This window comes from Stenotrophomonas sp. LM091 (assembly GCF_001806305.1).
Classification (GTDB): Bacteria; Pseudomonadota; Gammaproteobacteria; order Xanthomonadales; family Xanthomonadaceae; genus Stenotrophomonas; species Stenotrophomonas bentonitica_A.
Genome location: NZ_CP017483.1, coordinates 1,604,722 through 1,717,108 on the forward strand (window position 1 = coordinate 1,604,722; position 112,387 = coordinate 1,717,108).

The 112,387-nt window shown below is 66.7% G+C and carries 105 protein-coding genes, 1 tRNA gene and 1 pseudogene (1 of these 107 cut by a window edge); 44 read left to right on the forward strand and 63 right to left on the reverse strand.

Annotated features, from left to right (window positions below; translation table 11 throughout):
* Nucleotides 1-46 precede the first annotated feature (46 nt).
* On the reverse strand, nt 47-943 hold the full coding sequence (locus BIZ42_RS07010; protein ID WP_070425975.1) for a DMT family transporter: 897 nt from the start codon (nt 941-943) through the stop codon (nt 47-49).
* Between the two features lie 77 nt (nt 944-1,020).
* Between BIZ42_RS07010 and BIZ42_RS07015 the strand changes: the two genes are divergently transcribed.
* On the forward strand, nt 1,021-1,503 hold the full coding sequence (locus tag BIZ42_RS07015; RefSeq protein WP_046273152.1) for a YajQ family cyclic di-GMP-binding protein: 483 nt from the start codon (nt 1,021-1,023) through the stop codon (nt 1,501-1,503).
* Nucleotides 1,504-1,707: 204 nt separating this feature from the next.
* Here BIZ42_RS07015 and BIZ42_RS07020 read toward each other — a convergent pair whose 3' ends face one another.
* From BIZ42_RS07020 to BIZ42_RS07030, 3 genes are all read right to left on the reverse strand, one after another.
* Nucleotides 1,708-2,808 carry a helix-turn-helix domain-containing protein gene (locus BIZ42_RS07020; RefSeq protein ID WP_070425976.1) on the reverse strand — a complete coding sequence of 367 codons (1,101 nt, stop codon included), beginning with the start codon at nt 2,806-2,808 and terminating at the stop codon, nt 1,708-1,710.
* Nucleotides 2,809-2,896: 88 nt separating this feature from the next.
* Nucleotides 2,897-4,024 (reverse strand): NAD(P)-dependent alcohol dehydrogenase, encoded by a 1,128-nt coding sequence (locus tag BIZ42_RS07025; protein WP_070425977.1) that lies wholly within the window; start codon nt 4,022-4,024, stop codon nt 2,897-2,899.
* A gap of 14 nt (nt 4,025-4,038) precedes the next feature.
* Nucleotides 4,039-5,502: a benzaldehyde dehydrogenase gene (locus BIZ42_RS07030; protein WP_172838041.1), complete on the reverse strand. Its 1,464-nt coding sequence runs from the start codon at nt 5,500-5,502 to the stop codon at nt 4,039-4,041.
* A 210-nt stretch (nt 5,503-5,712) separates the two neighbouring features.
* Between BIZ42_RS07030 and BIZ42_RS07035 the strand changes: the two genes are divergently transcribed.
* Together BIZ42_RS07035 and BIZ42_RS07040 are read left to right on the forward strand one after the other, a co-directional pair.
* Nucleotides 5,713-6,291, forward strand: coding sequence for a DUF1415 domain-containing protein (locus BIZ42_RS07035; RefSeq protein WP_026069847.1), 579 nt, complete (start codon nt 5,713-5,715; stop codon nt 6,289-6,291).
* A complete protein-coding gene (locus BIZ42_RS07040) occupies nt 6,282-7,082 on the forward strand; it encodes an SDR family oxidoreductase (RefSeq protein WP_070425979.1) in 801 nt (266 codons plus the stop codon). The genes BIZ42_RS07035 and BIZ42_RS07040 overlap by 10 nt, the downstream gene beginning before the upstream one ends.
* Nucleotides 7,083-7,217: 135 nt before the next feature.
* Here the strand turns inward: BIZ42_RS07040 and BIZ42_RS07045 are convergent, their stop codons facing one another.
* Both BIZ42_RS07045 and BIZ42_RS07050 read right to left on the reverse strand, forming a co-directional pair.
* A complete protein-coding gene (locus BIZ42_RS07045) occupies nt 7,218-9,251 on the reverse strand; it encodes a M3 family metallopeptidase (RefSeq protein ID WP_070425980.1) in 2,034 nt (677 codons plus the stop codon).
* Between the two features lie 118 nt (nt 9,252-9,369).
* A complete protein-coding gene (locus BIZ42_RS07050) occupies nt 9,370-10,482 on the reverse strand; it encodes a PLP-dependent cysteine synthase family protein (RefSeq protein WP_019183654.1) in 1,113 nt (370 codons plus the stop codon).
* A 111-nt stretch (nt 10,483-10,593) separates the two neighbouring features.
* Between BIZ42_RS07050 and gloA the strand changes: the two genes are divergently transcribed.
* Complete coding sequence (gloA, locus tag BIZ42_RS07055; protein WP_070425981.1) at nt 10,594-11,121, forward strand: lactoylglutathione lyase; 528 nt, start codon at nt 10,594-10,596, stop codon at nt 11,119-11,121.
* A gap of 48 nt (nt 11,122-11,169) precedes the next feature.
* Here the strand turns inward: gloA and BIZ42_RS19255 are convergent, their stop codons facing one another.
* The gene (locus BIZ42_RS19255) at nt 11,170-11,532 is read right to left on the reverse strand and encodes a hypothetical protein (protein WP_083279810.1); all 363 of its coding nucleotides are present in this window, start codon (nt 11,530-11,532) and stop codon (nt 11,170-11,172) included.
* Between the two features lie 148 nt (nt 11,533-11,680).
* Between BIZ42_RS19255 and BIZ42_RS07065 the strand changes: the two genes are divergently transcribed.
* The 3 genes from BIZ42_RS07065 (at nt 11,681) to BIZ42_RS07075 (ending at nt 14,944) form a co-directional block, all read left to right on the forward strand.
* A complete protein-coding gene (locus BIZ42_RS07065; protein ID WP_070425982.1) occupies nt 11,681-12,115 on the forward strand; it encodes a VOC family protein in 435 nt (144 codons plus the stop codon).
* Between the two features lie 74 nt (nt 12,116-12,189).
* The gene (locus tag BIZ42_RS07070; RefSeq protein WP_070425983.1) at nt 12,190-13,494 is read left to right on the forward strand and encodes a putative DNA modification/repair radical SAM protein; all 1,305 of its coding nucleotides are present in this window, start codon (nt 12,190-12,192) and stop codon (nt 13,492-13,494) included.
* Between the two features lies 1 nt (nt 13,495).
* Nucleotides 13,496-14,944, forward strand: a complete 1,449-nt coding sequence (locus tag BIZ42_RS07075) for a UdgX family uracil-DNA binding protein (protein WP_070425984.1) — start codon at nt 13,496-13,498, stop codon at nt 14,942-14,944.
* A 59-nt stretch (nt 14,945-15,003) separates the two neighbouring features.
* Here the strand turns inward: BIZ42_RS07075 and BIZ42_RS07080 are convergent, their stop codons facing one another.
* Nucleotides 15,004-15,435, reverse strand: coding sequence for a CBS domain-containing protein (locus BIZ42_RS07080; RefSeq protein WP_070425985.1), 432 nt, complete (start codon nt 15,433-15,435; stop codon nt 15,004-15,006).
* 346 nt (nt 15,436-15,781) lie between these two features.
* Complete coding sequence (gene glmS, locus BIZ42_RS07085) at nt 15,782-17,623, reverse strand: glutamine--fructose-6-phosphate transaminase (isomerizing) (protein ID WP_070425986.1); 1,842 nt, start codon at nt 17,621-17,623, stop codon at nt 15,782-15,784.
* A 203-nt stretch (nt 17,624-17,826) separates the two neighbouring features.
* Between glmS and BIZ42_RS07090 the strand changes: the two genes are divergently transcribed.
* The 7 genes from BIZ42_RS07090 (at nt 17,827) to BIZ42_RS07120 (ending at nt 25,627) form a co-directional block, all read left to right on the forward strand.
* Nucleotides 17,827-19,092, forward strand: coding sequence for an efflux RND transporter periplasmic adaptor subunit (locus tag BIZ42_RS07090; RefSeq protein ID WP_019183646.1), 1,266 nt, complete (start codon nt 17,827-17,829; stop codon nt 19,090-19,092).
* Between the two features lie 42 nt (nt 19,093-19,134).
* The gene (locus BIZ42_RS07095; RefSeq protein ID WP_070425987.1) at nt 19,135-19,860 is read left to right on the forward strand and encodes an ABC transporter ATP-binding protein; all 726 of its coding nucleotides are present in this window, start codon (nt 19,135-19,137) and stop codon (nt 19,858-19,860) included.
* A gap of 8 nt (nt 19,861-19,868) precedes the next feature.
* Complete coding sequence (locus tag BIZ42_RS07100; RefSeq protein ID WP_070425988.1) at nt 19,869-21,173, forward strand: ABC transporter permease; 1,305 nt, start codon at nt 19,869-19,871, stop codon at nt 21,171-21,173.
* Between the two features lie 16 nt (nt 21,174-21,189).
* A complete protein-coding gene (locus BIZ42_RS07105; protein WP_046273141.1) occupies nt 21,190-22,410 on the forward strand; it encodes an FtsX-like permease family protein in 1,221 nt (406 codons plus the stop codon).
* Between the two features lie 31 nt (nt 22,411-22,441).
* Nucleotides 22,442-22,843, forward strand: a complete 402-nt coding sequence (locus BIZ42_RS07110; RefSeq protein ID WP_070427472.1) for a PDZ domain-containing protein — start codon at nt 22,442-22,444, stop codon at nt 22,841-22,843.
* A gap of 79 nt (nt 22,844-22,922) precedes the next feature.
* On the forward strand, nt 22,923-24,263 hold the full coding sequence (locus BIZ42_RS07115; RefSeq protein WP_070425989.1) for a sigma-54 dependent transcriptional regulator: 1,341 nt from the start codon (nt 22,923-22,925) through the stop codon (nt 24,261-24,263).
* A complete protein-coding gene (locus tag BIZ42_RS07120; protein ID WP_070425990.1) occupies nt 24,260-25,627 on the forward strand; it encodes a HAMP domain-containing sensor histidine kinase in 1,368 nt (455 codons plus the stop codon). The genes BIZ42_RS07115 and BIZ42_RS07120 overlap by 4 nt, the downstream gene beginning before the upstream one ends.
* 63 nt (nt 25,628-25,690) lie before the next feature.
* Here BIZ42_RS07120 and glmU read toward each other — a convergent pair whose 3' ends face one another.
* Nucleotides 25,691-27,055, reverse strand: a complete 1,365-nt coding sequence (gene glmU, locus BIZ42_RS07125) for a bifunctional UDP-N-acetylglucosamine diphosphorylase/glucosamine-1-phosphate N-acetyltransferase GlmU (protein ID WP_070425991.1) — start codon at nt 27,053-27,055, stop codon at nt 25,691-25,693.
* Between the two features lie 85 nt (nt 27,056-27,140).
* Here glmU and BIZ42_RS07130 point away from each other — a divergent pair, with 85 nt between their 5' ends.
* Nucleotides 27,141-27,524 (forward strand): GtrA family protein, encoded by a 384-nt coding sequence (locus tag BIZ42_RS07130; RefSeq protein ID WP_070425992.1) that lies wholly within the window; start codon nt 27,141-27,143, stop codon nt 27,522-27,524.
* 84 nt (nt 27,525-27,608) lie between these two features.
* Here BIZ42_RS07130 and BIZ42_RS07135 read toward each other — a convergent pair whose 3' ends face one another.
* The 9 genes and pseudogenes from BIZ42_RS07135 to BIZ42_RS07175 all read right to left on the reverse strand — a co-directional run bounded on the left by BIZ42_RS07135 (nt 27,609) and on the right by BIZ42_RS07175 (nt 34,832).
* On the reverse strand, nt 27,609-28,031 hold the full coding sequence (locus tag BIZ42_RS07135) for a F0F1 ATP synthase subunit epsilon (protein WP_019183637.1): 423 nt from the start codon (nt 28,029-28,031) through the stop codon (nt 27,609-27,611).
* A 115-nt stretch (nt 28,032-28,146) separates the two neighbouring features.
* Nucleotides 28,147-29,553, reverse strand: a complete 1,407-nt coding sequence (gene atpD, locus BIZ42_RS07140) for a F0F1 ATP synthase subunit beta (protein WP_019183636.1) — start codon at nt 29,551-29,553, stop codon at nt 28,147-28,149.
* Nucleotides 29,554-29,590: 37 nt separating this feature from the next.
* Complete coding sequence (gene atpG / locus BIZ42_RS07145; protein ID WP_019183635.1) at nt 29,591-30,454, reverse strand: F0F1 ATP synthase subunit gamma; 864 nt, start codon at nt 30,452-30,454, stop codon at nt 29,591-29,593.
* A 108-nt stretch (nt 30,455-30,562) separates the two neighbouring features.
* Nucleotides 30,563-32,110: a F0F1 ATP synthase subunit alpha gene (gene atpA, locus BIZ42_RS07150; RefSeq protein WP_019183634.1), complete on the reverse strand. Its 1,548-nt coding sequence runs from the start codon at nt 32,108-32,110 to the stop codon at nt 30,563-30,565.
* 44 nt (nt 32,111-32,154) lie between these two features.
* On the reverse strand, nt 32,155-32,682 hold the full coding sequence (locus BIZ42_RS07155) for a F0F1 ATP synthase subunit delta (RefSeq protein WP_019183633.1): 528 nt from the start codon (nt 32,680-32,682) through the stop codon (nt 32,155-32,157).
* Nucleotides 32,683-32,685: 3 nt separating this feature from the next.
* Nucleotides 32,686-33,156 carry a F0F1 ATP synthase subunit B gene (locus BIZ42_RS07160; RefSeq protein WP_019183632.1) on the reverse strand — a complete coding sequence of 157 codons (471 nt, stop codon included), beginning with the start codon at nt 33,154-33,156 and terminating at the stop codon, nt 32,686-32,688.
* Nucleotides 33,157-33,267: 111 nt separating this feature from the next.
* Nucleotides 33,268-33,570 carry a F0F1 ATP synthase subunit C gene (gene atpE, locus BIZ42_RS07165; RefSeq protein WP_017354883.1) on the reverse strand — a complete coding sequence of 101 codons (303 nt, stop codon included), beginning with the start codon at nt 33,568-33,570 and terminating at the stop codon, nt 33,268-33,270.
* Nucleotides 33,571-33,636: 66 nt separating this feature from the next.
* Nucleotides 33,637-34,431 carry a F0F1 ATP synthase subunit A gene (gene atpB, locus BIZ42_RS07170; protein ID WP_046273137.1) on the reverse strand — a complete coding sequence of 265 codons (795 nt, stop codon included), beginning with the start codon at nt 34,429-34,431 and terminating at the stop codon, nt 33,637-33,639.
* 33 nt (nt 34,432-34,464) lie between these two features.
* Nucleotides 34,465-34,832 (reverse strand): annotated as a pseudogene (locus tag BIZ42_RS07175) (hypothetical protein).
* A gap of 542 nt (nt 34,833-35,374) precedes the next feature.
* Between BIZ42_RS07175 and BIZ42_RS07180 the strand changes: the two are divergent.
* Entirely contained in the window at nt 35,375-36,193 is an 819-nt protein-coding gene (locus BIZ42_RS07180; RefSeq protein WP_070425993.1) for a hypothetical protein, read from the forward strand.
* Nucleotides 36,194-36,499: 306 nt separating this feature from the next.
* On the opposite strand, the gene lpdA is transcribed toward BIZ42_RS07180, so the two are convergent.
* From lpdA to BIZ42_RS07200, 4 genes are all read right to left on the reverse strand, one after another.
* Nucleotides 36,500-38,311, reverse strand: a complete 1,812-nt coding sequence (gene lpdA, locus BIZ42_RS07185) for a dihydrolipoyl dehydrogenase (RefSeq protein ID WP_070425994.1) — start codon at nt 38,309-38,311, stop codon at nt 36,500-36,502.
* A gap of 17 nt (nt 38,312-38,328) precedes the next feature.
* Complete coding sequence (locus tag BIZ42_RS07190) at nt 38,329-38,541, reverse strand: hypothetical protein (RefSeq protein WP_172838042.1); 213 nt, start codon at nt 38,539-38,541, stop codon at nt 38,329-38,331.
* A 66-nt stretch (nt 38,542-38,607) separates the two neighbouring features.
* Nucleotides 38,608-40,011 (reverse strand): dihydrolipoyllysine-residue acetyltransferase, encoded by a 1,404-nt coding sequence (gene aceF, locus BIZ42_RS07195; RefSeq protein ID WP_070425996.1) that lies wholly within the window; start codon nt 40,009-40,011, stop codon nt 38,608-38,610.
* 200 nt (nt 40,012-40,211) lie between these two features.
* A complete protein-coding gene (locus tag BIZ42_RS07200) occupies nt 40,212-40,733 on the reverse strand; it encodes a DNA-deoxyinosine glycosylase (RefSeq protein ID WP_070425997.1) in 522 nt (173 codons plus the stop codon).
* 192 nt (nt 40,734-40,925) lie between these two features.
* Between BIZ42_RS07200 and BIZ42_RS07205 the strand changes: the two genes are divergently transcribed.
* The 3 genes from BIZ42_RS07205 to glpK all read left to right on the forward strand — a co-directional run bounded on the left by BIZ42_RS07205 (nt 40,926) and on the right by glpK (nt 44,749).
* Nucleotides 40,926-41,558: an OmpW family outer membrane protein gene (locus BIZ42_RS07205; RefSeq protein WP_070425998.1), complete on the forward strand. Its 633-nt coding sequence runs from the start codon at nt 40,926-40,928 to the stop codon at nt 41,556-41,558.
* A 150-nt stretch (nt 41,559-41,708) separates the two neighbouring features.
* Nucleotides 41,709-43,202 carry a glycerol-3-phosphate dehydrogenase gene (glpD, locus tag BIZ42_RS07210; RefSeq protein ID WP_070425999.1) on the forward strand — a complete coding sequence of 498 codons (1,494 nt, stop codon included), beginning with the start codon at nt 41,709-41,711 and terminating at the stop codon, nt 43,200-43,202.
* Nucleotides 43,203-43,249: 47 nt separating this feature from the next.
* The gene (gene glpK, locus BIZ42_RS07215; RefSeq protein WP_070426000.1) at nt 43,250-44,749 is read left to right on the forward strand and encodes a glycerol kinase GlpK; all 1,500 of its coding nucleotides are present in this window, start codon (nt 43,250-43,252) and stop codon (nt 44,747-44,749) included.
* Between the two features lie 72 nt (nt 44,750-44,821).
* On the opposite strand, the gene BIZ42_RS07220 is transcribed toward glpK, so the two are convergent.
* Nucleotides 44,822-45,616 (reverse strand): MetQ/NlpA family ABC transporter substrate-binding protein, encoded by a 795-nt coding sequence (locus tag BIZ42_RS07220; RefSeq protein WP_070426001.1) that lies wholly within the window; start codon nt 45,614-45,616, stop codon nt 44,822-44,824.
* Nucleotides 45,617-45,728: 112 nt separating this feature from the next.
* Nucleotides 45,729-46,694 (reverse strand): YafY family protein, encoded by a 966-nt coding sequence (locus BIZ42_RS07225; protein WP_019183619.1) that lies wholly within the window; start codon nt 46,692-46,694, stop codon nt 45,729-45,731.
* 90 nt (nt 46,695-46,784) lie between these two features.
* Here BIZ42_RS07225 and BIZ42_RS07230 point away from each other — a divergent pair, with 90 nt between their 5' ends.
* Both BIZ42_RS07230 and BIZ42_RS07235 read left to right on the forward strand, forming a co-directional pair.
* Nucleotides 46,785-47,396: a hypothetical protein gene (locus BIZ42_RS07230; RefSeq protein ID WP_070426002.1), complete on the forward strand. Its 612-nt coding sequence runs from the start codon at nt 46,785-46,787 to the stop codon at nt 47,394-47,396.
* Between the two features lie 121 nt (nt 47,397-47,517).
* Nucleotides 47,518-48,294 (forward strand): DUF481 domain-containing protein, encoded by a 777-nt coding sequence (locus BIZ42_RS07235; RefSeq protein WP_019183617.1) that lies wholly within the window; start codon nt 47,518-47,520, stop codon nt 48,292-48,294.
* 102 nt (nt 48,295-48,396) lie between these two features.
* Here BIZ42_RS07235 and hemC read toward each other — a convergent pair whose 3' ends face one another.
* From hemC to BIZ42_RS07265, 6 genes are all read right to left on the reverse strand, one after another.
* Nucleotides 48,397-49,308 carry a hydroxymethylbilane synthase gene (gene hemC, locus BIZ42_RS07240; protein ID WP_070426003.1) on the reverse strand — a complete coding sequence of 304 codons (912 nt, stop codon included), beginning with the start codon at nt 49,306-49,308 and terminating at the stop codon, nt 48,397-48,399.
* Nucleotides 49,309-49,382: 74 nt separating this feature from the next.
* Nucleotides 49,383-50,111 carry a LytTR family DNA-binding domain-containing protein gene (locus tag BIZ42_RS07245; protein ID WP_019183615.1) on the reverse strand — a complete coding sequence of 243 codons (729 nt, stop codon included), beginning with the start codon at nt 50,109-50,111 and terminating at the stop codon, nt 49,383-49,385.
* 10 nt (nt 50,112-50,121) lie between these two features.
* Nucleotides 50,122-51,168 carry a histidine kinase gene (locus tag BIZ42_RS07250; RefSeq protein ID WP_070426004.1) on the reverse strand — a complete coding sequence of 349 codons (1,047 nt, stop codon included), beginning with the start codon at nt 51,166-51,168 and terminating at the stop codon, nt 50,122-50,124.
* 4 nt (nt 51,169-51,172) lie between these two features.
* Entirely contained in the window at nt 51,173-51,838 is a 666-nt protein-coding gene (locus tag BIZ42_RS07255) for a carboxylesterase (RefSeq protein WP_172838074.1), read from the reverse strand.
* A 75-nt stretch (nt 51,839-51,913) separates the two neighbouring features.
* On the reverse strand, nt 51,914-53,821 hold the full coding sequence (gene mdoH / locus BIZ42_RS07260) for a glucans biosynthesis glucosyltransferase MdoH (RefSeq protein WP_019183612.1): 1,908 nt from the start codon (nt 53,819-53,821) through the stop codon (nt 51,914-51,916).
* A 495-nt stretch (nt 53,822-54,316) separates the two neighbouring features.
* The gene (locus tag BIZ42_RS07265; RefSeq protein WP_070426006.1) at nt 54,317-54,496 is read right to left on the reverse strand and encodes a hypothetical protein; all 180 of its coding nucleotides are present in this window, start codon (nt 54,494-54,496) and stop codon (nt 54,317-54,319) included.
* 194 nt (nt 54,497-54,690) lie between these two features.
* Between BIZ42_RS07265 and BIZ42_RS07270 the strand changes: the two genes are divergently transcribed.
* Nucleotides 54,691-55,080 carry a DUF2628 domain-containing protein gene (locus tag BIZ42_RS07270; protein WP_070426007.1) on the forward strand — a complete coding sequence of 130 codons (390 nt, stop codon included), beginning with the start codon at nt 54,691-54,693 and terminating at the stop codon, nt 55,078-55,080.
* 60 nt (nt 55,081-55,140) lie between these two features.
* Here BIZ42_RS07270 and arcD read toward each other — a convergent pair whose 3' ends face one another.
* From arcD to BIZ42_RS07290, 4 genes are all read right to left on the reverse strand, one after another.
* Entirely contained in the window at nt 55,141-56,565 is a 1,425-nt protein-coding gene (arcD, locus tag BIZ42_RS07275) for an arginine-ornithine antiporter (protein ID WP_070426008.1), read from the reverse strand.
* A gap of 108 nt (nt 56,566-56,673) precedes the next feature.
* On the reverse strand, nt 56,674-59,274 hold the full coding sequence (locus BIZ42_RS19980; RefSeq protein ID WP_070426009.1) for a methyl-accepting chemotaxis protein: 2,601 nt from the start codon (nt 59,272-59,274) through the stop codon (nt 56,674-56,676).
* 245 nt (nt 59,275-59,519) lie between these two features.
* A complete protein-coding gene (locus BIZ42_RS07285) occupies nt 59,520-60,986 on the reverse strand; it encodes a SulP family inorganic anion transporter (protein WP_070426010.1) in 1,467 nt (488 codons plus the stop codon).
* Between the two features lie 242 nt (nt 60,987-61,228).
* Entirely contained in the window at nt 61,229-62,092 is an 864-nt protein-coding gene (locus BIZ42_RS07290; RefSeq protein ID WP_070426011.1) for a DMT family transporter, read from the reverse strand.
* A gap of 114 nt (nt 62,093-62,206) precedes the next feature.
* Here BIZ42_RS07290 and BIZ42_RS07295 point away from each other — a divergent pair, with 114 nt between their 5' ends.
* Entirely contained in the window at nt 62,207-63,607 is a 1,401-nt protein-coding gene (locus BIZ42_RS07295; protein ID WP_070426012.1) for a PLP-dependent aminotransferase family protein, read from the forward strand.
* Here the strand turns inward: BIZ42_RS07295 and BIZ42_RS07300 are convergent.
* Nucleotides 63,604-64,698 (reverse strand): DUF5694 domain-containing protein, encoded by a 1,095-nt coding sequence (locus BIZ42_RS07300; RefSeq protein ID WP_070426013.1) that lies wholly within the window; start codon nt 64,696-64,698, stop codon nt 63,604-63,606. The two genes, BIZ42_RS07295 and BIZ42_RS07300, sit on opposite strands and share 4 nt — an antisense overlap.
* A 120-nt stretch (nt 64,699-64,818) precedes the next feature.
* A complete protein-coding gene (locus BIZ42_RS07305) occupies nt 64,819-65,874 on the reverse strand; it encodes a DUF5694 domain-containing protein (RefSeq protein WP_070426014.1) in 1,056 nt (351 codons plus the stop codon).
* Nucleotides 65,875-66,107: 233 nt separating this feature from the next.
* Here BIZ42_RS07305 and BIZ42_RS07310 point away from each other — a divergent pair, with 233 nt between their 5' ends.
* The gene (locus BIZ42_RS07310; protein ID WP_156785703.1) at nt 66,108-66,632 is read left to right on the forward strand and encodes a hypothetical protein; all 525 of its coding nucleotides are present in this window, start codon (nt 66,108-66,110) and stop codon (nt 66,630-66,632) included.
* Between the two features lie 28 nt (nt 66,633-66,660).
* Here BIZ42_RS07310 and BIZ42_RS07315 read toward each other — a convergent pair whose 3' ends face one another.
* Nucleotides 66,661-67,011, reverse strand: coding sequence for an outer membrane protein assembly factor BamE (locus BIZ42_RS07315; RefSeq protein WP_019183602.1), 351 nt, complete (start codon nt 67,009-67,011; stop codon nt 66,661-66,663).
* Between the two features lie 11 nt (nt 67,012-67,022).
* Entirely contained in the window at nt 67,023-67,205 is a 183-nt protein-coding gene (locus BIZ42_RS07320) for a hypothetical protein (RefSeq protein ID WP_026069841.1), read from the reverse strand.
* Between the two features lie 390 nt (nt 67,206-67,595).
* On the opposite strand from BIZ42_RS07320, the gene BIZ42_RS07325 reads away from it, so the two are divergent.
* Nucleotides 67,596-68,375 (forward strand): hypothetical protein, encoded by a 780-nt coding sequence (locus tag BIZ42_RS07325; protein WP_156785704.1) that lies wholly within the window; start codon nt 67,596-67,598, stop codon nt 68,373-68,375.
* A gap of 492 nt (nt 68,376-68,867) precedes the next feature.
* Here BIZ42_RS07325 and BIZ42_RS07330 read toward each other — a convergent pair whose 3' ends face one another.
* The 7 genes from BIZ42_RS07330 to BIZ42_RS07360 form a co-directional block, all read right to left on the reverse strand.
* Nucleotides 68,868-69,107, reverse strand: a complete 240-nt coding sequence (locus BIZ42_RS07330) for a hypothetical protein (protein WP_070426017.1) — start codon at nt 69,105-69,107, stop codon at nt 68,868-68,870.
* A gap of 123 nt (nt 69,108-69,230) precedes the next feature.
* Entirely contained in the window at nt 69,231-70,349 is a 1,119-nt protein-coding gene (locus tag BIZ42_RS07335) for an FAD-dependent monooxygenase (RefSeq protein WP_070427473.1), read from the reverse strand.
* A gap of 87 nt (nt 70,350-70,436) precedes the next feature.
* Nucleotides 70,437-71,042 carry an isochorismatase family protein gene (locus tag BIZ42_RS07340; protein ID WP_070426018.1) on the reverse strand — a complete coding sequence of 202 codons (606 nt, stop codon included), beginning with the start codon at nt 71,040-71,042 and terminating at the stop codon, nt 70,437-70,439.
* Between the two features lie 20 nt (nt 71,043-71,062).
* The gene (locus BIZ42_RS07345; protein WP_070426019.1) at nt 71,063-71,815 is read right to left on the reverse strand and encodes a pirin family protein; all 753 of its coding nucleotides are present in this window, start codon (nt 71,813-71,815) and stop codon (nt 71,063-71,065) included.
* 141 nt (nt 71,816-71,956) lie between these two features.
* Complete coding sequence (locus BIZ42_RS07350) at nt 71,957-73,015, reverse strand: DUF2955 domain-containing protein (RefSeq protein ID WP_070426020.1); 1,059 nt, start codon at nt 73,013-73,015, stop codon at nt 71,957-71,959.
* Entirely contained in the window at nt 73,005-74,078 is a 1,074-nt protein-coding gene (locus BIZ42_RS07355) for an HlyD family secretion protein (protein WP_083279812.1), read from the reverse strand. The genes BIZ42_RS07350 and BIZ42_RS07355 overlap by 11 nt, the downstream gene beginning before the upstream one ends.
* Nucleotides 74,075-74,932, reverse strand: a complete 858-nt coding sequence (locus BIZ42_RS07360) for a pirin family protein (protein WP_083279813.1) — start codon at nt 74,930-74,932, stop codon at nt 74,075-74,077. Before BIZ42_RS07360 ends, BIZ42_RS07355 begins: the two co-directional genes overlap by 4 nt.
* 122 nt (nt 74,933-75,054) lie before the next feature.
* Between BIZ42_RS07360 and BIZ42_RS07365 the strand changes: the two genes are divergently transcribed.
* Nucleotides 75,055-75,981: a LysR substrate-binding domain-containing protein gene (locus tag BIZ42_RS07365; protein ID WP_070426022.1), complete on the forward strand. Its 927-nt coding sequence runs from the start codon at nt 75,055-75,057 to the stop codon at nt 75,979-75,981.
* A 12-nt stretch (nt 75,982-75,993) separates the two neighbouring features.
* On the opposite strand, the gene BIZ42_RS07370 is transcribed toward BIZ42_RS07365, so the two are convergent.
* Complete coding sequence (locus BIZ42_RS07370; RefSeq protein ID WP_070426023.1) at nt 75,994-76,893, reverse strand: LysR family transcriptional regulator; 900 nt, start codon at nt 76,891-76,893, stop codon at nt 75,994-75,996.
* Between the two features lie 116 nt (nt 76,894-77,009).
* Here BIZ42_RS07370 and BIZ42_RS07375 point away from each other — a divergent pair, with 116 nt between their 5' ends.
* Both BIZ42_RS07375 and BIZ42_RS07380 read left to right on the forward strand, forming a co-directional pair.
* Complete coding sequence (locus BIZ42_RS07375) at nt 77,010-78,071, forward strand: alkene reductase (RefSeq protein WP_070426024.1); 1,062 nt, start codon at nt 77,010-77,012, stop codon at nt 78,069-78,071.
* Nucleotides 78,072-78,114: 43 nt separating this feature from the next.
* Nucleotides 78,115-78,933 carry an SDR family NAD(P)-dependent oxidoreductase gene (locus BIZ42_RS07380; RefSeq protein WP_070426025.1) on the forward strand — a complete coding sequence of 273 codons (819 nt, stop codon included), beginning with the start codon at nt 78,115-78,117 and terminating at the stop codon, nt 78,931-78,933.
* A gap of 114 nt (nt 78,934-79,047) precedes the next feature.
* On the opposite strand, the gene BIZ42_RS07385 is transcribed toward BIZ42_RS07380, so the two are convergent.
* A complete protein-coding gene (locus tag BIZ42_RS07385; RefSeq protein ID WP_070426026.1) occupies nt 79,048-79,968 on the reverse strand; it encodes an AraC family transcriptional regulator in 921 nt (306 codons plus the stop codon).
* A 98-nt stretch (nt 79,969-80,066) separates the two neighbouring features.
* Here BIZ42_RS07385 and BIZ42_RS07390 point away from each other — a divergent pair, with 98 nt between their 5' ends.
* Nucleotides 80,067-80,810 carry an SDR family oxidoreductase gene (locus BIZ42_RS07390; protein ID WP_070426027.1) on the forward strand — a complete coding sequence of 248 codons (744 nt, stop codon included), beginning with the start codon at nt 80,067-80,069 and terminating at the stop codon, nt 80,808-80,810.
* A 367-nt stretch (nt 80,811-81,177) separates the two neighbouring features.
* Here the strand turns inward: BIZ42_RS07390 and BIZ42_RS07395 are convergent.
* From BIZ42_RS07395 to dtd, 4 genes are all read right to left on the reverse strand, one after another.
* A tRNA-Ile gene (locus tag BIZ42_RS07395) sits at nt 81,178-81,253 on the reverse strand.
* A gap of 51 nt (nt 81,254-81,304) precedes the next feature.
* On the reverse strand, nt 81,305-81,673 hold the full coding sequence (locus BIZ42_RS07400) for a hypothetical protein (RefSeq protein ID WP_070426028.1): 369 nt from the start codon (nt 81,671-81,673) through the stop codon (nt 81,305-81,307).
* Nucleotides 81,674-81,750: 77 nt separating this feature from the next.
* The gene (gene rpoD, locus BIZ42_RS07405) at nt 81,751-83,598 is read right to left on the reverse strand and encodes an RNA polymerase sigma factor RpoD (protein WP_019183598.1); all 1,848 of its coding nucleotides are present in this window, start codon (nt 83,596-83,598) and stop codon (nt 81,751-81,753) included.
* 90 nt (nt 83,599-83,688) lie between these two features.
* The gene (dtd, locus tag BIZ42_RS19770) at nt 83,689-84,129 is read right to left on the reverse strand and encodes a D-aminoacyl-tRNA deacylase (RefSeq protein ID WP_070426029.1); all 441 of its coding nucleotides are present in this window, start codon (nt 84,127-84,129) and stop codon (nt 83,689-83,691) included.
* 85 nt (nt 84,130-84,214) lie between these two features.
* Between dtd and BIZ42_RS07415 the strand changes: the two genes are divergently transcribed.
* The 4 genes from BIZ42_RS07415 (at nt 84,215) to BIZ42_RS07430 (ending at nt 88,458) form a co-directional block, all read left to right on the forward strand.
* Nucleotides 84,215-85,132, forward strand: a complete 918-nt coding sequence (locus BIZ42_RS07415; RefSeq protein ID WP_070426030.1) for a lauroyl acyltransferase — start codon at nt 84,215-84,217, stop codon at nt 85,130-85,132.
* 68 nt (nt 85,133-85,200) lie between these two features.
* On the forward strand, nt 85,201-86,334 hold the full coding sequence (gene ribA / locus BIZ42_RS07420; RefSeq protein ID WP_070426031.1) for a GTP cyclohydrolase II RibA: 1,134 nt from the start codon (nt 85,201-85,203) through the stop codon (nt 86,332-86,334).
* Between the two features lie 85 nt (nt 86,335-86,419).
* Nucleotides 86,420-86,944: a PH domain-containing protein gene (locus BIZ42_RS07425; RefSeq protein ID WP_070426032.1), complete on the forward strand. Its 525-nt coding sequence runs from the start codon at nt 86,420-86,422 to the stop codon at nt 86,942-86,944.
* Nucleotides 86,941-88,458, forward strand: coding sequence for a PH domain-containing protein (locus tag BIZ42_RS07430; protein ID WP_070426033.1), 1,518 nt, complete (start codon nt 86,941-86,943; stop codon nt 88,456-88,458). The genes BIZ42_RS07425 and BIZ42_RS07430 overlap by 4 nt, the downstream gene beginning before the upstream one ends.
* 120 nt (nt 88,459-88,578) lie before the next feature.
* Here BIZ42_RS07430 and BIZ42_RS07435 read toward each other — a convergent pair whose 3' ends face one another.
* Entirely contained in the window at nt 88,579-89,637 is a 1,059-nt protein-coding gene (locus BIZ42_RS07435; RefSeq protein WP_070426034.1) for a CDP-glycerol glycerophosphotransferase family protein, read from the reverse strand.
* On the opposite strand from BIZ42_RS07435, the gene BIZ42_RS07440 reads away from it, so the two are divergent.
* Nucleotides 89,636-90,454, forward strand: coding sequence for a glycosyltransferase family 2 protein (locus BIZ42_RS07440; RefSeq protein ID WP_070426035.1), 819 nt, complete (start codon nt 89,636-89,638; stop codon nt 90,452-90,454). The genes BIZ42_RS07435 and BIZ42_RS07440 overlap by 2 nt on opposite strands.
* On the opposite strand, the gene BIZ42_RS07445 is transcribed toward BIZ42_RS07440, so the two are convergent.
* The 5 genes from BIZ42_RS07445 to def all read right to left on the reverse strand — a co-directional run bounded on the left by BIZ42_RS07445 (nt 90,439) and on the right by def (nt 96,492).
* Nucleotides 90,439-91,752, reverse strand: coding sequence for an O-antigen ligase (locus tag BIZ42_RS07445; RefSeq protein WP_070426036.1), 1,314 nt, complete (start codon nt 91,750-91,752; stop codon nt 90,439-90,441). The genes BIZ42_RS07440 and BIZ42_RS07445 overlap by 16 nt on opposite strands.
* A gap of 111 nt (nt 91,753-91,863) precedes the next feature.
* The gene (locus BIZ42_RS07450) at nt 91,864-93,585 is read right to left on the reverse strand and encodes a glycosyltransferase family 39 protein (protein WP_046273112.1); all 1,722 of its coding nucleotides are present in this window, start codon (nt 93,583-93,585) and stop codon (nt 91,864-91,866) included.
* A gap of 26 nt (nt 93,586-93,611) precedes the next feature.
* Entirely contained in the window at nt 93,612-94,955 is a 1,344-nt protein-coding gene (rsmB, locus tag BIZ42_RS07455) for a 16S rRNA (cytosine(967)-C(5))-methyltransferase RsmB (RefSeq protein WP_070426037.1), read from the reverse strand.
* Nucleotide 94,956: 1 nt separating this feature from the next.
* Nucleotides 94,957-95,880, reverse strand: a complete 924-nt coding sequence (gene fmt / locus BIZ42_RS07460) for a methionyl-tRNA formyltransferase (protein WP_019183587.1) — start codon at nt 95,878-95,880, stop codon at nt 94,957-94,959.
* A 99-nt stretch (nt 95,881-95,979) separates the two neighbouring features.
* The gene (def, locus tag BIZ42_RS07465; RefSeq protein ID WP_019183586.1) at nt 95,980-96,492 is read right to left on the reverse strand and encodes a peptide deformylase; all 513 of its coding nucleotides are present in this window, start codon (nt 96,490-96,492) and stop codon (nt 95,980-95,982) included.
* A 126-nt stretch (nt 96,493-96,618) separates the two neighbouring features.
* On the opposite strand from def, the gene BIZ42_RS07470 reads away from it, so the two are divergent.
* The 9 genes from BIZ42_RS07470 (at nt 96,619) to BIZ42_RS07510 (ending at nt 106,106) form a co-directional block, all read left to right on the forward strand.
* Nucleotides 96,619-97,749, forward strand: a complete 1,131-nt coding sequence (locus BIZ42_RS07470) for a LysM peptidoglycan-binding domain-containing protein (protein ID WP_070426038.1) — start codon at nt 96,619-96,621, stop codon at nt 97,747-97,749.
* 74 nt (nt 97,750-97,823) lie between these two features.
* The gene (gene dprA / locus BIZ42_RS07475; protein ID WP_070426039.1) at nt 97,824-98,963 is read left to right on the forward strand and encodes a DNA-processing protein DprA; all 1,140 of its coding nucleotides are present in this window, start codon (nt 97,824-97,826) and stop codon (nt 98,961-98,963) included.
* Nucleotides 98,964-99,005: 42 nt separating this feature from the next.
* The gene (locus tag BIZ42_RS07480; protein ID WP_019183583.1) at nt 99,006-99,479 is read left to right on the forward strand and encodes a DUF494 family protein; all 474 of its coding nucleotides are present in this window, start codon (nt 99,006-99,008) and stop codon (nt 99,477-99,479) included.
* A gap of 38 nt (nt 99,480-99,517) precedes the next feature.
* Nucleotides 99,518-100,270, forward strand: a complete 753-nt coding sequence (locus BIZ42_RS07485; RefSeq protein ID WP_070426040.1) for a pilin — start codon at nt 99,518-99,520, stop codon at nt 100,268-100,270.
* A 45-nt stretch (nt 100,271-100,315) separates the two neighbouring features.
* Nucleotides 100,316-101,224, forward strand: a complete 909-nt coding sequence (locus BIZ42_RS07490; protein WP_070426041.1) for an RDD family protein — start codon at nt 100,316-100,318, stop codon at nt 101,222-101,224.
* Nucleotides 101,225-101,418: 194 nt separating this feature from the next.
* Nucleotides 101,419-103,917, forward strand: a complete 2,499-nt coding sequence (locus tag BIZ42_RS07495; protein WP_046272835.1) for a DNA topoisomerase I — start codon at nt 101,419-101,421, stop codon at nt 103,915-103,917.
* 102 nt (nt 103,918-104,019) lie between these two features.
* Nucleotides 104,020-104,580 carry a Sua5/YciO/YrdC/YwlC family protein gene (locus BIZ42_RS07500; RefSeq protein WP_019183579.1) on the forward strand — a complete coding sequence of 187 codons (561 nt, stop codon included), beginning with the start codon at nt 104,020-104,022 and terminating at the stop codon, nt 104,578-104,580.
* Nucleotides 104,581-104,623: 43 nt separating this feature from the next.
* Complete coding sequence (locus BIZ42_RS07505) at nt 104,624-105,427, forward strand: DUF4124 domain-containing protein (protein WP_070426042.1); 804 nt, start codon at nt 104,624-104,626, stop codon at nt 105,425-105,427.
* Nucleotides 105,428-105,452: 25 nt separating this feature from the next.
* Nucleotides 105,453-106,106 carry a DUF4124 domain-containing protein gene (locus BIZ42_RS07510; RefSeq protein ID WP_070426043.1) on the forward strand — a complete coding sequence of 218 codons (654 nt, stop codon included), beginning with the start codon at nt 105,453-105,455 and terminating at the stop codon, nt 106,104-106,106.
* Between the two features lie 112 nt (nt 106,107-106,218).
* Here the strand turns inward: BIZ42_RS07510 and BIZ42_RS07515 are convergent, their stop codons facing one another.
* On the reverse strand, nt 106,219-106,995 hold the full coding sequence (locus BIZ42_RS07515) for an SDR family oxidoreductase (protein WP_046274143.1): 777 nt from the start codon (nt 106,993-106,995) through the stop codon (nt 106,219-106,221).
* Nucleotides 106,996-107,149: 154 nt separating this feature from the next.
* Between BIZ42_RS07515 and BIZ42_RS07520 the strand changes: the two genes are divergently transcribed.
* The gene (locus BIZ42_RS07520) at nt 107,150-107,386 is read left to right on the forward strand and encodes a hypothetical protein (protein ID WP_019183575.1); all 237 of its coding nucleotides are present in this window, start codon (nt 107,150-107,152) and stop codon (nt 107,384-107,386) included.
* 73 nt (nt 107,387-107,459) lie between these two features.
* On the opposite strand, the gene sppA is transcribed toward BIZ42_RS07520, so the two are convergent.
* From sppA to BIZ42_RS07540, 4 genes are all read right to left on the reverse strand, one after another.
* Entirely contained in the window at nt 107,460-109,367 is a 1,908-nt protein-coding gene (gene sppA / locus BIZ42_RS07525) for a signal peptide peptidase SppA (RefSeq protein ID WP_070426044.1), read from the reverse strand.
* A 75-nt stretch (nt 109,368-109,442) separates the two neighbouring features.
* Complete coding sequence (locus BIZ42_RS07530; protein WP_019183573.1) at nt 109,443-110,807, reverse strand: MATE family efflux transporter; 1,365 nt, start codon at nt 110,805-110,807, stop codon at nt 109,443-109,445.
* Nucleotides 110,808-110,927: 120 nt separating this feature from the next.
* Nucleotides 110,928-111,491 carry a DUF3106 domain-containing protein gene (locus BIZ42_RS07535; protein WP_070426045.1) on the reverse strand — a complete coding sequence of 188 codons (564 nt, stop codon included), beginning with the start codon at nt 111,489-111,491 and terminating at the stop codon, nt 110,928-110,930.
* Nucleotides 111,484-112,387, reverse strand: partial view of a hypothetical protein gene (locus BIZ42_RS07540; RefSeq protein WP_070426046.1) — the 3' portion only. 101 nt of this gene lie beyond the right edge of the window; only the last 904 of its 1,005 coding nucleotides appear in the window; the start codon falls outside the window, past its right edge; its stop codon occupies nt 111,484-111,486. Before BIZ42_RS07540 ends, BIZ42_RS07535 begins: the two co-directional genes overlap by 8 nt.

A 112,387-nucleotide genomic window follows, 5' to 3' on the forward strand; every position in this document is an offset into this window, starting at 1 on the left:
TTCTAAGGGAACGTGATCCGGTCGGCCTGGCGGGCGCCGGCCGGGCTCAGGGATGATCCAGCGGCCTGGGCGGCTCGACCCGGCGGACCCGCTCGCGGTGCAGCAGGTACAGGCCCGAGGCCACGATGATGGCCGCGCCCAGCCAGGTCACCTGGTCGGGCAGCACGCCCCAGAACAACAGGTCCCAGCCGATCACCCAGACCAGCCCGGTGTATTCCAGCGGCGCGATCATCGAGGCTTCGCCCAGCTGGAAGGCCCGGGTCAGGGCGACCTGCCCCCCTGCCCCGGCCAGCCCCATGCCCGCGATCAGGGCCGCGTGGCCCAGCTGCAGCGGCTGCCAGTCCGGGATCGCGAGCAGGCCGGCGCCGACGGCCATGATCACCAGGAACCACACCACCATCGACTGCGGGGTATCGGTCCGGGTCAGCATGCTGACCGTGATCGCGGCCAGGGCATAGGCGGTGGCCGCGAGCAGCACCATCAGGCCGGGGAAGGAGATGATCCCGCCACCGCCGGGGCGCAGCACCACCAGCACGCCGATCAGGCCGATGCCGATGGCGATCCAGCGGCGCGGGCCGACGTGCTCGCCGAGCAGCGGTACCGAGAGCGCGGCGATCAGCAGCGGGGCGACGAAGTAGATGGTGTAGGCGGTGGACAGCGGCAGGCTGCGCAGCGCGTAGACGAAGCAGCCGATCATCGCCATGCCGAGCACGCCGCGCAGCAGGTGCAGGCCCCAGCGCCTGGGCACCAGCGAGCGCGGGCCGGCCGTGGCCAGCACCCAGACCAGCACGAACGGCAGCGACGCCGCGCCGCGCAGGAAGGTCACCTGCAGGGTGGGATAGCTGGCCGACAGCTGCTTCATGCCGGCATCCATCAGCGAGAAGCAGGCCACGGCCATGAGCATCCAGGCGACGGCGCGGGTGGGGGAGCGTTGCGTGTTCATGACCCATTATCGCCGGGTTGGCCGGGCCGTCCATGGTGGGTTGGTAGAATGGGGTATTCACCCGCTGGAGTTTTCCGATGCCCTCTTTTGACGTTGTTTCCGAAGTCGACACCCACGAGCTGACCAACGCGGTCGATCAGGCCAACCGCGAGTTGTCCACTCGCTTCGATTTCAAGGGGGTGGACGCCAAGTTCGTGCTGGAGGACGGCGTGATCAACCAGTCCGCGCCGAGCGATTTCCAGTTGCAGCAGATGACGGACATCCTGCGCCAGCGCTTGATCGCGCGGAAGATCGATGCGGCGTGCCTGGAGTTCGGGGATATCGAGACGAATCTGGCCGGTGCGCGGCAGAAGATCACGGTCAAGCAGGGCATCGAGCAGAAGGTGGCCAAGAAGATCGCGGCGAAGATCAAGGAGGCCAAGTTGAAGGTGGACAGCCAGATCAATGGCGACAAGCTGCGGGTGACGGGCAAGAAGCGCGATGATCTGCAGGATGCGATGGCGCTGCTGCGGAAGGAGACCTTCGAGGTTCCGCTGCAGTTCGATAATTTCCGCGATTGATCTTGGCCGAAGGGCTGTAGCGAAGAGCGCTGGCGATTCATTGCTGGTGTGCTGCGTCGGCGGATGGGCGGGCAAAGCGGTCGTGCCCGCCCCTGCCGGCGACCAGGCGATATCCCATCGGTAGTGCCGGCCGCTGGCCGGCAACCTCGTTGCGCAGATCGAAAAGGTGCGGCTTCCGGCGTGTGTACCGCCGGGCGCGGATCACTACGCGCGAATCAGCTTGTACAGGGTGGTGCGTGAGATGCCGAGCTGGCGCGCGGCGGCACTGACGTTGCCCTGGTGGGCGTCCACGGTGTCGCGGACGTGCTGCGTGTTCTGCGCACGCAGCGAGGCATTGGCGGCGTTGACGGGCTGTGCGGCGAGCTTGCGGCTGGCGTGCGGTGCGAGTGGTCCGCGCAGGTACTGGACATGCACGGCCGTGTCTTCGTCCAGGCGGACCCGGTGGGCCGGGCCGGTCTGCAGGAGGCGGCGGCGCTGATGGGCGCTGGCGCCGGCAAACAGGCCGTGCAGGGTGAGGATCGGCAAGGGCCCGCGGCGCGGGAGTCCGAACAGGCGGCGGGCCACGCGGTTGGCGGCGCGGACGCGTCCGTCTTCTTCGATGGCCAACAGCCCCTGCAGGGGGGAGTGCAGCCAGCGGGCGTCGTGCTGGACGGCCAGCAGATGACAGGGGCGGTGGTCCTGCATCAGCCGGTTTTCGGCCGAGAGAGCGGCCTGGCGGAAGTAGCCGTGCAGCAGCTCGGCATCGCGCTCGCCGGTGCCGGTGATGTCCAGGGCCCCCAGCACTTCACCATCCAGCCCATGCAGCGGCACGCTCAGGCAAAACACGGCGGCGAAGCGATCCAGGTAGTGTTCGTTGCCGCGCACAAGCGCGGGCGCGTCTTCGGCCAGGCTGCAGGCCGGTGCCGTGGTGCCGATGTCGATCTCGCGCAGGCGGCGGCCGATCTGGATCGGACGCAGCACCGGCACGTCGGCCAGGCCATGTTCGCGCTGGGCGACAACCAGGCCCTCGGCGTTGACGCAGAACAGGGTCCATTGGCGGCCACCGAAGGCGGCCCAGAGGTGGTCCATGTCCTCGCGCACGCAGCGTGCGAGGCGGCGGTCGGCCGGGTCGTCCAGGCGGGCGGCGCCCGCGGCAAGGGGCGCGTAGTACGGCGCCTGCCGCGGCTGTACGCCGGCTTGGCGCGAACGCTCCCATGAGCGCAGTACCGGCGGGCTGACCACGCTGTCCATCAGCGCGCCGCCCTCGGCAAAGCGCTGACGGGCGGCGGCCAATACCTGCTGCTGTTCCAGAACCATCGCGGCCATCGGTCGATCTCCACCTCGGACCGACAGCCTACTCCGGCAAAGCTGACTGCTGCGTCGTCGCAGGCACGCATGCCTGCGACGGAGCGTTTCACCCGCCGATGGTCAGGATCGGCTTGAGGGTCACGCCGCGGGTGCTGTCCTCGGCGGCCTGGTTGATCTGGTCCAGCGGGTAGAACTTCACCAGTTTGTCGAACGGGAAGCGGCCCTGCTGGTACAGCTGCACCAGCTGCGGGATGAACACCTTCGGCACGCTGTCGCCTTCAACGATGCCGCGGATGCTGCGCCCGCCCAGCAGCAGATTGTTGACGTCGAACTCGGCCTTGGTGCCCAGCTTCGGGGCGCCGACCACGCCGATCACGCCCAGCCCCCCAAGCGCCTCGATGCCCTGTGCCAGCACGTCCGGGCGCCCGGTGGATTCCAGGGCGAAGTTGGCCCCGCCGCCGGTGATCTCGCGCACGGCGTCGACGACGTCGACCTCGCGGCTGTTGATCACATGGGTGGCGCCGAGTTCCTTGGCCAGTTCCAGGCGCGACGGCACCACGTCGATGGCGATGATCGTGGTCGCACCGGCCACGCGCGCGGCCATCACCGCGCTCAGGCCGACCGCGCCGGCACCGAAGCTGGCGAAGCTGCTGCCGGCGGTGACCTTGAGCGAGTTGATCACCGCACCGGCACCGGTCTGGATGCCGCAGCCGAGCGGGCCGAGCAGTTCGATCGGCGCATCGTCAGGCACCTTGATCGCGTTGTTTTCGCGGCTCAGTGCGTAGGTGGCGAACGAAGACTGTGCGAAGAAGTGATCGTGCAGCGGCTTGCCGTCCGGGTCCTGGATCGCGGTGGAACCGTCCAGTGCACCGCCACCGAAGTTCAGGCCGAAGAAGTCCTTGCAGTACGCGCCGTGGCCGCCGCTGCAGGGATTGCAGTGGCCGCAGGCGCCGTAGGTCAGCACGACATGGTCGCCAACCTTGAGGTCTTTCACGCCCGGGCCGAGTGCTTCGACGATGCCTGCACCTTCATGGCCGAGCACCGCCGGCAGCGGCACAGGATAGTACTGGTCGCGCACGATCAGGTCGGTATGGCACAGGCCGGTGGCGACCACGCGCACCAGCACTTCATCGTCCTGCGGCCCACGGATGCGCGCCTTCTCGATCGTGAAAGGCTGTTCTTTTTCGCGCACCACGGCCACGGTGATGTCGCGCAGTTCTGCTGTTGCGGTCATGAGGGTCTCCTGGATCAGATCGGGTAGGCGGGCGCTTCGCCCTTGACGGTCATCCACTGCCATTGAGTGAACTCGTCGATGTTGGACGGGCCACCGATGCTGGTGCCATTGCCGGAGGCGCCGACGCCACCGAACGGATTGATCACCTCATCGTTCACGGTCTGGTCGTTGATGTGCAGCAGGCCGGTGCGCAGCCGTTCGCCCAGCTTCAGTGCGCGGCCGACATTGCTCGACACGATCGCCATCGACAGGCCGTACTCGCTGTCGTTGGCCAGCTCAACCGCCTCATCATCGGTATCGAAGGGCACGACCACCGCGACCGGTGCGAAGATCTCTTCGTGGAAGGCCGGGTTGTCGCGGCTCACATCGCTGAGCACGGTCGGTTCGAAGAACAGGTCCTTGTACCCACCGCCGGTCGCGAGCGTGGCGCCAGCCGCCTGCGCTTCGGCAACGATGCGCGCGGCATGGTCACGCTGCTGGGCGTTGATCAGCGGCCCGATCGCCACCTCCCCATCGGCCGGATTGCCGACCTTGAGCGACTTGGCCTTGGCCACCAGCTTTTCCAGGAACCGCGCATGGATGCTGCGCTGGACCAGCACGCGGCCGGTGGCCATGCAGATCTGGCCCTGGTGCAGGTAGACGCCCCACGCGGTGTTGGCGATGGCCAGGTCCATGTCGGCATCGTCGAGCACGATCAGCGAGTTCTTGCCGCCCAGTTCCAGCGATACCTTCTTCAAGTGCTTGCCGGCCGCTTCGCCGACCTTGCGCCCCGCGCCGGTGGAGCCGGTGAACTGGATCATCGCGATGCTCGGGTCACTGGTCAGCGCCGCACCGGCGGCGCCATCACCCGGCAGCACGTGCAGCAGGCCCGCCGGCAGCCCGGCCAGTTCGAACAGGCGCGCGATCACGAAGCCACCGCACACGGCGGTGCGCGGATCGGGCTTGAGCACCACCGCGTTGCCCAGCGCCAGCGCCGGGGCCACCGCACGCATGGCCAGGTACAGCGGGAAGTTGAACGGCGAGATCACGCCGACCACGCCGAGTGGGCGGCGGCGCGCCAGGTTCAAACGGCCCGGTTCGGACGGCAGTACCTCGCCGATGCTGCGCGAGGGCAGTGCCGCTGCTTCATGCAGCGCCTTGGTGTTCACCTTGGCCTCGAAACCGGCCTTGAGCTGGGTGGAGCCGCTTTCGCGGACCAGCCACTGCACGATCTCGTCGTTGTGTTCTTCGGCCAACTGCGCCGCGCGGCGCAGCACCTGCGCGCGGGTGTCATACGGGGCGCTGGCCCAGTCGCGCTGCGCCTTGGCGGCGGTGGCGGCGGCGCGCGCGATCTGTGCCGGGTCGGCCATCGCGATCTCGCCCAGGCGCTCGCCGGTCGCCGGCTCGACCACGTCCTGGGTGCCGGCACCCGCGGCCCACTGGCCATCGAACAGCTTGCCGGACCACGTGGCCGTCGGCAGGAATGCGTGTGTTGCCATCACTGAGAACTCCTTGCGTCGTGTACCCGGCCATTGGATACCCGCAGCCGGCCACTGCCTATTGGCCGCTGGATGGATCACTGCAAGTGATTGCCGGATAAGGAATTTCCAGCATGACCGGTGTCCAGTTAATGGACAGTGGAGCCGATCGGGCGTCCACTTCACCGGCGCGCCGTACAATCAACGGCCCCGCCAGCGACCCCGCCCGCCATGAACGATGCCTTCCTCACTGCCACCCGCGACCCCATTGCCGAGACCCGGAAATGGCTGGAGCAGATCGTGATCGGCCTGAACCTGTGCCCGTTCGCCAAGGCGGTGTACGTCAAGGACCAGGTGCGGTTCGTGCTCAGCGATGCGACCACGCCGGAGGCGCTGGTCGAGGAACTGGCCGAAGAGCTGATCCTGCTGCGCGACACCCCGGCCGAGCAGATCGACACCACCCTGATCGTGCACCCGGACGTGCTGACCGATTTCCTGGAGTACAACGACTTCCTCGACAACGCCGATGCAGCGATCGAGGCACTGGATCTGCAGGGCATCCTGCAGGTGGCCAGCTTCCATCCGCAGTACCAGTTCGCCGGCGTGGCCCCGGATGACGTGAGCAATTACACCAACCGCGCGCCCTACCCGACCCTGCACCTGCTGCGCGAAGACAGCGTCGAGCGCGCGGTCGCGGCCTTCCCGGATCCGGACGTGATCGTGGAGCGCAACATCGAGACGCTGGACAAACTCGGCATCGAAGGCTGGACGCGCCTGCTGGGCCGCAACGAGATGCCGCCGTGTCATTGACCCCGACCCTCCTCGACTGGCCGGCACAGCCGCTGCGCGACCGCGTGGTGGTGATCACCGGGGGTGCGCAGGGCGTGGGCCGCGGCATCGCGCAATCGGTGCTCGGCGCGGGCGGCAGCGTGATGATCGCCGACCTGGATGCCGATGCCGGCAAGGCCTGCCTGAAGGAGTGGGCGCTGCCGGAGCGCGCGGCGTTCCAACGCGCGGACGTGGCCAGCGAACGCAGCGTGCAGGCACTGGTGAAGGCGACGCTGAAGCGCTTCGGGCGCATGGATGGCCTGGTCAACAATGCCGGCATCGCCAGTGCCCATGGCACGCCCCTGGCGCAGATGCCTCTGGCCGAGTGGCAACGCCGCCTCTCCAGCCTGCAGGGCGCCTTCCTGTGCAGCAAGCATGCCCTGCCCGCCCTGCGCGAGCATGCCGGGGCGATCATCAACATCGCCTCCACGCGTGCCTGGCAGTCCGAACCGGACAGTGAAGCCTACGCCGCGGCCAAGGGCGGGCTGGTCGCCTTCACCCATGCATTGGCGTTGAGCGAAGGGTCGGCCGTGCGGGTCAACAGCATCAGCCCCGGCTGGATCACCACCGATGCCTGGCAGGCGCCCTCACGGCGACGCACGCCCAAACTGTCCCGTCGCGATCATGCGCAGCACCCGGTCGGCCGCGTTGGCCAGCCGCCGGACATCGGCGCACTGGCGGTCTTCCTGCTCTCGGACCTGGCCGGCTTCATCACCGGCCAGGACCACATCGTCGACGGCGGCATGAGCCGGAAGATGATCTACGCGGAGTGATCAACGTGCCGCGGTAGCACACGCGATCCCGCTGCCGGGTAGTGCCGGCCGCTGGCCGGCTCCTCACGCTGCATGACACCCCACCCGTGGGCAGGGTGCAGAGCCGGCCAGCGGCCGGCACTACCGTAACCGGGGTCACACCATCCCGTTATGCCGCAGCAGCGCGTCCACTGTCGGCGCGCGGCCACGGAAGGCGGCGAAGTTCTCGGCCGCACTGCGGCTGCCGCCCCGTGAGAGCACTTCATCGCGGAAGCGCTGGCCGGTCTCGGTCACGTTGTCCGGGGCCTCCTCGAACGCGGCGTAGGCATCGGCGCTGAGCACCTCGGCCCATTTGTAGCTGTAGTAGCCGGCCGCATAGCCACCGGCAAAAATGTGGCTGAACTGGTTGGGGAAGCGATTCCACGCCGGCGGCCGGTTGACGGCCACTTCATCGCGGACGCGTTCCAACAGCGCCTGCACGCTGTCCTGGGTCGGATCGAACTCGCTGTGCAGCTGCATGTCGAACAGCGCGAATTCCAGCTGGCGAACGGTAAACATGCCGCTCTGGAAATTGCGTGCGGCCAGCATGCGATCGAACAGCGCACGCGGCAGCGGCTCGCCGGTGGCCACGTGTGCGGTCATCGCCTGCACGCGGTCCCATTCCCAGCAGAAGTTCTCCATGAACTGGCTCGGCAGTTCCACCGCGTCCCACTCCACCCCGTTGATGCCGGCCACGCCCAGCTCACCGATGCGGGTCAGCAACTGATGCAGGCCGTGCCCCATCTCATGGAACAGCGTGGTCACATCGCTGTGGCTGAAGGTGGCCGGCTGCCCTTGTGCACCCTTGCCGAAGTTGCAGACCAGGTACACCAGCGGCGTCTGCACGCCGGCGGCGGTCTCGCGGCGGTTGCGGCAATCGTCCATCCACGCGCCACCGCGCTTGCCTTCGCGCGCGTACAGATCCAGATAGAACTGGCCGACCAGCGCGCCCTGCGCATCGACCACGCGGAAGAAGCGCACATCCGGGTGCCACACCGGCGCGCTGTCCGGCTGCACCGCCAGGCCATACAGGCTGCGGATCACACTGAACAGGCCGTCCAGCACCTTCGGCTCGGTGAAGTACTGCTTCACGTCCTGCTCGGAATAGCTGTAACGCGCCTGTTTCAGTTTCTCCGCGGCAAACGCCAGGTCCCACGCCTCCAGCGCGCCCATGCCCAGCTCGTCGCGCGCGAAGGCCTCCAGCTCGGCACGGTCGCGCTGCGCGTACGGCTTGGCACGCGCGGCAAGATCACGCAGGAAGCCCAGTACCTGCGGCGCATCCTCGGCCATCTTGGTGGCGATCGAGTACTCGGCGTAGTTGGCAAAGCCCAGCAGCGTGGCCAGCTCCGCGCGCAGCGCCAGTACGCGATCGATGTTGCCGCTGTTGTCCAGCGTGGCATCGCCGAATTCAGACGCGCGGATCGCATTGGCGCGGTACAGCGCTTCGCGCAGCGGGCGATGTTCGGCGTAGGTCTGCACCGGGATGTAGCACGGCATCTGCAGGGTCAGCTTCCAGCCGGCCAGGCCCTCCTTCTCCGCGGCAGCGCGGGCCGCGGCGATCACATCGTCCGGCAGGCCGGCGAGCTCGGCGGGGTCCTGCACGTGCAGCGACCAGGCATCGGTCGCATCGAGCACGTTCTGCGAGAACGTCGCCGACAGCGCGGACAGCTCCTCGCGGATCGCGCTGTACCGCGCCTTGCCGGCGTCATCGAGTTCAGCACCGCCCAGGCGGAAATCGCGCAGCGCGTTCTCCAGCACTTTGCGGCGTGCCGCGTCGTACTGCGCCGCTTCGGGCGCGTCGGCCAGGGCACGGTACTGCTGGTAGAGCGCCAGGTTCTGGCCCAGCGCGCTGCCGAAGCGCGTCACCTTGGGCAGGTTGGCGTTGTAGGCCTCGCGCAGCGCCGGGGTGTTGACCACGGCCTGCAGGTGGCCCACCTGGCCCCACGCGCGCCACAGGCGCTCGGTGGCGTCATCCAGCGGCTCGGCGAAGCTCGCCCAGGTCACCGGGGAGACCGTTTCGGCGGTTTTCACCGCGGCTTCGGCGTCGGCCAGCAGGGCATCGATTGCCGGGGCGATGTGCTCGGGCTGGATCGCATCGAAACGCGGCAGGCCGGAAAAATCGAGCAGAGGATTGGTGGGGGTCACAGGCATCTCCAGACAACGGGGCCGCTGCAGCGGCATCGCCCCACGATATGGCATTGCCCCCCACCCCACACAAGCCCCCGGGGTACGCCGATGGGCCCGGTTCACGCCCGCCCGGGCGCCCCGCTCAGTACAGCGCTTCCAGCGAGACGCACGGCAGCACCGGCAGCCCCTTGCCCGCCACCGCGGCCGCAAGCACCGCATCGGCGCCGTCCACGTCGATGGCCTGTTTCGGGTACCACTCCGGGTTGTAGTAGCTGTGTGCGTAGCGGTCACCGCTGTCACACAGGATGGTCACGATCGAGCCGCTGCGGCCCGCATCGCGCATCAGCTGCGCGGCCTGCAGCACGCCGATGAAGTTGGTGCCGGTGGAGCCGCCCACGCGGCGCCCCAGTTGGCGGCTGACGTGGCGCATCGCGGCCAGGCTCAGCGCATCGGGCACTTTGACCATCGCATCGACGCTGGTCGGAATGAAGCTCGATTCCACCCGCGGCCGGCCGATGCCTTCCACCCGCGAACCGCCGCTGCAGGTCAGCTCACGCCAGGGTTGCCCGGCCAGCGCAGCGCAGTAGCCATCATAGAACACGGAGATTTCCGGGTCCGCGCACAGGATGCGGGTGTCATGGCGGCGGTAGCTCACGTAGCGGCCCAGCGTGGCCGCCGTGCCGCCGGTGCCCGGGCTGCACACGATCCACTCGGGTACCGGATGCGGCTCCTCGGCCATCTGCTTGAAGATTGATTCGGCGATATTGTTGTTGGCGCGCCAGTCGGTCGCGCGCTCGGCGTACGTGAACTGGTCCATGAAATGGCCGCCGGTTTCGCGGGCCAGCGTTTCCGAATCGGCGTTCAGGTCGCAGGCGCGCTCCACCAGATGGCAGCGGCCCCCGTGGAACTCGATCGCCGCGATTTTTTCCGGGGAGGTGGTGGCCGGCATCACCGCAATGAACGGCAGGCCCAGCAGCCGCGCGAAATACGCCTCGGACACAGCCGTGGAGCCGCTGGAGGCCTCGATCACGGGGCGCCCCTCACGCAGCCAGCCATTGGCCAGTGCATACAGGAACAACGAGCGTGCCAGGCGATGTTTGAGGCTGCCGGTCGGGTGGCTGGACTCGTCCTTGAAATAGAGGTCGATGCCCTCGAACCCGGGCAGGTCCATCGGAATCAGGTGGGTATCGGCCGAACGGTTGAAATCGGCGTCGATCTTGCGGATGGCCGCAGCCACCCATTCACGCTGGGACATGGATGAACGCTGGTCAGGAAGACACACCATTCTACCTGTCACGTGGCCCGGCCGGGACCGGTAAAATGAGGGGTCCGCCGCGCTGATGCGGCCCTGCCCCCAGGAATCCCCATGAGCCTTGCCGCCCTCCAGAACTCTCCCGGCGTCGCCGCCACCGTGCCTGCCGAGACCGCCGGGTTCGTGTTCAACCACACCATGCTGCGCGTCAAGGACGCCACGGCCTCGCTGGATTTCTACACCCGCGTGCTGGGCTTCCGCCTGATCGACCTGCGCCACTTCCCCGAGGCCGAATTCAGCCTGTACTTCCTCGCCCTGCTGCCGGCCGGCACGCAGATTCCCGAGGGTGACGATGCCCGCCGCGTGTGGATGGCCGGCATCCCCGGCGTGCTCGAGTTGACCCACAACCATGGCACCGAAAACCAGGACGGCCCGGTCTATCACAACGGCAATGCCGACCCGCGTGGCTTCGGCCACATCTGCGTGTCCGTGCCGGACATCCAGGCCGCCTGCAAGCGCTTCGATGAGCTGCAGGTGCCTTACCAGAAGCGCCTGGAAGACGGCCGCATGAAGCACCTGGCCTTCATCAAGGACCCGGACGACTACTGGGTGGAGATCATCTCCAACACGCCGATCGCCTGATTCCTGCGGCGGCGCAACGCACCGGCACCGCTCGGTGCGTTGCCGGTGCTACGGCTCGACCTGGAACTCGAACGCCGCATAGAACGGCGCCTTCGGTGGCAGGAACAGGGTTTTCCCGGCGAAGCCTGCGTCCACGCAGCGTGCAACCGCCTCCTCGCCCTCGCGCCACGTGCGCACCACCCGGCCCTGCGCATCCAGCTGTAACACCACGGTGAACGCGGCCAGCGTCTGCGGCGCGGGGGTCGGCATGCAGCGCGTGAAGGCGGCACCCCCAACCTCGCTCATGCTGTCCACCATCGCCGTGTACGCCGCCGGTTCGAGGCTGGCCTCATCACGTTGCGCCCAGGCATGCGCCTGTGGGTAGCCCGCGTCGCCGGCGACCGCCTGGGCCATCATCACCATCCACAGCATCGTGCCTCCTCCGCCTGCGCGTTCATGGCGCCAGCACGCAGCGTAGGTCACTGCGCGGGCCGGCGGAAGGGCCGCCGCCGGCACCGCCCTGCGCAACGCTGTGTCCGGTGGTATATCTGCGTCCCATCCCACCCTCTGTGGAGCCGGTATGGAAACGATGGAACTGCACCGCGGCCGCCTGATCGATCACCTGCAACTGGTGGTCAGGGACTTGGCCGCCAGCCGCCGCTTCTACCAGGCCGTGTTCGACACGATCGGCATCCCGATCGCCGGCGAGGGCGACACGTATTTCTGGGCCGATGAGCTGTTCATTTCCACGCCGGACAGCGAGGCGGCCCTGGGCCAGCTGACCGGCCGCCATCATCTTGCCTTCCAGGCCCGCGACCGCGCCACCGTGGAGGCCTTCCACCACGCGGCGCTGGCCAACGGTGGCAAGGACAACGGCGCGCCCGGCGAGCGCCCCTACCATCCGGGGTATTACGCCGCCTTCGTGCTGGATCCGGATGGCAACAACATCGAAGTGGTGTTCCATGGGCCGGCCGACTACAGCGCGGATTCGGTGAAGGTGAGCTTCCAAGGCTGAGCCGGAAGCTGAATTCTTCAGGGATGCATTGAAGCGTCTCACTGGATGAGATCGTGCCCCGGTACGGTCTTTCCATGGAGACGATCCGCAAACTGGCCATCCTTGCCGATGCCGCGAAATACGATGCGTCCTGCGCCTCCAGTGGTGCAGGCAAGCGCGACTCGCGTGCCTCGGGCGGCATCGGCAGCACCGAGGGGATGGGGATCTGCCACAGCTATACGCCCGACGGCCGGTGCGTGTCGCTGCTGAAGATCCTGCTGACCAACTTCTGCATCTACGACTGCGCGTACTGCGTCAACCGTGTCTCGAGCAATGTGCAGCGTGCGCGTTTCAGCGTGGAGGAAGTGGTCGCGCTGACGATGGATTTCTACAAGCGCAACTACATCGAAGGGCTGTTTCTCTCCAGCGGCATCATCCGCAACGCCGACTACACCATGGAGCAGATGGTGGAGGTCGCGCGCGTACTGCGCGAGGAACGCCGCTTCAGCGGCTACATCCACCTCAAGACGATTCCGGAAGCCTCGCCCGAACTGCTCGCGCTCGCCGGGCGACATGCGGACCGGCTCTCGATCAACATCGAGCTGCCGACCGAGGCCGGGCTGGCCAGCTTCGCGCCGGAGAAATCACTGCCCTCGATCCGCGGGGCGATGGGTGAGCTGCGCTGGCGCATCGAAGAAGCCAAGGAAGCAGGCAAGGCCCAGCCAGTGGCCGGCGCAGCATCGGCGCCCGTGCCCGCGCCTTCGGCACGCGGCCGCCGCGCGCGCGCGCCGCGTTTCGCGCCGGCCGGCCAGAGCACGCAGATGATCGTCGGTGCGGACGGTGCCAGCGACCAGCAGATCCTCGGCGCGGCCGACAATCTGTATGGCAACTACCGGATGCGCCGGGTCTACTACTCCGCGTTCAGTCCCATCCCCGATGCCAGCAAGGCCCTGCCCCTCCAGGCGCCGCCGCTGGCCCGCGAGCACCGTCTCTACCAGGCCGACTGGCTGCTGCGCTTCTATGGTTACGGCGTGGACGAGATCACCAGCACCACCCAAGGCGGGATGCTCGATCTGGATATCGACCCGAAGATGGCCTGGGCGATCCGCCATCCCGAACGTTTCCCGGTGGATCTCAACCTCGCCCCCAAGGAGCTGCTGCTGCGTGTACCCGGGCTGGGCGTGCGCAACGTCAAGCGGGTGCTGATGGCACGCCGTCATGGTCGGCTGCGCGTGGCCGATGTGGCGCGCCTGCGCGCACCGATGAGCAAGCTGCTGCCGTTCGTGCAGTTGGCCGACCATCACCCGCACCGCGCACTCGACGACCCGGCGGCGTTGCGTGCCCGGCTGGCCCCTCCGCCACAGCAAGGCTCGCTGTTCCCCGACACGGCCGCGCACTGAGATGGCGCGCTGGAGCGTGCGGGTCGACCCGGTGTGGTCGCTGGAGGCGTGGCGCTCGGCTGCGCGGTTGGCGTTGCGCCACGCCGTTGCGCCGGATCAGCTGGACTGGCTGCAGGGCGAGGACATTTCGCTGCTGGATGCGCCGTCATTGCCGGCGCTCGATGATTCCGTGGTCTCGGCCGAGGCACCGATCCACGTGTCCAAGGCCTTCATCGAGCTGGCCGCCACCTGCCTGTGCCATCGCGATCCACAGCGGATGCCACTGCTGTACCGCATGCTCTGGCGCATCACCCACGGCGAGCGCAGCCTGCTCTCCAACCCGGCCGATGCGGACGTGCTGCGGGCGATGGCATTGAGCCAGGCGGTGCGCCGCGACACGCACAAGATGAAGGCGTTCGTACGCTTCCGCGAGGTGCCGGGCGAAGACGATGCGTTCATCGCCTGGTTCGAGCCCGAGCACCATATCGTCGACCGCGTGGCACCCTTCTTCGCACGCCGCTTCGCCGGGATGCGCTGGGCGATCCTCACGCCGGGGCGCAGCGCACACTGGGATGGACAGGCGCTGTCGTTCGGTCCCGGCGGCCGCCAAAGCGATGCGCCTGTCGATGATGCCCGCGAAGAACTGTGGCGCACCTATTACGCCAACATTTTCAATCCGGCGCGGCTGAATACCCGGATGATGCAGCAGGAGATGCCGGCCAAATACTGGAAGCACCTGCCGGAGGCCGCGTTGCTGCCGCAGCTGGTGCGGGACGCTGGCGACCGCGTGCAGGAGATGCACGACCGCGAAGCGCAGGCACCGCGTCGCCGCATCCCCCAACCCGCCTCGGGCTTGCCGGTCGTCGCGAAGGCTGCACCGGCCACGCTCGATACCCTGCGCGACGCCGCGTCGGCGTGTCGCCGCTGCCCTCTGTGGGAACCGGCCACGCAGACCGTGTTCGGTGAGGGCCCGGCCGACGCATCGATCATGCTGGTGGGTGAGCAACCCGGCGACAGCGAGGACCTCAGCGGGCACCCGTTCGTCGGCCCGGCAGGACAGCTGCTCGACCGTGCGCTGCGCGAGCTGGGGATCGAGCGCAGCGCGCTGTACATGACCAATGCGGTCAAGCACTTCCGCTTTGAACGGCGCGGCAAGCGGCGCATCCACAGCAAACCGCAGATCACCCACGTCAACGCCTGCCGGCCGTGGCTGATGGGGGAGATCGAAAACGTGCGACCGCAGGTGATCGTCTGCCTCGGTGCTACCGCGGCGACGGCGGTGTTCGGTGCCGGCTTCAACCTGATGGCGAACCACGGACGCTGGCACGTACTGGATGACGGCACGCGCGCCTTCGCGACGGTGCATCCGTCGTGGGTGTTGCGGCAAACCGGTGATGCAGCGCGCGATGGGGCCTATCAGCTGCTGAAGGGCGACCTCCAGCAGCTTGTCGAGGTCAAACGCATACGCTGACCTCGTCCGGGGTTGCCAGCCAGCGGCCGGCAATGCCCGTCAGTGCGGACCAGGCAGCGTCAGTGCGCTGCCATGTAGATGTCCTGCAGCACCGCTTTTTCCAGCTCGAGTTCACTGAGCAGGTTCTTGACGATGTCGCCCAGGCTCAGGATGCCGACCAGCGTGGCGCCCTCGGTCACCATCAGGTGACGATGGCGGGAATACGTCATCAGCGCCATCGCCTGCTTGAGCGTCGCATCCGGGCCGATGCCTTCCAGCCCTGCCGACGGCAGGCTGGAAATGACGCGTCGGCCGGCCTGGGGACCATCTTCCGCAAGGCTGCGCACGATGTCCTTCTCGGACACGATCCTTACCGGCGCATCGTCCTTCATGACCACCAGGGCGGCGATCTTGTGCGCGCTCATTTTGTGCGCGGCGGCACCGATGGTGTCTTCCACATCGATGGTGACGATGGCTTCTTTCTTGGATTGCAGGAGTTCGCGGACGTTCATTCTTGTTTCCTGTTACAGGTTACTGAAGTCGAGAGATGCGCCTGATTGCAGCGAGGTCGGTGGCGATGCCACGCAGTCCTCGGTCACTCGATTCTACGACCGCACCCTGGGCCAGGAGTTTGCAAATCTGGGACGGTTCGTCGTGGAAAGCAGTGGACGACCCCGAGAATGGCACCGCCAGTAAAACCGTCGCTGAATGCCTCCGCGGCCCACGACTAAAGTTCCACGCCCCCCTGCCGCCGGTAGAGCCACCGCGCGGCGCAACCGACGAACACGGTTACCTGACACCCACAAAAAAGGGGGCCGCGCGGCCCCCTTCTCCACATCCACAACGCGACGCGCGCGTTTATTCCACCGTCACGCTCTTGGCCAGGTTGCGCGGCTTGTCCACGTCTGTCCCGCGAGCCAGTGCGGTGTGGTATGCCAGCAGCTGCACCGGCAGGGTATGCACGATCGGGCTGAGCACACCGGCGTGGCGCGGGGTGCGGATCACATGCACGCCTTCGGACGCGACGAAGTTGCTGTCCTGGTCGGCGAACACGAACAGCTCACCGCCGCGTGCACGCACTTCCTGCATGTTGGATTTGACCTTCTCCAGCAGGCTGTCGTTCGGCGCGATCACCACCACCGGCATGTCCTCATCCACCAGCGCCAGCGGGCCATGCTTCAGCTCGCCGGCCGGATAGGCCTCGGCGTGGATGTACGAGATCTCCTTGAGCTTGAGCGCGCCTTCCAGTGCGATCGGGTAATGCAGGCCCCGGCCGAGGAACAGGGCGTTGGCCTTGCGTGCGAAGCGCTCGGCCCAGGCCGCGATCTGCGGCTCCAGGTTCAGCGCGTGCTGCACGCTGCCGGGGAGGAAACGCAGCTGTTCCAGGTAGTCCGCTTCCTGCGCGGCATCGATGCGGCCGTGCAGCTTGCCCAGCACCATGGTGAGCTGGAACAAGGCAGCCAGCTGGGTGGTGAACGCCTTGGTCGAGGCAACGCCGATCTCGGCACCGGCGCGGGTGTAGCAGACCAGTTCGCTGGCGCGCGGAATCGCGCTCTCGGGCACGTTGCAGATCGAGAGCGTGTGCAGGTGGCCGAGCGACTTGGCGTACTTGAGTGCTTCCATCGTATCCAGCGTTTCGCCGGACTGGGAGATGGTGACGATCAGGTGCTTCGGGTTTGCGTAGGCAGCGCGGTAACGGTACTCGCTGGCGATCTCCACGCTGCACGGCAGGCCGGCAATGGATTCAATCCAGTAACGCGCGGTCAGGCCGGCGTAATAGCTGGTACCGCAGGCGAGGATCTGCACGCCTTCGATGCCCGACAGCACGGCCTCGGCGTTCTTGCCGAAGAGCGTGGCCGGGAAGCCACCGGCATCGATCGCCGCTTCGATGGTGTCACCCAGCGCACGCGGCTGCTCGTGGATTTCCTTCTGCATGAAGTGGCGGTACGGGCCCAGTTCCAGCGAGGCCAGCGACACGTCGGACAGATGCACATCGCGCACGATCGGCTGGTTGTGCTCGTCGTAGACCTGCACGCTGTCGCGGCGGATGTCGGCCGTGTCGCCTTCTTCCAGGAAGATCACCGTGCGGGTGGCCTGGATGATCGCCGAGACATCGGAGGCCACGAAGTTCTCGCCCTCGCCCACGCCCACCAGCAGCGGACACCCCATGCGGGCGCAGACGAAATGGTCCGGCTCGGCACGGCTCATCACCGCCAGCGCATAGGCACCGGTCAGTTCCTTGACCGTGCGCTGCAGCGCCGACAGCAGGCTGTCGCCTTCCTTGAGGTGATGGTGCATCAGGTGCGCGATCACTTCGGTGTCGGTCTGCGACTCGAAGGTGTAGCCCAGCGCGCGCAGCTTCTCGCGCTGCTCTTCATGGTTCTCGATGATGCCGTTGTGCACCAGCGCCACACCGTGACTGATGTGCGGGTGTGCATTGGCCTCGGTCACGCCCCCGTGGGTCGCCCAGCGGGTGTGGCCGATGCCGAGCAGCGACTGGAAGCCTTCGCTCGCGGCAGCCTTCTCCATCTCCGCCACCCGGCCGGTACGGCGCACGCGTCGGACATCGGGTTCGGCGGCGGTGGTATCGATCACGGCGATGCCGGAGGAATCGTAGCCCCGGTATTCCAGTCGCTTCAATCCTTCGATGAGTACCGGTACCACGTCGCGATGGGCGATCGCTCCCACAATGCCGCACATAGATTCAGATCCCTGCTGGTAAGCCTCGCATTCTAGCGTGGCGGCCCCGGCGGCTTGGGCGCTGTCGGCTTAACGAAAGTGTCCGGTCAGGTGTCCGCGGACACATGGACACCGACCGCTTTTTGCAAGCTGTTGTTTCCAAAGGGCTAAAAGTTGGCACGGAGTCTGCTTGGTACTCCACAACCCAACCGCGAACGAGCCCGATGATCCGCGACACTTCCGCCCAGGACCAGACCCTTTCTTCGCACGCCGCGCCCGCCCCGTGGAAGCGCTGGCTGTGGCCGGCGGTCGCCGCGCTGGTCGTGCTGGTGGCGATCGGCTTCGCCGCCCGCGCCTGGCTGGGGGCCAGCCGCTCCTACGACAGCGCCCGTGTCCGCATCGCCGAGGTCACCCGAGGCGACATGGTGCGCGACATCGCCGCCGACGGCCGCGTGATCGCCGCCAACAACCCGGTGCTGTATGCGATTTCCGCCGGCAACGTGAACCTGAAGGTCGTGGCCGGTGATGTGGTCAAGCAGGGCCAGGAACTGGCCGTGATCGACAGCCCCGAGCTGCGCAGCAAGCTGGCCCAGGAACAGGCCACGCTGGCCGGCCTGCAGGCCGAGGCAAGCCGCGCGACTCTGGATGCGACCCTGGCGCGCGCCACCGCGCAGAAGGACACCGACCAGGCCGTGATCGAACGCCAGGCCGCGGTGCGTGACCTGGAGCGCTACAAGCGCGGCTTCGATGGCGGCGCGGTGCCGCAGGTGGACGTGGCCAAGGCCGAGGACACCGTCAAGAAGAGCGACATCCAGCTCGAGCACGCCCGCAAGGACGCCATGCTCAAGGCCCAGGGCGCCGATCTGGATGCGCGCAACAAGCGCCTGCTGGCCGATCGCCAGCGCGCGGTGGTGACCGAAGTGGAGCGCCAGGTGGACGCGCTCACGCTGCGTGCGCCCTTCGATGGCCAGGTCGGCCAGGTGCAGGCGACCCAGCACACCAACGTGGTCGCCAATGCGCCGATCCTGGGCGTGGTCGATCTGTCGCGCTTCGAGATCGAGATCAAGGTGCCGGAGAGCTTCGCCCGCGAGCTGACGATCGGCATGCCTGCGCAGCTGACCGGTGGCAGCGGCCAGTTCGCCGGCGAGATTTCCGCCGTCTCCCCGGAAGTGGTCGCCGGCGAGGTCAATGCCCGCATCCGCTTCGCCGACAAGCAGCCGCAGGGCCTGCGCCAGAGCCAGCGGATGCAGGCGCGCGTGCTGCTCGATACCCGCCGCAACGCACTCAAGATCGAGCGTGGCCCGTTCGTCGAACAGGGCAACGGCTACGCCTATGTCATGGATGGCAGCCATGCCGTCCGTCGCCCGGTCAAGCTCGGCGTGAGCAGCCTGGGTGAAGTGGAAATCCTCTCTGGCCTGCAGCCCGGCGACCGCGTCGTGGTGTCCGGCAGCGATCTGTTCGGCGATGCCGAGCGCGTCTCCATCAACTGATCCAGTCCCTTTCGATCCTCTCGACCCTCAAAGGAAACAGCCATGCTTGAAATGCGCTCGGTCGCCAAAGTCTTCCGCACCGAACAGGTGGAAACCCATGCTCTGCGGTCGCTGGACCTGCACGTCCGCGAGGGCGAGTTCGTTGCCGTGACCGGTCCGTCCGGTTCGGGCAAGACCACCTTCCTCAACATCGCCGGCCTGCTGGAAACCTTCACCAGCGGCACCTACCTGCTCGACGGCCAGGATGTCAGCCAGCTCGGCGATGATGCGCGCAGCCGGCTGCGCAACCAGAAGATCGGCTTCATCTTCCAGGGCTTCAACCTGATCTCCGATCTCAACCTGTTCGACAACGTCGATGTGCCGCTGCGCTACCGCGGCATGCCCGCAGCCGAGCGCAGGGAGCGCATCGAGCACGCGCTGGCCCAGGTCGGCCTGGGCTCGCGCATGAAGCACTACCCGGCCGAACTCTCGGGCGGCCAGCAGCAGCGCGCCGCGATCGCGCGTGCGCTGGCCGGCAGCCCGCGCCTGCTGCTGGCCGATGAACCGACCGGCAACCTGGACAGCCAGATGGCCCGCGGCGTGATGGAGCTGCTGGAAGAAATCAATGCCAAGGGCACCACGATCGTGATGGTGACCCACGACCCGGAACTGGCTGCCCGCGCCAAGCGCAACGTGCACATCGTCGATGGCCAGGTCACCGACCTGCTGCGCGACCCGGTGCTCGCCACGCCGCGCCCCGCGGTTGCCGCTGCCATCGCCAACGACTGAGGCCGGCCATGATCGCTTACTACTTCCGACTGGCCCTGCGCAGCTTCCGGCGCAACAAGGTGCTGACCGCGCTGATGGTGATCGCCATCGCGCTGGGCATCGGCGCCTCGATGACCACGCTGACCGTATTCCACGTGCTGTCCGGTGATCCGATCCCGCAGAAGAGCGACCGGCTGTTCAGCGTGCTGGTTGATCCACAGTCAGCGCTGGGCTATCAGCCTGGCGAAGAACCGGCCGACCAGTTGACCCGCTTCGATGCTGAGAAACTGCTGCGCGAGAAGCATGCCAAGCGGCAGGCGATGATGACCGGTGGCGGTGTGACCCTCGAGCCCGAGGGCAGCACGCTGCGCCCGTTCAACACCGATGCGCGGTATACCTCGAGCGATTTCTTCCCGATGTTCGATACGCCGTTCCTCTATGGCCAGGGCTGGAAGGAAACCGACGACGACGGGCGCGGTCGGGTCGCGGTGATTTCCAGCACGCTCAACCAGAAGCTGTTCCAGGGCGCCAACAGCGTCGGCAAGTCGGTCCGCCTCAACGGCAACACGATGACCGTCGTGGGCGTGCTGGGTGACTGGCATCCCAACCCGCACTTCTACGACCTGTATACCGGCCGCTACGGCGACAGTGAAGACGTCTACCTGCCCTTCTCCACGGCGATCGAGCTGAAGTTCGACCGCAACGGCAGCATCGACTGCTTCGGGCGCCGCAACGAGACCGACCCGACCGGTCCCAACGCCAGCTGCACCTGGATCCAGTACTGGGTGGAGCTGGAAAACCCGGGCCAGGCCGCGGAGTACCGTCGCTATCTGGAGAACTACTCCGAGCAGCAGCGCGCCGCCGGTCGTTTCGAACGCCCCAACAACGTACGGCTGCGCAACGTCATGGAATGGCTGGATTTCAAGAAGGTCGTCCCCGGCGACGTGCGTCTGCAGTTGTGGTTGGCAATGGGCTTCCTGCTGGTCTGCCTGATCAATACGGTCGGTCTGCTGCTGGCCAAGTTCCTGCGTCGCAGCGGTGAGATCGGCGTGCGCCGGGCGCTGGGTGCCAGCCGCGGCCAGATCTTCCTGCAGTCGCTGATCGAGGCCGGCACCGTCGGTCTTGCCGGCGGCCTGCTGGGCCTGCTGCTGGCACTGCTCGGGCTGTACGCGGTGCGCCAGCAACCGGTGGACTACGCCAAGCTCGCCACCCTGGATGGGCAGATGCTGCTGATGACCTTCGCGTTGACCCTGGTCGCCAGCCTGCTGGCCGGTTTCCTGCCGGCGCTGCGCGCCATGCAGGTCGCGCCCGCCATCCAACTCAAATCGCAGTAAGGATCCGGAGCACACCATGGATATCCGTCCCATTCTCTCCACGCTCCGCCGGCATAAAACCGCCGCATCGCTGATCGTGCTCGAAATCGCCCTGACCTGCGCCATCGTCTGCAATGCGCTGTTCCTGATCGGGCAGCGCATCGAGAAGATCAACCAGCCCAGCGGCATCGCCGAGACCGAACTGATCGAAGTCCGCCTGGGCGGCATCGGCCCACAGGTCAACGCCGTGGCGCGCACCCGCGAGGATCTTGCCGCGCTGCAGGCGTTGCCGGGCGTCAAGAGTGCGGTCACCCTGAACCAGATCCCGTTCCGCAACAGTTCCTGGAATACGAGCGTGGGCCTGGTTCCCGACCAGGAGCGCCCGACGCTCAGCGCCTCGCAGTATTTCGGCCGCGAAGGCGCTCTGGATACGTTGGGCGTGGAGCTGATCGCCGGTCGTGATTTCCAGCCCGATGAGTACCGGGACCTGGAAGTCGTCAAGAATGACGAAGCAGCCGCGGACGAAGGCTCGGCCGTCATCGTGACCCAGGCGATTGCGGACAAGATGTTCCCCGGCGGCGATGCACTGGGCAAGACGATCTATAGCGGCTCCATGCCGCTGCGCATCATCGGCATCGTCAAGGTACTCGCCCGCCCGACCGCTCGCGAAGGCGATTCACAGTTCTCGATGGTCCTGCCACTGCGCACAACCTATGACGAGGGCTTCTACCTGATCCGGGTCACCGATCCGACCCGGCGCGACGAAGTGCTCAAGTCCGCGGTGGCGGCATTGGAGCGGGTGGATTCAAGCCGGTTGGTGCACGGCAAGTACACCTACGAGGAGCAGCGCAGGAAGTACTTCGCCAATGACCGCGCCATGGTCGGCCTGCTGATCACCGTGTGTGTGGCCCTGCTGGTGGTGACCGCACTGGGCATCGTCGGCCTGGCCAGCTTCTGGGTGCAGCAGCGCACCAAGCAGATCGGCATCCGCCGTGCGCTGGGCGCGACCCGCAGCCAGATCCTGCGGTACTTCCAGACCGAGAACTTCCTGCTGGCCACGGTCGGCATCGTGCTGGGCATGTTGATGGCCTACACGATCAACCTGTGGCTGATGAACAACTACGAGCTGCCGCGCATGCCCATCAGTTACCTGCCGATCGGTGCGGTGCTGCTGTGGCTGCTCGGCCAGATCGCTGTCTTCGGCCCGGCCCGTCGCGCCGCGGCCGTTCCCCCTGCCGTTGCCACCCGGAGTGCCTGAAATGCACCAGACCCATCCCCAGAGCAAACACATGACCAAGACCAGCATCACGACCCTGCTGTTGTCCCTCCTGCTGGCCAGCGCACCTGCGCTGGCCGCCACCCAGAGCGATACCGCACGCCTGGAGTGGCGTGACGCCGGCCACCATCTGGTGGTGGATGCCCAGGATGGCATCGTGCGCGTCACGACCACCGAGCCGAGCAGCTACTTCGGCGTGCGCAGCGGCGATCGGATCCTGCGCGTGGATGGCCAGCCCGTACGGCGCATGGCCGACCTCACCCATGCGCTGGTCGGCAACAAGGCCACCCGGGTTCCGGTGACCGTGCTGCGCAAGGGCAACCAGGTGACCGTCGATGTCGATACCGCCGCCTGGAGCGAGGTGCTGGCGGTACCGACCCCGCCGATTCCGCAGGCGCCCGGCACCGGCGGCTGAGGCCAGCCGCGCCGGGCCATCTGCCCGTTGGCCCGGCGCTCCGGTACTCTTGAACCCACTTCCGGTCCTTCGTTGCCGCATGCCCTCGATCCTGATCATTGACGACAACGCCAGCGTCGGCACCGCACTGAACGTGCTGTTCTCGCTGCACGACATCGACACCCTGCACGCGCTTTCTCCCGAGCAGGGGCTGGCCCTGCTGGAGCAGCAGCCGGTGGACCTGGTGATCCAGGACATGAACTTCACCGAAGACACCACGTCGGGTGAGGAAGGCGAGGCGCTGTTCCAGCAGATCCGCGCACGCCATCCGGACCTGCCGGTAATCCTGCTGACCGCCTGGACGCACCTGAGCAGCGCGGTGGATCTGGTCAAGGCCGGCGCGGCGGACTACCTGGCCAAGCCCTGGGACGACCGCAAGCTGCTGGTCACGGTCAACAACCTGCTGGAACTGTCCGAAACCCGCCGCGAACTCGACCGCCGCCGCGACCGCGAACAGCGCGATCGATCGGCGCTGGAGGCCCGGTACGATCTGCGCGGTGCGGTGGTGGCCGACCCGGCCAGCGAGCGCGTGGTCAGCCTGGCCTGCCAGGTGGCGCGCTCGGCACTGCCGGTGCTGATCACCGGCCCCAACGGCGCGGGCAAGGAGAAGATCGCCGAGATCATCCAGGCCAATTCGCTGGTCGCCAGGGGCCCGTTCGTCGCGCTCAACTGCGGCGCGATTCCGGCAGAGCTGATCGAGGCCGAGCTGTTCGGTGCCGAGGCCGGCGCCTACACCGGCGCCAACAAGGCACGCGAAGGCAAATTTGAAGCCGCCGACGGCGGCACCCTGTTCCTGGACGAGATCGGCAACCTTTCCTCCAGCGGGCAGATGAAACTGCTGCGCGTGCTCGAGACCGGACGTTTCGAGCGGCTGGGCTCCAACCGCGAGCGCCAGGTCAAAGTCCGCGTGATCAGTGCGACCAATGCCGACCTGCCGGCGATGATCCGCGACGGCCAGTTCCGCGAAGATCTGTTCTACCGCCTCAATACCGTCGAGCTGGCCCTGCCGCCACTGGCCGAACGCCCCGGTGACATCCTGCCACTGGCCGAACGTTTCCTGGGCAGCGGCAAGCCGCTGTCCACCGCCGCCGCCACCGCCCTGCAGCGGCATCCCTGGCCGGGCAACGTGCGCGAACTGCGCAACGTGCTGCAGCGCGCCGAACTGCTGGCCAGCGGCCCCCGCATCGAGGCCGGTGACCTCAACCTGCCGCGTGCGGCCGCCCCGCGCGCGGCCAACCCGACGGTGGACCCGGACCGCAGCCGGATCGAAACCGCGCTGGCCCACAACCACGGCATCATCGCCCAGACCGCTGCCGAACTCGGGCTCAGCCGCCAGGCGCTGTACCGGCGCATGGACCGCTACGGCATTCCACGCGAATGAAGCGGCGCTCGTTCACCTTCCGGCTGTTCCTGCGCCTGCTGCCGGTGCTGGCATTGGCGGCCGCCTTCCCGTGGTATCTGGCGTACTGGCTGGACCATGGCTGGGCGGTCACCACGATCTCGACCGTGGTGCTGATGGGCCTGATGTGGTGGAGCCTTCGCCGCGCGACCGCACCGATCCGCTCGCTGCTGCGCGCGCTGTCCGGCACCACGAGCAGCTATCGCGATGGCGAATACAACTTCGGCATCTACTGGCCCTCCAACGACGAACTCGGCGACCTGGTCCAGGCCCACCGCGAACTCGGCGATGTGCTGCGCGCACAGCGCCAGGACCTGGTCCAGCGCGAACTGCTGCTGGACACCATGGTGCAGAACACGCCGGTGTCGATGCTCCTGCTCACCCACGGGGGCGACGGCGTGCAGCGCGTGGTGTTCTCCAACCTGGCCGCGCGCAAGCTGCTGCACAGCGGCTGGAAGCTGGAAGGCCAGCGCATGCACGATGTCATGGCGGCGATGCCGATCGAGCTGCGCGACGCTATCGCCCGTGGCGGCGACAGCCTGTTCGCGGTCCGCGGCGAGGGCCAGGACAGCGACGATGAGCGCGACGAAGACGATGAGCAGATCTACCATCTGTCACGCCGCAACTTCCACCTCAACGGCCGCCCGCACGACCTGCTGCTGATCCGCCTGCTCACTGCCGAACTGCGCCGCCAGGAGGTACAGACCTGGAAGAAGGTGATCCGCGTGATCAGCCACGAGTTGAACAATTCGCTGGCCCCGATCGCCTCGCTCGCCCACTCCGGTGGCGAGCTGGTCCGGCGCGGCAAGACCGAGCGGCTGGAAGAAGTGTTCGGCACGATCGAAGAGCGCGCGCGGCACCTGGAAGGGTTCATCCGCGGCTATGCACGCTTCGCCAAACTGCCGCAGCCGCAGCTGCAGACCGTGCAGTGGAACCTGTTCCTGGGCGGGCTGCAGCACCAGATCCCGTTCCGCATGGCCGAGGTGCCCGACGACCTGCACAGCCGCGTGGACATCGCCCAGCTGGGGCAGGCGCTGCTGAACCTGCTCAAGAATGCGCATGAAGCGTGCAGCGAAGCCGAACCGCCCAACGACGATGTCGAGGTCCGCCTGACCCGGCTGCCGCAGTGGTTGCGGCTGGAAGTCCTGGATCGCGGCAAGGGCATGAACGAGGCGGTGCTGCAGAATGCGTTGATGCCGTTCTACTCGACCAAGCGCAACGGCACCGGGCTGGGCCTGGCGCTTACCCGCGAGATCGTCGAGGCACATGGCGGCCGCATTTCGCTGCAGAACCGCCGCGAGGGCGGCCTGTGCGTGGCGGTGTTCCTGCCGGCCGACGCCCGGTAGTGCCGGCCGCTGGCCGGCACCGTCGCGGCCCGGGATCGGCTGGTTACCGGCCAGCGGCCGGCATTACTTCTTCGTGGGGCGCTTCCAGCCGTCGATGGTTTCCTGGCGTGCGCGCGCGACGGTCAGCTTGTCGGCCGGGGCGCCGCGGGTGATCACCGAGCCGGCGGCGACAGTCGCGCCTTCACCGATCACCACCGGCGCGACCAGCGAGCTGTTGGAGCCGATGAAGGCCCGGTCGCCGATGGTGGTCTGCGACTTGTTCACGCCGTCGTAGTTGCAGGTGATGGTGCCCGCGCCGATGTTGACCTTGCTGCCGATCACCGCATCGCCCAGATAGGTGAGGTGGTTGGCCTTGCTGCCGGCGCCGAGCACGACCTTCTTGGTTTCCACGAAATTGCCGACGTGCGAGCCCTCGGCCAGCACGGTACCCGGGCGCAGGCGCGCGAACGGACCGATCTCCGCCGCGCCTTCACTGATCACGCCATCCAGGTCGCAGTGCGGCTTGACCACGGTGCCCGCGGCCAGGGTGACATCCTTGAGCCGGGTGAACGCGCCGATGCTGACGCCGTCGCCCAGCACCACGCGCCCTTCCAGGATCACGTTGACGTCGATCTGCACGTCACTGCCGACGGTGACCGGGCCACGGATATCCAGCCGCGCCGGATCCAGCACGCGCGCGCCCTGCGCGCACAGTGCACGCACTTCGCGCAGCTGCCAGGCGCGTTCGAGCTGGGCCAGCTGCCACGGGTCGTTGGCGCCTTCGGCGTCCTGCGGGTCCTGCACGAAAGCCATCTCGGCCGGGGTGTAGTCACTCGCTGCCGCGGCAAAGATGTCGGTCAGGTAGTACTCGCCCTGCGCGTTGGCATTGGAAAGCTGGGACAACCAACGGCGCAGCGCGGTCGATTCGGCGGTGATGATGCCGGTATTGATGGTGCGGATGCTGCGCTGTTCGTCGCTGGCATCCTTCTGTTCGACGATCGCACCGACCTTGCCCTCGGCGTTGCGCACGATCCGGCCGTAGCCGGTCGGGTCGGCGACCTCGGCCACCAGCACGGCCAGGCGGCCCGGCTGCGACAGCAGGTGGCGCAGCGTCTCGCCGCGGATCAACGGCACGTCGCCGTACAACACCAGAACGGTTGCCGCATCCGGTACTTCCGGCATGGCCTGCAGCACGGCATGCCCGGTGCCCAGCTGCCGGCTCTGCTCTGCCCAGTGCAGGTCCGGCTGGTCCGCGAAGGCCTGCCGCACCGCCTCACCGCCATGGCCATAAACCACGTGGATCGCCTCGGGCTGCAGCTGGCGCGCGGTGTCGATGACGTGGGCAAGCATCGGGCGGCCGGCAATGGGCTGCAGCACTTTCGGCAGGGCCGACTTCATGCGCTTGCCGGCGCCGGCGGCCAGGATGATCACGTGCAGGGGCTGGGTCATGGGCAGATCACGTTCCGGGAATCGTAGAAGGGAATTCTAGTGCGCCGCTCGTTAACATGTGGGATTGCCCGCACCCGGATCGCACGTGAGTCTCCTCCGCCAAGGCAGCAGCTATCTCGTCATCGGCCTGATCCAGCTCGGACTGGACTGGGCCGTGTTCGTGGCTGCCACCGCGCTGGGCATGCCTGCGGCACCCGGCAATCTGCTGGGGCGCGTGAGCGGCATGCTGCTCGGCTTCTGGCTCAATGGCCGTTACACCTTTGCCCGCGATGGCGAACACCGGCTGGGCTGGCCACGGTTCGTGCGCTTCCTGCTGCTGTGGGGCGTGCTGACCGCGATCAGTACGCTGCTGGTGACGCTGGCGGCCGAGCATCTCGGGCTTCGCTACGCGTGGCTGGCCAAACCCCTGGTCGAAGGTGGCCTGGCAGCGGTGTCGTTCCTGCTGATGCGGACGCTGATCTTCCGCTGAGCCGGCATCGCCGGAGGCAGGCAAAAAAAAACGCCGGCAAGCCGGCGTTTTCCCTTCGCGGATGGCGCCGTCGCGCCACTCCGCTCAGTGCTTGAGGTTCTTGCGCAGGCGCTCCAGCGCCTGCAGCTGGGCGGACACTTCCGCCAGGCGCTGCTGCGCTTCGGCCACTTCCATTGCTTCACCACGGTTGGCCAGGATGCGCTCGGCTTCTTCCTTGGCCTTGCGGACCGAGGCTTCGTCGATGTCCTGGGCACGGATCGCGGTGTCGGCCAGCACGGTCACGACCTGCGGCTGCACTTCGAGAATGCCGCCGGAGATGGCGAAGTCGATCTGCTCGCCGCTCGGCGTGGTCACCACCACCTTGCCCGGCTTCAGGCGGGTGATCAGCGGGGCGTGCTTGGGCGCGATGCCCAGCTCACCCAGCTCACCGGTGGCCACGACCAGGGTCGCCTCACCACGGAAGATTTCCTGCTCGGCGCTGACGATGTCGCAACGGATGGTGCTCATGAAACTCTTCTCGCTTTAGGGCGGGCTGGCGCCCACCGCAGGATGTCCTCAGCGGTGGGCATGCGCCCACCCCGTGTGACGGGTCGGGACGGGCATGGCGCCCGTCCCCGCCGCATCAGGCCTTTTCAGCCATCTTCTTGGCCTTCTCGACCGCTTCTTCGATGCTGCCGACCATGTAGAACGCCTGTTCCGGCAGGTGGTCGTATTCGCCATCGACGATGGCCTTGAAGCCACGGATGGTGTCCTTCAGCGACACGTACTTGCCCGGCGAGCCGGTGAACACTTCGGCCACGTGGAACGGCTGGCTGAAGAAGCGCTCGATCTTGCGGGCGCGGGTCACGGCCTGCTTGTCCTCTTCGGACAGTTCGTCCATGCCCAGGATCGCGATGATGTCCTTCAGTTCCTTGTACTTCTGCAAGGTCTGCTGGACGCGCTGGGCGGTGTCGTAATGCTCGTTGCCGATGACCAGCGGGTCCATCTGGCGGCTGGTGGAATCCAGCGGATCCACGGCCGGGTAGATACCCAGCGAGGCGATCGAACGCGACAGGGTCACGGTCGAATCCAGATGGGCGAACGTGGTGGCCGGCGACGGATCGGTCAAGTCATCGGCGGGCACGTAGACGGCCTGGATCGAGGTGATCGAGCCATTCTTGGTCGAGGTGATGCGCTCCTGCAGGACGCCCATTTCCTCGGCCAGGGTCGGCTGGTAACCCACCGCCGACGGCATACGACCCAGCAGTGCCGACACTTCGGTACCGGCCAGGGTGTAGCGGTAGATGTTGTCGACGAACAGCAGCACGTCCTTGCCCTTGCCGTTCTCGTCCTTCTCGTCGCGGAAGTACTCGGCCATGGTCAGGCCGGTCAGGGCGACGCGCAGACGGTTGCCCGGCGGCTCGTTCATCTGGCCGTACACCATCGCGACCTTGTCCAGGACGTTGGAGTCCTTCATCTCGTGGTAGAAGTCGTTGCCCTCACGGGTACGCTCACCCACGCCGGCGAACACGGACAGACCGCTGTGCGCCTTGGCGATGTTGTTGATCAGTTCCATCATGTTGACGGTCTTGCCGACGCCGGCGCCGCCGAACAGGCCGACCTTGCCGCCCTTGGCGAACGGGCACATCAGGTCGATGACCTTGATGCCGGTTTCCAGCAGCTCGGTCGCCGGGGACTGGTCTTCGTACGACGGCGCCGAACGATGGATTTCCCAGGTATCACTGGCAGCCACCGGACCGGCTTCGTCGATCGGGCGACCGAGCACGTCCATGATGCGGCCCAGGGTGCCTGCGCCGACCGGCACCGAGATGGCGCGTTCGGTGTTGGTGGCAACCAGGTTGCGCTTCAGGCCGTCGGTGGAGCCCAGCGCGATGCAACGGACCACGCCGTCGCCGAGCTGCTGCTGCACTTCCAGCGTGATTTCGGTGTTGTCCACCTTCAGCGCGTGGTACACCTTCGGCACCGACTCGCGGGGGAATTCGACGTCGACGACGGCGCCGATGATCTGAACGATCTTGCCCTGACTCATTGCTGCAATCCTCTAATGTGTGCTTTGACTGTGCGCGTCAGACTGCTGCCGCGCCGCCGACGATTTCGGAGATTTCCTGGGTGATCGCTGCCTGGCGCGCCTTGTTGTAGACGAGCTGCAGGGTGCCGATCAGCTTGTTCGCGTTGTCACTGGCCGACTTCATCGCGACCATGCGGGCTGCATGCTCGGACGCGACGTTTTCCAGCACGGCCTGGTACACCAGCGACTCGACGTAACGCGTCATCACGTGCTCGAGCACGGTCGCGGCGTCGGGTTCGTACAGGTAGTCCCAGTCGTGATGCGCGACCTGCTTCTCAGCCGCCGGCAACGGCAGCAGCTGATCGAAGCTGGCCTTCTGCGTCATCGTGTTGATGAAGCGGTTGTAGACCAGGTACACGCGGTCGACCTTGCCTTCGGTGAAAGCATCGAGCATCACCTTGATCACGCCGATCAGCTGTTCCAGGTGCGGCACATCGCCCATGTGGGTGACGGTGCCGACCATGTTGACCTTGACGCGACGGAAGAAGGTCGAGGCCTTCTGGCCGACGGTGACCACGTCGATCTCGGCGCCCTTGTCCTGCCACTGGCGTACTTCGCCCAGCATCTTGCGGAACAGGTTGTTGTTCAGGCCGCCCGCCAGACCGCGGTCGGAAGAGACCACGATGTAACCGACGCGCTTGACCTCGTCACGCTGGACCAGGAACGGATGCTGGTAGTCGGTGCTGGCCTGGGCCAGGTGACCGATCACCTGCTTCATCGCCTGCGCATACGGACGCGACGTCTTCATCCGCTCCTGCGCCTTGCGGATCTTGGAGGCCGAGACCATTTCGAGCGCACGCGTCACCTTGCGGGTGTTCTGCACGCTCTTGATCTTGGTTTTGATTTCGCGTCCGCTTGCCATCTCTTCTTCCCGTGGCGCGGGGCACAGGCCCCGCGTTTGACGTAGAGCGGAGCGTTGCTCCGCTGCTTTCAGCCCAGCGGAGCAACGCTCCGCTCTACAGGACCGGTATTACCAGCTGCCGGTGGTCTTGAACTCGGTGATGCCCTTCTTGAAGGCAGCTTCGATGTCATTGTCCCAGCCGCCGGTCGCGTTGATCTTGCTGATCAGCTCGCCCTGGGTGTTGGCGAAGTGCGCATGCAGACCTTCTTCCAGCGCCAGCAGCTTGTTGACCGGCACGTCGTCGAGGTAACCCTCGTTGACGGCGTAGATCGACAGCGCCTGGTTGGCGATGGACATCGGGGCGTACTGCTTCTGCTTCATCAGCTCGGTGACGCGCTGACCGCGCTCGAGCTGCTTGCGGGTGGCTTCGTCCAGGTCCGAGGCGAACTGCGCGAAGGCTGCCAGTTCACGGTACTGGGCCAGCGAGATACGGATGCCGCCGGACAGCTTCTTGATGATCTTGGTCTGGGCCGCACCACCGACGCGCGACACCGAGATACCGGCGTTCACGGCCGGGCGGATGCCCGAGTTGAACAGATCGGTTTCCAGGAAGATCTGGCCGTCGGTGATCGAGATCACGTTGGTCGGCACGAAGGCCGAGACGTCACCGGCCTGGGTTTCGATGATCGGCAGCGCGGTGAGCGAGCCGGTCTTGCCCTTGACGGCGCCGTCGGTGAACTTCTCCACATACTCTTCGGACACGCGGGCAGCGCGCTCGAGCAGGCGGGAGTGCAGGTAGAACACGTCACCCGGGTAGGCTTCACGGCCCGGCGGGCGCTTCAGCAGCAGCGAGATCTGGCGGTAGGCGACAGCCTGCTTGGACAGATCGTCGTACACGATCAGCGCGTCTTCGCCGCGGTCCATGAAGTACTCGCCCATGGTGCAGCCCGAGTAGGCGCTGATGTACTGCATCGCGGCCGATTCGGACGCGGTCGCAGCGACCACCACGGTGTGCGCCAGGGCGCCGTTCTCTTCCAGCTTGCGCACGATGTTGGCCACGGTCGAGGCCTTCTGGCCGATCGCGACGTACACGCACTTGATGCCGGTTTCTTTCTGGTTGATCACCGCATCGATGGCCAGGGCGGTCTTGCCGGTCTGGCGGTCACCGATGACCAGCTCGCGCTGGCCGCGACCGATCGGGATCATCGAGTCGACGGACTTGTAACCGGTCTGCACCGGCTGGTCGACCGACTTGCGCCAGATCACGCCCGGCGCAACGCGCTCCACCGGCGCGGTGGCCTTGGCCGCGATCGGGCCCTTGCCATCGATCGGCTCACCGAGCGCGTTCACGACGCGGCCCAGCATTTCCGGACCGACCGGCACTTCCAGGATGCGGCCGGTGGTCTTGGCGACGTCGCCTTCGCGCAGGTGCTCATAGCCACCCAGGACCACGGCGCCGACCGAGTCGCGCTCCAGGTTCAGGGCCAGGGCGAAGGTGTTGTTCGGCAGTTCGATCATTTCGCCCTGCATCACGTCGGCCAGACCGAAGATGCGCACGATGCCGTCGGACACGCTGGTCACGGTGCCTTCGTTGCGCGATTCCGCGGCCAGCTTGACCTTCTCGATGCGGTTCTTGATCAGTTCGCTGATTTCGGAGGGGTTGAGCGTGGTTGCCATCGTCAAGTCCTAGTGCCGGCAATCACGCCGGACGTTAAATGAATTCAGTTAGCGAGCGCGGTCTGCAGGCGCGACAGCTTGCCCTTGAGCGAGCCATCGATGACCACATCGCCGGCGTCGATCACGGCACCGCCGATCAGCGACGCATCGACCGCGGTCGTCACGTCCACCTCGCGGCCGAAGCGCTTGCGCAGCGCGGCCTTGATGGCGTCCAGTTCGGCGCCGGACAGTTCGGTGGCCGAGGTCACCGTGGCCTTGACCACGTGTTCGGCTTCAGCGCGCAGCTGGTCGTACATGCCGGCGATTTCCGGCAGCAGCGGCAGACGGTGCGCATCGGCCAGGATGGCCAGGAAGCGACCGAAGGTCTCGCTGGACGATTCCGGCACCAGCATCGCGACGGCATCGTCGCGGTCCAGTTCCGGGTTCGACAGCAAGGCCGCCACGCGCGGGTCGGCAGCTACGTGGGCGGAGAACGCAAGCGCGTCCGACCACGGCGCGAACGTGCCTTCGTCGCGCGCGGTCGCGAACGCGGCGCGGGCATACGGGCGTGCAAGCGTGAGGGCCTGGCTCATCGATCAGATCTCCGAGGCCAGCTCGTCGAGCAGCGCCTTGTGGGCGTTGGCGTCGATTTCGCGCTTGAGCAGCTTTTCGGCACCGCTCACGGCCAGGGCGGACACCTGCTTGCGCAGATCTTCACGGGCACGGTTGGCGGCAGCTTCGATCTCGGCGTGGGCCAGGTCTTTCTGGCGGTTGGCTTCGACGATGGCTTCATTCTTGGCGGCATCAACGATCTGGTTGGCGCGTGCGTGGGCCTGATCGATGATCTCGTTGGCCTTGGTGCGCGCATCCTTCAGTGCATCGTTGACCTTTTCCTGCGCCTGGGCCAGATCCTTCTGGCTGCGGTCGGCAGCGGCGAGGCCTTCAGCGATCTTCTGCTGACGCTCTTCGATGGCGTTCATCAACGGCGGCCAGATCTTGGTCGCGATGATCCAGATCAGACCGGCAAACGCCAGTCCCTGGGCAACGAGGGTAAAACCGATATCCATGGGGTTCGCTCAATCGGGGGTGACGGGGTGGATGGGCCGCCTTGGCGGCGCATCCGATCCTTCATCCGCGATCAGGCGCACACGGCGCCTGATCGTTTCGCTGTTGCTGGATTAACCAGCAACCTGCGGCAGGCGTGCAACGAACTCGCCGATCATCGGGTTGGCGAAGGCCAGCAGCAGGCCGACGGCGACCGAGATGATGAACGCGGCGTCGATCAGGCCGGCGGTGATGAACATGCGGACCTGCAGAACCGGAATCAGTTCCGGCTGACGGGCAGCCGATTCCAGGAACTTACCGGCCATGATGGCCAGACCGAGACCGGCACCCAGCGCGGCCAGGCCGATCATGATGCCGACGGCGAGGACGGTGGAGCTCTGGACTTGGGCGAGGTTGGTCAGGACGGCGAAGTACATGGTTTTCTCCTGGAACTTTGAATAGCTAAGGGTTTAGAAACAAACGGATGAAGGGTGAAGCGAAACTCAGTGAGCGTCTTCCGACAGGCTCAGGTACACGATGGACAACATCATGAAGATGAACGCCTGCAGCGGAATCACCAGCAGGTGGAACAGCATCCAGCCCAGGCCGAATGCACCGCCTGCGATGGCACCGGCGATACCCGCACCGCCCAGCACCCAGATCAGCAGGAAGACGATTTCGCCGCCGAACATGTTGCCGAACAGTCGCATCGCCAGCGAAATCGGCTTGCTCAGCCACTCGACGATGTTGAGGATCAGGTTGAACGGCATCATCCACTTGCCGAACGGCGCGGTCAGGAATTCCTTGGTGAAACCACCCAGGCCCTTGGAACGCAGCGCGAAGAACAGCATCAGGAAGAACACGCTGATCGACATGCCCAGGGTGGCATTGACGTCGGCGGTGGGGACCGGCTTCCAGTACGGCACGCCGAGGGCTTCCAGCGGCATGGCGATGAAGTCGGCCGGGATCATCTTGATGAGATTCATCATGAGGATCCAGAAGAACAGGGTGATCGCGATCGGGGTCACCAGCTTGCTGGTGCCGTGGTAGGTGTCCTTGGCCTGGCGGTCAACGAACTCCAGGCAGATCTCGACGAACGCCTGCCACTTGCCCGGGACGCCGGCGGTGGCCTTGCGGGTTGCCATCCAGAAGCCGAACACCATCAACAGGCCCATCAGGACCGAAGTCACGATGGTGTCGACGTGGATCGCCCAGAAACCACCTTCCTGCATATGGAACGTCAGGTTGTGCAGGTGATGTTGGATGTAGGAGGTGGGTGTCAGCGCCTCGCCTGCCATGTGTCCGGAACCTTGAGTTAAATGAAAATTGGATCAGCGCCTGGCCAGAGCCAGGACCTGGAACATCAATCCGACGGCGATACCGGCCAGCAGCGCCAATGCAGGCAGCTTGAAGACCAGGAAACCCACCATCAGGACGCCGAATACGAGCACCCACTTTGCCACGACCGCCAGAATCAGGCGGGTCATCGCCGAGCCTGCGGCCTGCACCCCACCCCCAGCGCCATCCGCGCAGCCACCCAGCCGGCCGCCGAAACCGCCACGCCGGAGAGCAACGCCCCCAGGGCTGCCTTCGGGCCTCCCCACAGCAGCAGGGCCAGAGCCAGGACAGCCACTGCAACGAGCGGGTAAACCGCTGCGCGCAGCATCAGTCGCCGACCCGCGTCAACGGAGTTCAGCACGTGAATGTCCTGCATGGTTGTGAGTAGGAAAGGCCGAGGTCGCAAGCTAGCGCCTCGTCGAGCCGCCAAATTATAGCAATGGGACAATTTGAGAGACAACCGCTGCCTGTTCATCCCGGATGTAAGCCCGCCGTTGGCGGCTCTTGCGAACCTGTTCCACCACCGGGCCAATCCCACTGCGCAAAGCGACACGCGATGCGGCGGTGCAACATATTGAACTTTGGTCGCAAGGTCCGGTCATAACGACCAGCCTGCCGTTGAATCCTCGTCGGCGTCCCGCGCGCAGGCCAGTACAGGGTGGCCCCGCAGCCCTCTCCGGGGCCACCCTCTTTTTGCGGCCTGCGGCGCTGGCGGCCGGGTCGAACAACGCTGGCGGCTAACGCGTGTAACGCGGTCCGGCCCCGGAACCGGCCAGCAAACCGCCCTGCGGTAAGCCAAAGTGCATGAACGGTACACACAGCCTCCACCATACCTTCACGAATGGTGGACGTCGCAGTGGGCAATGTGACGCCACATCACTAGAACCACCGCAAGGACCCCCGATGCGCCCGATGCTCTCCCTGCTTGCCGTGCCAGTCGCACTGGCCGCGCTTTCCTACGCCGCTCCGTCCCACGCTGCCGAAGGCGATGACCGCTTCGCCCTGCGCCTGGGTGCGATGCAGATCGATTCGGACAACACGATCCGCGGCAACACCAACATCGCTGGCCAGGATGTGGGCTTCTCCGAAGATTTCGGCCTCGGTGGCAAGGAATGGGAGCCGCGCGTGGACGGCATGTTCCGCATCAGCAACCGCCAGCGCCTGCTGTTCAACTACTTCAAGTACGACAAGGATCGCCGCGAGACCCTCGACCAGGGTGTGAGCTTCGGCGATACCAACGTGCCGGCCGGCAGCTTCATCAAGGGTGAGCTGAAGTATCAGGTCGCCAGCCTGGTGTACGACTACTCGGTGGTGGACACCGACACGTTCGACCTCGGCCTGCAGCTGGGTGCCGAGTACGCCAAGGTGAGCACCAAGGCTTACGCGGATGTCGGTGATCTGTACCAGGGCGAGTTCCTGGACGAGAAGGCCGACGGTGTCGCCCCGGTGGTTGGTGCACGCCTGAGCTTCACCCCGTCCGAGAAGTGGATGATCACCTTCCAGGGCCAGTACCTGAACACCAAGTGGGGCAACTTCGATGATTACGACGGCGACCTGAGCCGTGCCAATGCGATCGTCGATTACCGCTTCACCAAGAACTTCGGCGTGTTCGCCGGCTACGACTGGTTCAAGCTCGACGTCGATCAGACCGGCAGCGATGGCACGATCGGTCTGAAGCAGGAGTTCAAGGGTCCGGTGGCAGGCGTCAGCTTCGTCTTCTAAGCCCTTTGCAACACCTCTCTCCAAGCGCGGCCTCCGGGATATCGGGGGCCGCGTTTTTTTTGCGTTGCTGGGGTGGAGCAACAGCATGGTGATCGGGTGGCGGGCACGGATACCCTGTCGGGCGAATGTCCCCCGGCGACGGCCTGTGGCCGTCACCTCCTCCTTGATTTCGCCCCACAGCGTATCCGTACCCGCCCCGACAAGTTCCGGTGGTGGCCTGCAGGAGAGCGCCAGGCGCCCGAGCGAAGCTGGATCGACAACACCAGAAACAAAAAACCCCGGCTTTCGCCGGGGTTTTTCGTTGCATTACCTCTTCTTCGGCATGTACAGATCGGTGATCGTGCCGTCGTAGATCTCCGCGGCCATCGCCACCGATTCGCTCAGGGTCGGATGGGCGTGGATGGTGTGGCCGATGTCTTCGGCCTCCGCACCCATCTCGATCGCCAGACCGATCTCGGCCAGCAGATCACCCGCATGCACGCCGACAATGGCGCCACCGATGATGCGGTGGGTTTCTTCGTCGAAGATCAGCTTGGTGAAGCCCTCGGTACGGCCGATGCCGATCGCGCGGCCGCTGGCGGCCCACGGGAACTTGGCTACGCCGACCTTCAGGCCCTTGGCCTTGGCTTCGGTTTCGGTCACGCCGACCCACGCGATTTCCGGGTTGGTGTAGGCCACCGACGGAATCACGCGCGCCACCCATTCCTTCTTCTCGCCGGCGGCCACTTCCGCGGCCAGCTTGCCCTCGTGCGTGGCCTTGTGGGCCAGCATCGGGTTGCCGACGATGTCGCCGATCGCAAAGATGTGCGGCACGTTGGTGCGCATCTGGCGGTCGGCCGGGATGAAGCCACGGTCGGTGACCTGCACGCCGGCCTTCTCGGCATCGATCTTCTTGCCGTTCGGCGAGCGGCCCACGGCGACCAGCACGCGGTCGAAGGTGGTTGCCTCCAGACCCGGCTTTTCGCCTTCCACGGCGGCTTCGAAGGACACGGTGATGCCGGCCTTGTCGGCCTTGACGTCGGTCGCCTTGGTCTTGAGGTGCACCACGATGCCCTGCTTCTTCAGGCGGTCGGCCAGCGGCTTGACCAGGTCCTTGTCGGCGCCCGGCATCAGCTGGTCCATGAATTCGACCACGGTCACTTCACTGCCCAGCGCACCGTACACGGTCGCCATTTCCAGGCCGATGATGCCGCCACCGACCACCAGCAGCTTGCCCGGCACGTCGGCCAGTTCCAGCGCATCGGTGGAGTCCATGACGCGCTTGTCGTCCCACGGGAAGTTCGGCAGCTTCACTGCCTGCGAGCCGGCGGCGATGATGCACTGCTCGAAGCGCAGCAGCTGGGTCTTGCCGTCGTCGCCGACGATCTCCAGCTCGTTGGCCGAGACGAACTTCGCCAAGCCCTGCACGGTGCGCACCTTGCGCTGCTTGGCCATGCCGGCCAGGCCCTTGGTCAGCTGGGTGACCACCTTTTCCTTGTAGCTGCGCAGCTTGTCCAGGGTGATGGTCGGCTTGCCGAACTCGACGCCGAAATCACCGGCATGGGCAACTTCATCGATCACTGCGGCGGCATGCAGCAGCGCCTTGGACGGGATGCAGCCCACGTTGAGGCAGACGCCACCGAGGCTGGCATAACGTTCCACCAGTACGGTGTCCACGCCCAGATCGGCCGAGCGGAAAGCAGCGGTGTAACCGCCCGGGCCGGCGCCCAGCACCACCATCTTGCACTCGATGTCGGCCGGCTTGCCCGAGGACAGCGCCGGCTGCGGCGCGGCCGGTTCGGCCGGGGCGCGGTGCGAGGGGGTCACCGGCGGCTTGCTGGCCGGTGCGTCGGCCTTGGGTGCCTCGGCCTTGGCCGGCGCGGCCGGTGCAGCCGCCTCACCTTCAGCCTCCAGCAGCAGTACCACATCGCCTTCGGAGAGGTTGTCGCCGAGCTTGACCTTGATTTCCTTGACCACGCCAGCAGCCGACGAGGGCACTTCCAGCGTTGCCTTGTCCGATTCCAGCGTGACCAGACCCTGGTCCTTCTTCACCGTGTCACCCACGGCGACCAGCAGTTCGATCACCGGGACACCGCTGTAATCGCCGATGTCGGGAACCTTGATTTCAATTGCGGCCATTCGTGTTCTCCTGGTGCTCAGCCGGCCTTGCCGCCGAGCAGTTGCTGCAGTTCTTCGAGCGACTCGTCCAGATCTTTCCAGCGACGGTCGAGCTTCTTTTCCCTGGTGTCGCTGGCCTGGATCGGCAGCGCCACCTGTTTCATCATCCGCCGGCCCGCACCACACGCCAGGCCGGTGCCGCTGTAACGCTGGCCCTCCACGGTGGAGGACCGCGCGTTATCCTCCAGCACCGGCACCCTGCGCTCGCTGCACCATCGGCAGCGCCATCAGCAGCCCGGCCAGGACCAGGCCCTGCTTCACAGCAGGACGCGCCGCATGTCGGCCAGCACCTGCGAGAGGTAGGTGGTGAAGCGGGCGGCCAGCGCGCCGTCGATGACGCGGTGGTCATAGCTCAGCGACAGCGGCAGCATCAGCTTCGGCGCGAACTCCTTGCCGTTCCAGACCGGCTGGATCGACGACTTGGACACGCCCAGGATGGCCACTTCCGGCGCATTGACGATCGGGGTGAACGCAGTGCCACCAATGCCGCCCAGCGAGCTGATCGAGAAGCAGCCACCGCTCATGTCCGCCGGGCCGAGCTTGCCGTCACGCGCCTTCTTGGCCAGTTCGCCGGATTCCTGCGCGATCTGCACCACACCCTTCTTGTCGACGTCGCGGATGACCGGCACGACCAGGCCGCTCGGCGTATCGGCCGCGAAGCCGATGTTGAAGTACTTCTTCAGGGTCAGGTTCTCGCCGCTGGCATCCAGCGAAGCGTTGAACTCCGGGAACTTCTTCAGCGCCGCGGCACTGGCCTTGACCAGGAAGGCGAGCATGGTCAGCTTGATGCCGGCCTTCTCGTTTTCCTTGTTCAGGGCCACGCGCAGGGCTTCCAGCTCGGTGATGTCAGCCTGCTCGAACTGGGTGACGTGCGGAATCATCGCCCAGTTGCGGGCCAGGTTCGCGCCCGAAATCTTCTTGATGCGCGACAGCGGCTGGACCTCGACCTCACCGAACTTGCTGAAGTCGACCTTCGGCCAGGCCAGCAGGTTCAGGCCGCCACCGGCCGCCACCGTGCCGCCAGCGGCAGCGCCGCCGCCGGCCAGGGCCGACTTGACGAACTTCTGCACGTCGGACTTGGTGATGCGGCCACCCTTCTCGGTGCCGCTCAGCTGGTTCAGGTCCACGCCCAGCTCGCGGGCGAACACGCGCACGGCCGGCGATGCGTAGGGCACCTTCTGCGGCAGCACGCTGTCGGCGTTGAAGGCGACCGGCGGGCTGGTCGGCGAGCCGCCCGACGGGGCAGCAGCGGCCGGGGCCGGCTGGGTCGGCTTGGCGGCGGACTGTTCGATGTCACGGGCGGCCAGCTTGTCCGGCTCGGCCGGGGCGGCGACGGGCTCGACCTTGGTCGCGGTCTCGGCCGCTTCGGTCTTGGCGGCCGGGGCCGGGGCAGCAGCAGCGGCCGGCGCGACGGCCTCTTCGCTGACTTCGATCAGGGCCACGAGCTTGCCCTCGGAGAGGTTGTCGCCGACCTTGACCTTGATTTCCTTGACGATACCGGCCACCGAGGACGGCACTTCCATCGTGGCCTTGTCCGATTCCAGCGTCACCAGACCCTGGTCTTTCTTGACGGTATCTCCAACGGCGACCAGCACCTCGATTACCGGGATATCGCTGTAGTCACCGATATCGGGGACAAGTGCTTCCTTGATTTCGGCCATGGGGAAAACTCCGGCAATCTGGTGTAGGGAATCGCCTATTGTGGGGGTATCGCGCGCCAGCGCCAACCGGCTTGGCGAATTTTCCGCCCCCCTGTCCCGGGACAGGCTGTTGCAGGCATCTGCTTTGGCCGGATTCGGCTTGGCACAGTGCAAAGCGGAATTTTCCAGTCGGTACCGTATTGTCCGCCGCTGTCCCCGCCTCAGCGGCACACGGCATCGACCAGCGCCTGCCACGCCTGCACCAGCCGGGGCAGCGGCCAGGCCGCATTGGCGGGGCTGGTGGAGGGCAGCGACCAGACCGGCAACGCCTGCGCCGGTCCGACAAGCGCGGGCGCGATGAACCGCTGGAACGCGCGGTAGGCGGTGCCGCCATTGCAGGCGATCGCGCACAGCGAGGGCAGTCCCTCGATCAGTGCGCCCAGCGCATTGGGGACTTCACTGCCACGCACGATCGACGCATCCAGGCTGCCGCGTCGTTCGCACTGCCCGATCACATCCCACACGCCCACGCCGGTCGCGTTCAATGCATGCATGCGATCGGGATAAGGAACCGTTGCGTCGATCCCGCACAGCACGCCCATCAACGGCCAGAAACGATTGCGCGGATGCGCGTAGTACTGCGCGGCCTGCAGCGACGCCACGCCGGGCATCGAGCCGAGCACCAGCACGCGGCATCCTGCATTCAGCTGCGCAGGAAAGCCGATGCAGCGGGTTGTTTCCATCACACGGCCACCAGATGCATGAATGTCGGAGGTTGCATGATCACCCGGAAATACAGCGGTTTCGCACTGATCGCTGAATGGAAACAACTAAAATTTAACGCGCGTCGGATGCGATTCATATTGCGGGGACTACGGTTGCCTCGCCCCACAACACCGGGGCCCAGAACAAAAACATCCTGAGGAGATTCCCCCATGCGCTCCATCCGTACTCTGACCCTGGCTACCCTGACTGCTCTTGCTTTTGCGCCGGCTGCTTTCGCGCAGGACAGCACCGTTGATACCGCGTCCGGCAAGCACTTCGCCGTGGTCGGCGGCGTCTCGCTGCTGCAGCCGAAGAACGACCCGCTGGACGGCGTGCGCAAGGTGGACGGTGGCCCGGCCCCGACCCTGAGCTTCAGCTACTACATCAACGACAACTGGGCCGTGGAACTGTGGGGCGCAGCGGACAAGTTCGACCACCGCGTGCGCGGCACCGATGGCGCCCGCCTGGGCACCGTCGAGCAGCAGCCGATCGCGCTGAGCGGCCAGTACCACTTCGGCCAGGCCGACAACGTGTTCCGCCCGTTCGTGGGCGCCGGTTACTACGAGTCCAACTTCAGCAATGAAGACCTCGCCAGCGACATCGGCCACATCGGTGTGAAGACCGCCAAGGGCGCGATCGGCACCGTCGGCGTGGACATGAACATCAACAGCACCTGGTTCGCCCGCGCCGATGTCCGCTACATGCATTCGCGCCCGGAACTGACCGTCAACGGCGAAGGCACCGGCGACAAGGCCAAGCTGGATCCGTGGACCGTGGGCTTCGGCATCGGCGCGCGCTTCTAAGCACGCCTTTTCCCGCACCACGCAGTACGCACAACGGGCCCCTTGCGGGCCCGTTGTCGTTGTGGGGCCCGCGACTTTCATCGGGCGTTGCCGACCACTGCCCGACACTGGCCACCACGGCGGACCACGCCGATCCGCCCCGGGGAGCCGATGCGCGAGTCCTTCGACATGCTGGTGGTGGGCGGCGGCATCAATGGCGCCGGGATCGCGCGGGATGCGGCCGGGCGCGGGCTCTCGGTATGTCTGTGCGAGCAGGATGACCTGGCCGCCCACACCTCCAGCGCCAGCACCAAGCTGATCCACGGTGGCCTGCGCTACCTTCAGCAGGGTGAAGTCGCGTTGGTGCGCAAGGCGCTCAACGAACGCGAAACGCTGCGCCAGCTCGCCCCGCACCTCATTGCCCCGACCACGTTCGTGCTGCCGCATGCGCGCCATCTGCGCCCGGCCTGGATGCTGCGTGCCGGCCTGTGGCTGTACGACCACCTGGGCCGCCCCAATCCGCATTTCCCGCCCTCGCAGCGCATCGACCTGCAACGCGATCCCCGCGGCGAGACGTTGCAGCCGGGCTACCGGACCGGCTTCACGTATGCGGACGCCCGCGTCAACGATGCCCGGCTGGTGGTACTCAACGCACTGGATGCACACGAGCGCGGTGCCGATATCCGCACCCGCACCCGCTGCGAACAGTTGATCCGCCACCGCGACCACTGGTGGGCGGTGCTGCGTACGGCCAGCGGCGACGTGCAGCGCATCCGCGCCCGCTGCGTGGTCAACGCCAGCGGCCCCTGGGCCGGCACGGTGCTGCAGCGCGCGGGGCTGGATGCACCGCTCGGGCTGCGGCTCGTGCAGGGCAGCCACCTGGTGGTGCCGCGCCTGTTCGCACATGACAGCGCCTACCTGTTCCAGCAGCCCGACCAGCGCGTGGTGTTCGCGATCCCGTTCGAGCAGGACTTCACCCTGATCGGCACCACCGACACCGATTACGACGGTGATCCGGCGTGGGTCAAACCGCGCGCGGAGGAGCAGGCCTATCTGCTTGATGCGGTGAACCGGTTCCTGCGCGTGCCGGTCGAGGCCGATGACATCGTCTGGCGCTACAGCGGCGTGCGCCCGCTGCTGGCCGATCATCATCGCGCTGCATCGCAGGTCACCCGCGATTACCGGCTGGAGCTGGACACCGCCGGCGCCCCGCTGCTGAGCGTGCTGGGCGGCAAACTCACCACGTATCGCGCATTGGCCGAGGAAGCGCTTGGGCGCCTGTCACCCTCGCTGCCGGCGATGGGAGCGGCCTGGACGGCCGGCGGGCCACCGCTGCCCGGTGGCGACGGTGGCAACGCGGTACAGGTGGCGGAGACCCTGCAGCGCGATCATCCTCACCTGCCCCCTGCCCTGCTCCAGCGCCTGGCCGCCAGCTACGGCACGCGCGCAAGCGGCCTGCTTGCCGGCGCCCAGACACGCGACGCATTGGGCCAGGACCATGGCGGCGGCCTGCACGAGCGCGAGCTGGACTACCTGATCACGCACGAATGGGTAAGCACCGCCGAGGACGTGCTGTGGCGCCGCAGCCATCTCGGCCTGCGGCTGGACGCTGCACAGCGCGAGGCCGTGGCGGCCACCGTGCAGGCGCGCGTTTCGATGCCGTAGGCTGTATGTCTGTCACGCCTCACGGCATCGATTCCACGGAGCAGACCATGGACAAGCACTACGTGCTCGCCATCGACCAGGGCACGACCAGTTCGCGCGCCATGCTGTTTGATCGTGCCGGGCGCATCGCCGGCAGCGCGCAGCGCGAGTTCACCCAGATCTTCCCCCAGCCGGGCTGGGTCGAGCACGATCCGCGCGAGATCCTGACCAGCGTCTACACCACGATCACCGAACTGTTGAACCGCCACCAGGTGGACCCGCGCACGATCGCCGGGATCGGCATCACCAACCAGCGCGAGACCACCGTGGTCTGGGACAAGGCCACCGGCCAGCCGATCCATAACGCGGTGGTATGGCAGTCGCGGCAGAGCCATGCGATCTGCGAGCAGCTCAAGGCCGACGGCCACGAGCCGCTGATCCGGCGCAGGACCGGGCTGCTGATCGATGCCTATTTTTCCGCGACCAAGATCCGCTGGATCCTCGATCACGTCGAGGGCGCGCAGGCACGTGCCGAACGCGGCGAGCTGCTGTTCGGCACCATCGACAGCTGGCTGATCTGGAACCTCAGTGGCGGCCAGGCGCACGTCACCGACGTGACCAATGCCGCGCGCACGCTGCTGTTCGATATCCATGCGCTGCAGTGGGACGATGAGCTGCTGGCGCTGTTCAACATTCCACGCGAGATGCTGCCGCAGGTCCGCAGCTCCAGCGAGGTGTATGCCACCACCCAGGCGCAGTTCTTTTTCGACCAGCACCTGCCCATCGCCGGCATCGCAGGGGATCAGCAGGCCGCGCTGTTCGGCCAGGCCTGCTTCGAGCCGGGCATGGCCAAGAACACCTACGGCACCGGCTGTTTCATGCTGATGAACACCGGCGACAAGGCGGTGGTATCCGAGAACGGGCTGCTCACCACCATCGCCTGGGGCATCGATGGCCGCGTGGAATACGCACTGGAAGGCTCGATCTTCGTCGCCGGCTCGGTGGTGCAGTGGCTGCGCGATGGGCTGCGCATGTTCGGCAAATCCAGCGATTGCCAAGCGTACGCCGAGCGGGCCGCCGACAACGGTGGCGTGTACCTGGTGCCGGCGTTCGTGGGACTGGGCGCACCGTACTGGCGCAGCGATGTGCGTGGCGCGATGTTCGGCCTGACCCGCGGCACCACCAAGGAACACTTCATCCGCGCGGCGGTGGAATCCATGGCGTACCAGACCCGCGATGTGCTGGCGGCGATGCAGGCCGATGCGGGCATCGAGCTGAAGGAACTGCGCGCCGATGGCGGTGCGATCGCCAATGACTTCATGGCGCAGTTCCAGAGCGACATCCTGGGCGTGCCGGTGCTGCGCCCGCAGGTGGCCGAGACCACCGCGCTGGGCGCCGCGTATCTGGCCGGGCTGGCCACCGGCTTCTGGAGCAGCCGGGCGGAGATCGCCGAACAGTGGGCGGTGGACCGCCGCTTCACCCCGCAGATGCCGACGGATCAGCGCGAGGCGCTGTACCGCGGCTGGCAGCAGGCGGTGGAAGCGACGATGGGCTTCCGCGTGGGGTGACGCCCGCGTCGGCGATCATTGCCGCGCGGGCGCGGCCAGCCACGCATGGCGTGGCGCTACCGTGGGTGCCGGTCAGAATGCCGGGAGGACCGCACCCTTGTACTTCTCGGCGATGAAGGCCTTCACTTCCGGGCCGGTCAGGGCCTTGGCCAGCTGCTGTACGCGGGCATCGTCCTTGTTGTCCGGGCGGGCAACGAGGAAGTTCACGTACGGCGAATCCTTGCTCTCGATCGCCAGCGCATCCTGGGTCGGGTTGAGCCCGGCATCCAGCGCGTAGTTGGTGTTGATCAGGGCCAGATCGACCTGGTCCAGCACGCGCGGCAGCATCGCCGAGTCCAGCTCGCGGAACTTGAGCTGCTTCGGGTTGGCGGTGATGTCGCGCTGGGTCGCCAACGCATTGGTCGGGTCCTTGAGCGTGATCACGCCGGCCTTGTGCAGCAGGATCAGCGCGCGGCTGTTGTTGCTCGGGTCGTTGGGGATCACCACGTCGGCGCCGTTGGGCAGCGCATCGAGCGATTTGAAGCGGCGCGAGTACGCACCGAAGGGCTCGATATGCACGCCGATCACCTTGACCAGGTCGGTCTTGCGGTCGCGGTTGTAGGCGTCCAGGTAGGGCTCGGTCTGGAAGTAGTTCACGTCGACCTGCTTCTGCACCAGCTGGTCATTGGGCTGCACGTAATCGTTGAACACGCGCACCTCCAGGGTCAGCCCCTCCTTCTCCAGGATCGGCTTGACCACGGCCAGGATCTCGGCGTGCGGCACCGCGGTGGCCGCGACCACCAGCTTCTGGGAATCATGGGCCGGCTTGCCACAGGCGGACAGGGCCAGCGAGGCGGCAAGCAACGGGAGCAGCAGGTACTTTTTCATGGGGGCAGCGGAATCCGTAGGGGCAGCAACGCCCCACGATACCGCACGCCCCGCCCTTGCGGAATCCGGGGCATATGACCCCACGGCATGAGCCGATGCCGGCCGGGCCGGCTTACTCGTAGCTGGTCAGCGCCAGGGCCAGCAGGGCCTTGGCCTGTTCGCGCAGCATCACCGGCTCGACGATCTCCGCGTCCGAGCCGTAGTGCAGCACGTCCATCAGCAGCTCACGCGAGACGCTGTAAGGCAGTTTCAGCTCGTAGCGGCCATCGGGCAGGAAACGGCCCTGCTGCTTGGAATGCCAATGCTCATCGGCCACCCAGCGTGCGGCCTTGGCACTGAAGACGATCGTGGCCCAGCCCTTGGGCGGTCCGGAGAAGATGCCGTAGCTGGCGCCCAGCTGCTCGTCCAGCTCGCTCTCATCCACATCGCGCGCGGTGGTATCGATCACGCGGGCCTTGTAGATGCGGTCCACGGCGAAGCTGCGCAGGCCTTCGCGGCCGTGGTCCCACGCATCGAGGTACCAGTTGTCGCGATAGTGGGTCATGCGCTGCGGCGACACGGTGCGCTGGGTCGCCTCGTCGGTGGAGCGGGCCCGGTACTCGAAGGCCAGCTGCTTGCGCTCCAGCACCGCCGAGGCCACCGCGCGGAAGCTGGCCTCATCGAATTTGCGCCCGCGGTGCGGAATGACCCGGACCCGGTCGACCGGCCAGCTGGAGACACCGGCCTGCGCCGCCAGCAGCCCTTCGATGCGCTGCTGCAGCGGGGCCAGCACCGAGGACAACACGCCGCCGCCCGTACGCGAGAGCAGGTGCTGGGAGGCCAGCAGCGCGTGCAGCTCTTCCGAGCTGAGCCACAAGCCCGGCAGCTCGAAGCGGTCGCTTTCGTCGGCCTGGTAGCGGAAGCCCGCCTCGCCATCGCCTTCCACCGGCGCCATCAGCGCATCGCGCAGGAAGGCCAGGTCGCGGTAGACAGTCGCGCGGGAACACTCCAGTTTTTCCTGCAGGGCCGCCACCGTTACCGGGTAACGGGCGGACTTGAGCAGGCGATGCAGGGCGTTGATGCGTTCATATCGGTCCATGACCCGATTATGTCCGAGTCGCCGTCGTTGTGGCGGCTTCGGCTGCATCTTCGGCTATCGTGGGGCCCCCATCGCCTGCTGCCGCCCGTCATGCGCCTGTTGCCCGTCCTTGCCCTGTCCGCCGCCGCCCTGCTGCCCAGCGGCTGTGGGCGCACTGAAACGCCCGTGGCTGCGGTGCCTGCCGCGACCGCACCGGCCGCCGATCCGGTCGGCACGGTGCTGGCCGCCAGCCAGCGCTTCGGCCAGCTGCGCAGCTTCCATGCGGTGATGAAGATGCAGGGCCCGCGCGCGGTGGAGGCGCAGATGGACTACGTGGCCCCGGACCGCTACCGCCTCGTCACCGAGGATGGCCCGCAGACCATCATCGGCGGCACCTTCTTCCTGCAGCGTGCCGGCGAAGTGCGCCAGATCCCGGTGCCCGAAGGGATGCTGGCCCAGTGGCGCAATCCGTTGCCCGCCGATCTGGAGCCGGCGCAGCTGCAGGTGCGCGACCTCGGCGAAGAACGCGCCGGCGGCCAGCGCGCCCATAAATACGAGGTGCGCCACGCGACCGCAGCGCCCGATGGCCTGCTGTACTGGGTCAATGCACAGGGCCTACCGGTGCAGATCGAGCGCAAGGGCCAGACCAACGGGCAGCCGTTCCGGATCACCGTGACCTACTCGCGCTTCGACGACGCCGCGCTGCGGATCGATATTCCCTGAACAGGGGCGAGGCCGAACGGGTCCTAAAGCCCCGGCCCATCGCCGAATGTGACGTGGAACGCATCAAGTATCATCCCCCCCTTGTTGTCCCTCCCCCTTGTCCGATCACGGAGAACCGTTGATGTCCCTGCGCGTTTCGTTGCTTGTTCCCCTGCTGCTCTGCGCCCCGGCGGTTTATGCACAGGACGTTGCCGAACTGGCGGCGATGACCTCCCCCTGGAGCGGCAGTGGCGGCGAACTGGGCTTTGCCTCGGCCCGCGGCAACAGCAATACCGAGAGCTTCAACGGTCGTCTGCGCCTGCGCTACACCGATGATGACTGGGTGCACAGCATGGACCTGTTCGGCCTGCGCTCGCGCTCGGAGTACACCGATACCAACGACGACGGCACCACCATCCGCCGCCGCAACACCACCGCCAACCGCTACACCGGCAGCGCCGGCAGCGCGCTGCAGCTGGGCGAACACCGCCAGATCACCGCCACGGTGCGTTACGAGCGCGACGATTTCGCCACCTACGACCGCCAGAGCTCGTTCGGTCTCGGTTACGGCACCCGGATCATCGACGCCGAGCGCTTCTACATGGACGCGCAGATCGGTCCGGGTGTGCGCCGCACCCACAACACCGAAGACGACTCGACCCGTACCGGCCTGATCGGCCGCGGCCTGTTCGATCTCAAGTACACGCTGACCCCGAACACCGACCTGGTGAACACGCTGCTGGTCGAATCGGGCTCGTACAACACCTTCGCGCAGAACGATTTCGGCGTATCGGTGAGCATGAACGAGCATCTGGCGCTGAAGGCCGGCTGGCAGGCGCGTCACAACAGCGACGTCGCCGATGACAAGCGCAAGACCGACACGCTGACCACGATGAACGTGGTCTACAAGTTCAAGTAATCGCTGCGGGCGCCGGTGCGCCCGCCATCGTGACGTAGTGCCGGCCGCTGGCCGGCTAGCCGGGAACCTCGCGCGATCTGGAATGTCGGCCAGCGGCCGGCACTACACCGCGAGCAGTTCCCCGGCGCCGGCATCGAGCAGCCCGCGCGCGACGCGCTGGCCCAGCGTTTCCGGGTCACTGGCTGGGCCACGCGCCTGGGCACGCACGATGCGGCCATCGGCGACCCCGCCGACCAGGCCCTGCAGGAACAGATTCTCCCCTTCCCACTGCGCGAACCCCGCTACCGGTACATGGCAGCTGCCGTGCAGCGCGCGGTTCATGGCGCGCTCGGCTTCCACGCAGGCACGCGTGTCGGCATCGTCCAGCGCAGCGAACAGGCCCATCACCGCCGCGTCCTCGCCGTTGCACTCCACCGTGACTGCGCCCTGCGCCGGGGCCGGCAACCAGTCCGGGGCGGCCAGGCGCGCCACGATACGGTGGCCCAGGCCCAGGCGTTCCAGCCCGGCGACCGCCAGCACGATCGCGTCGTAACCGCCGTTGTCGAGCTTGGCCAGGCGCGTGTTGACGTTGCCGCGCAGGTCCTGCAGCTCAAGATCCGGGCGCAGCGCGCGCAGCTGGGCCTGGCGGCGCAGCGACGAGGTGCCCACCCGGGCCCCGATCGGCAATGCCTCCAGCGAGGCGTACAGATTTGAAATGAACCCGTCGGCCGCGTCGTGACGGGTCAGCATGGCTGGCAGCGCGAAGGGCGCGTCCAGTTCCATCGGCACGTCCTTGAGCGAGTGCACGGCGCAATCCGCTTCGCCACGCAGCATCGCCAGTTCCAGTTCCTTGAGGAACAGGCCCTTGCCGCCGATCGCCGCCAGCGAGCGGTCCAGCACCTCATCGCCGCGGGTGCTCATCGGGATCAACACCACCTCCAGCCCCGGGTGCGCCTGGCGCAGGCGGTCGGCGACGTATTCGCTCTGCCACAGGGCAAGCGGGCTCTTTCGGGTGGCGATGCGCAGGGTCTTCATGGCGCCATTATCGACGCACGGAGGCATATCGACCAACGGTGAGCGCCTGCCAGGCCCGATGGGATCCCCGTGGCCTACAGGTGTTTGAGGTCCTGCTTGAGGCTGGCCACGCAGCGGCGGCTGACTTCCAGCGGCCCGTGGCCATGGCGCAGCACCGCCTGGACCTGGCCTGCGCCATTTCGTCGCAGCTCCACCAGTTCGTGCCGGGCGACCAGGCAATTGCGATGGATGCGCACGAATCGGGTGCCGAATTCTTCTTCCAGCGACTTCAGCGATTCTTCCAGCAGGTCTTCGCCGCGCGCGTGGTGCACGACGACGTATTTCTCTTCGGCCTGCAGGTAATGGATGTCCTCGACCGGGATCAGCCGCAGGCTGCCGCGCAGGCGCGCGCACAGCAGCGTGCGCGCCTGCTGGCTGGCGGCGGTCGCCGGGCCGCTGCGGCCGGCCAGGAAGGTCCGCGCCCGTTCAAGGGCGGCAGCCAGGCGCTCGGGGCGCACCGGCTTCATCAGGTAATCGATGGCCGCCGCTTCGAACGCGGACAGCGCATGCGCGTCGTACGCGGTGCAGAACACCACGGCCGGGCGGGGTTCGAAGGTCGCCAGATGGCGTGCGGCCTCCAGCCCGTCCAGGCCGGGCATGGCGATATCGAGCAGGACCAGGTCCGGTTGCAGTTCGGCGCAGGCATGCAGCGCCTGTTCGCCGTTCTCGGCCTCGGCCACCACCTCGATGCCGGCCTGGTCGGCAAGCAGGGAGCGCAGGCGCTCGCGGGCCAGCGGTTCGTCGTCGGCGATCACCACCTTCAAGACAGTTTCCTCACTGGACCGGGACCGTGATTTCGCAAGCATAGTAGCCGTCGGCCCACGCCCCCGTCATCCGCGCGGCCGGGCCGAAGCGCCAGGCCAGGCGGTGGGCGATGTTGCGTTGTGCGTGGCCTGCGCCCTGCAGCAGCGGCAGCCCGCGGGTGGCCGGATCCGGCGCCGGGTTGCGCACCCGGATGCGCAGCTGCGTGCCGTCGCTGGACAGCGCCAGCACGATCGTGCCGCCGGCAGGCACCCGTGAGATGCCGTGCAGCACCGCGTTCTCGACGAGCGGTTGCAGCACCAGCCGCGGCATCGGCAACGACCATGGCAACGGCTCGTCGCGCAGCCAGATCACCTTCAGGCGTTCGCCCAGGCGCAGCGATTCGATCGACAGATACTGCTCGGCCAGTTCGCACTCGGCCTGCAGGGTGGAGTCGCCATCGCCGGCACCCAGCGCGGCACGGAACAGGTCGGACAAGTCCAGGACCGCGCGCTCGGCCACGTCCGGATCGCGGCGCAGCAGGCTGGCGATCAGGTTCATGCTGTTGAAGAGGAAATGCGGCCGGATCCGCGCCTGCAGCGCATCGGCCTGGGCCCGTGCATTGGCCAGCATCTGCGCGCTGCCACGATCACTGACGTAGAAGTAGCGCAGCGCCAGTGCGCTGATCAATGCGGTCATCGCCGCGCTGCCCAGCGTGAACCGCCAGAAGCCGACGGTCTGGGCGAAGCTGCCGCCGCCGATCACCCCGTACAACGCATGCACGATCGCCGCGCACGCGCCGGCGATCAGGCCGGTCATCATCACCACCAGCACCATGCCCGGCACCTCGGGCAGGCGCGAGAGCATGGCGCGCACGCTGCACAGGCTGACCGTCACTGCCAGCGCCAGCCACAACGCGAAGCCGCTGGCGGACAGGAAGTCCGGCAGCGTCCAGTGGCGGCTGCCATCGGGTGCCAGCGCCACCACCACGACCACCAGCTCGGCCAACCCGAGCATCGCCGCCAGTCGCGGCAGGCGGCACAGCTCGGGCAACCAGGACTGCTGGCGCGGGTCGTTCATGGCGTCAGGCGGCCAAGCGCGCCTCGAGCCAGTTGCCCAGTGCGTCGAGCTCGTCGGCACAGACCTGGTGGGCCATCGTATAGGTGTGCCACTCCACCGGCAGGCCGAGCGCGCCCAGCGTCTGTGCGGTGTGCTCGGCGATCGCCACCGGAATCACCGGATCCTGCGTGCCATGGGCCATGAACACCGGCACGCTGATCGCACCGGCCACGCGCGCGGCCGCAGCCTTGGCCGGGTCGGGCAGATAGGTCGACAGCGCGATCAGCCCGGCCAGCGGACGGGTGCGGCGCAGCAGTGCGCTGAGGATCACCGCCCCGCCCTGGGAGAAGCCGGCCAGCAGGATGCGCTCGGCCGGAATGCCGCGGGCGATCTCGCGCTCGATCAGCAGTTCCAGTTCCACGATCGAGGCATCCACGCCGGCGCTGTCGGCGCGCGAGCGGAAATCCATGCTGACGATGTCGTACCACGCGCGCATCGGCACGCCGTTGTTGATCGTGATCGGCTGCACCGGCGCATGCGGGAATACGAAGCGGATCGCCGGCCAGTGCGGGCGCACCAGCTCGGGCACGATCGGGGCGAAGTCATGGCCATCGGCACCCAGGCCATGCAGCCACAGCACCGACCACTGCGGGTCGGCGCCGGTTTCGTTTTCCACGGTATCCAGCATCAGGCGGCTCCAGTACGTTCAAGCCGCATTATGACCGCGCCCCGCTGCAATGGGGCGCTGATCGCGGCAACGCAGGGCTCAGCCGGCCGGATGCGCCTCGGCAGCCGCACGGCGCAGCTCGGCCGCGCGCACCAGCACCTTGGGCGGTGCCGATTCTTCCGGGATTTCCATCAGGCCCAGCCGGTGCATCCACACGCCGGCGGTGCGCGAGGAGGTGAAGCCCACCACCGGAATCGCCAGCACCATGCCGATCACCACCGGCGCCATCCACGCCGCCAGCGAGGGCGAGACCGCATAGGCCAGTGCCCCCATGAACAGACCGAACACGCTCAGCCCGCCATAGCCACGTGCCAGTGCCAGCCAGGACACTCCGCCATCGTCACGCTGCTGCGCATCCCAGCCCGAGTCCTTGCCGGCCAGCACTTCGGCCACGCCGCGCGACTGCACGTACATCACCACCGGCGCCATCAGCGCGGCAAGGATGGTCTCCAGCAGCATCGAAATGAAGGCGCGGATCGTGCCACCGCAGCCGCGGCGTTCCACCGGCTCCAGCAGCATGGCCAGATAGCCCAGTACCTTGGGCGAGAGCAGCACCACCATGGTGATCGCGAACATGCGGATCACCTGCGTCTCGTCCTGGTGGCGCCAGTAAACGCCCGGCGAGAGATGCAGCACTTCATTGAGGTCGATGCCGCCCTGGAACAGCGGGATCGCGATGCCGATCAACATCAGCATGGCCCACATCGGCGCGGTGAAGTAGTGACCGATGCCGACCAGCATGTGCATGCGGCTGACCCAGTGCAGCCCCTTGGAGCCGACCACCTTGGCGTGCTGCAGGTTGCCCTGGCACCAGCGGCGGTCACGGACCAGCAGGTCGGTGAGGGTCGGCGGGCCTTCCTCATAGCTGCCTTTGAGGTACGGCACCATGTGGGTGGCCCAGCCGCCCCGGCGCATCAGCGCGGCTTCGACGAAATCGTGGCTGAGCACATGCCCGCCAAACGGCTCCTTGCCCGGCAGCGACGGCAGGCCGGCCTGCTCGGCGAAGGCCTGGGTGCGGATGATCGCGTTGTGGCCCCAGTAGTTGCTCTCCGCGCCATGCCACCACGCCACGCCGCGGCCGATCACCGGGCCGTACACGCGCCCGCCGAACTGCTGCATGCGGGCAAACAGGGTGCGCCCGCCGACCACCGCCGGCAGGGTCTGGATCAGCCCGACATCCGGGTTGTGCTCCATCCCTGCGACCAGGCGCACGATGGTGTCGCCGGTCATCAGGCTGTCGGCGTCCAGGATCAGCATCTGCGGGTAGGCGCCGCCGAAGCGGCGGACCCAATCGGCGATGTTGCCGGCCTTGCGCCCGCTGTTGTCGCCGCGGCGACGGTAGAAGATGCGGTCATGGCCGCCCACGGCATCGCACAGGGCGCGGTAGGCCGCTTCTTCGGCCTGCCCGATGTCATCGCGTCGGGTGTCGCTGAGCACGTAGAAATCGAAGTTCGCCAGCTGCCCGGTCTCGGCCACTGACTCGTAGATCGCCTGCAGGCCGGCCAGCAGCCGGCGCGGATCTTCGTTGTAGGTGGGCATCAGCAGCGCGGTGCGCGTGTGCACGGTCGGCAGCGGTGCGTCCGGGTCGATGCCCAGCTTGTAGCCCCGATCGAACACGGCGGTCAGGAAGCCCGCCACGGCGCCGGCGAACGACAGCGCGATCCACGCGAACAGCCCCACGAACAGCACCAGCAGGCAGGCCTCGAGCACGCTGATGCCGTTGACGGCCAGCACCTTCCACATCATCCGGCTCGCTGCGGCGGTCATCGCCGCGGTGCCGCCCAGGATGTAGAAACGGCGCAGCCCGATCATCCGCGGCGAGGTGCGCTGGCGTGGCACCTGCAGCCGGCCTTCGCGCAGCGACTGCTCGGGCATCGGCAACGGCGACTCGGCCGGCAACGTCGCCCGGCCGGCATCCAGCGGGGCGTTGAGGGTCTGGGTACTCATGCGCGGTGTCCCTGTGCAGGGCGTGCCAGGCCGGGGGTGCCAAGTGCGGAAGGGGGCGTCCTGAGCCCGGCGTGCGCGCTGGCACGCATGCGTCCTGTCGATGCGGGCCGGAGACCGGCACGCAGCGTATGTCTGTGACTACCGGAACCCACGAACTCTCCAAACCGACTTGAGACGAAAAATGCGGCTCAGTCTATGGCGCGAAATGTAAGGTGCGCGCGAAGGGCTGACCGGGCATTTCTCCGCATTCAGCTTTTGGATCGAGACAAGTGGAGCCCCCCGCACAGGCACCGCCGCGCAGGCCCTGTGCCATGGGCCTCTGCCCATTCATCTTGCGCCCGGCCAGTCCAGGCCCCGCACGGCGATGGATACCGTTCCAGCGGCCCGGTGCGGGGCCGGATGGGCCGGTGTTGCGCGGTTTTTCCATGCCGTGGGCGGGGGAGCGGGCGGGCGTTTGGACGACCGGCCGCACCGGCGTGCGGTGGCGCGTTGGGCTCAGGCGACGGTGGCGGCGGTGGCCAGGTCGGTGTCGACCGGCGGGCGCGACAGCGCACGCGCGCTCACCTGCGAGAACTGCAGCTGGGCAAGCAGGTGCTGCGCCTGGGTGGCGACCGGGCACGGCGTGATCTGCGGTCCTGCCACAGGGCGCTCGGGGGACATCACATCAATGGACATGGTCTGGCATCTCGTTGACTTCTCATGACCCGCGGGGCTTCCGGCCGCGCGGATTGCGCACCCTATCGGAAAACCGGGACGAATGTGTGACGGTGCCCGCAGTCCCTTCCAAGAGTGCCCGCAAGCGTCGAAAAATTGGCGCCAATCAATAGCTTGTCGGTATCATGTAATCGTTTTCAACAAACGATTCGGATATGGATTCCAACACTGCTTCCCCCTACAGCCCCAAGTGGCAGTTCCGCTTCAACTTCTTCGACCAGCACGGCGCCCCCAACACGCCGACCTTCAAGGCAGCGTACAAGACGCTGCCGTTCGGCCAGAAGATCAAGGTCAACTTCAACTTCTACGCCCTGTTCTTCAGCTGGATCTACCTGCTGATCGTGGGCATGTGGCGCAAGGCGCTGACCATCCTGGGCATCACCCTGGTGCTGATGGTCGTCGTGGCGTTCCTGCCGGACGTGGTCGGCCGTGCGATCGGCGTGGCCTGGTCGGTGTTGATCGCGCTGACCACCAACTATTCGTACTACCTGGAAAAAGTGAAGGGCGACACCAGCTGGAACCCCTTCGCCGGCATGCGCTGGTAAGCAGCGCGCAGGCGTGGATGAAGAGCCCGGTCCTTGACCGGGCTTTTTTGTGGGGCGCTCTCACGCCAGGTGCAGATGGCCCTGGTACAGACCCCACGCCGCCCAGCCGGCCACGACGATCACGCCCGCCACGATGACCTGCTCGGCCCGGGTGAATATCCGCTGCCCATGCTGGTGCTTGGCGGCGGCGAACATGGCGATGCCCGGCGCATACAGCAGTACCGACAGCAGAACCTGGGACAGCCCACCGGCATAGACCAGCCACAGCGCGTACAGCGTTGCCAGCCCGGCCACCAGCAGATCGCGGGCCCGCAGCCCGCGCTGCCCGGCATAGGTTTCCCCGCGCAGTGCGAGCAGGGCGCCGTAACCGGCCGAGAACAGGTACGGCACCAGGCTCATCGACGCGCCCAGCAGCACCAGGCTGGTATAGGTGCCGGCACTGAACAGGGTGATGATCAGAAACAGCTGGATCAGCCCGTTGGTGAGCCACAGCGCATTGGCCGGCACCTGGCGCGCGTTCTCACGCCCGAGGAAGGCCGGCATCGTGCCATCCCCCGCCGCTGCGTACAGCACTTCGGCGCACAGCAGTACCCACGCCAGCAACGCCCCCAGCACCGAGACGATCATGCCGATGATGATCAAGGTGGCGCCCCAGGGCCCGACGATGGCCTCCAGCACGAAGGCCATCGAGGGGTTGCGTGCATGGGCCAGGGCGTCCTGGCGCAGCACGCCCATCGAGAGCAGATTGACCAGCATCAGCAGCGCAAGCACGCACAGGAACCCGATGATGGTCGCGCGCCCGACATCCGAGCGCCTGGCCGCGCGCCGCGAGTAGATGCTGGCGCCCTCGATGCCGATGAATACCCACACCGTGATCAGCATCATGCCGCGCAGCTGTTCGCCCACGCTGCCAAGTTCTGCCGTGCCCCAGAAGTCGCCGGTGAAGATGTCGGCCTTGAAACCGACCGCGGCGATGATGAGGAACACCACGATCGGCACGATCTTGGCCACGGTGACGACGGCATTGACCAGCGCGGCCTGGCGGATGCCGCGCAGGATCATTGCGTGCATCGACCACAGCAGCACGGACGCACACGCCACCGCCTGCCAGGTATTGCCCTCACCGAAGGCCGGCACGAAATAGCCCAGGCCACTGAAGATCAGCACGAAATAGCTGACGTTGCCCAGCAGCGAACAGACCCAGTAGCCCCAGGCCGCCGAGAAGCCGATGTAATCGCCGAACCCGGCCCGCGCGTACGCATAGATGCCGGTATCCAGCTCGGGCTTGCGGTTGGCCAGGTTCTGGAACACGAAGGCCAGCATCAACATGCCCAGCCCGCTGATCATCCAGCCGATCAATGCCACGCCCGGGCCGGCGCTGCGCGCGATGTTCTGCGGCAGCGAGAAGATGCCGGCACCGATCATCGACCCGACCACCAGGGCAGTCAGCGCGGCCAGGCCAAGCCGGTCGGAACGGGAGGTCATGTGCTCACCATGCCTGCAAAGAATAGCGCCGATTACCAATGCAGCGCGGTGAGCATCCGGTGAATCACGCGACCCGGCGCGCCATTGGAAGTGGCACGCCGGGCAGGATCAGAAGGTCTGCCAGTCGTCCCCGTCTCCGGCCACGGCCGCTGCCGGCATCCGCGCGGCGCTGCGCGCGGGCGCGGCCCGGCGTGCCGATGTGCTGGCCGCGCCAGCACTGGACTGCAGGCGGAAGATCGCCACCGCAGTACCCAGCTGCTGGGCCTGCTCCTCCATCGCACGCGCCGCCGCCGTGGCTTCCTCCACCAGCGCGGCATTCTGCTGTGTGGTCTCGTCCATCTGGGTGATGGTCTGGTTGACCTGCTCGATGCCGGCAGACTGCTCTTTCGAGGCGGCCGAGATCTCGGCCATGATGTCGTTGACCCGACGCACGCCGGTGACGATCTCCTCCATCGTGCGGCCGGCGGTCTGCACCAGTGCCGAGCCCGCACTGACCTGGGTCACCGAGTCGTCGATCAACGTCTTGATCTCCTTGGCGGCGCCCGCCGAGCGCTGGGCCAGCGCGCGCACTTCCGTGGCCACCACCGCGAAACCACGGCCCTGCTCGCCGGCCCGGGCTGCTTCGACAGCGGCGTTCAAGGCCAGGATATTGGTCTGGAAGGCAATGCCGTCGATCACCGAGATGATCTCGGCGATGCGCTTGGACGAGGCCTCGATGCCGGCCATGGTGGTCACCACCTGGCCGACCACCACGCCGCCCTGCGAGGCCACCTCGGCAGCACCGGCGGCGAGCTGGTTGGCCTGCACCGCATGGTCCGCGTTCTGCCGGACCGTGGAGGTGAGCTCCTCCATCGAGGCGGCGGTCTCTTCCAGGCTGGCGGCCTGCTGCTCGGTGCGGCGCGACAGATCGCTGTTGCCCGCGGCGATCTCACCGGCGGCCAGGTTGATGCTGCCGGTGGCCTGCTGGATGCGGCCGACGATATCGGTCAGCTGCGCGACCGTGGTATCGGCGTCGTCACGCATCCGGGCGAACACGCCATGGAACTCACCGCGCATGCGTGCCGTGAGATCACCCGCTGCGATGGCACGCAGCAGCGCGGAAATCTGCTGCAGATTGTCATCACTGACCTGCATCATCGTGTTGAGGTTTTCGACCATGGCGCGGAAGTCGTGGTCGAAGCGCACCACGTCGCCACGCTGGCTGAAATCGCCCACCGCCGCCGCGCCGGCCAGGTCCCCGATCTGGGTATTGATGGCGCGCAGGTTGGCCTTGGTGGTATCCATCGCCGCGGTAAAGGCGGCCTGCTCGCCGGGCAGGCGGTCCATGTCCTGGCTCAGGTCACCGACCGCGTAGCGCTGCATCACCTCGACCAGACGGCGCGTGACCGCGATGTTGGCGCCAACCAGCTGATTGGTGTCTTCCACCATCTTGCCGTACTCGCCGGGGAAGGCCTGCGCGTCCATGCGGTAGCTCAACTCACCAGCCTCGTGGCGCTGGGCCATCTCCCCCTGCGCCGCCATCACAGCGCGCAACTGGCTGCGCATGCGCTGCATCGATTCGAGCAGGCGCCCGACTTCGTCGTTGCGCGCGGGCGGCAGCGGCGTGTCCAGACGGCCTTCGGCCACCTCGGCGGACAGGCGGACCGCATCGGCCAGCGGACGGATCGCCTGGCGGCGCAGCAGCACGTACACGCTGCCGCTGAGCACCAGCGCCGCGCCCAGGCCAACGGCGAGAATGATCCACAGCAGCGCACGTGCCTGCGCGGTGATCAGCGCGTGCGGCACGCTCACACCGAGCGCGAAATGCTCCTGGCTGCCACCGATGCGCAGCGGCACATAGGTCTTTACGTTGCCGGCCGCATCCGGTTCGAAGGCATCGAAGGTCTTGTCCGCCTTCACCGCGGCCAACACCTGCGTGGTCACCGCATCCTCGCGACGCTTGCCGATCTCGTTCGGGTCCTCCGCAGCCAGCACGATGCCGCCGGGCGAGATCAGTTCAACGTGACCTTCACCCATCGGGCGCAACGCGGCGAGGTGCTTCTGCAGTGCGGCCAGCGCGAAATCCACCGTCACCACGCCGAGGAAGGTGCCGTCATCGATCACCGGGGTGGACAGCGTGGTCATCAGCACCTTCTGGCCACCGATCTCGTACGTATAAGGCTCGGCCACCGTCTGCCGCTTCAACTCCTTTGGCTTGAGATACCAGTCGCCGTCGCCGGGCACGTCGTAGCCCTTCAGCGCATCCTGCATCGGCGTACCGTCGTGCCAGGCCCAGTAGCTCATGAAGCGGCCGGTATCATCGTGTGCCTCGGCACCGACGAACTCGGTGTCCTTGCCATCGAAGGCTTCCGGCTCCCACAGCGTGCCGAACCCGACCCACTCCGGGTGTACCTGCACCTGCTGGTGGATCACGGCGGCGACCGTCGCCCGTGACAGCGTACCCGCGGCGCGCTGCACCAGCAGGTTCTGCGCCAGCGCCTGGCTGGTGGCGAAGGCGCTGGAGAGATCACCACTCACCCGCAGCGCTTCGGCCTGGGCCTCGCTCTGCATGGTGTGGCGTGAGGCATCGACCAGCGACGCGCTGGCTTCGCGATAGCTGATGGCGGCGGTGACACCGAAGCAGAGCATGGCGATCAACGCCGTACCCAGCATCAGTCGGTTGGCGATGCTGCCAGGGCGCTTGGACGCGGTGGGGCGGGACACGGGCATGGGGGGCGGTTCCGGAAAAAGGGCATACCGGCGGACGCACGCGTGCGCCGCCACGGAAACACGCAGTCCATTGCGGGCCGGCACGCGCGCGGTGTCATCACGGCGCGGCCAGCAGGGATCGATGCCACCGCCCTGCTCTGTGGAGATACCACCTGCCGGCACCCTGACGGCGCCGGCCCAGAGAAGGGACTCAGCTGGATAACGGCGTGATCGGCCCGATGTTTAGCGCCGCTTCCTGACCGTGTTCAGTGAACGCCCGCGCCGCGCTCGCCACGCCCCAGCCGCTCCACCAGCGTCTGGCTGGCGGCATTGAGTCCGATCACCTCCACGCTGGCGCCACGCGCGCGCAGCTTGCCGGCCACCCGCTCCAGTGCACCGACCGCACTGAGGTCCCAGAAGTGCGCGTTGCTCAGATCGATGACCACGCGCTCGGGCACATGCAGCAGATCGAAGGCCGCCGCGAACTGCCCGGCCGAGGCGAAGAACACCTGCCCGCTGACCGTGTAGACACGGCTGCCGTCGGCGGCTTCGGCATCGGCGATCTCCAGCATCCGGCCGACCTTGCGGGCGAAGAACAGCGCCGACAGCAGCACCCCGGTGAGCACGCCCTTGGCCAGGTCATGCGTGGCGACCGTCACGATCACCGTGCCCAGCATCACCAGCGAGGAGCTCTTGGGATGCAGCCGGAACTCGGCGAACGAGCGCCAATGGAACGTCCCGATGCTGACCATGATCATCACCGCGACCAACGCGGCCATCGGAATCTGCCGGACCCACTCCGCGCCGTAGACCACCAGCAGCAGCAACAGCACGCCGGCCACCAGGCAGGACAACCGCCCGCGGCCCCCGGATGAGACGTTGATCACCGACTGGCCGATCATGGCGCAGCCGCCCATGCCGCCGAACAGCCCGGCCGTGATGTTGGCCAGGCCCTGGCCGGCACATTCACGGTTGCGCTGGCTGGGCGTGTCGGTCATGTCTTCCACGATCTGCGCGGTCATCATCGATTCCAGCAGGCCCACCACCGCCAGCGTGGCCGAGACCGGCAGCAGGATGCGCAGCGTTTCCCAGGTGAGCGGCACGTCCGGCAGCAGGAAGGTCGGCAGGCTGTCCGGCAGCGCACCCATGTCGCCCACGGTGCGGATGTCCAGGCCGAGCCAGATCGACAGCGCGGTGAGCACCACGATCGCCACCAGCGGCGAGGGCACTGCCCGGGTCAGCAGCGGCAGCAGGTAGATGATCGCCAGGCCTGCCGCGCACACGGCATACACCTTCCAGGGCATCCCGATCAGTTCGGGCAGCTGTGCCAGGAAGATCAGGATCGCCAGCGCGTTGACGAAGCCGGTGATCACCGAGCGCGACACGAAGCGCATCAAGGCGCCGAGTTTCAGCGCGCCCGCGACGATCTGCAGCAGCCCGGCCAGAATCGTCGCGGCCAGCAGGTACTGCAGGCCGTGATCGCGCACCAGATCGACCATCACCAGCGCCATCGCGCCGGTGGCCGCGGAGATCATGCCCGGCCGCCCGCCCGCGATGGCGGTGACCACCGCGATGCAGAACGAGGCGTACAGGCCGACTTTGGGGTCGACCCCGGCGATGATGGAGAAGGCGATCGCCTCGGGAATCAGCGCGAGGGCGACCACCGCGCCGGACAGCAGATCACCGCGGATATTGCCGAACCATTGCTGGCGCAGCGGATAGGAAACAGACATGGACAGACTCCACGCACCGGCGATCCGCACGGCGCGTTGTGTGATGAAGACAAAGCACTCCCTGAGCCAGCGCAAGGGCCGGCGCGTCGTCAACGCGGTATCAGGGTGGCGTCATCACAAGGGTCCTGCCGAGGCAGCGAAAGCGGCGCGCAGGATAACGCAGTCGCCGGGTGGCCTCAAACCGGCGGGGCGACGCCTGCCACGCCACTCCGTGGATCAGCGGCACCGGCGACCGATCCGGGTCAGCGCGCGAAGCGGCGCGCACCGGCCACGCAGGTCACCGCGCACATCGTCACGACGAGCATCGCCCAGCTCACGGTTTCATGCAGCAGCAGCGCCGCCAGCACCAGTCCGAAAAACGGCTGCAGCAACTGCAGCTGGCCAACCGCGGCGATCCCTCCCTGGGCCAGCCCGCGGTACCAGAACATGAAACCGACCAGCATGCTGAAGACCGCCACGTAGGCCAGGCCGAACCACGCCGGCGCGTCCACGGCCGCCAGGGATGAGGGCCAGCGCAGGGCCACCAGCGGCAGCATCAACGGCAAGGACAGCACCAGGGCCCAGCTGATGACCTGCCAGCCCCCCAGCGTGCGCGACAGTCGCGCACCTTCGGCATAGCCCAGCCCACAGACCAGCACCGCCGCCAGCATCAACAGGTCGCCCTGCAGGGAGGCGGCAATTCCCGTCGACAGCGCGTAGCCCACCACCACCGCACTGCCGAGCACCGAGAACAACCAGAACCCCCGACGCATCCGCTCACCGCCGCGCAGCACACCAAACAGCGCGGTACTCAACGGCAGCAACCCGAGAAACACGATCGAGTGAGCCGAAGACACGTGCTGCAAGGCCAAGGCCGTGAGCAGCGGGAACCCGACGACGACGCCAAGGGCGACCACCAGCAAGGGCGCCAGCGATGCGCGCGTGGGCCGCGGCTGACGCAGGGCGAGCAGCAGCATGCCGCCGAGCACCGCCGCGATGCTGGCGCGGGCGGCGGTCAGGAAGATTGGGTCCAGTTGCAGTACCGCGATCCGCGTGGCCGGCAGCGAGCCGGCGAAGATCACCACACCGATGAAACCGTTGATCCAGCCGCGGGTTGCGTTGTCCATGCCGACATCCTTGAGGGGCGGCCAGTGGACCACGGCGGCGCGGCGCTACTCCATGTACAGTCCAATACACTTTGCCGTAACTGTTATGGCCGAACGACCCGTACGGATGCTCCAATGACCTTCCCCACCACCCGCATCGAGGCCGTCATGGCCAGCGTGCGTGCCCGCCTCAATGACCGCAGCTGGCTACCCGGCGCACGGCTGCCCTCGGTACGCGCACAGGCCAAGACACTGCAGGTGTCCGTATCCACCGTGGTCGAAGCCTATGAACGGCTGGCGGCCGAGGGGCTGATCCAGTCGCGGCCCGGCTCCGGCTTCTATGCGGCCGGCCCGGTTGCGCCCTTGGCACTGGCCGAGATGGGGCCACCGCGCGATCGCCAGGTCGATCCGTTATGGCTGGCACGGCAATCGCTGGACCCCGAGGCCGGCGTGCTCAAGCCCGGGAGCGGCTGGCTGCCCAGCGACTGGATGTATGTCGAGGGGATCCGCCGCGGCCTGCGCAGCGCCGCCCGCGCGAGCAGCACCGCGCTGGCCGATTACGCCTCGCCACTGGGCCTGCCGCCGCTGCGCCAACTGCTGTCCCGCCGCTTGGCCGGACACGCGGTCGAGGCGGCACCCGAACAGATCATGCTCACCGAATCGGGCTCGCATGCGGTCGACCTGATCTGCCGCTTCCTGCTCGAGCCCGGCGACACCGTGCTCATCGACGACCCGTGCTACTTCAATTTCCTGGCGCTGCTCAAGGCGCACCGCGTGCAGGTGGTGGGCGTGCCCTACACGCCGAACGGCCCGGACGTGGAGGCTTTCGCCGCGGCGCTGCAGGCCCATGCACCCCGCCTGTACATCACCAACTCCGGCATCCACAACCCGACCGGCGCCACGCTCTCGCCGGCCACCGCACACCGGCTGCTCTCCCTCGCCGACAGCAGCGACCTGATCATCGTCGAAGACGACCTGTTCGCCGATTTCGAGCACACGCCCGCGCCGCGGCTGGCCGCGTTCGATGGCCTGTCGCGGGTTATCCAGGTCGGCAGCTTTTCCAAGACGCTGTCCGCATCCGTGCGCTGCGGCTATATCGCCGCGCGCCGCGACTGGATCGACGGCCTCGCCGACCTGAAGATCGCGACCAGCTTCGGTGGCGGGCGCCTGGCCGCCGACATCCTGCACGCCGCACTGACCGACAGTGGCTATCGGCGCCATCTGGAGCACGTGCGGGTGCGGCTGACCGCGGCGCGTGAACTCACCCTGGCGCGACTGGCGCCCCTTGGCATCACACCATGGACGGTGCCGCAGGCCGGCATGCTGCTGTGGTGCCGCCTGCCCGAAGGCCTGGATGCCGCCGCGATCGCGCGCCGCTGCCTCGCTGAAGGCGTGATGCTGGCACCGGGCAATGCCTTCAGCCCGTCATTGCGCGCCGCCGGCTTCCTGCGTTTCAACGCTGCACAGGCGCAGGATGCGCGGGTGTTCGAGGTGCTCGCGAAGGCAATGACGTCCTCACACGCAGACGCCGCCTAGGGGGTCGGGTGCTGCGCGTCAGGCTGCGTCGTCGTCGCGCCCTCCCCGCCGAGCACTGTCTGCGTATCCACGATATCCACCCCCGAGACCTGCCCCAGCCACCCATCGAACCACGGCTTGTGAGACGCGCCGACGATGGACAGGACGCGGGAACCGGGGTGGTCACGCACGACCTCGAGAATGTTGGCGACCATGCGCAGGTTGCGGATCTCCCAGCCCTGCACCCAGATCTGCGGGTAGTGCTGCGGTGACACGGCCGCCAGCGTTGGGCGCACGTTGGACTCGGCGAGCACCTGCAGCGCGGCAGGATCGTTGACGCTGCGATACAGCGAGAGCAGATCGTTGGACGCGATGAAGGCCGCCTCGCGCTCCGTCATGGCATCGAACGTGGGGCCATACCCACTCCACGCCTGCTGGAGCGCTGCGCTGAATGCCTTGCGGTCCGCGATCTGGTGATTGTCACCGGTGTGGTCGTCCACCGCGTATACGCGCGGCAGGCCGAGCCGCGCGGCCAGCACCGCGGCGATCTGGTAGCTCTCATTCCTGCGCGCTTCGATCTGCCTGAGCAGCTCGACCAGGGTGCCATCCAGGCCATCGCCCGCCCGTCGCTCGGCCACGGGCAGCTGCAGCCACTGCACGTACGCGGATGCCCGTTCCCCTGCTGCAAGGAACAGGGCGGACAGTTGGCGACGCTGCGCGGGCGTGGGTGATGCCGGCCAGGATGCCAGCGTCTTGTTGACCTGCACGATCGCAGCGGGCACGTCCAGTCCGGTCGCCGTCTTCGCCGTCTCCGTGCTGGCGCAGTAGTCATCCCCGTAGATCGCGGAGTGGCGCTTGGCCAGGTCGCACTGTTCGCCGCTGATGGCTTCGATGGTGATGTAGCCGGGCTTGAAGGCGGCCAGCCTGTCCAGCAACGGGTCCAGTGCCTTGGGATCGAAGGCCTCGTGCTCGCTGAGGTGCACGCTGCCCAGCACGAGCATCTCCGTGCGTGGGCCGACCATGTCCTTGTCCAGGCTCGCCAGGTCGATCTGCGCCTGGGCGCAGACCGGGATCAGGGCCATCACCCAGGCCGACAACACGCGTTGCTTCATGCATCACCTCAAGAGGGGTCCGTGGCCGCCTTTCTAGCAGGCCGATGCAGGTCGGGCCACGTGCCGGATGGCACGGGGGCCCACGGCAGCCTCCATCGTGGCACCGACGAAGTGCGCGCTCTATTCCTTGAGCACGTCCTCTGCATCCACGATATCCACGCCGGACATCTGGGCCAGCCAACCATCGAACCAGGGCTTGTGCGAGGCACCGACGACGGAGAGCACGCGGGAGCCGGGGTGGAGGCGAACCACATCCAGTACGTTGGCGACCATGCGCAGATTGCGGATCTCCCACCCTTGCACCCACATCTGCGGATAGTGCTGCACGGACACCGCGGCCAGGGCCGGGCGCACGTTGGACTCGGCCATCACCGCCTGCGTCCGCGGCGCATTGGTGAGGCGGTACAGCGAGAGCATGTCCTTGGCGGTGACGAGGCGCTTCTGCTCGTCAATGACCGGCTGCAGTTGGGACCGGTCTTTGCTCCATGCATCCTGTACCGCCTTTCCAAAGGCCTCGCGATCGGGAATCTGGTGCCTCCCGCCGGTGTAGTCATCGACCGGGTACACGCGCTGGTGCCCCAGCCGCGCCGCCAGGCGGGCGGCAATCTGATAGTCCTCGTTGTTGCGCGTACCGAACTGCTCCAGCATCTCGACCAGGGTCCCATCCAATCCGTCGCCGGCGTGCTGTTCGGCCTGGGGCAGCTGCAACCACTGCACGTACGCCGATGCCCGCTCACCGGCGGCCAGGAACACGGCGGCCAGCCTGCGACGCTGCGCAGGTGTGGGCGCCGCTGGCCACACCTTCAATTGCGTGTTGATCTCAGCGATTGCGGAAGGCACATCGAGGCCGGTGCCCGTCTTCGCCGTCTCCGTGCTCGCACAGAAATCCTTGCCGTAGACCGATGGGTGACGCATCGCCAGATCGCACTGCTCGCCACTGAGCGCTTCGATCGTAATGAACGCCGGTTTGAACGCGGCAAGCCTGTCCAATACGGGATCAAGCGATGCTCGGTCGAAATCCCTGTACTCGCTCAGGTGCACGCTGCCGAGAACGAGAATCTCCATGCGTGGGCCGACCATGTCCTTGTCCAGCGCGGCAAGGTCCACAGCCGCACAGGTGACCGCAGGGAGCAGCGTTGCCAGGCAGCCGCACAACCGTGAGTGGCGTCGGTTCATCATCCATGACCTGAGAGGTGGTTGACGGCTGTTTTAGCAAGCCGCGGGGCCAGCGACACCTGCCGAATGACACGGGGACCAAAGGCGCCGTGCGGGGAGCCTGCGAAAGAAGTCCCCCAACAGCTGACGAGCACCCCCTTGCGGTCCAGAATGGCCGGCTCCCCGCGTGTTGCGGGTGTCTCAAGGGATGCGGCATGGCGACAAGGAACACCAAGGTCGAGTGGATCAAGGGGGTGATGCTGCTCATCTTCTTTGCCATGCTGTTTGGTATTCCCAACAGCTCGCCATGGTTCGGGCTGGTGTTCGTATACCTGATGGCCGCCGGGCTGTTCATCGTGGGCAGCATGCTGTGGATTGCGTTGCGCAGCCGACGCGCAGCGCTGGCATTGAGCCGCACGCCACCCAAGCGCGCCCTTCATACCCGCGAGGTGAAGGCACTGGAGTGGTTCGGCCAACCCGAGCGGATCGTCTGGCGCATGCCGCGCGGCAACGTGATCGATCTTGAAAAAGCGGCGCAGGCCGCAGGCAACCGGCCGGTGGTGCGCACACTTCGCGGGCCATACCGGGAAATGGTACGTGCCCGGCATCACGAGCGGCATGCGTTCATCGGGGAGGTCGAAGTGCTCATGCTGCCCGGCGCCGACCACTCGCTGCGCGAGAACAATGAGGCCGACGTGTTGCTGTGCGGAACGTTCGCGGTGGTGCTTGCGTTGAATGGCGCCTGGCGGATCGACCAGGCGCCATCGTTGCTGCGATGACACGCGTGCGCACCGCGTTGTCGATCAATCAATAGCGCTGCTTGATCGGCTCACTGGCGTCCAGGTACCCCGCCGCTAGAGCCTTCTCGCAGGCGATATAGCCTGCGTTGACGACGCGCCCCTGCGCGTTGAAGGCCACATAGTAGGGCGATGTATTGCCGCGGTTGCGCAGAAGGTAGTTGTAGCAGACGCCGTTGATGCCGGGCAGCACCATCGCGTCCAGCGGCCGGCCCGCGGCGCTCAGGACCGACTCGCGCGTCGCGCCCTGCTGCAGCGAACTCATCACGACCGGATTGCCGCGATCATATTGCAGGACGCTGGGCATGCATCCAGACAGCGCTGCGGCCACACCACACGCCAGCAGGATCGCCTTGGTCATGGGGACGGCACTCACTGTCGGCGCGCACGTGCGGCCGCCGCATTGGCGTCGCGGATGCGCTGGTGGCGCGCCTGCTTGTCGTAGTCGTCCTTTGCCTGCATCACGCCACCGGCGGCCTGGATCCAGCTGCTGGTCGTACAACCGGACACAAGCAATGACGCGGCAAGGGCTGCCGGGATGATGAGAAACTTCATGATTCAACCTCTCTGAAAGCCAATCGGCACGTGGCCGATGGAAAACTGCGCCGCACTACCGGCAAGCGCACATGAAGCGATGCGAAAAACCACATCGCGAAATCGGCAAAGCCATTACTGGCGCCGCAAACCGGGGCGGAACGATAGTTGACACGCACTTAACAAAAACGAAATGTGCCGTGTTTCTATTTTTGTATATTCCTATTCCATGCGATTTCATATGCGGTGCGGGACCTCGCCACAGAAGTTTCCGGTGAAACCTTCAATGCCGCGCCGCCAACGGGCTCATGGTCGTTGGCATCCGATCCTGGCTGTAGCATGCTGAGAGCAGCAGATGCCGCATACATCTACGCTCAGCCGATGCTGGGTTTTCAGGGGACCGGATACACGATGAAACGCACGACGGTTGTAGCGGCGTCTGTCATGGCTGTCGCGTTGTCAGCAACCGCTGGACTATCGCTTACCCGGCAAAACCCCACGCCCTTGCCAATCTCTGCTGGCGGAGCAGCGCAAGCTTCTGACCCGGCTGCGCGATCAGATCAGGAAGCATCCAGAACGCCCGGCCTGATGAACCAGCCGACCAGACCTTCGGCGAAGGCAGGCGGCGAGCATCCTGCCGATGCCAGTGCCACGTCGGCATACGAACTGGTTGAAACAGATCTGCGTTGTCAGATTGATCGCGAGGCCTCCGCCACCGCGGGTCACATCAGGAGTACGACCGACGAGCTGTGCCGGGATTTTTGGCTTGAGCCGCTGAGTCCCGAAGAGGTGTTCACCGCGATCACCCATGCCGCCGAGCATGGAAACATCCGCGCCCAGCTCGATTACGCGTTATACGCTTCGAGGATCTTTGAAGACGAACGTAACTCGCTGGATCCGGATCTGATCCGCGATTACAAACAGAACACCGTCAGATTCCTCGAGTCCGCTGGAGCGGCCGGCGAATCAAACGCGTACGTGCGTTTGAGCGACATCTACAAGAACGGCATATTGGCCTCGAAAGACCCGGTCATGGCCTATGCATACGCCGAAGCATTCTTCCGCACAGGTTCAAGTCGGTATGGCGCCTCGTTCTTGAACAATGCCGCAGCTGGCCTGGAGGGCGCCCAACTGCGCCGCGGCAAGGAACTCGCAAATCACCTTCTCAGCAAAAGAAGTGCATCGCCGTGACCATGGAAGAGGCTGTCGCGCCTGCGCATCGGCAGCGCGTGTGGGCGCAAGCATAAGTTGACCACATGCTTACAGCACAAGTTGGCCGCAGCCTACAAAACTACAATCAACGGCCCATAATTAGCTGAATCGCCCAGGGCGGCAAGCTTCCAGTGGCCTCAAGCCGACCTACGTTTACAGCATAAGTTGGCCGCAATGGGGATGGATAACCGCTATGACTGATGAGACCTCGAGATGCCTAGGCAAGAACGCTAGAAGCTCAGTCGCGCTGAACTAGAGCAGACGATTAGCTTATTGCTCCCCCGAGTCATCGCGACGTAGAGATTGTGCGCATTCATCTTCTCTGGCTCAAGCACAAAGGCAACGTCTGCCTCCGGCCTTTCTGACCGTCCAGTTCTAGATCGGCTATGCACCGGCGTACAACTAGCGGATCTGCAGATAACGTCCACGCCATACTCTACTCTGTTCAGCATTGCTTTCTGACTTGCGGAGCTAGGCAATGGCCGGAGGACCCTGACCCAGCCACCAGCATGGGTCGGCATTTCCATCGCTGACAGTGCCGTTCCGCTGCACGTAGTGACGTACATCGCGACCGGCTTCGCTCAACTCACCTGCCAACACGCGTTCCAGCCATTCCGCGCCTGAGCGGAAGATCTCAGCGGCGACGCTACCCAGCGGATGGAACGCGTTTTCGTACACGCGCAGCTCCTCCGGTGCGCTGAAGACCGGCATACAGTCCATCGACGTAGGTGCGGATGGATCGAAATTCGGTTCTACAGAGCCACCGCGACCGGCCTCGGCAGTGGCTGGGGGTTGAAGAGTTCCGATGATGTGATCGCGTCCCTGATGTCCGACTTACGCTCGTGCGGCGTACTGTCGGAAATCGCCGCTGATCCTGATGGAGTGTGCCACCAAGCCCCTCACATACGGGAGTCTGGCTGACTCATAGTTTGCCAGCGCCGCGGGCACATCTCGAAAGTGCTGGGTGTCCGCAAGCGACTGCCCCAGGATCTCGGCGTCTTCAACACCTGTCAGGTATCCACGGCCGGTCATCGGTGAGACCACATGCGCTGCATCGCCAATGACGGCAAGTCGGCCACGAGCCAACCGCTCGGGCCGGTATTCGGCGATGGGGGCTCCGCTCAGTACATTGTTGACGGTGATTCCCTTCTTGACTGCCTCCGCCCACGTTGGCGGCCAGACTGAGTGGACCTTCGCCAGCAACGCCTCGCGCACGGCGGGGTCGATCATCCCTCGCGCCAGTGTTCCGACGATGCTGCCGTCTTCCGTCAGGCAGCCTGTGTCACGTAGCAACGCCTCTTGGTGTGAATCGAACCACGCAAAGGTGATCTGCCTCTTTCCTGGCTCGAGCGAACCGTCCTGTCCAGGCAGTGCGGCGGCCACCAGCCGATAGCCGCCAATGAAGTCTATCCAGAGCCCGCCATCTGAAGGCCATGCCACAGGCCGCGAGAGCAACCGCTCGTCCACCAGGCCGCGCCAGACGAGGTAGCCCGCATACTGCGCGAATGGTGCCTCGGGGGAGATTACACGGCGGATCATGCTCCGGTAGCCATCTGCACCAATCACCGCCCGGCCCGTGCGGATGGTCCCATCGTCAAGCGTGACCGTTGGCTGTTCGTGGTCATCAGCGACAAGAGCAACACTCCTGCCTTGCTCAATGATAATTCCCGGCGTATCTGCTGCGCGATCGCGCAGCCAGCCATACAGGGCACTCCATGTAGTGAGGTCGCGATAGGCCGGGACAACCTGCAGTGCGGGGGCGCTGCGCGGATCGAAGCCAACCACTGCCTTGAGGATGTTCAGGTCTACAGTGAGGCTGTCGCCACCGCGCAGATGACCGAGGGAGCGCTCGATGATGCGCACCGGCATACCGCGCCTTGCGCACGCCAGTGCAAATGTCAGGCCTGCGAGGGAACCTCCGACGATCAGGATTTCAGACTGTTCGTTTTGCATGTCGGCCACACGTGTCCCAGACCATGGTAAGCACACGGAAACTCGATCGGGGCGCATTGCGCCCCGATCGATGCCTTTTGCAATGACTCAGGCGATGCCGGCACCCATGGCCGGGAACACGTCGCTGAACAGCAGCCCGATCAGCTGCTGGCCATTGGGGGTAGACCAGTCCTCGGCAATTTCAGCCATCAGGGTGTTGGTAGTGGTCAGCACCACGCCGGCGTCGTGCATACGCTGGCGGGAGAGCTCTTCAGAGAGAACGCTCGGCGAGCCCGACGCATCCATTACCGCCTGCACGGCAAACCCCTCCAGGGCGGCATCAATGGACGGGAAGATCAGGCATACGTCGGTGGTGACACCGGCCATGATCAGGTTCTTGCGGCCGGTCGCGAGCACTGCATCGCGGAACTCCGGATACGCCCAGGCGTTGACCACGCCCGGACGCTTGACGCGAGCGGCATAGGCCTCTGGGAGGATCTCAGCGATCTCCGGCAGGATCGGCCCCTGCGCGTTCTCTTCCTGACTCGAGGTGATGACGGTGGGCAGGTTGAGGATCTTGGCCATCTTGGCCAAGGCGATGGACTGCTTGGCCGCCAAGGCGGTATCGATGTTCTTGATCAGCTGCATGGTGCCAACCTGGTGGTCGATCAGCAGCAGGGCGGTGTTTTCGGCAGTGAAGCGTTGCTGTTTCATGGTGATTCTCCTGGTCGGGGTTAGTGCAGTGGGAAGGGACGGCCGCTGAACAACACGACATGGGCAGCGCCCTCGCGGGCGGACAGTACAAGCGTGCGCGGTGAAGGGCGCTCGCCAAAGACAGGGACGCTGCGGTCATCCGAGGCAAACCTTTCGCCTTGGATCTCCACCGCGCCGCGGATGGGCATTGCAAACAAGGCTTCATCCGCCGGCAGAGGGATCTCGATGTGCGCATCGGGTTCCAGCGTGATGTCCAGAATCGTTACATCGGTCGGAGGTACCAACGGTGACTGCTGGCCGGCGTAGCGACCCACCGGTATGCGAATCCGCACGCCTGGTTGGTGAATGACGGGAACCGCGTCTGCTTCAATGGTCAGAGGGAACGGGGCGATGTTGCGATCTGATTCGGGAAGCGCGACGAAGATCTGCAGGCCGTGTACCGACTTGCCAGGTTCCGCAGGAACTTCTTCGTGCACCACCCCGCGCCCCGCAGTCGTCCAGTGCAGTCCGCCTGGACGAATGAGATTCTCGGTGCCGATCGAATCACGGTTGGACATACCCGTCTCCGAATCCTGCAGCAGATAGGAGACGGCCGACATGGCCGAGTGCGAGTGGGGCGGGAAAGTCGGGCCACTCATCCAGTAGTGATCAACGCCGAGGAAGGGGGAAAGTGAAACGGCCTGGCCGCGCAGGCCATCGGCGCGAAAGTGGCCCCCGTTGCCGCCGCGGTTGAGCGGCACAAGGGAAAACTCAGGTGTAGTGGGGTGAGCCATCAAGGTGCTCCGTCGTTGCGATGGGAGAATTCTGCTCCTCCGCATGGACGGGATAAAGATGGCTAAACGGATAAGATTGCTGCACCAGTGGTTTAATTGGAAAGTGCGCAGCCGGACGCGTTGGCCACTGCCTGTGAGGTATCAGTTTGACTGGCGGGGGGCTTCCAGCCGCGTGGCTGCAAAGCGATTAAGCACAAGGTGCGTGGCGTACAGGAAAAACAACGTGGCCCCCACCGACAGCGTCACCGAGCTGATCCGGTAGAGGGAATTGGTAAAAAGGTCCGTGGATGGGGTGGCAAGTCCGAACAGGGCGGCCAGCCCCGTCAGTGCTCCGAAGCCCCGCGCGGGGCCGGATGCCTCGCGCGCGTGCTCCGCGGCGAACAGCAGCAGTCCGAACGCATAGAAGGGAATGACCAGCAGAAGGCGATCGTAGTGCGTGTAAAGCAGGAGCTGGATAAGCAGGGCAAGAACGGAACCGACGACCGTCCCGGTCATGCGCTGCAGGCTGGCCATCTTCGACCCGCTCCAGGTCATCGGAAACAGAATCAGCAGCGTGGCGACCTGCGCTGACAACGAGTCCCGCAGGTCAGCGACCTGAAAGACTACGAAGGATAGAGTTGCCCCGATGCTGCCCAGAAGGATCTGGTGGCGGACCGTGCTGGTGGTTTTCTGCATTCGCGGCGGTGGCTGGCGGGGCGATCGGTCAGGGAACAGCGCATAGGCGATCGCCGCCACTGCTACCGCCATCACGGTAGCCCATACATGATTACCATAGAGGTTCAGTACATCGGTTTCGGGATAGCTGGCCAGATGTACGAGCGTATGGGTTGAGGCAAGCGACATCGCACCAAACAGAAAGGCCCGCCCCGTTGCCATCAGCCAGAAGCAGACGACCGAAAAGATCAGCACCAGCGAGGTCATGACTGCCGGATAGCGGGCGAAGATACCTGCGATGACCGTAGTTGCGGTGACGTTGACGACCGCGCTGTACAGGAATTGTCGTGCGATGTGGGCACTGAACAGCGGAACGAGCCCCATCAAAAGCAACGGGTAAATGGCGTAGAAGAGCCCATAGTTCCACCCGAATCCCTTTGACACGGTAAACGCCAGCACGCCCCCGAAAACCAACCGTTTGACCTGGGCCCAATCGTTCTCGGTCAGTGTGTGCCGCAGGGAGGGGGGCGTGGAATCAGTAGACATAGTGGAACCAGCTGATCAACCGGATCTGGGCATCTGCAATGACATCGAGCACGCCGCTGTCATGCGGATACAGTTGGATGGTGGCGCGCGCCCCCGTGATGAGCGACGCGTCAGGGGCGTCGAGCAGCCGCAGGTTCACCCGCGCACGCTCGGCCTGACGTACCCAGCGATCCGTCTGTTCGGTGACAGCCAGCTGTCCATCGGCGGCCTGTTGGCCGTTACGGACACCCGCATCGATGCCGATCACCTCGGCGCGGAAAACCTCCCCCGGACGCGCGTCGAACACCACGGCTGCACGGTCCCCGTTCACCACATTGCGCAGGGACTTCTCGCGGAAGTCCCCATAAAGCGTGGGCGCGGGGGTGACCAGCGCCAGCCGGGCCACGCCGGCCGCCGCATACGCCCCTTGCTCCAACTGCATGTTGCTGACGATGCCTTCACTGGCAGCGCGGATGGATGTGCGCCCCAGGCTGGTGTGCGCTGTTTCCAGACGGACCAGTGCCTGGCGTGCACTCAGGTTGTCGCCGCTCAGCGCGCCGCGCTCAACCGCCAGACGCTGCAGCTCGCGTTCGGCGATCTGGACCTGGGCAGCAGCCACGGCACTGGCCGCAGCCAGTTCGTCGGCGGACTGCTGCGAAACGTACTGGCTGCCGGCAAGCGCTTTGTAGCGCGCCGCCTGGCGCGAGGATTCCACGGCTTGGGTACGCGCCGCCAGAAGCTGTGCCTTGGCTCCCGCGATGCTGGCGTCGATCGCCCGGTTGTCGCGTTCGCTTGCCTCCAGCTGCAGTTTGGCATCGGCCACGGCCTGCGCGTAATCCGTCGGATCAATGGTGAACAGCACGTCTCCGCGCGCCACCCTTTGATTGTTCTGGACATGGATGGATACCACTCGCCCACTGACCTCTGGAGCGACTTGAACGACTCTCCGCCCCAGGCGCGCCTCCGGGCTCACGGGCATGTGCAGGTCTGCGATGATGAAGTACAGGAACAGCAACAGACCTACGGTCAACGAGCTGTAGACCCATCGGCGGAAGCGCTGCTCCGGGGACACAGGTGCGTTCATACGGTGCCCTCCAATGGCATCAATCGGCCCATCTCTCCGCGTGTGTAGCGATCGAAGGCAGCAGCAAGCTGCTTCGAGTCGTTCATGATGAAGGGGCCGTTCATCACCACCGGTTCGCCCGGATCGGTACCTGCAAGTACGAGAACGTGCGCGGCGTCCGAGCCCACTATCTGCAGTTGGCCAGGTTTGGTGAAGCGTGCAGCGATTGCCTGGAAGGCACCGGCTCGTCGCACCTCATCCCCGACACGGACATCAACTGTCCCGGATAACACGTACACAAGTACATTGCGGGTCGCCGGCACGGGGTACGCCCATGTCCCCATGAGCTGGACATCGAACAGATCGAAGGGCTCGGCAGGGTTCAATGGGCTGCTCGCACCGGACAGCCGCCCGCTCAGCACGCGTGTACGGTTCAGTTCTCTGTCCATGACAACCGGGACCTCGCCCGTTGCCACGTGCATCACACGTGGGGGCAGTGACTTGGTACGCCGCGACTGGTTGATGAAGATCTGGACGCCGTGCACTTCCCGGCCTACACCAGCTGGGAATTCATCGTGCACGATGCCTGTGCCTGCTTGGGTCCATACGATGGAACCGGGGGCGATGACCACATCGTGGTTGAGTGAGTCTCGGTTGCGAAGGCTGCCCGCCGAGTTCTCAAGCAAATATGAAACGGCGGAGAACCCAGCGTGCGGGTGCGGGGCAAAGGTCGGACCGCGCATCCGATAGTGATCCAGTCCCATCACCGGCGCGGCCAGTCCCTGCAGATCTTCCAGGACCAGTCGGCGGGCAGTGAAGTGCGCCCCGTGCTCTGCTTGAACGGCGTTCGCCACGCCGGACATGACCATTCTCATCAGTAGTTCCAATAACCAAGGCGCAGCTGCGCCGAAGGTAATCAGGCTACATTTGCACCATTCGTGCGATAAGATCGCCAAATCACCAAAGACTGGTGCTCATATGCACCAATGATGACGAGATGGATGATCTTAACGATCTGGCGTACTTCGCTGCCGTTGTTCGCCACGGCGGATTCTCAGCTGCCGCGAGGGCATCCGGGATCGAGAAGACCCGGTTGAGCCGCCGAGTGGCTGCGTTGGAAGACGCTCTGGGTGTCCGCCTGTTGCAGCGAACCACGCGACGTATTGCCCTGACTGAAGCAGGGGAGCGTTTTTACGCCCAGGCGAGCCGCCTGGTGGAGGGCGCACAGAGTGCCTTTGAAAGTGTGGCCGACCTCAAGCGCGAACCGTCAGGAACCGTGCGCCTGAGCTGCCCGCAAGTGATGGCACAGAGCTATCTCGCCCCGATCCTGCCTGGTTATCTGGTCTCACATCCCAAGGTCAAGCTCGAGCTGGATACCCGTGACCCCGAGGCGGACCTTTTGAAGGAGCGCTTCGATCTCGCGGTGCGGGCGCATGTGCGTATGGACGATACAGCGGGTCTGGTGGCGCGGGAGCTGGGGCGCGCGCGCCGGGTGCTGGTTGCCAGCCCGGCCCTACTGGATCAGGCGGGCCGACCACGCAGGCCGGAAGATCTGGCTCGACTCAGCACGATCAGTCGCCTGGGCGACGCCTTCGAGGGACAGCCTAGGTGGTTGCTTACGTCCAGCCATGATGAGGCCGTAACCGTCGAGCACGGCCCGCGGTTGTCCTCGGATGACCTGCGGCTGCAGCTGGAAGGTGCCATCCATGGATTGGGTGTGGCTCTGCTGCCCGAGCCCATCGTGTCAGGTGCGGTGCAGTCGGGAATGCTGGAGGTAGTGTTGCCCGACTGGTCGGCGACAACCCACGTGATCCATCTGCTATACCCACCGCCCCGCGGGATGCTGCCCTCCGTGCGCAGCCTGATCGACTATCTGGTGCTGCATCTTCCGGCGAGCATCCAGCAGCGCAGTGTCCAGGTCTAGTCGAGTCGGGCCTCAGGGCACGCCCAGCGGCAGCGCGGTGGAGGTCGCCAGCCTGTCGCGGAGGAACTCGATGAATCGTTGTGTCTTGGCTGGCAGCAGTCGCGTCTCAGTCATTGCATAAGCCGTGAGGGGGACTCCCTTCCAGTCCCTCAGAACCCGCTGCAACCTGCCCGCCGCGACATCCTCTTCCACGGCCTTTGGAGGCATGAGGATGATGCCCATCCCAAGCCCTCCCAAGCGCCGCATCATGCCGATACTGTTGACGATGAAGCGGCCTCCGACGGGAATCTTCCGCTTTTCCTTGCCATTCTGGAGCGTCCACTCTCCGTCACGCTGCATGTGGAAACACTGATGCGCGACCAGGTCCTCCGGTTGCTTCGGCTCGCCGGCGCTCTCAAGGTACTCAGGTGAGGCATACAGCTCTGCCGAAAAGCTGGCGATCGCCCGCGCAATCAGGCTCGAGCTCTCCGACTCACCGATACGGATTGCCACATCGAAGGCCTCGGTGAACAGGTCAACGCGTCGGGGCGTCAGGTCAAACTCAAAGCTGATCCCCGGGTACGTCCGCGCGAAGTCCGCAATGTGTTCGGCCAGGTACATCGCTGCGAAGTCAACCGGCATCGATACGCGCAGGACGCCCGCCGGCTGGGCCAGCATGTTCCCCAACTGCTCGTGCGCCAGTCGCGCCTCTTCGACGATGTGCTTGCACCGCTCGTAATAAAGGTGGCCGGCCTCGGTCAGTTCCAGCTTGCGCGTGGTCCTGTGCATCAAGCGCAGTCCGATCGCCTTCTCCAAGCCGCTGATGCGTCTGGAAATAGTGGAGTTGGGGATGCCGGTGATTTCCGCCGCGCGGCGGAAGCTCATCACTTTCACGACCTCGACGAACAGCGCCATGTCGTTCAACAGTTCCATGATTGCGTCACCTATGGAGCAATATTTTCCAGATTACCAGCTTTATCCCGTACGCGCAGTTCTGGACGATGGAGGCCTCCCCCAGATGCAGGCCGCTGACCGGCCAGGAATTGCACATGAGCGCCTTGTTTACCGAAGTCCAGGTGGGTCGCTACACCTTTGCCAATCGCATCGTCATGGCCCCCATGACACGCTCCCGTGCCGATGATGCCGGCGTCCCGGAAGAAATGGTCGCTACCTACTACGGGCAACGCGCCACGGCCGGCCTCATCATCAGCGAGGGCGTGTTCCCGTCTGCGGTCGGCAAGGGCTATGTCCGCACCCCGGGCATCGAGACCGAAGCGCAGATCGCATCCTGGAAGCGTGTGACGTCCGCAGTGCATGAACGCGGTGGGCGCATCTTCATGCAGATCATGCACACCGGTCGCGTGTCGCACCCCCTGCTTCTGCCGGAAGGCGCGCAGCCGGTTGCGCCGTCGGCCATCAAGGCCAGTGGACAGACCTGGACCCAGGAAGGCCAGAAGGACTTCGTTGTCCCGCATGAATTGACGACTGCAGAGGTGCAGCAGGTCGTCGAGAGCTATCGCCTGGCCACCCGCCGGGCGATCGAAGCAGGCTTCGATGGTGTCGAGTTGCACGGAGCCAGCGGTTATCTGCCGGAACAGTTCCTGTCCTCCACCACCAACCATCGCACGGATGAGTATGGTGGGACTCTGGCTGATCGCGCACGGTTCGTGATCGAGGTTCTGCAGGCCATGTCCGAAGAGGCGGGTGCGGACCGTGTGGGGCTGAAGATCTCCCCGGAGATGAATTTCAACGATGTCAGTGACGCCAACCCGGTCGAAACTTACACCTACCTTGTCGATCAACTGAAGCCGCTCAAGCTGGCCTATCTGCACGTTGCGTTGTTTGGAAGCGAAACCGACTACCACGCACTGCTGCGGCCGCGATTCGACGGTGCTTACCTGCTCGGCAGCGGCCTGGACAAGGCCAGCGCCGAGAGTGCGCTTGCTGAAGGCCGCGCCGACGCCACTGTGTTTGGCAGCAGCTTCATTGCAAACCCGGACCTGCCTGAGCGCCTTCGCTCCGGCGCCCCGCTCAACACGCCGGACAAGTCGACCTTCTATTCGGGCGGCGCGGAAGGGCTCGTGGACTATCCCACGCTTGAAACCGCCTGAGCGGCACCTTCGTCCCGATCCACTGACACACGAGAGGTTCACCATGAGCAGCATCAAGCCAGGCCGTCTTGACGGCAAGCGCATCCTCATCACCGGAACCGGTGGCGGACAGGGGGCAGTGGCACAGCGCCTGTTCGCGCAGCAGGGCGCAACAGTGATCGGCTGCGACTTCCGACCCGGTGCAGCCGAAGCGACAGCGGAGGAACTGCGCAGCGCGGGTTACTCCGCCTTCGCCAGCACTGTCGACCTCACCGATCCCGATGATGCTGCCAAGTGGGTTCGTGAGGGCGCAGAGAAGATGGGTGGTCTGGATGTGCTTTACAACAACGCCGCCGGCTTTGGGTTCGCACCCTTCGATAAGATGGATTTGAAGCTGTGGCGTCACGTCATGAACGTCGAGCTGGATCTCGTGTTTCACACCACCAATGCGGCGTGGCCGTTGTTGATCAAGAATGGCGGATCGCTGATCAACATCGCCTCATACTCTGCCCTGCTGGGGATCCAACCACTGGCGCAGGTAGCGCATGCCACCGCAAAAGGGGGCATCGTCTCGATGACCCGTGCATTGGCCGCAGAGGGTGCGCCCTATGGAGTGCGTGCGAACTCAATCGCGCCCGGCTTCATCAGCACGCCGGCCACAGACAAGGCCGTTGATGCTGAAGCAAAGGCTTGGCAGTTGCGACATGCGTTGATCCAGCGTGCCGGCACCGGCGAAGACGTGGCTTACATGGCTCTGTATCTGGCATCGGATGAGTCCAGCTGGGTAACCGGGCAGAACTTCAGCGTGGATGGTGGTGCAACGGCAGGCTGGCGAGACGATGCAGAGACGGCCCGCCTGGCGGGCAAGGCCTCTGTAGCCTGATGGGGCGGGCTTGACCTTCTTGGACTCAGGCGTGACCAGAAGGGTGACCAGAGGAGTTCCACCGCGACGAGCCGCAGGCGGGGTGCTGGTATCGCTTCCGATCCGAAGCGCACCTCAGGGCGCACGGGAGCGTACTTGCCGTCTCTCCCGGGCGTAGCCACTCGGCGGGCGACCCACGTAGCGAGTGAAGGCCGTACTGAACGTACTCGCCGACGAATAGCCCACGCGCTCGGCTACCTTCTCGATCATCAGGTCCTGACGATCGAGAATGTCCTTCGCGATCGCCATGCGCCAGGCGAGCAGGTACTCCATCGGCGGCATGCCGACCGCGCGAGTAAAGCGCTGGAAGTAGGCCGACCTAGACAGCGCCGCGACCTTGGCCAATTGCTCCACCGTCCAGGCGCGCGAAGGATCGCGGTGGATCTCACGGATCGACAGGGCCAGGCGCTCGTCCGCCAGACCGCGCAGCAGGCCTGCCGGCGCAGCGTCGCCCGGTGCCGCGCGCAAGGCTTCGATAAGCAGGACCTCGACCAGCCGGGTCAGGATGAGGTCGCGCCCCGCTCGCGATTGCATGGCTTCCTCGCGCACAAGGCGCACGAGCACACCGAAACGGTCTTCGCCCCGGACGTGAATGACCGGTGGCAGCAGTGTTACCAGCAACGCCGTGTCCGGCGAATCGAAGACGAAATAGCCGCCCAGCATGCGCACGTCTGGCTCTCCCTCAAGAGTGCCATGACGCATTTCATGACCTTGACCCATGACGGTGGCGGGGTCGATGTCCTGCGGCTCGACAGGCTCGAACCCGGACAGAACAAATCCCGGTGTCGCGGGCAGGAACACGAAGTCGCCCGCTTCCAGGCGCAGCGGGGACGCGCCATCGACCTGCAGATGGCACGCACCGTCGGTCACCACGCAGAAGCCGGGGTGGCCGAATGGCGCGTAGCGGACGCCCCATCGCCCGGCGCCGGAAATGCTCTTGCCCATGACCTTGGCGGGTCGAAGCAGGGTGATCAGTTCGGCGAGGGGGTCGGTCATGGCAGGACTATGGCCAATGTTTCTTGGACTTTACAGCATCGATAGTCCTTTGCCTTGGGCCTATCGTGGTCACACCCAACCACCACGGAGTTCCTGCAATGAAGACTGTCCTGATCACGGGTTGTTCCTCCGGCTACGGACTGGAAACCGCCCGTTACTTCCACGGGCAAGGATGGAAGGTCGTCGCAACGATGCGCCGCCCTGATCCCTCCCTCCTGCCCGCGTCCGACCGCATCAGGGTGGTCGCGCTGGATGTCACCGATGCCGGCAGCATCGCGCGGGCCGTCGCCGAGGCGGGCCCGATTGATGTTCTCGTCAACAACGCGGGCATCGGTGTCGTCGGTGCCTTCGAGGCTACGTCGATGCAATCGGTGCGCGAGGTGTTCGAGACCAACACGTTCGGCACGATGGCGATGGTGCAGGCCGTGATTCCGCAGATGCGCGAGCGCCGGACCGGCACGATCGTGAATGTCACCTCGAGCGTCACCCTGGCCAGCATGCCGCTCGCTGCCGCCTATACGGGCAGCAAAACTGCAGTCGAAGGCTTCACGGGTTCGCTGGCGCATGAACTGGGCGCGTTCGGCATCCGGGTCAAGCTGGTCGAACCCGGCTACGGCCCGACGACGCGGTTCGCCGAGAATGGGGCCGAGCGCATGAATGGCCTCATCCCCGACACCTATGCGGACTTCGCTCGTCCGATCTTCGAAGCCTTCGCCCGTCCGCAGGCGACGACGCAATCCCAGGATGTGGCCGAAGCGGTGTGGCGGGCCGTGCACGACGCTGCCGACCAGTTTCATTTTCCGGCTGGGGCCGATGCCGTCGCATTGGCGGGGCCGCGGTGAACGCGGTGGCACAACTGGTTCGGTCTGGAAAGCGGCGGCGGTATTGGATGTCGGCTCTCGGATCGCTTACGGCAGCGACACTTTCCCGCAGTGCGCACAGCCGTCATTGGATGCACCACTGTTAGATCTGTCGTCGTAGTCTTCTAGCCTAACCCTCACGTAGACGGTGCATGGGCACTTCAGCATAAGTTGGCCGCATCCGGCAAAATTGCCACTTGCGGCACATAAGCCATTGAAGTGCCTAGGCCGGCGAATCTACAGAGGCCTCAAATCGGCCAACTTGTGCATTACGCTCTAGTACAAGTTGGCCAAAACGGCCAACTTATGCTTTCGCCCACACGCGGTTGCTGCCAGGTGCCTGATTCAATGGTGGGCCCACCAGGATTCGAACCTGGAACCAAAGGATTATGAGTCCTCTGCTCTAACCGTTGAGCTATAGGCCCTTGCGGCCGCACAGTGTAGTGGAGGCCAGTAGGCGCTTTCCACTGCACCCCTCACATCAACCGAAACGCTGGCCCATCTCCTGGACCCGCCATCTGCACGGCATCGCCGCCGAGCAGGAGGTCACCGATCCCGGTGCCGCCTGCACGTACCAGCGCCTGCAGGGTGTCACCCACTTGCCAGCGATTGAGGTCGTCGGGGATGCCCAGGTCACGCCCGCGACGATGCGCGAACGTGCGCCCGAGGAAGCCCTGTGGGCGCAGGTCGTCCAGATACCACGGCAGCCCCGGGAAGTGGCCGTCGACGGTCTCGTCGGGCGAACGAGTCAGATTGGGGCGTGCGGCGGTGGTCGACACGTGGAAGGTCTCGCCCGTGAGTGCCACGACCGTGCCCAGTTCTTCAAGGGTGGCATCCGCGCGCATGCGCCGCCACCCGCCCCAAAAAACAAACCCCGCTTGCGCGGGGTCTGTCGGGTTTCAACGCGGTGCGCTGGAATCGATCAATCGATATCCAGGAAGCTGCGCAGCTGCTCGGAGCGGCTCGGGTGACGCAGCTTGCGCAGCGCCTTGGCTTCGATCTGGCGGATGCGCTCGCGGGTGACGTCGAACTGCTTGCCGACTTCCTCGAGGGTGTGGTCGGTGTTCATGTCGATGCCGAAGCGCATGCGCAGCACCTTGGCTTCCCTCGGGGTGAGGCCGGCCAGCACGTCGCGCACGGTTTCAGACAAGTTGATGTTGGTGGTGTTCTCGATCGGGGACTCCACGTTGGTGTCCTCGATGAAGTCGCCCAGATGGGAATCCTCGTCGTCGCCGATCGGGGTTTCCATCGAGATCGGCTCCTTGGCGATCTTCATCACCTTGCGGATCTTGTCTTCCGGCATGTCCATTTCCTTGGCCAGCTCCTCCGGCGTGGCCTCGCGGCCATACTGCTGGAGCATCTGGCGGGAAATGCGGTTCAACTTGTTGATCGTTTCGATCATGTGCACCGGGATACGGATGGTGCGCGCCTGATCGGCGATCGAACGGGTGATGGCCTGGCGGATCCACCAGGTCGCATACGTGGAGAACTTGTAACCACGTCGGTATTCGAACTTGTCCACGGCCTTCATCAGGCCGATGTTGCCTTCCTGGATGAGGTCGAGGAACTGCAGGCCGCGGTTGGTGTACTTCTTGGCGATCGAGATGACCAGGCGCAGGTTCGCTTCGACCATTTCCTTCTTGGCCTTGCGCGCGCGCGCCTCACCGTAGGCCATGGCGCGGCTGATTTCCTTCAGCTCATCCAGTTCCAGCCAGGTGGTCTTCTCGATGTCGATCGTCGCCTGCTGTTCGGCAATGATCTGGTCCTTCACGTCACGCAGGGCCGAGGACCACTTCTGCTTGCGCTTCAGTGCGTCTTCCACCCACTCCAGGTTGGTCTGGTTGCCTTCCCACGAGCGGATGAAGTCCTTGCGCGGCATGCGCGCGGTCACGGTCGCCAGGTTCAGCACGCGGCGTTCGTGGGACTTGATCGAGGCCATGACGTCGCGCAGCTGCTTGACCAGCACATCGGTCAGCGGCAACGGCAGCTTCAGGGTCACGAACACGGCGGCCATGTCGTCGCGCAGCTTGGCCAGCGGCTTGCGGTCACCCTTGGCCGCGGCCTTCTTGAACGCGGTGTACGCATCGCTCAGGGCCTGCATGCGGCGTGCGACTTCTTCCGGATCCGGACCGGTCGGGCCGGCCTCTTCCTCGACGTCGTCGCCGTCGTCGTCTTCATCGGCGTCTTCGTCAGCCTCATCGCTGGTGTCTTCGGCCACGGCCGGGGCCGGGACTTCTTCGACCAGGTCGTTGAAGCCGACGATCACTTCGGCCAGGCGCTTCTTGCCTTCCTTGTGCGCGTCGTAGTCGGCCAGCAGCGATTCCACCGATACCGGGAAGGTACCGAGTGCGGCCTGGACCTGGCCCAGGCCTTCTTCGATGCGCTTGGCGATGGCGATTTCGCCTTCGCGGGTCAGCAGCTCGACGGTACCCATTTCGCGCATGTACATGCGCACCGGGTCGGTGGTGCGGCCACCTTCGGTGTCGAGCGCGCTCAGCGCGGCGGCGGCTTCTTCGGCCGCGGTGTCATCGACTTCGCGGTTGCCGGTGTTGCCATCGTTGAGCAACAGGGTTTCTGCATCGGGAGCAACTTCATGGACATCAATGCCCATGCCGTTGATCATGCCGATGATATCTTCGATCTGCTCCGGGTCGACGATGTCGTCGGGCAGATGGTCATTGACTTCGGCGTAGGTCAGGTAGCCCTGTTCCAGGCCCTTGCTGATCAGAAGCTTGATGTCGTTTTGCTGGGCAGGACGTTCGTTGGCCATGTAGTGCTCGCGCCACCGGCTGGGAGAGGGAATAGAACCTAGCATTATACCAGCCCGGCGCCCCGCGTTCCCGGGCGGTGGTCCCGGGGGCTAGGGTCTGAGCAGGAAGGTCACGGGACCATCGTTGACCAGGCTGACAACCATATGGGCACCAAACTGGCCGGTTTCCACCCCCGGGGCATGTTTTTGTCTGCAGATATCGACCAGTCGATTGAATCCGCGTTCAGCCTCCGCCGGCGGCGCGGCGGTACTGAAGCCCGGCCGCATCCCGCTGGATGTATCGGCCGCCAGGGTGAATTGGCTGACCAGCAGCAATCCGCCACCGGTGTCGCGCAGCGACCGGTTCATTTTTCCGGTCTCATCGCCAAAGACACGGTAACCAAGCAGGCGATCGGCCATCCGGGTGATCTGGGCCTCGGTGTCGCCCGGCTCCATGCCCACCAGGGCCAGCAGGCCGGGCCCGATCTGGCCCACGACGGCCTGCTCGACATGGACGCTGGCTTGGCTCACGCGCTGGATCAGGACAAGCATCGGCAGGGCTCCGCAACTGAAGGCGGCCTACCTTAACGCGCCCGCGCGCCGACAGGCTGGCCGCCAGCGGCTAGACTTCGCAGCGATGAAACCGCATACCACTGCCCGCCTGGCGTACCGCGCCGCTGCCCTGTTCACCCGCCTGCCCTGGTCCTGGCTGCGCGCCGTCGCGGCGCTGCTGGCCTGGCTGTGGATCCGTCTCAACGCCCGTGAGAGCCGCGTCACCCGCCGCAACCTTGAGCTGGCCTACCCCGAACTGAGCGATACCGAACGCGCGGTGCTGCACCGAAACGTGCTGCGCTCCACCGCGCTGCAGGCGATCGAAACCCTGCGCCTGTGGACCCAGCCGCGCGATCGCAACCTGGCCCGGCTCACCGAGCGCCACGGTGAGGCGCTGTACGACGCCGCCCTGGCTGCCGGCAACGGCGTGATCGTGGCCGCCCCGCACTACGGCAACTGGGAGCTGCTCAACCAGTGGCTGGCCTCGCGCGGCCCGATCGCGATCGTCTACAAGGCCCCGGATGAAGCGGTGGGCGATGCCTTCCTGCAGCTGGTCCGTGGCGGCGACAACGTCCAGCAGGTCCGGGCCGAGGGCCCGGCCGTGCGCCAGCTGTTCAAGGTGCTCAAGGACGGCGGCGCCACCGGCATCCTGCCCGACCAGCAGCCCAAGGCCGGCGACGGGGTGTTCGCGCCGTTCTTCGGGGTGGAGGCGCTGACCATGACCCTGGTCAACCGGCTGGCCGAGCGCACCGGCGCGACCGTGCTGTACGGCTGGTGCGAGCGGATCGGCCCGGACATGGACTTCGCGCTGCACATCGAGGCCGCCCCGCCGGCCGTGGCCGATCCCGACCCGCGTACCGCCGCCAGCGCCCTCAATGCCGGGATCGAACGCATCGCCCGGCGCGATCCGGCGCAGTATCAGTGGACCTACAAGCGCTATACGCTGCGTCCACCGCAGAGCGGCGAGGACGATCCCTACGCCACCGAGGACCATCCGCACTGACTGCGACGCAGCGTCGCGCCCCTGGTGCGATTGAATCGGCGCTTTCCGTCCCCACTGTGGAAACCACGATGTCCCCCACGGCCCCTGCCATGTCTTCTGCTTCTTCCCTGTTCGGCGATCCGGCCGCGATCCGCTGCGAGCGCGCGGTGGCCGAACTGCGCGCCGGTCGCCCGGTGGTGATCGACGATGGCCACGGCCAGCGCCTGGCCTTCATCGCGCTGGACAGCAGCACCCGCACCAGCTTCACCGCCTTCGCCGCCGCCGCGGAAGATCGCCACTACCTGTTCCTCACCTCCACCCGCGCACGCGTGCTCGGCGTCAGTGCCGAACGTGGCGCGCGCGTGCCGCTGGCCGGCATCGACTTCGATGCACTGCCGTCGCTCAGCTACCTGCGCGATCCCGGCGCGATGCCGCCCGGCTGGACCGGCGGTGAAGCGCTGGACGATGGCGCGGTGGAGATTGCCCGCCTCGGCCTGCTGCTGCCGGCGATGGTCGGGGTGCTGTTGAACCCCGATGACCGCCGCTTCGACGGCTGCGCCCAGGTCTCGCTGTGCGACCTGAGCCAGGGCGCCGAGCAGGCTGCGCACGCGTATGAGCTGGTGGCCCGCTCGCCGGTCCCGTTGCGCGAGGTCGGCATGACCGAATTCGCGGTGTTCCGCGGTGGCGTGGCCCAGCGCGACCAGGTCGCGATCATCGTCGGCACGCCGGACCTGTCCGCCGTGGTGCCGGTGCGCGTGCACTCCTCCTGCCTGACCGGTGACCTGTTCGGCTCACTCAAGTGCGACTGTGGCGACCAGCTGCGGCGTGGCCTGCGCAAGCTCAAGGAGCTTGGTGGCGGTGTGCTGCTGTACCTGGACCAGGAAGGCCGTGGCACCGGCATCGCCGCGAAGATGCGCGCCTACGGTTACCAGCACGATGGGCTGGATACGATCGACGCCGATGCGCAGCTTGGTTTTGGTGCCGACGAGCGCCGGTACGGCAGTGCCGTGGCGATGCTGCAGGGCCTGGGCGTGACCCGCGTGCAACTGCTCAGCAACAACCCGACCAAGGCCCAGCGCCTGCGCAATGCCGGCATCGACGTGGTCGATTGCGTGCCGGTCACCGGCGACATCACCGCCGAGAACGAACAGTACCTGCGCACCAAGGCCGAACGCGCCGGCCACCTGCTCGATGTGGATGCACTGATCCAGGCCGCGCAATAGCCCACGGCAACCTGCTACCGTCTGCGCCACGGGCGGTTGCACCTGCACGCATGCGCCCGGCCCGTTTCCAGCCGAGCGCCCTGCCTTGTCCGATCTCCTCGACACTCCCGTGCCGCCGCCCCTGCCGCCGTCGCCCGCCGCGCCGGACTGGCAACCGCTGCCGCTGCGTTCGGCCTCGCTGGCCGCCTTCGGTGGCGCGATCGCCGGCGCGCTGCTGATCGGCGGTGCGTTCGGTGCGCTGTGGGTGGTGTTCGATCTGCCGGGGCGCTGGTGGGGCGCGGCCGGCATGGTGCTGCTGGGCGCACTGATCGGTGCCGCGCTCGCCTTCCGCCGCCAGCGCCGCACCTATTGGCGGCTTGATGCCCAGGGGCTCGGGCTGCGCCGTGACCTGCTCTGGCAGAACGAAACCCGCGTACCGACCTCGCGCGTGCAGCACCTGGATCTGCGGCGTGGCCCGATCGAACGCAGCGCCGGGTTGAGCACGCTGGTCGTGCATACCGCCGGCAGCCGCTTCAGCGCGGTCACCCTCAGTGGCCTGGACAGCGCCGATGCCGAGCGCCTGCGCGATACCCTGGCGCACCAGCTGGACCAGGACGACGACGCCCTGTGAGTATTCCGCCGCCGCTTGATGCCGCGCCGGAGCAGCGGCTGCATCCCTGGTCGTGGCTGTTCGTGCTGCTGATGCAACTGCGCCAAGGCCTGGTGCCGTTGATCGCGTTGGTGGTGTTCGGCCAGCGCGGCGACCGCGATGAGTTCTGGCTGTCGATCGGCCCGGTGATCGCCGTGGTGGTGCTGGTGGCGTACTCGGTGCTGCAGTACCTCACCTACCGCTACCGGATCGGGGCGACGGCAATCACGGTGCGCAGTGGCGTGTTCGCGCGCAATCGCCGCGAGATTCCCTTTGCCCGCATCCACAACGTGGTGGTCCACCAGAACCCGTTGCACCGCCTGTTCGGGGTGGCCGAGCTGAAGCTGGAATCGGCCGGCGGCAACCGCCCCGAAGCAGAGATGCGGGTGCTCAAGCTGGACCAGGCGCTCGCACTGGAGCGGCTGGTCCGCCAGCGTGGCCAGGCAGCGCCGGCCGCGGCCGCGGGCGAGGCGGCACTCGCCGAGCCGGCCGAGGACGTGCTGCTGGCGCTGAGCCCCGGCGAGGTCATCCGCATCGGGCTGTTGTCCAACCGCGGCTGGGTCGTGGTGGTGGCGGTCCTGGGTGCGATGCTGCAATTGTTCCCGCGTGGCAGCGTGTCCGATGTGATCGAAACAGGCGGACGCCAGGCCTTCGGCTATGCCAGCCACCTGCACCCTGGCATGTGGCTCTGGGCGATTGCCGCAGTGCTGGCCGTGGCCGGTTTCTGGGTGCTGCTGCGGGTACTCTCGGTGGTGCTCGCGCTGCTGCGCTATTACGGTTTCCGGCTCAGTGAGCACGAGCGTCGGCTGACCGTGGCCAGCGGACTGTTGACGCGCATGCGCACCAGCGTGGCGCGGCGCCGGATCCAGGCCTGGACGCTGCGCGAGACGGCCCTGCAGCGCTGGTTCCAGCGCCGGCAACTGCGCATCGATATCGCGGCCGGCAACCCCGGCGAAGGCGAGCGGCGTGACCTGCGCGAACTCGCGCCGCTGGCGACGCCGGCCGTGTGCGATGGGCTGGTCCAGCATCTGCTGCCACACCTGCAGTGGCCGCCGGCGCGCTGGCAGCCGGTACAGATGCGGGGCTGGTGGCGGCTGTGCCTGGGCGCGCTGTGCGTGGTTCCGCTGCTGACCGCGGGCGCGATCTGGTACGGCGGTCCGTGGGGCGCGCTGTTGCTGCTGTGGTTGCCGTGGTCGGCATTCCGCGCGCACCGGCAGATGGCCCGCATCGGCTATCACCTGGATGACGACTACGTGGCCGTGCGTGGCGGCTGGTGGCAGCGCTGGTGGCGCTTTGCAGAGCTGGACAAGCTGCAGGCGCTGCGCCTGACCCGCTCGCCACTGGACCGCCGGCTGGGCACGGCCAGCGTGTGGCTGGATACCGCCGGCGCGGGCATGGGCACGCCGCTGGTGCTGCAGTACCTGCCGGAGGCCGAAGCACGCGCGGTGTATGAGCAGCTGGGCCGGGCGTTGGCCAAGCGCCGCCTGCGCTGGTAGACGAGCCTCCACGCACGGCGTGGACCGACCGGATGAACACCGTCCACGCAGGGGGTGCATCCCGGTGCTGTCGGCTGCTCGCCGGCTCGCCCTAACCCGGCCGGCATCGCCACGGATGCTTCAGCGCTTGGCCGGCCCCCAATACCCGAGATCCTTGCGGATCTGCAGGCCGCGCGTCCACGCACCGAACGGTTTGCGCTTGAGCGTGCCGAGTTCGCCGGACAGGAAATCCTCGGTCGCGGCGATCACCCGCTCGGAGGAATAGCCATCGCGGAACGGGTGGATGGCATCGGCGTAGCGCCGGATCTCGGCCATCAACGCCGGCGCCGGATCCAACGCCTGGGCCAGCATCGCCGGCAGCTGCGTGGCGTCGTGGAAATCGATCATGTGCGGCTGCGGCACCCGGTTGCGGAAGGTGACCACCGGTTTGTGCTGCACGATGAACTCGGACACGATCGAGGAGGTGTCCGAGACCAGCACATCGGCGGCGCGCTGCGCGGCCATCACCTGTTCGGGCTCGATGAAGCGCGCATGCGGGCCAGCCAGCGCGCGGTAGCGATCGAACAGCTCCGGCGCGCACTTGGGGTGCAGGGTCAGCAGCCAGTAGTGGTCGCCGCGGTCGATGTCGGCCGCGATCTGGTCGTACAGGTGTGGCGCCGCGCTCAAGCGCTCGGTGAAGGTCGAACCGAACAGGATCACCGGGCGGCCCTGGGCTGGCACGCGCAATCCCGCGCTCAGGCCGCCGTCATCGCGGAACAGCGGGTCCAGCTTGGGCCAGCCGGTCTCGGCCACGGCGAAGTGGCCCTCGCGCGCGGCCAGCTCGCGGAACGGGGCGGTCGTGGCCGGGCCCTGGGTGCAGTACAGATCGAACAGTCCCCGCACCCGGAAGTGGCCACGGGCGCTGTCGCGCTTCTGCACGTTGAAACCGTGGAACACCTGCACCTTGGCCCCGGCGATGAACGGCGGCACCCAGTTGGCGGCACTGAACACCGCACGTGGGCGCAGCGCCAGCGCCTCTTTCAGGCCGACGTTGGGCACGCCGGGCAGCGATGCGCCGGCGGCGCCATCGGCGAACCAGGCCGACACCGATTGACCGGATGCGTGCAACGCCTGCGCCAGAGGGGCGAGAATGGGCAGCGCATAACGCTCCGTCGCAAACAGCAGGTACTCGGCCATCATGTCCTCCTCGACCGCTCCCACTGAACGGCCTCGCATTTCGGCCTGCATTATCGCGTTCAATGAAGCCGACCGCATCGGCGACTGCCTGGCCTCATTGGCCTTCTGCGACGAGATCGTCGTGGTGGACTCGCAATCGACCGACGCCACGGTGGCGATCGCGACGGCCGCCGGTGCCCGGGTCCTGCAACGCCGGTTCGATGGGTTCCGCAGCCAGAAGGCGTTCTGCGTCGAGCAGGCCACCCATGACTGGGTGCTGTGCCTGGATGCCGACGAGCGCATCAGCGACGCCCTGCGCGAGGCGATCCTGACCGCGCAGGCCACCGGCTTCGCCGGCCACCACGGCTACCGATTCGCGCGGTTGTCCGCGTATTTCGGCAAGTTCCTGAAGCATGGCAATGCCTACCCGGACCGGGTCCTGCGCCTGTTCGACCGCCGCCATGGCGGCTGGCGCGGCAAGCGCGAGATCCATGAGGCGGCCAGCGTGGATGGCGCGGTGGGCACCCTGCGGGGTGATCTGATCCATTACCCCTACCGCTCGCTGGAACAGCAGCTGCTCAAAACCCAGCGCTACGCGCGGATGATGGCCGAGCACGAGTTCGCGCGGGGCAAGCGCGCCACGCTGCCCAAGCTGATCCTGGCACCGGCGTGGCGGTTCTGGCGCGGGCTGCTGCTGCGCGGCGGCTTCCGCGACGGCTGGCACGGGCTGGTCTACGCCTATGTGCGCGCCAACTACGTGCGCCAGAAGACCATCATGCTGTGGATGCTGCAGAACGGGCAGCCGGTCACCGACCCGCCGCGGAATCAGCCCGACGCCTGAGCCTGGGCCTGGGCCTGGGCCCGCGCCAACGCCAGGCGCCGGGTATGGCCCTGGACGATCGACAACCCGGCCAGCAGGCCGACGATGGTGACGTAGAAGCTGGCCGTGATCTGGTGCGCGAACATCGACTGGGTGATCCCGCACAGCACGTAGGTCACCACCACCATGATCCCGGCGGCGGCCGGGCCACGGAAGGTCTGCTCGCCGCTGCGCCGGTGCAGACCGGTGAACACCCACAGCGGCACGCCATAGATCGCCAGCAGCAACAGCAGGCCCGGCGCGCCCTGGGTCGCGGCCCACTCGGCCAGATCGTTGTGCGCATGGCCCAGGTGGCAGCGCTGTTCACTCGGATCATCCCGGCACACCGGCAGGCGCTGCATGGCGCTGTCGAAATGGCCGATGCCCACCCCCGTCAGGGGATGGTCGAGGAAGGTTTCATAGGCCACCTGCAGCCGCTCCACGCGCGCACCGGCGGAGGAGTCGCTGTCGCCGCGCTCCATCCGCACCACGTCGTGCTTGAGCTCGGTCAGGCGGACCTGCTCGCGCAGGCTCGGGATGGTCAGGGTCAGGGTGCCGGCGATCGCCACCAGTGCCAGCAGCACGCCCAGGCGCGCACGCCCGGTGCGCCAGCGCAGGCTCATCGCCATCACCACCAGCAGCGCCAGCAGCGCCAGCCAGACGCCGCGGCTGCCGCTGAGCACGATGGTCACGCAGCCGGCGACCATGCCCACGATCACCCAGGTCCAGCGCTGGTGTGGCCGGCAGAAGACCAGCAGCACCATCAGCACCAGCACGATGTCGGCCAGCACGATCGCATTGGTGCTCAGGTCGGCACGCGGCGCGCCCCCGGCCACCTGCAGGATCGACAGCACCATCGTGCCGAGCAGGCCGGCCAGGGCACCTGCCCACAGCCAGCGGATATCCGGCCGCAAGGCACACACCCACAAGGCGATCCACGGGATCACGACGAACCGCGACCGGTTGTCGATATCGCGCAGCCCCTGCTCGAACAGATAGATCGAAAGCAGCGCGAAGGCGATCGCGGCCACCACCAGCCAGGCCAGCACTTTCACCGGCCGCCCGGCCAGGCCACGTGCGTGCCACAGGTAGTCCGGCGCCAGCAGCGTGCTCAGCAGCAGAAGGATGCCGTAGGGCAGCAGATTCTGCGGCAGGGTCAGCACCAGGGCGGGCATGCAGAACAGGCCCACGGTGGCGATCCAGTGCGCCACGCCGGCACGCCCCTGCAGCGGCGGCAGGGAAACAGGCGTGGCCGGCTCGGATCCACGGGAAAACGTCATTGCCAACCTCGATCGCCACGCGCAGGCACGCAGGCCCGTGACTGCACTGGACGCGACCGGCGCCCACGGTCCTGCGGTTCCGGCCCGGGCAGGCCGCCAGCAGTGCAGACCTCACTCATCGCCATCGATCCGGTGCAGCGCGCGTTCGCGCTCCTGCTCTTCGGCGCTGGCCACGCAGGGGCCATGGATGTCACCGGGCCTTACCAACCACCAACGCCGGCGGTTGGCGACCCCGGCCAGCTCGGCGCTGGTGCGGTCCACACAGGCCAGCAGTGCGTCCTCCTGCACCAGCAACCAACGCTGCTGCGGACGTGCCGCCTGCCAGGCGACGCCATCGCCCAGCTGCCGGTCCCAGCGTCGGTTGAAACCGAAGGTGGCGGCGTCCCGGTCGGCCATCAGCAGATTCTGCTCTTTCCAGGCGACCAGGCCCAGTTCGGCGTCTGGACCGATGCGCTGGCCGACCTGCTGCATCAGGCCGCGGGCGGAACTGGAGTCGTTGAACAGCGGGTAGCCGATCAGCCCGAATGCGACCCAGGCCATGGTCAGCGTCGCCACCACGGCCAGGTGGAAGCGGCGCACGCCGGCGATGCACAGGGTGAGCACGGCCCAGCAGCCGAGTGCGACCGCGACCCAGCCCAGGCCGGAGGTCACCGCGGTATCGATGCCACGGTCGAGAATCAGTTTGCGTTCGAAGCCCGGCTGCCCGACCAGCATCGACATGCCGATGCCGAGCAGGCCGGCCGCCAGCAGGGCCACGAAGCCGCCCAGCAGCCACTGGAACGCGCGCTTGCGCAGCAGCCCCGGCAGCAGCGGTGCCAGCGCCAGGCAGAACATCGGCAGCGCCGGCAGGATGTAGACGTCGCGCTTGCCGTTGGGGATCGAGAAGAACAGCACGATCAACAGCCACCACACCAGCGGCAGCAGGTAGCGCGCATCGCGCCGCTGCAGGCGCCGGCGCCAGGCCGGGATCGCCCACGGAATCGCCAGGAAGGCGGGGATCCACATCGAGGGCATCGTGCCCAGGAAGTACCACCACGGCTGGTGATGATCCCAGGACTGGGCATAGCGCTTGGCGGTCTGCCGGAACAGGATGTCGTCCAGGTAGGCCCGGTACTCGGCCGAGCCGCTGCCCAGCGCGGTCACCACCATCGGCACCAGCCACAGCGCGATGGCCAGCACGAACGCCAGCGGGCCGAGCCAGAAACGCCAGTCGCGGCAGTGCAGCTTGACCCGCGGCCAGCCGAGTACGGAGGCCACCGCCGCCGGAAGGATCATCAGCAGTGCGATCACGCCCACGCCCTTGGTGATCACCCCGAGCCCGGCGGCGAACCAGCCCAGCCACCACCAGCGCCATGCGGGGCCACTGAGCAGATGGCGCAGCAGGCCGTAGTTGGCCAAGGTGATGAAGAACACCACCAGCGGGTCGATCTGGGCCTTCTTGGACTGGAAGGTGAAGTGCAACGCGAACAGCAGCGCCCAGGCGGCATACAGCCCGACCCGCCGCGTCCACAACCGGCGGCCAAGGTCGTAGACACAGGCCAGGGTACCCAGCGCGGCCAGCAGCGAGGGCAGCAGGAACGCCACGCGCCAATCACCGATCAGCGAATACAGCGCAGCCTGCGACCACATCAGCATCGGGGGCTTGTCCGAATACAGCTCGGTGCCCCGGTGCGGGAACAGCCAGTCGCCGCTGTCCACCATCTGCTTGGCGACCAGTGCGAAGCGGGGTTCGTCGGATGGCCAGGGATCACGCATGCCCAGGCCAGCCCCCAGAACGAGCAGGGCCATCAGGGCAAGCAGCCAGAACTCTCGGGATGCGCGGTGGTTAAGCATGGGGCGGAATTCTAGCCGGGTTCGGTTCAACCCTTCTTTAGCAGACGCGCATAGAAGAAGCCGTCAGCACCGTCCTCACCCGGCAGGCGCTGGCGACCGGCCCAGGAATCGTGGCCATACGCCTCACCCAGCGGCAGGAAGCCCGCGCCACGCGTGCGCTGCAGGAACGCTTCGACCTGGAACTGATTTTCATCGCGCAGGATCGAGCATGTCGCATACAGCAGGGTTCCGCCGGGAGCGAGCATCGTCCAGCACGCATCCAGCAGGCGTGCCTGCAGCGCGATCAGGGCGTCGATGTCGGTCGGCCGGCGGTGCACCAGCACGTCCGGCTGCCGGCGGATGATGCCGGTGGCCGAACACGGGGCGTCGAGCAGGATGGTGTCGAACAACTGCCCATCCCACCAGCTGGCCGGATCGGTCGCGTCACCGGCCAGCACCTTCGCGTTCTGGCCCACGCCGGTGCGTGCGAACGTTTCGCTGATGCGCTTGAGCCGGCGCGGATCGATGTCCAACGCCAGCAGGTGCAGGGTCGGATCGCGCTCGAGCAGGTGCGCGGACTTGCCGCCCGGTGCGGCGCAGGCATCCAGTACGCGCGCGCCAAGGCGCGGCGCCAGCGCATCGGCCACCTGCTGGGCAGACAGATCCTGCACCGACAGCGCGCCCTCGGCGAAGCCGGGCAGCGCAGTGACTGCGACCGGCACCGGCAGGCGGATCGCATCGGCACCGATGCTGGAGGCTTCGGCAGCGATGCCGGCGGCTTCCATCTGCTGCAGCATCGCCTCGCGGCTGCCGTGCTGGCGGTTGACCCGCAGCCACAACGGCGCGGCCTGCAGGCTGGCGCTGAACACCGCCTCGGCCTCATCCGGCCAATCCTGTTCGATCTTTTCGGCCATCCACAGCGGGAAGGCATCGCGCGGCGGCAACGGCGGAATGCCTTCGCGCTGGGCACGGCGCAGCAGCGCATTGACCATGCCGGCCTGACGGTCACGGCCCATCGCGCGGGCGGCGTCCACCGTGGCCGAGAGCGCGGCGTGGGCGGGCAGCTCCAGCGCGTCGAGCTGGGCGAAGCCGACCAGCAGCAGCGCACGCAGCTCGTCCTCGCGCACGCTCAGCGGGCGCGGCATCCACTGCGCCAGCGCGGCATCGTAGGCCGCACGGCGGCGCAGCACGGCAAAGCACAGCGCCTCGAGAAGCGCGCGGTCGCGGCTGTCGTCCAGGGTCGGCAGGGCGGTGGCCAGTTCGGCCTTCAGCGAGCGGCCACGGCCGATCACCTGGGCCAGGACGCGCGCGGCCAGCACGCGCGTGGGGACGCCGGGGGCGGTGTGGGCGGTGTAGGGGCCTGCAGGCTTGCCGGAACGCGCGTTGGTCATCTCAGGCACCCACGCCGAGGTCGCGGCGGGCGTTGAGGTAATCGGCGGCGGTGATCGCCTTGCCGCCCTCACGCTGCAGCACGCGCAGGCGCAGCGCACCCTGGCCGCAGGCGATGTCGATGCCCTCGCGCGAGGCCGCCAGCAACGTACCCGGGGCCTTGCCCTGGTTGTCATCCAGCGCGATCGCACCATGGATGCGCACACGCTCGCCGGCCAGCATCGCCTCGGCGATCGGCCAGGGGTTGAACGCACGTACGGTACGGGCCAGCGCGTGGGCATCCTGCGCCCAGTCCAGACGGGCCTCGGCCTTGTCCAGCTTGTGCGCGTAGGTCACGCCCGCCTCGGGCTGCGGCTGGGCGATCGGCTTGATGCCCGCGCGCAGCAGGCCCAGGCCGTCGGAGAGCACCTGCGCGCCCAGCTCGGCCAGGCGGTCGTGCAACTGGCCGCCGGTATCGTTGGCACCGATCGCGATGTGCTGCTTGAGCAGCACCGGGCCGGTATCCAGTCCCGCCTCCATCTGCATCAGGCACACGCCGGTCTCGGCGTCGCCCGCCTGGATCGCACGCTGGATCGGCGCGGCACCGCGCCAGCGCGGCAGCAGCGAGGCGTGCACGTTCCAGCACCCGTGGGTCGGGATGGTCAGCACCGCCTTGGGCAGGATCAGCCCGTAGGCCACCACGACCATCAGGTCCGGCGCCAGATCGCGCAGCTGCTGCTGCGCTTCGGGGGTCTTCAGGCTTTCCGGCTGGAACACCGGGATGCCGCGCGCGATCGCTTCGAGCTTGACCGGCGACGGTGCCAGGCCACGGCCACGGCCGGCCGGGCGATCGGGCTGCGTGTACACCGCGACCACTTCATGGTGGCGGGCGGCGGCACGCAGCGAGGACACGGCGAACTCCGGCGTACCGGCAAAGACAATCTTCATGGCGACCCCACTAACAGAAAGTAAAACGGCGCCGGTGTCCGGCGCCGCGCAACAGGACCCGTCGCGCGGTCAGCCCGCGCGGCGGTCTCTGCCCTCACCTCAGGCAACGTGCTTGCGCTGCTTGGCCAGCTTCTTGCGCACCATCTCGCGCTTGAGCGGGGAGAGGTAATCAATGAACAGCTTGCCGTCCAGGTGGTCCATCTCGTGCTGCACGCACACGGCAAGCACGCCGTCGGTGGTCAGTTCCTGGGCCACGCCATGGCGGTCCAGGTAACGCACGGTGATCTGGTTGGCGCGGGTGACATCGGCAAAGATGCCCGGCACCGACAGGCAGCCTTCCTGGTAGACCTGGCCGCCTTCGTTGGCGACGATTTCAGGATTGATGAACACCATCGGGGTGTCCTTCTCCTCACTGACATCGATCACCATGAAGCGCTTGTGCACGTCCACCTGGCTGGCGGCCAGCCCGATGCCCGGGGCGTCGTACATGGTCTGGAACATGTCGTCGATCAGGGTCTGGAACGCCGGCGTGGTCACGTCGGCGGCATCGATCAACGCAGCCTTGGTACGCAGGCGCGGATCGGGAAATTCGAGAATGGGCAGGAGGGCCATGGCAAATACCGGTAGGGGGCGCCGGTCGAAGCGGCGTACAGGGCGATTCTATCGCCAACGCTTGCCCCGCGCCCCGGTTTCTGGACTATAGTGCGCGAACCTGTTGGGGAATCAGGCACCACATCTATGTTTGAACGAACTCGTACGGTCGTCGCCGTGGCGATGCTGACCGTTGCTACCTATGCTACCGCCGTGGAAATGAATGGCGGGCACCCGGATACCTATGTCGTGCGCAAAGGGGACACGCTGTGGGATATCTCGGCGCGCTTCCTGCAGAAGCCCTGGCTGTGGCCGGAGATCTGGCAGGCCAACCCGCAGGTCAAGAATCCACACCTGATCTACCCGGGTGACGTGCTCAGCCTGGCCTATCTGGACCGCGTCGTGGCCCAGCCCGGCCCGCGCCAGGAGGCCCCGATCAACGGCGTTCCCCTGGAGCAGGTCGAGCCGTTCCTGAAGCAGCTGAGCGTGGTCGACGAGGTCAAGTCGCTCCCGTATGTGGTCAACCTGGAAGACAACCGCCTGCGTGCCACCACCGGGCAGACCGCCTATGTGCGGGGCCTGGAGAACGCCCAGGTCGGCCAGCGCTACGCGGTGGTCCGCCCGACCGTGCAGTACGCCCTGCCCAAGCCGACCGAAGACCTGAACGCCCGCGGCGACACCACGCCCGGCAGCGGCAATGTCTGGAAAGCCTTCATCGTGCCCAGCAAGCGCCACCAGGCGCTGGGCTACGAACTGGCCCAGATCAACGTCGGCACGGTGAGCCGCGTGCAGAGCGGCGATGTCGAGGTGACCTCGCTGGTGCTGCAGGGCCAGGTCGATGGCCGCGAAGTGCGCGCCGGTGATCGCCTGGTGCCGGTCGAAGCCCGCCCGTACGATCTGCAGTTCGTGCCGCACGTGCCCGCCCCGCAGACCGCCGATCTGGATGTGCGCGTCCTGGCGGTGGCCGACACCTTCACCTCGGGCGGTCCGCGCGATGTGATCGCGATCTCCGCCGGCAGCGCCAACGGGGTCGACAACGGCACCGTGTTCTCGCTGTGGCGCCAGGGCCGCCACGTCGCCCACCGGATGGACTACCCGAACTCGTCGCGGATGGACGATTCGCTGACCAGCGGTGCCGGCCGGGTCACCCTGCCGGACGAGTACGCCGCCCACGCGATGGTGTTCCGCACCTTCGAGAACGTCAGCTACGCGCTGGTGATGGAAGGCGTGAAGCCGGTCCACGTCGGCTATTCGGCACTGCATCCCGATAAGCAGTAAGCGCGGCGGAATCCTACCCTGCCCTCCGACGGCGCCCTAGGGCGCCGTCGTCGTTTGCGCCTCAGGGTAAGCGGATGCCCATCTGCTGCCCTGCCTCCTCCACCGCCCTGCTCACCGTCGTCCTCGCCGGAGGCGCCCTGCCGCCCCGCCTGCGCCTGCTGCGCCAGTTCCCGGATGCGGCCGCGGCGCTGCGCGCCGGTCCGGGCGCCTGGCGCGCCGCCGGATGCAGCCCCGCGCAACGCGCCCGCCTGGCCTTGCCGGACGAAGGCTACCTGGCCCACGGCCTGGCCTGGCTGGCAGACGAACGCCACCACCTGCTGGCCCTCACCGATCCCGATTACCCGGCGCTGCTGGCCCAGATCGAGGAACCGCCCGTGGCGTTGTTCGTGGACGGAGACCCGACGCGCCTGTGGCATCCGGCGGTGGCGGTGGTCGGCAGCCGCTCGCCCTCCCCCGGCGGCCGCGAGCACGCGCACGCCTTCGCCACCGCGCTGGCCGGCGATGGCTGGTCGATCATCAGCGGCCTGGCGACCGGGGTCGATGCCCAGGCCCATGAGGGCGCCCTGCAGATCGCCGGGGGCATGACCGTGGCCGTGGTGGCCACCGGTCTGGACCAGACCTACCCGCCCCGGCATGCCGCCCTGCATGAACGGATTGCCGCCACCGGCGCGGTGGTCAGCGAATACGCGCCCGGGATGCCGGCGAGCCAGGCGCACTTCCCCGCACGCAACCGCATCATCGCCGGCCTCAGCCTGGGCACCCTGGTCATCGAGGCCGCCCAGCGCTCGGGGGCCCTGATCACGGCCCGCTGCGCCGCCGAGGCGGGCCGCGAGGTGTTCGCCCTGCCCGGCTCGATCCGCAACCCACGGGCCCGCGGCTGCCACCGGCTGATCCGGCAGGGTGCGGCGCTGGTCGAGGAGCCGGCGGAGGTGACCGCCGGCCTGACCGCCCTGGCCCAGACCCTGGCCGGGGCCTTGCGAACCCGATTGGACGCCCCCACTGAACAGGCACGACCGGCGCCCGAGCGCGCCCCTTCCTACACCGACCCGGACTACCAGTGCTTGTGGAAAGCCCTGGATCACGACCCAACGGGTATGGATTCACTGATCCAGCGCAGCGGATTGACGGCGGCCCAGCTGTCGGCCATGCTGCTGGTCATGGAACTGGATGGAAAGGTAATGGCCGCCCATGGTCGCTACTGTCGAAAACCCTAGTTTCTTCACCTCCACAGCGTCGTTGACGCAGGCCGAGGGGCAATGAAAGAGAGCATTCTGGATGTCCTGCTGTACCTGTTCGAACACTATTTCAGCGAAGACGCGGACCTCATCCGCGACCGCGACTCCCTCCAGAACGGCCTGATCCAGGCCGGCTTCAGCCCCACCGAGATCAACAAAGCCTTCGATTGGCTGGACGCGCTCGCCGAGCAGCGCCCGGCCGTCGTGCTGGGCCGTGTCAACGGCCCGGTGCGGATCTTCCATGGCCCCGAGCTGGACAAGCTGGACGTGGAAAGCCGCGGTTTCCTGATGTTCCTGGAGCAGCACGGGATTCTCGACGCCAGCCAGCGCGAGCTGGTACTGGACCGTGCGATGGCGCTGGACCAGGACGAACTGGACCTGGACGACCTCAAGTGGGTCGTGCTGATGGTGCTGTTCAACCAGCCCGGGGCAGAGGCTGCCTACGCCTGGATGGAAACCCAGATGTTCGTGGACGAGCCGGAACCGCTTCACTGACCTTACACTGAGCGCCTTGCGCATTCAGGAGCGGGCCGGTGGACCAGTGGTTCTTTGCAGAAGGAAACAGTCAGCAGCGCGGTCCGCTGCCTGCTGACGAGCTGATCGCGCTCTACCGTTCCAGCCGCATCGGGCGCGATACGCTGGTCTGGCGCGACGGCATGGCCCAGTGGCAGCCGCTGGAAACCGTGGCCGCCGAGATCGGGCTGGACCTCGCGCCGGCGGCCGAAACGCTGGCAGCGCCTGCACCCGGCCCGGCAGTGCCGCCGTCACTGCCGGCCGCGGCGGTCGCCCCCGGCGCACCCGTGCGCCCCGCCACCCCGACCCCCATCACCGTTCCGCCGCCCCGCAAGGGACTGAGCGGATGCGCGATCGTGGGCATTGTCGCGGCCGTGATCGTGGTGCTGGTGCTGATCGTCGGTGCAGTGCTTGCCGCGATCGCCCTGCCTGTCTACCAGGAGTACGTCGCGCGATCCAAGGCCAGCGACGCACTGGCGACGCTGGCCCCGATCAAGGTCGCGGTCGCCGGGTTCCACAGCGAGCACGGCCGCTGCCCGGTGAACGACGACGAAGGTTTCCAGCCGGCCGAAGGCTATGCCGACGGTGCGATCAGCACCGTGCGGATCGGCCGTTTCAACAACGGCCACTGCGGCGTGGAAGCCCAGCTCACCGTGCCCGGCAACGCCGCGCTGGATGGGAAGCTGCTGTGGTTGGACTACAACGGCGCCGATCATTGGGAATGCAGCGGCGAGCCCGATGACAAGTACCTGCCGCAGGAATGCCGCGGCTGATAACGGACACACGTCCATGGATGCACCCAACAGGGGATTGAAGCAATGACTGAGTGGTATTTCGCCGATGGCCAGGACCGACAGGGTCCGTTGAGCGCAGACGACATGCGCCAGCGCTTCCAGCGCGGTGACATCACCCTGGCCACGCTGGTGTGGCGGGAAGGGTTCGCGCAGTGGGCGCCCCTGTCCGAGGCCGTCGATGAGCTGCAGCTGCAGAACCTGGCCTCTGCGGCCAGCAACCTCGGCAGCGGCATCGACCTGCGCGGGGATTACACCGCCATCGACAACGGCACCGCCCCGCTGCCCGGCACCGGCGGCGGCACGTACTCGCCGTACACCGCGCCGGCCGCGGCCACCGGCTACGCCAACGCCGCGGTGGTCAACGGCCAGGACGTGGTCTATGCCGGGTTCTGGAAACGCTACGCCGCCTACTTCATCGATTACATCCTGCTCACCGTGGTCACCCTGCCGCTGAGCATGATCATCAACCTGACGGGTGCCGGCTCGGGCAACGAAAGCGTGCAGGTCGCGCTGACCCTGGTGGTGATGCTGCTCAGCATGGTCATCAGCATCGGCTACTACGCCGGCTTCCACGCCTCGCGCGGCGGCGCCACGCTGGGCAAGATGGCCGTCGGCATCAAGGTCGTGCGCGGCAACGGCGAGCGGATCAGCTTCCTGCGCGCGTTCTGCCGCTACCTGGCGACCATCGTCAGCAGCCTGATCCTGATGATCGGTTTCATCATGGCGGCCTTCACCGAGCGCAAGCAGGCCCTGCACGACATGATGTGCGACACCCTGGTGGTCGACAAGTGGGCCTTCACCGAGCATCCCGAGCTGCAGCAGCGCGGCCTGGGCACGGTCACCATCGTGATCCTGGTGCTGGCCGCGCTGGCCATGGTGGCCCTGTTCGGCGTGATGATCGCCATGATCGGCGTGATCGCATCGATGTCCTGATCCGGGCAATCCTCACACCGGGCCGCTTGACATGAGCCGGCCCGGCGTGATTCCACTAATAGGCAGAAAGCTGAACGCCCGGCCCACCCCCGGGCGTTCGGTTTATGTATATCGCCCGCGCCGCTTCACTAATGCGGCCATTTGCTCCACCCTAGCGGCCCTCCCCGGGGCCCTGCCCATAGAATCCTGACGCCATGCCCAAGCACCTGCTCATCGTCGAATCGCCCGCCAAGGCCAAGACGATCAACAAATACCTCGGCAAGGACTTCACCGTCCTGGCCTCGTATGGGCATGTGCGCGACCTGGTGCCCAAGGAAGGTGCGGTCGACCCCGACAACAACTTCGCGATGCGCTACGACCTCATCGAGAAGAACGAAAAGCACGTCGATGCCATCGTCAAGGCCGCCAAGGGCGCCGACGACATCTTCCTGGCGACCGATCCGGATCGCGAGGGGGAAGCGATCAGCTGGCACATCGCTGAAATCCTGCGCGAGCGCGGCCTGGTCAAGGACAAGCCGATGCAGCGCGTGGTCTTCACCGAGATCACCCCGCGCGCCATCAAGGAAGCGATGGGCCACCCGCGCGAGATCGCCGGCGACCTGGTCGATGCGCAGCAGGCACGCCGCGCGCTGGACTATCTGGTCGGTTTCAACCTGTCCCCGGTGCTGTGGCGCAAGGTGCAGCGCGGCCTGTCCGCCGGCCGTGTGCAGAGCCCGGCACTGCGCATGATCGTCGAGCGCGAAGAAGAGATCGAAGCCTTCATCGCCCGCGAGTACTGGAGCATCGACGCGCTGTGCGCGCATCCCTCCCAGCACTTCAATGCGCGCCTGATCAAGCTGGACGGCCAGAAGTTCGAACAGTTCACCGTGACCGACGGCGACACCGCCGAGGCCGCGCGCATGCGCATCCAGCAGGCCGCCCAGGGCGCCCTGCACGTCACCGACGTGGTCAGCAAGGAGCGCAAGCGCCGCCCGGCCCCGCCGTTCACCACCTCCACCCTGCAGCAGGAAGCCTCGCGCAAGCTCGGCTTCACCACGCGCAAGACCATGCAGGTCGCGCAGAAGCTGTATGAAGGCGTGGCGATCGGTGAGGAAGAAGGCACGGTCGGCCTGATCTCGTACATGCGTACCGACTCGGTGAACCTCTCCCAGGATGCGCTGGCCGAGATCCGCGACGTGATCGCGCGCGACTTCGGCATCGCCTCGCTGCCGGACCAGCCCAACACCTACCAGACCAAATCCAAGAACGCCCAGGAAGCGCACGAAGCCGTGCGTCCGACCTCGGCGCTGCGCACCCCTGCCCAGGTGGCGCGCTTCCTCACCGACGACGAGCGCAAGCTGTACGAGCTGATCTGGAAGCGCGCCGTCGCCTGCCAGATGATCCCGGCCACGCTCAATACCGTCAGCGTGGACCTGTCGGCCGGCAGCGAGCACGTGTTCCGCGCCAGTGGCACCACCGTGGTCGTGCCCGGCTTCCTGGCCGTGTACGAGGAAGGCAAGGACAACAAGAGTGCCGAGGACGACGATGAAGGCCGCAAGCTGCCGGCGATGAAGCCCGGCGACCGCGTGCCGCTCGAGCGCATCCTGGCCGAACAGCACTTCACCCAGCCGCCGCCGCGCTTCACCGAAGCGGCGCTGGTCAAGGCGCTCGAAGAATATGGCATCGGCCGCCCCTCGACCTACGCCTCGATCATCCAGACCCTGCTGTTCCGCAAGTACGTGGAGATGGAAGGCCGCAGCTTCCGCCCGTCCGACGTGGGCCGCGCGGTCTCCAAGTTCCTGTCCAGCCATTTCACCCAGTACGTGGATTACGACTTCACCGCCAAGCTCGAAGATGAGCTCGATGCGGTGTCGCGTGGCGAGGAAGACTGGATCCCGCTGATGGCGCGCTTCTGGGAACCGTTCCACAAGCTGGTCGGCGAGAAGAACGAATCGGTCGACCGCGCCGAGGCCAGTGGCGCGCGCGAGCTCGGCACCGACCCCAAGACCGGCAAGCCGGTCAGCGTGCGCCTGGGCCGCTTCGGGCCCTACGCGGCGATCGGCAGCACCGCCGAAGATGCCGAGGACAAGCCCAAGTTCGCCTCGCTGCGCCCCGGCCAGTCGATGCACACCATCTCCCTGGAAGACGCGCTGGAGCTGTTCCTGATGCCGCGTGCGCTCGGCCAGGACAAGGATGAGGACGTCAGCGTCGGCATCGGTCGCTTCGGTCCGTTTGCCAAGCGCGGCAGCACCTATGCCTCGCTGAAGAAGGAAGACGACCCGTACACGATCGACCTGGCCCGCGCCGTGTTCCTGATCGAAGAGAAGGAAGAGATCGCGCGCAACCGGATCATCAAGGAATTCGAGGGCAGCGAGATCCAGGTGCTGAACGGTCGCTTCGGCCCGTACATCAGCGACGGCAAGATGAACGGCAAGATCCCGAAGGATCGCGAGCCGGCCTCGCTGACCCTGGCCGAGGTGCAGAAGCTGATGGAAGAAACCGGCAAGCCGGTGCGCAAGGGCTTCGGCAAGAAGGCCGCCAAGAAGGTCGTGGCCAAGAAGGCACCGGCCAAGAAAGCCGCTGCCGGTGAAGCGACCAAGAAGACCGCCACCAAGAAGGCGGTGAAGAAGGTCGCCAAGAAAGCCACGGCGAAGAAGGCGACCAAGAAGGTGGCCAAGAAAGCGGTGAAGAAGGCCGTCAAAAAGGCCTCCTGACCCCCTTGGGCAGGTCACGTCACGTGAACCTGCCTGCGGCCGGGTTGACCCCTCCCGCCACGGCGGGAGGATAATGCGGGCCATGCATCCGGCCCGCCTGCCATGAACGAACTCACTGTGGACACTGCCCTGCCCGTGCTGCGCGCTGGCGGGGTGATCGCCTATCCCACCGAAGCGGTCTGGGGCCTGGGCTGCGACCCCGCGCACGAGGCGGCCGTGATGAAGCTGCTGCAGCTCAAGCAGCGGCCGGTCGAAAAAGGCATGATCCTCGTCGCCGCCGATCCGGCCCAGCTGGAAGGGTGGGTGCGGATGGAGGTCCTGCCCCTGGAGCGCCAAAGCGCAGTGCTGGCCAGCTGGCCCGGTGCCAATACCTGGATCCTGCCCGCCGGCGTTCGCGCGCCGCGCTGGATCACCGGCGAACACAGCGGCATCGCCGTACGGATCAGCGCCCACCCGCTGGTCGCCGCGCTCTGCCGTGCCTGGGGCGGGCCACTGGTCTCCACCAGTGCCAACCTTGCCGGCGAGCCGCCGGCACGCACGCGTGCCGAGCTGGACCCGCGCCTGCTGGCCCTGCTCGATGGCCTGATCGATGGCCAGACCGGTGGCCTGGCACAGCCCACGCCGATCCGCGATGCGCTCAGCGGCCAGGTGTTGCGCAGCTGAGCCGCCTTTTGCGCGCAGGCAGGCAAACCCGCACACTGGCTGCATGACCCTGCGCCCTGCCCTGTGGTTGGCCCTGCTCGCACTGGTGGGCCCTGTGCTGCCCGCTGCGGCGCAGAACGACAACGTACGCATCTATCGCTGCGTCGGCAGCAACGGCGCCGTCTCGCTGCAGGATGCCCCGTGCCGCGAGGGCCGACAGCAGGTCCGCGACCTGCAGCGCCCACGCGACCCGGCCCCGCAGGTCGTTCGCAGCGACCGCGCGCCCGAGCCGACGCCTGCACCGCGCGCGCCGGACCGCGAGGTGCGTTACGTGCACGTGCAGCCGCCGCAGCCGATGTACGAATGCACCACCAGCGAGGGCGACAGCTACGTCAGCGACAGCAATGAAGGCAATCCGCGCTGGGTGCCGATCTGGACCGAGGCCTATCTGCCGTATCCGCCTGGCCCGCGGCCGCCCTCGGGCAGCCATCCACCCTCACGGCCGTTGCCACCGATCATGCCGATGGGCAGCGGCCCGGTGCGCAGCAGTGCAGGCTCGCTCTCCGTCAGTGGCGGCGGCTCACGGGTCGGCGGCAGCATCAACATCGGTGGTGGCAGCTCGCAGTGGGAAGGCGGTGGCTATCCGTACCCGGGCGTGGGGAACAGCGTGGTGGTACCGGCCGGCAACGTGCTGGTGCGCGATGAATGTCATGCCCTGCCCGCGCAGGAGGTCTGCTCGCGGTTGAAAGACCGGCGCTGGGACCTGATCCGCCGCTACAACAGTGCGCTGCAGAGCGAGCGCGACGCGCTGACCCGCGAGCAGCGCGGGATCGATGCACGTCTGGACCAGGACTGCGGCGGCCACTGAGCGCGCTGCGCTCTACACTGATGCGATGAAACGACGGTTCCTGCTGCCCCTGCTGTTCGTGTCCTTGCCCGCTGCGGCAGACGAGGCGGTGTTTTTCCGCTGCACCGATGCAGGCGGCAACCTCACCATCCAGAGCGTGGCCTGTCCCGCCGGCAGCGAACAGCGCATCCAGCGGATCAGCGCGCCGGTGCGTGGCGCCGCCGTGGCCGAGGCAGCGCCGTCCGTGCCCACCACCGTGCACACCATGCCACCGCTGCCGCAGGCGGGCGATGAGGACAGCGGCCTGCTCGACAGTGCAGCCCTGCGCCCGCAACCGCCAGCGACCGAGCACGACCCTGCAGGGCCGCCCAAGCCGCCGCTGCCGGACATCTACCAGTGCGTCTCCGCAGAAGGTGTTCGTTACCTGCATGAGCGCGAACCGGCCCCGTCACGGTGCGAATCGCTGGCCCTGACCGGGCTGGGTGGCAGCCAGGCACCAGGCAATGCGGCCAGCTGCGAAGTGGTCCGCGATGCCTGCGAGCCGGTGGCCGAGGCGCAGCGCTGCAGCAGCTGGCAGCAGCGCTTCCGCGACGCGCGCGGCCGCGAGCGCTTTGCTGCGCCGGAGAATCAGGCCGCTGCAACCGCCGAGCGCGCGCGCCTGGAAGCGGTGCTGGCTGACAGCGATTGCCCTGTCCCGTGACCCGGTTTACCCGCGTCGTGACGGGATTGACCGTGCGCCATGACCGCGTGCTGCTGCGCACCCTGTGAGCTTCCACGCACCCTGTGATCGGTAGTGCCGGCCGCTGGCCGGCTCAGAACCCGTAACGCAGGAACCCGCCATCCACCGCGATGCACTCACCAGTGACGTAGCTGGAGGCCGGCAGGCACAGGAAGCCGACGGCGGCAGCGACTTCTTCCGGCTCGCCGATGCGCCGCATCGGGGTACGGTCGATCACCTGCTCGTAGTAATCCGGATCCGACAACGGCCCTGAGGTCCGCCGGGTGCGGATGTACCACGGCGCCACCGCGTTGACGCGGATGCCATCCTCGGCCCACTCCACGGCCAGGTTGCGGGTCATCTGGTGCATGGCGGCCTTGGTCATGCCATACACCGCGCCGCTGCGTACGTGGGTCAGGCCGGAGACGCTGCCGACGTTGACGATGGCCGAAGCCGCATGCCGCGCCAGCAGCGGGTGCGCGTAGCGCGACAGCTCGAAGGCCGAGAACAGGTTGGTCTCGAAGATCCCGCGCCATTCGTCCTCGGTGTATTCGGTGGCCGGCTTGCTGATGTTGCCGCCGGCGTTGTTGACCAGGATGTGCAGCCCATCGCTGTGGTCTTCCACCCAGTCCAGGATCTCGCGGCGGTCTTCATCATCGGAGACGTCGGCGGCTAGGCCGTGGATCTCACGGTCCGGGTAGGCATCGGCGAGCTCGTCGCGCGCCATCTCCAGCGCATCGGCATCACGGCCCACGATCAGCAGGTCCGCACCGAAGCCCAGCAGTTCGCGCGCGATCGCCAAGCCGATGCCGGCGCTGGCGCCGGTGATCAATGCGGTCTGTCCATCCAGTCGCCAACGTTGCGCGCTCACGTGCTTCTCCTGCGGTAATCCATGGAATGCGGCACCGGTCGTGCTGCCCGGATAGGATAACGCGCGATGGCCGGCACGCCGGGCGCCATCACGCGCGGGGCGCGAGGCGGTGGGACACTGGTCCTCTGCCACCGGCTCACCGAGGGAGGTTGCCATGACGATCCGTACTGCCCTGCCGCTGCTCGCGATGCTCGCGCTGAGCGCCTGCAACCGCCCGGTGCCCCCGGCACCGGACACACCGCCGGAACCACAGGCGACCGCACTGCGCGATGCGATCCACGATCCGATCGACCGCGCCAAGGGCGTGGGCGATACGTTGCAGAAGACCGCCGACGCTCAAGCCGCCGAGGTGGACCGCGCTACCGGCGATGCGCCACCGCCCAGCCCCTGACCCCATCGGCCGGATGGCAGAACGCCCGGCACGGGCCGGGCGTTCGGGTGTCACACAGCACCGCTGAGGCTGCTTACAGCCCGCAGAAGCAGTACACCAGCGTCTTGACCGGCGCGGCGTTGTTGCGCGGATCACGCGCGGCCTCTTCGACAAAGCGCAGCTGGGTGTCCAGCTCCGGCATCGAACGGGCCAGCATCAGCCGGGCCATGCCCGATTCGCCCAGCATCCAGGCACCGGCATGGCTGCTGGCGAAGCCGCTGAGGAACTGCGCGAACGGCGTGGCCGCCTTCTCGATGTAACGCACGCGGAACTTGCCGGCCTCGCCGAGCTTGGCACGGCTGGCGGCATCGGCCACCGCGGCCTTCAAGCCACCGAAGTCATCCACCAGGCCGCGTTCCTTGGCCTGCGCACCGCTCCACACCCGGCCGCGGGCGACTTCATCGACCGCTTCCACCGGCTTGTTGCGCGCGGCGGCGACCTTGCCGGTGAAATCGGCGTAGCCCTTGTTGATCACCGACTGGATCACCTGGCCCACGGCCGGATCCATCGGGCGGGTGATGTCGAACGCACCGGCAAAACGGGTGGTGCCCACGCCGTCGGTATGCACGCCGATCTTGTCCAGCGAGCGCGCCACGTTCGGGATCATGCCGAAGATGCCGATGGAACCGGTGATCGTGGAGGGATCGGCGTAGATGCGATCAGCGTTCATGCTGATCCAGTAACCGCCCGAGGCAGCCAGGTCGCCCATCGAGACCACCACCGGCTTGCCGGCTTCCTTCAGCGCGACCACTTCGCGGCGGATCTGTTCGGAGGCGAACACTTCACCACCCGGCGAGCTCACGCGCAGCACCACGGCCTTCACGTCCTTGTCGTCGCGCGCTTCGCGCAGCAGCGCCGAGGTCGACTCGCCACCGATGCGGCCGGCCGGCAGATCGCCACCGGAGATTTCACCGGACGCCACGATCACCGCCACCTGCGGACGCGAATCCACCGGCGAGCGACGGCCGTCCAGCACGCTCAGGTAGGCGTCGAGATTGACGTTGCGGTAGCCACCGTCGGCGTCATCGTCGGCGATGCCGCGCTCGGTCAGCAGGGTGTCCACTTCCTCGCGCGTCTTCAGGCCGTCCACCAGCTTCTGCTGCAGGGCGAACTTGGCCAGGTCGCCACCGGCGGCGGCGATCCCTTCGGGCATGGTGTCGATGCCGGCGGCCAGCTGTGCCGGATCGAGCTTGCGTGCCTTGGCGATGTCGGACAGGTAGCGCTGCCACACATCGTTCATCCAGAACAGATCGGCTTCCTTGGCCTGCGGCGAGGCGGCATCGAGCACATACGGCTCGGCGGCCGACTTGTACTCGCCCACCTTGAACAGGTGCACGTCCACGCCCAGCTTGTCCTGCAGGCCGGTGCGGAAGTACTGGCGGTAGCGGCCCAGGCCCTCGAGCACCACGCCGCCCATCGGGTCCAGGTAGACCTCATCGGCCTGCGAAGCGAGCAGGTACTGCGACTGGCTCATGTTCTCGCTGAAGGCCACCACCTGCTTGCCGGCGGCGCGCAGCTCCTGCAGCGCGACGGTCACTTCGCGCATGGAAGCGAAGCCGCTCGGCTGCAGCTTGTCCAGCTCCAGCACCACGCGCTCGATCTTCTTGTCGGTCTTTGCCGCCTCCAGCGCGCGGATCAGATCGCGCAGCTGGATCTCATCGGCGCCCTTGTCACCCACTGCCTTGCCCAGCGCGCGGCTGACCGGATCGGCGCTGAACTGCTCGACCAGCCGGCCTTCCGGTGCGATCACCAGGGTCGTGCGGTCCTGCAGCGAGGCCTTGGAGGTCGCGCTCTTGCCCATCGCGACGATGAACAGGATCAGGATCAGGAACAGCAGGCCGAAGAACACCAGGTTGAGGATCAGCCGGCGGGTAAAGTTCATCACATCCCACAGCCCGATGAAGAAGCTGGCGACGGGATTGCGACGCGCGGGTTGGTTCATGGGGGTAACTCCAGAGTGGCTTCTTGCCGTGGTGCCAGAATAGCCGGTGCCGGGCGCGCCGGCATCGGACACAAGTCAGGGTGTCGAAGGGAGACCGGCGCGGGCGCTGCTCACGCGCAGGCGCCAGCCCATCAGGATCGCGGCGGCGGTCAGGCCCAGGATGAGGCCCAGCCACATGCCCTGCGGGCCCATGCCCAGGCCGAGCCCCAGCCCGGCGCCAAGCGGCATGCCCAGGCCCCAGTACGAGAACATGGCGATGAACATCGGCACGCGGGTGTCCTTCAGCCCGCGCAATGCGCCAGCCGAGAGCACCTGGATGCCATCCGGGAACTGGAACGCCGCCGCGTACAGCAACAGCGTCGAGGCCAGTGCGGCTACGCCCATGTCGGCCGTGTAGACGCCGACGATGGCGTCATGGCCAAACAGCAGCACCAGCGCCGAGAGCGTCTGCGTGCCGAGGATGATCACCAGCCCGGCGATCGCCGCGCGGCGCACGCCCAGCCCGTTGCCGCTGCCGACCGCATGGCCGACCCGTACCGTGGTGGCCTCGGCCACGCCCATCGGGATCATGAAGCACAGCTGCGCGACGTTGATGGCGATCTGGTGCGAGGCGGCTTCGGTGGCGCCGAGGCGACCGATCAGCAGCGCGGTGACGATGAACAACCCACCTTCCATCAGCACGGTGATGCCGATCGGCAGGCCGGTCCGCAGCAGGTCCCAGATCGCCGACCAGCGCGGCGCTTCGAGATGCGAAAACAGCTGCAGGTGGGCGAAACGCTTGGTCTTCCACAGATAACCGGCAAAGCACAGCGCCTGCAGCCACATCATGATCGCCGAGGCCATGCCCAGGCCTTCGGCGCCCAGCTCGGGGAAGCCGAGCTTGCCGTAACACAGCACATAGCCCAGCGGCGCGAGCACCAGCAGGCCGCCGAAGCCGAGCAGCATCGTCGGCAGCGTCCAGTGCATGCCTTCGCTGAGGTAGCGCATGCAGAAGTACAGGGTCAGCGCCGGCCCGCCCCAGCGCACCGCGTGCAGGAACGCGGTCGCGCCCGGCACGATGTCCGGCGCGATGCCGAACGCGGGGAGCAGCGGCGGCACCACCGTGAGGAAGGTGAACATGATCAGGCCCAGGCCGAGCGCCAGCCACAGGGCCTGGCGGAACAGCGGGCCGATCTCGCGCTCGCGGCCGGCGCCATGCAGCTGCGACACCGAGGCGGTCAGCGAAATCAGCGTGCCGATCGGGATCAGCATCGGCAGCCACAGCAGCGCCGTACCGATGGTGACGGCGGCGAGCGTGTGGGTGCCGTGGTGACCGGCGATCACGTTGTCGACGAAGGAAATCAGGCCGGTGGAGACGTGGCCCAGAACCAGCGGCAGCGCGAGCAGACCGGTGGCGCGCACTTCCCGGGAGAGGCGCGGCGTGGAGGAAGCGGTAGACATGGGAGTCACAGACGGCAACTACGGTCGCGCGCGGAGGGCACAGGCACCGGGTTGCGGCCCGCCATCTTACGCGCGCGGCGGGGGAAAAGCCGCGCTTTCAGGTAAACGGAAACGAACCCGTCAGTGCCCCACGTGCTCGCGCAGCCAGGTGTCGCGTGCGGTGGGGGCAACCCCCAGGAACTCGGCGCGCACGCGGTCGCGGTCCTGCGGCGGGGTGCGCTGGGCCACCAGCGTGAGCTGGGTCAGCTGGGAAGGCGTGAGCTGGCGCAGCACGGCCAACGCGGTGGGACGCTGCTCGGCCGGCAGATAGCCGAACAGGCCCTGCAGTTTGGTGAACTCGTGGCCGAGCTGCGGGCCAAGCAGCCAGCCGTCGCGGAAGCGCTGGTCCTGCTCGGCGAAGCGCTGGCGAAGCGCCTGCTGCTGGGCCGGAGGCAGGGCCGCCACGCGCGCCGCGGCGGCACGCACGCGGGCACGCTCGCCCTCGCTCATGGCCTGCCAGGCGGCATAGCGGCTGCGCAGTTCACGCAGCTGGGCCGGGTCCAGCGCCGCAGGCGTGGCCGGGATCGCCGGGGCGGTGGCACTGGCAGGCGCGGGCACCGCCAGCGGCACTTCGACCCGGTTGGGGGCGGCGATGGCCGCACTGGAGAGCCCGAGGGCGATCAGCAGGAAGGCAGGCTTACTCATCGGCGGCAGCCGTCTCCAGGCCGGCGGTGGCGGGTTCGGGGCGGCTCGGCTGGGCCTGCGATTCGTCGACCGGGACCGGGCCACCGGCGGCGAACCAGGCGTACAGATCGGCATCACGGGCGGTCGGCAGGTCCGGGTCGGCCAGCATCGCCGCATCACTGGCGGCGTACGGCGAGGCAGCCGGGGCCACGCTCGGCAGATCGTCAGCCGGGAGCGCTTCGACCTTCACCGGGCCCGCATCGGCGACCGCGCCTTCGGGGGTATCCATCACGGGGTCGCCGGCCTGGCGGGCGTGTTTCCACCAGGCGGCACCGCCCAGCAGCACGCCGACGGTCACGGCCACGATCAGCACGCCCTTCCATGGGAAACGGCGGCCGCGCTGGCGCCTGACCGGGCGGCGCTGGGCGGGGGCATCGGACTTGGCCGGGGTGCGCCAGGACGCTGCGTCCGATGGCTGGCTGGCCGGGGCGGCCACGGGTTGCTGCAGCCGCTGCAGACGGCTGGCGGGCAGATCCCGGATGCGCAGCTGGACCTGCTCGGCCAGGGCGCGCCAGCCAGCGGCATCGGGATTGCCATGGGCATCGCGCGGGCAGGCATCGGCCAGGGCGTGCTGGTAGTCGGCCATCGGCAGATCCAGGACCTGTGCGGCAGCGGCTTCATCCAGCCCGCCGCCGATCCGCAGCACGAACGCCAGCCGTGCCGGCGGGGCCAGCCCGGCCAGATGCGCCAGCGGCGCCGGCCACTGGCCTGCGGCCGGGTCCCGCAACGGTGCGCGGTGCACCAGCAGCGACCAGAACCGCTCCGGCCACTGGGCCATGGGCAGGTCGCTGGCGATCCCGGCAAAGGCGCGCATGACCGCGACCAGGGCCTGCTCGGCCACGGTCGGGTCGCCGCAC

Coding starts and splice junctions, on each gene's coding strand:
- BIZ42_RS07115 (WP_070425989.1), top strand. CDS start 22,923: ATGCCCTCGATCCTGATCATTGACGACAACGCCAGCGTCGGCACCGCA.
- BIZ42_RS07025 (WP_070425977.1), bottom strand. CDS start 4,024: ATGACCGCAACAGCAGAACTGCGCGACATCACCGTGGCCGTGGTGCGC.
- fmt (WP_019183587.1), bottom strand. CDS start 95,880: ATGAAGATTGTCTTTGCCGGTACGCCGGAGTTCGCCGTGTCCTCGCTG.
- BIZ42_RS07135 (WP_019183637.1), bottom strand. CDS start 28,031: ATGAGCACCATCCGTTGCGACATCGTCAGCGCCGAGCAGGAAATCTTC.
- BIZ42_RS07415 (WP_070426030.1), top strand. CDS start 84,215: ATGAAACCGCATACCACTGCCCGCCTGGCGTACCGCGCCGCTGCCCTG.
- BIZ42_RS07375 (WP_070426024.1), top strand. CDS start 77,010: ATGAGCGCCTTGTTTACCGAAGTCCAGGTGGGTCGCTACACCTTTGCC.
- BIZ42_RS07235 (WP_019183617.1), top strand. CDS start 47,518: ATGTCCCTGCGCGTTTCGTTGCTTGTTCCCCTGCTGCTCTGCGCCCCG.
- BIZ42_RS07015 (WP_046273152.1), top strand. CDS start 1,021: ATGCCCTCTTTTGACGTTGTTTCCGAAGTCGACACCCACGAGCTGACC.
- BIZ42_RS07050 (WP_019183654.1), bottom strand. CDS start 10,482: ATGTCCCAGCGTGAATGGGTGGCTGCGGCCATCCGCAAGATCGACGCC.
- atpA (WP_019183634.1), bottom strand. CDS start 32,110: ATGGCAACCACGCTCAACCCCTCCGAAATCAGCGAACTGATCAAGAAC.
- BIZ42_RS07155 (WP_019183633.1), bottom strand. CDS start 32,682: ATGAGCCAGGCCCTCACGCTTGCACGCCCGTATGCCCGCGCCGCGTTC.
- sppA (WP_070426044.1), bottom strand. CDS start 109,367: ATGAACCAACCCGCGCGTCGCAATCCCGTCGCCAGCTTCTTCATCGGG.
- BIZ42_RS07385 (WP_070426026.1), bottom strand. CDS start 79,968: ATGACCGACCCCCTCGCCGAACTGATCACCCTGCTTCGACCCGCCAAG.
- BIZ42_RS07350 (WP_070426020.1), bottom strand. CDS start 73,015: ATGTCTACTGATTCCACGCCCCCCTCCCTGCGGCACACACTGACCGAG.
- BIZ42_RS07100 (WP_070425988.1), top strand. CDS start 19,869: ATGATCGCTTACTACTTCCGACTGGCCCTGCGCAGCTTCCGGCGCAAC.
- rsmB (WP_070426037.1), bottom strand. CDS start 94,955: ATGACCAACGCGCGTTCCGGCAAGCCTGCAGGCCCCTACACCGCCCAC.
- glpD (WP_070425999.1), top strand. CDS start 41,709: ATGCGCGAGTCCTTCGACATGCTGGTGGTGGGCGGCGGCATCAATGGC.
- BIZ42_RS07450 (WP_046273112.1), bottom strand. CDS start 93,585: ATGCTTAACCACCGCGCATCCCGAGAGTTCTGGCTGCTTGCCCTGATG.
- BIZ42_RS07490 (WP_070426041.1), top strand. CDS start 100,316: ATGACTGAGTGGTATTTCGCCGATGGCCAGGACCGACAGGGTCCGTTG.
- BIZ42_RS07325 (WP_156785704.1), top strand. CDS start 67,596: ATGAAACGCACGACGGTTGTAGCGGCGTCTGTCATGGCTGTCGCGTTG.
- glmS (WP_070425986.1), bottom strand. CDS start 17,623: ATGTGCGGCATTGTGGGAGCGATCGCCCATCGCGACGTGGTACCGGTA.
- atpE (WP_017354883.1), bottom strand. CDS start 33,570: ATGTACTTCGCCGTCCTGACCAACCTCGCCCAAGTCCAGAGCTCCACC.
- BIZ42_RS07290 (WP_070426011.1), bottom strand. CDS start 62,092: ATGGACAACGCAACCCGCGGCTGGATCAACGGTTTCATCGGTGTGGTG.
- BIZ42_RS07250 (WP_070426004.1), bottom strand. CDS start 51,168: ATGAACGACCCGCGCCAGCAGTCCTGGTTGCCCGAGCTGTGCCGCCTG.
- BIZ42_RS07200 (WP_070425997.1), bottom strand. CDS start 40,733: ATGGAAACAACCCGCTGCATCGGCTTTCCTGCGCAGCTGAATGCAGGA.
- BIZ42_RS07080 (WP_070425985.1), bottom strand. CDS start 15,435: ATGAACGTCCGCGAACTCCTGCAATCCAAGAAAGAAGCCATCGTCACC.
- BIZ42_RS07365 (WP_070426022.1), top strand. CDS start 75,055: ATGGATGATCTTAACGATCTGGCGTACTTCGCTGCCGTTGTTCGCCAC.
- BIZ42_RS07110 (WP_070427472.1), top strand. CDS start 22,442: ATGACCAAGACCAGCATCACGACCCTGCTGTTGTCCCTCCTGCTGGCC.
- BIZ42_RS07500 (WP_019183579.1), top strand. CDS start 104,020: ATGAACGAACTCACTGTGGACACTGCCCTGCCCGTGCTGCGCGCTGGC.
- lpdA (WP_070425994.1), bottom strand. CDS start 38,311: ATGGCCGCAATTGAAATCAAGGTTCCCGACATCGGCGATTACAGCGGT.
- BIZ42_RS07010 (WP_070425975.1), bottom strand. CDS start 943: ATGAACACGCAACGCTCCCCCACCCGCGCCGTCGCCTGGATGCTCATG.
- atpD (WP_019183636.1), bottom strand. CDS start 29,553: ATGAGTCAGGGCAAGATCGTTCAGATCATCGGCGCCGTCGTCGACGTC.
- BIZ42_RS07520 (WP_019183575.1), top strand. CDS start 107,150: ATGACGATCCGTACTGCCCTGCCGCTGCTCGCGATGCTCGCGCTGAGC.
- BIZ42_RS07070 (WP_070425983.1), top strand. CDS start 12,190: ATGGAGACGATCCGCAAACTGGCCATCCTTGCCGATGCCGCGAAATAC.
- BIZ42_RS07505 (WP_070426042.1), top strand. CDS start 104,624: ATGACCCTGCGCCCTGCCCTGTGGTTGGCCCTGCTCGCACTGGTGGGC.
- BIZ42_RS07180 (WP_070425993.1), top strand. CDS start 35,375: ATGCGCCCGATGCTCTCCCTGCTTGCCGTGCCAGTCGCACTGGCCGCG.
- BIZ42_RS07045 (WP_070425980.1), bottom strand. CDS start 9,251: ATGCCTGTGACCCCCACCAATCCTCTGCTCGATTTTTCCGGCCTGCCG.
- BIZ42_RS07090 (WP_019183646.1), top strand. CDS start 17,827: ATGATCCGCGACACTTCCGCCCAGGACCAGACCCTTTCTTCGCACGCC.
- BIZ42_RS07230 (WP_070426002.1), top strand. CDS start 46,785: ATGCGCCTGTTGCCCGTCCTTGCCCTGTCCGCCGCCGCCCTGCTGCCC.
- atpB (WP_046273137.1), bottom strand. CDS start 34,431: ATGGCAGGCGAGGCGCTGACACCCACCTCCTACATCCAACATCACCTG.
- BIZ42_RS07305 (WP_070426014.1), bottom strand. CDS start 65,874: ATGAACCGACGCCACTCACGGTTGTGCGGCTGCCTGGCAACGCTGCTC.
- BIZ42_RS07225 (WP_019183619.1), bottom strand. CDS start 46,694: ATGGACCGATATGAACGCATCAACGCCCTGCATCGCCTGCTCAAGTCC.
- def (WP_019183586.1), bottom strand. CDS start 96,492: ATGGCCCTCCTGCCCATTCTCGAATTTCCCGATCCGCGCCTGCGTACC.
- ribA (WP_070426031.1), top strand. CDS start 85,201: ATGTCCCCCACGGCCCCTGCCATGTCTTCTGCTTCTTCCCTGTTCGGC.
- BIZ42_RS07105 (WP_046273141.1), top strand. CDS start 21,190: ATGGATATCCGTCCCATTCTCTCCACGCTCCGCCGGCATAAAACCGCC.
- BIZ42_RS07470 (WP_070426038.1), top strand. CDS start 96,619: ATGTTTGAACGAACTCGTACGGTCGTCGCCGTGGCGATGCTGACCGTT.
- BIZ42_RS07065 (WP_070425982.1), top strand. CDS start 11,681: ATGGAAACGATGGAACTGCACCGCGGCCGCCTGATCGATCACCTGCAA.
- BIZ42_RS07480 (WP_019183583.1), top strand. CDS start 99,006: ATGAAAGAGAGCATTCTGGATGTCCTGCTGTACCTGTTCGAACACTAT.
- BIZ42_RS07300 (WP_070426013.1), bottom strand. CDS start 64,698: ATGAAGCAACGCGTGTTGTCGGCCTGGGTGATGGCCCTGATCCCGGTC.
- BIZ42_RS07510 (WP_070426043.1), top strand. CDS start 105,453: ATGAAACGACGGTTCCTGCTGCCCCTGCTGTTCGTGTCCTTGCCCGCT.
- BIZ42_RS07445 (WP_070426036.1), bottom strand. CDS start 91,752: ATGACGTTTTCCCGTGGATCCGAGCCGGCCACGCCTGTTTCCCTGCCG.
- BIZ42_RS07285 (WP_070426010.1), bottom strand. CDS start 60,986: ATGTCTGTTTCCTATCCGCTGCGCCAGCAATGGTTCGGCAATATCCGC.
- dprA (WP_070426039.1), top strand. CDS start 97,824: ATGCCCATCTGCTGCCCTGCCTCCTCCACCGCCCTGCTCACCGTCGTC.
- glmU (WP_070425991.1), bottom strand. CDS start 27,055: ATGACCCAGCCCCTGCACGTGATCATCCTGGCCGCCGGCGCCGGCAAG.
- BIZ42_RS07535 (WP_070426045.1), bottom strand. CDS start 111,491: ATGAGTAAGCCTGCCTTCCTGCTGATCGCCCTCGGGCTCTCCAGTGCG.
- atpG (WP_019183635.1), bottom strand. CDS start 30,454: ATGGCAAGCGGACGCGAAATCAAAACCAAGATCAAGAGCGTGCAGAAC.
- gloA (WP_070425981.1), top strand. CDS start 10,594: ATGAGCCTTGCCGCCCTCCAGAACTCTCCCGGCGTCGCCGCCACCGTG.
- BIZ42_RS07030 (WP_172838041.1), bottom strand. CDS start 5,502: ATGGCAACACACGCATTCCTGCCGACGGCCACGTGGTCCGGCAAGCTG.
- BIZ42_RS07160 (WP_019183632.1), bottom strand. CDS start 33,156: ATGGATATCGGTTTTACCCTCGTTGCCCAGGGACTGGCGTTTGCCGGT.
- rpoD (WP_019183598.1), bottom strand. CDS start 83,598: ATGGCCAACGAACGTCCTGCCCAGCAAAACGACATCAAGCTTCTGATC.
- glpK (WP_070426000.1), top strand. CDS start 43,250: ATGGACAAGCACTACGTGCTCGCCATCGACCAGGGCACGACCAGTTCG.
- mdoH (WP_019183612.1), bottom strand. CDS start 53,821: ATGAGTACCCAGACCCTCAACGCCCCGCTGGATGCCGGCCGGGCGACG.
- BIZ42_RS07360 (WP_083279813.1), bottom strand. CDS start 74,932: ATGAGAATGGTCATGTCCGGCGTGGCGAACGCCGTTCAAGCAGAGCAC.
- dtd (WP_070426029.1), bottom strand. CDS start 84,129: ATGCTTGTCCTGATCCAGCGCGTGAGCCAAGCCAGCGTCCATGTCGAG.
- BIZ42_RS07440 (WP_070426035.1), top strand. CDS start 89,636: ATGTCCTCCTCGACCGCTCCCACTGAACGGCCTCGCATTTCGGCCTGC.
- BIZ42_RS07295 (WP_070426012.1), top strand. CDS start 62,207: ATGACCTTCCCCACCACCCGCATCGAGGCCGTCATGGCCAGCGTGCGT.
- BIZ42_RS07220 (WP_070426001.1), bottom strand. CDS start 45,616: ATGAAAAAGTACCTGCTGCTCCCGTTGCTTGCCGCCTCGCTGGCCCTG.
- BIZ42_RS07390 (WP_070426027.1), top strand. CDS start 80,067: ATGAAGACTGTCCTGATCACGGGTTGTTCCTCCGGCTACGGACTGGAA.
- BIZ42_RS07345 (WP_070426019.1), bottom strand. CDS start 71,815: ATGGCTCACCCCACTACACCTGAGTTTTCCCTTGTGCCGCTCAACCGC.
- BIZ42_RS07435 (WP_070426034.1), bottom strand. CDS start 89,637: ATGATGGCCGAGTACCTGCTGTTTGCGACGGAGCGTTATGCGCTGCCC.
- BIZ42_RS07270 (WP_070426007.1), top strand. CDS start 54,691: ATGGATTCCAACACTGCTTCCCCCTACAGCCCCAAGTGGCAGTTCCGC.
- BIZ42_RS19255 (WP_083279810.1), bottom strand. CDS start 11,532: ATGCTGTGGATGGTGATGATGGCCCAGGCGGTCGCCGGCGACGCGGGC.
- BIZ42_RS07075 (WP_070425984.1), top strand. CDS start 13,496: ATGGCGCGCTGGAGCGTGCGGGTCGACCCGGTGTGGTCGCTGGAGGCG.
- arcD (WP_070426008.1), bottom strand. CDS start 56,565: ATGACCTCCCGTTCCGACCGGCTTGGCCTGGCCGCGCTGACTGCCCTG.
- BIZ42_RS07335 (WP_070427473.1), bottom strand. CDS start 70,349: ATGCAAAACGAACAGTCTGAAATCCTGATCGTCGGAGGTTCCCTCGCA.
- BIZ42_RS07355 (WP_083279812.1), bottom strand. CDS start 74,078: ATGAACGCACCTGTGTCCCCGGAGCAGCGCTTCCGCCGATGGGTCTAC.
- BIZ42_RS07205 (WP_070425998.1), top strand. CDS start 40,926: ATGCGCTCCATCCGTACTCTGACCCTGGCTACCCTGACTGCTCTTGCT.
- BIZ42_RS07265 (WP_070426006.1), bottom strand. CDS start 54,496: ATGTCCATTGATGTGATGTCCCCCGAGCGCCCTGTGGCAGGACCGCAG.
- BIZ42_RS07035 (WP_026069847.1), top strand. CDS start 5,713: ATGAACGATGCCTTCCTCACTGCCACCCGCGACCCCATTGCCGAGACC.
- BIZ42_RS07400 (WP_070426028.1), bottom strand. CDS start 81,673: ATGCGCGCGGATGCCACCCTTGAAGAACTGGGCACGGTCGTGGCACTC.
- hemC (WP_070426003.1), bottom strand. CDS start 49,308: ATGAAGACCCTGCGCATCGCCACCCGAAAGAGCCCGCTTGCCCTGTGG.
- BIZ42_RS07095 (WP_070425987.1), top strand. CDS start 19,135: ATGCTTGAAATGCGCTCGGTCGCCAAAGTCTTCCGCACCGAACAGGTG.
- aceF (WP_070425996.1), bottom strand. CDS start 40,011: ATGGCCGAAATCAAGGAAGCACTTGTCCCCGATATCGGTGACTACAGC.
- BIZ42_RS07330 (WP_070426017.1), bottom strand. CDS start 69,107: ATGCCGGTCTTCAGCGCACCGGAGGAGCTGCGCGTGTACGAAAACGCG.
- BIZ42_RS07120 (WP_070425990.1), top strand. CDS start 24,260: ATGAAGCGGCGCTCGTTCACCTTCCGGCTGTTCCTGCGCCTGCTGCCG.
- BIZ42_RS07340 (WP_070426018.1), bottom strand. CDS start 71,042: ATGAAACAGCAACGCTTCACTGCCGAAAACACCGCCCTGCTGCTGATC.
- BIZ42_RS07495 (WP_046272835.1), top strand. CDS start 101,419: ATGCCCAAGCACCTGCTCATCGTCGAATCGCCCGCCAAGGCCAAGACG.
- BIZ42_RS07370 (WP_070426023.1), bottom strand. CDS start 76,893: ATGGAACTGTTGAACGACATGGCGCTGTTCGTCGAGGTCGTGAAAGTG.
- BIZ42_RS19980 (WP_070426009.1), bottom strand. CDS start 59,274: ATGCCCGTGTCCCGCCCCACCGCGTCCAAGCGCCCTGGCAGCATCGCC.
- BIZ42_RS07320 (WP_026069841.1), bottom strand. CDS start 67,205: ATGAAGTTTCTCATCATCCCGGCAGCCCTTGCCGCGTCATTGCTTGTG.
- BIZ42_RS07530 (WP_019183573.1), bottom strand. CDS start 110,807: ATGTCTACCGCTTCCTCCACGCCGCGCCTCTCCCGGGAAGTGCGCGCC.
- BIZ42_RS07380 (WP_070426025.1), top strand. CDS start 78,115: ATGAGCAGCATCAAGCCAGGCCGTCTTGACGGCAAGCGCATCCTCATC.
- BIZ42_RS07315 (WP_019183602.1), bottom strand. CDS start 67,011: ATGACCAAGGCGATCCTGCTGGCGTGTGGTGTGGCCGCAGCGCTGTCT.
- BIZ42_RS07020 (WP_070425976.1), bottom strand. CDS start 2,808: ATGGCCGCGATGGTTCTGGAACAGCAGCAGGTATTGGCCGCCGCCCGT.